Annotated in this window: 91 protein-coding genes and 2 tRNA genes (2 of these 93 only partly in view); 42 read left to right on the forward strand and 51 right to left on the reverse strand. The window is 33.5% G+C overall.

The annotated features are described in order from the left end of the window. Positions 1 to 102: the start of a 1-acyl-sn-glycerol-3-phosphate acyltransferase gene (locus tag JM658_RS00970; RefSeq protein ID WP_236957358.1), read on the reverse strand. Its footprint begins 1038 nt before the window's first position; the window shows 102 of its 1140 coding nt (coding positions 1-102); the start codon lies at positions 100 to 102; its stop codon lies beyond the left edge, outside the window. Positions 103 to 162: 60 nt separating this feature from the next. Continuing rightward, positions 163 to 930, reverse strand: a complete 768-nt coding sequence (locus tag JM658_RS00975; protein WP_236957359.1) for a TatD family hydrolase — start codon at positions 928 to 930, stop codon at positions 163 to 165. 52 nt (positions 931 to 982) lie between these two features. On the opposite strand from JM658_RS00975, the gene JM658_RS00980 reads away from it, so the two are divergent. Continuing rightward, entirely contained in the window at positions 983 to 1423 is a 441-nt protein-coding gene (locus JM658_RS00980; RefSeq protein ID WP_236957360.1) for a retropepsin-like aspartic protease family protein, read from the forward strand. A gap of 335 nt (positions 1424 to 1758) precedes the next feature. Here JM658_RS00980 and odhB read toward each other — a convergent pair whose 3' ends face one another. Then, positions 1759 to 2982 (reverse strand): 2-oxoglutarate dehydrogenase complex dihydrolipoyllysine-residue succinyltransferase, encoded by a 1224-nt coding sequence (odhB, locus tag JM658_RS00985; RefSeq protein ID WP_236957361.1) that lies wholly within the window; start codon positions 2980 to 2982, stop codon positions 1759 to 1761. Between the two features lie 52 nt (positions 2983 to 3034). Further along, on the reverse strand, positions 3035 to 5848 hold the full coding sequence (locus tag JM658_RS00990) for a 2-oxoglutarate dehydrogenase E1 component (protein ID WP_236957362.1): 2814 nt from the start codon (positions 5846 to 5848) through the stop codon (positions 3035 to 3037). Positions 5849 to 5953: 105 nt separating this feature from the next. Here JM658_RS00990 and JM658_RS00995 point away from each other — a divergent pair, with 105 nt between their 5' ends. Continuing rightward, complete coding sequence (locus JM658_RS00995) at positions 5954 to 6499, forward strand: alpha-ketoglutarate decarboxylase (protein ID WP_236957363.1); 546 nt, start codon at positions 5954 to 5956, stop codon at positions 6497 to 6499. An 86-nt stretch (positions 6500 to 6585) separates the two neighbouring features. On the opposite strand, the gene JM658_RS01000 is transcribed toward JM658_RS00995, so the two are convergent. Both JM658_RS01000 and JM658_RS01005 read right to left on the reverse strand, forming a co-directional pair. After that, positions 6586 to 7233, reverse strand: coding sequence for a gluconate 2-dehydrogenase subunit 3 family protein (locus tag JM658_RS01000; RefSeq protein WP_236957364.1), 648 nt, complete (start codon positions 7231 to 7233; stop codon positions 6586 to 6588). A gap of 10 nt (positions 7234 to 7243) precedes the next feature. Then, a complete protein-coding gene (locus tag JM658_RS01005; protein WP_236957365.1) occupies positions 7244 to 8959 on the reverse strand; it encodes a GMC oxidoreductase in 1716 nt (571 codons plus the stop codon). A 142-nt stretch (positions 8960 to 9101) separates the two neighbouring features. Here JM658_RS01005 and JM658_RS01010 point away from each other — a divergent pair, with 142 nt between their 5' ends. The 7 genes from JM658_RS01010 to JM658_RS01040 all read left to right on the forward strand — a co-directional run bounded on the left by JM658_RS01010 (position 9102) and on the right by JM658_RS01040 (position 16688). Further along, on the forward strand, positions 9102 to 10127 hold the full coding sequence (locus JM658_RS01010) for a sugar phosphate isomerase/epimerase family protein (RefSeq protein ID WP_236957366.1): 1026 nt from the start codon (positions 9102 to 9104) through the stop codon (positions 10125 to 10127). An 87-nt stretch (positions 10128 to 10214) separates the two neighbouring features. Continuing rightward, the gene (locus JM658_RS01015) at positions 10215 to 11444 is read left to right on the forward strand and encodes a nucleoside permease (protein WP_236957367.1); all 1230 of its coding nucleotides are present in this window, start codon (positions 10215 to 10217) and stop codon (positions 11442 to 11444) included. Positions 11445 to 11519: 75 nt separating this feature from the next. Further along, positions 11520 to 12653 (forward strand): Gfo/Idh/MocA family protein, encoded by a 1134-nt coding sequence (locus JM658_RS01020; RefSeq protein ID WP_236957368.1) that lies wholly within the window; start codon positions 11520 to 11522, stop codon positions 12651 to 12653. A 107-nt stretch (positions 12654 to 12760) separates the two neighbouring features. Further along, positions 12761 to 13906: a Gfo/Idh/MocA family protein gene (locus tag JM658_RS01025; RefSeq protein WP_236957369.1), complete on the forward strand. Its 1146-nt coding sequence runs from the start codon at positions 12761 to 12763 to the stop codon at positions 13904 to 13906. 121 nt (positions 13907 to 14027) lie between these two features. Further along, positions 14028 to 15080 (forward strand): sugar phosphate isomerase/epimerase family protein, encoded by a 1053-nt coding sequence (locus JM658_RS01030; protein ID WP_236957370.1) that lies wholly within the window; start codon positions 14028 to 14030, stop codon positions 15078 to 15080. 25 nt (positions 15081 to 15105) lie between these two features. Further along, a complete protein-coding gene (locus JM658_RS01035; protein ID WP_236957371.1) occupies positions 15106 to 15858 on the forward strand; it encodes a 3-keto-disaccharide hydrolase in 753 nt (250 codons plus the stop codon). Between the two features lie 2 nt (positions 15859 to 15860). Further along, positions 15861 to 16688: a 3-keto-disaccharide hydrolase gene (locus JM658_RS01040; protein ID WP_236958049.1), complete on the forward strand. Its 828-nt coding sequence runs from the start codon at positions 15861 to 15863 to the stop codon at positions 16686 to 16688. Positions 16689 to 16800: 112 nt separating this feature from the next. On the opposite strand, the gene JM658_RS01045 is transcribed toward JM658_RS01040, so the two are convergent. The 9 genes from JM658_RS01045 to JM658_RS01085 all read right to left on the reverse strand — a co-directional run bounded on the left by JM658_RS01045 (position 16801) and on the right by JM658_RS01085 (position 29098). Beyond that, positions 16801 to 17958, reverse strand: a complete 1158-nt coding sequence (locus tag JM658_RS01045; RefSeq protein WP_236957372.1) for an alpha-hydroxy acid oxidase — start codon at positions 17956 to 17958, stop codon at positions 16801 to 16803. A gap of 95 nt (positions 17959 to 18053) precedes the next feature. Then, the gene (locus tag JM658_RS01050) at positions 18054 to 18290 is read right to left on the reverse strand and encodes an L-rhamnose mutarotase (RefSeq protein ID WP_317207846.1); all 237 of its coding nucleotides are present in this window, start codon (positions 18288 to 18290) and stop codon (positions 18054 to 18056) included. 6 nt (positions 18291 to 18296) lie between these two features. Then, complete coding sequence (gene fucP, locus JM658_RS01055) at positions 18297 to 19604, reverse strand: L-fucose:H+ symporter permease (protein ID WP_236957373.1); 1308 nt, start codon at positions 19602 to 19604, stop codon at positions 18297 to 18299. A gap of 9 nt (positions 19605 to 19613) precedes the next feature. Beyond that, positions 19614 to 20396 (reverse strand): SDR family oxidoreductase, encoded by a 783-nt coding sequence (locus JM658_RS01060; RefSeq protein ID WP_236957374.1) that lies wholly within the window; start codon positions 20394 to 20396, stop codon positions 19614 to 19616. Positions 20397 to 20411: 15 nt separating this feature from the next. Further along, positions 20412 to 21713, reverse strand: a complete 1302-nt coding sequence (locus JM658_RS01065) for an L-fuconate dehydratase (protein WP_236957375.1) — start codon at positions 21711 to 21713, stop codon at positions 20412 to 20414. A gap of 100 nt (positions 21714 to 21813) precedes the next feature. Then, a complete protein-coding gene (locus JM658_RS01070; RefSeq protein WP_236957376.1) occupies positions 21814 to 22683 on the reverse strand; it encodes an AraC family transcriptional regulator in 870 nt (289 codons plus the stop codon). A 180-nt stretch (positions 22684 to 22863) separates the two neighbouring features. After that, positions 22864 to 24378, reverse strand: coding sequence for a RagB/SusD family nutrient uptake outer membrane protein (locus tag JM658_RS01075; protein ID WP_236957377.1), 1515 nt, complete (start codon positions 24376 to 24378; stop codon positions 22864 to 22866). Between the two features lie 24 nt (positions 24379 to 24402). Then, positions 24403 to 27789 carry a TonB-dependent receptor gene (locus JM658_RS01080; protein WP_236957378.1) on the reverse strand — a complete coding sequence of 1129 codons (3387 nt, stop codon included), beginning with the start codon at positions 27787 to 27789 and terminating at the stop codon, positions 24403 to 24405. A 145-nt stretch (positions 27790 to 27934) separates the two neighbouring features. Continuing rightward, entirely contained in the window at positions 27935 to 29098 is a 1164-nt protein-coding gene (locus tag JM658_RS01085; RefSeq protein WP_236957379.1) for a FecR family protein, read from the reverse strand. Between the two features lie 124 nt (positions 29099 to 29222). Here JM658_RS01085 and JM658_RS01090 point away from each other — a divergent pair, with 124 nt between their 5' ends. Next, on the forward strand, positions 29223 to 29798 hold the full coding sequence (locus JM658_RS01090) for an RNA polymerase sigma factor (RefSeq protein ID WP_236957380.1): 576 nt from the start codon (positions 29223 to 29225) through the stop codon (positions 29796 to 29798). Between the two features lie 53 nt (positions 29799 to 29851). Here the strand turns inward: JM658_RS01090 and pyk are convergent, their stop codons facing one another. The 5 genes from pyk to JM658_RS01115 all read right to left on the reverse strand — a co-directional run bounded on the left by pyk (position 29852) and on the right by JM658_RS01115 (position 34207). Then, positions 29852 to 31279 (reverse strand): pyruvate kinase, encoded by a 1428-nt coding sequence (gene pyk, locus JM658_RS01095; RefSeq protein ID WP_236957381.1) that lies wholly within the window; start codon positions 31277 to 31279, stop codon positions 29852 to 29854. Further along, positions 31272 to 31748, reverse strand: coding sequence for an IPExxxVDY family protein (locus JM658_RS01100; RefSeq protein ID WP_236957382.1), 477 nt, complete (start codon positions 31746 to 31748; stop codon positions 31272 to 31274). Before JM658_RS01100 ends, pyk begins: the two co-directional genes overlap by 8 nt. A 104-nt stretch (positions 31749 to 31852) precedes the next feature. Continuing rightward, positions 31853 to 32593 (reverse strand): ribonuclease III, encoded by a 741-nt coding sequence (gene rnc, locus JM658_RS01105; protein ID WP_236957383.1) that lies wholly within the window; start codon positions 32591 to 32593, stop codon positions 31853 to 31855. 16 nt (positions 32594 to 32609) lie between these two features. Further along, on the reverse strand, positions 32610 to 33860 hold the full coding sequence (gene fabF / locus JM658_RS01110; protein WP_236957384.1) for a beta-ketoacyl-ACP synthase II: 1251 nt from the start codon (positions 33858 to 33860) through the stop codon (positions 32610 to 32612). Between the two features lie 113 nt (positions 33861 to 33973). Continuing rightward, complete coding sequence (locus JM658_RS01115) at positions 33974 to 34207, reverse strand: acyl carrier protein (RefSeq protein ID WP_236957385.1); 234 nt, start codon at positions 34205 to 34207, stop codon at positions 33974 to 33976. Between the two features lie 179 nt (positions 34208 to 34386). On the opposite strand from JM658_RS01115, the gene purN reads away from it, so the two are divergent. The 5 genes from purN to JM658_RS01140 are packed head-to-tail and all read left to right on the forward strand — an operon-like array spanning position 34387 to position 38951. Then, positions 34387 to 34950 (forward strand): phosphoribosylglycinamide formyltransferase, encoded by a 564-nt coding sequence (gene purN / locus JM658_RS01120; protein ID WP_236957386.1) that lies wholly within the window; start codon positions 34387 to 34389, stop codon positions 34948 to 34950. Continuing rightward, positions 34943 to 35416 carry a ribonuclease HI gene (gene rnhA / locus JM658_RS01125; RefSeq protein ID WP_236957387.1) on the forward strand — a complete coding sequence of 158 codons (474 nt, stop codon included), beginning with the start codon at positions 34943 to 34945 and terminating at the stop codon, positions 35414 to 35416. Before purN ends, rnhA begins: the two co-directional genes overlap by 8 nt. Positions 35417 to 35440: 24 nt before the next feature. Continuing rightward, positions 35441 to 36043, forward strand: coding sequence for an START domain-containing protein (locus JM658_RS01130; RefSeq protein ID WP_236957388.1), 603 nt, complete (start codon positions 35441 to 35443; stop codon positions 36041 to 36043). Positions 36044 to 36069: 26 nt separating this feature from the next. Continuing rightward, entirely contained in the window at positions 36070 to 36996 is a 927-nt protein-coding gene (locus tag JM658_RS01135) for a PfkB family carbohydrate kinase (protein ID WP_236957389.1), read from the forward strand. 56 nt (positions 36997 to 37052) lie between these two features. Further along, a complete protein-coding gene (locus JM658_RS01140) occupies positions 37053 to 38951 on the forward strand; it encodes an amidophosphoribosyltransferase (RefSeq protein ID WP_236957390.1) in 1899 nt (632 codons plus the stop codon). 476 nt (positions 38952 to 39427) lie between these two features. Here the strand turns inward: JM658_RS01140 and JM658_RS01145 are convergent, their stop codons facing one another. After that, positions 39428 to 40852 (reverse strand): Gfo/Idh/MocA family protein, encoded by a 1425-nt coding sequence (locus tag JM658_RS01145; RefSeq protein WP_236957391.1) that lies wholly within the window; start codon positions 40850 to 40852, stop codon positions 39428 to 39430. Between the two features lie 112 nt (positions 40853 to 40964). Between JM658_RS01145 and JM658_RS01150 the strand changes: the two genes are divergently transcribed. After that, positions 40965 to 42059 carry a PA0069 family radical SAM protein gene (locus tag JM658_RS01150; RefSeq protein ID WP_236957392.1) on the forward strand — a complete coding sequence of 365 codons (1095 nt, stop codon included), beginning with the start codon at positions 40965 to 40967 and terminating at the stop codon, positions 42057 to 42059. 109 nt (positions 42060 to 42168) lie between these two features. On the opposite strand, the gene JM658_RS01155 is transcribed toward JM658_RS01150, so the two are convergent. From JM658_RS01155 to JM658_RS01170, 4 genes are read right to left on the reverse strand one after another with little or no spacing between them, the layout of a single operon-like run. After that, complete coding sequence (locus JM658_RS01155; protein ID WP_236957393.1) at positions 42169 to 45669, reverse strand: efflux RND transporter permease subunit; 3501 nt, start codon at positions 45667 to 45669, stop codon at positions 42169 to 42171. A 3-nt stretch (positions 45670 to 45672) separates the two neighbouring features. Continuing rightward, positions 45673 to 46836 carry an efflux RND transporter periplasmic adaptor subunit gene (locus JM658_RS01160; protein WP_236957394.1) on the reverse strand — a complete coding sequence of 388 codons (1164 nt, stop codon included), beginning with the start codon at positions 46834 to 46836 and terminating at the stop codon, positions 45673 to 45675. Positions 46837 to 46847: 11 nt separating this feature from the next. Beyond that, the gene (locus JM658_RS01165) at positions 46848 to 48218 is read right to left on the reverse strand and encodes a TolC family protein (protein WP_236957395.1); all 1371 of its coding nucleotides are present in this window, start codon (positions 48216 to 48218) and stop codon (positions 46848 to 46850) included. Between the two features lie 3 nt (positions 48219 to 48221). Next, entirely contained in the window at positions 48222 to 48827 is a 606-nt protein-coding gene (locus JM658_RS01170) for a TetR/AcrR family transcriptional regulator (protein WP_236957396.1), read from the reverse strand. Positions 48828 to 48955: 128 nt separating this feature from the next. On the opposite strand from JM658_RS01170, the gene JM658_RS01175 reads away from it, so the two are divergent. Then, positions 48956 to 49930, forward strand: coding sequence for a polyprenyl synthetase family protein (locus JM658_RS01175; RefSeq protein WP_236957397.1), 975 nt, complete (start codon positions 48956 to 48958; stop codon positions 49928 to 49930). A 3-nt stretch (positions 49931 to 49933) separates the two neighbouring features. On the opposite strand, the gene JM658_RS01180 is transcribed toward JM658_RS01175, so the two are convergent. Both JM658_RS01180 and JM658_RS01185 read right to left on the reverse strand, forming a co-directional pair. Then, a complete protein-coding gene (locus tag JM658_RS01180) occupies positions 49934 to 50926 on the reverse strand; it encodes a hypothetical protein (protein WP_236957398.1) in 993 nt (330 codons plus the stop codon). A 63-nt stretch (positions 50927 to 50989) separates the two neighbouring features. Next, positions 50990 to 53257: a TonB-dependent receptor gene (locus JM658_RS01185; RefSeq protein ID WP_236957399.1), complete on the reverse strand. Its 2268-nt coding sequence runs from the start codon at positions 53255 to 53257 to the stop codon at positions 50990 to 50992. A gap of 78 nt (positions 53258 to 53335) precedes the next feature. Here JM658_RS01185 and JM658_RS01190 point away from each other — a divergent pair, with 78 nt between their 5' ends. From JM658_RS01190 to JM658_RS01205, 4 genes are all read left to right on the forward strand, one after another. After that, positions 53336 to 53989 (forward strand): metal-dependent transcriptional regulator, encoded by a 654-nt coding sequence (locus tag JM658_RS01190; protein WP_236957400.1) that lies wholly within the window; start codon positions 53336 to 53338, stop codon positions 53987 to 53989. Positions 53990 to 53995: 6 nt separating this feature from the next. Continuing rightward, a complete protein-coding gene (locus JM658_RS01195) occupies positions 53996 to 54820 on the forward strand; it encodes a ZIP family metal transporter (RefSeq protein WP_236957401.1) in 825 nt (274 codons plus the stop codon). A 98-nt stretch (positions 54821 to 54918) separates the two neighbouring features. After that, complete coding sequence (locus tag JM658_RS01200) at positions 54919 to 56364, forward strand: hypothetical protein (RefSeq protein WP_236957402.1); 1446 nt, start codon at positions 54919 to 54921, stop codon at positions 56362 to 56364. Then, positions 56321 to 56791, forward strand: a complete 471-nt coding sequence (locus tag JM658_RS01205) for a hypothetical protein (RefSeq protein ID WP_236957403.1) — start codon at positions 56321 to 56323, stop codon at positions 56789 to 56791. The genes JM658_RS01200 and JM658_RS01205 overlap by 44 nt, the downstream gene beginning before the upstream one ends. Positions 56792 to 56826: 35 nt before the next feature. Here JM658_RS01205 and JM658_RS01210 read toward each other — a convergent pair whose 3' ends face one another. The 5 genes from JM658_RS01210 to JM658_RS01230 form a co-directional block, all read right to left on the reverse strand. After that, positions 56827 to 57273: a YybH family protein gene (locus JM658_RS01210; protein WP_236957404.1), complete on the reverse strand. Its 447-nt coding sequence runs from the start codon at positions 57271 to 57273 to the stop codon at positions 56827 to 56829. Positions 57274 to 57338: 65 nt separating this feature from the next. After that, on the reverse strand, positions 57339 to 57851 hold the full coding sequence (locus JM658_RS01215; RefSeq protein WP_236957405.1) for a DUF6155 family protein: 513 nt from the start codon (positions 57849 to 57851) through the stop codon (positions 57339 to 57341). Between the two features lie 99 nt (positions 57852 to 57950). Continuing rightward, complete coding sequence (locus JM658_RS01220) at positions 57951 to 58100, reverse strand: FeoB-associated Cys-rich membrane protein (RefSeq protein ID WP_236957406.1); 150 nt, start codon at positions 58098 to 58100, stop codon at positions 57951 to 57953. Between the two features lie 7 nt (positions 58101 to 58107). Beyond that, positions 58108 to 60207: a ferrous iron transport protein B gene (gene feoB / locus JM658_RS01225; RefSeq protein ID WP_236957407.1), complete on the reverse strand. Its 2100-nt coding sequence runs from the start codon at positions 60205 to 60207 to the stop codon at positions 58108 to 58110. Next, entirely contained in the window at positions 60204 to 60446 is a 243-nt protein-coding gene (locus JM658_RS01230; protein WP_236957408.1) for a FeoA family protein, read from the reverse strand. Before JM658_RS01230 ends, feoB begins: the two co-directional genes overlap by 4 nt. A gap of 279 nt (positions 60447 to 60725) precedes the next feature. Here JM658_RS01230 and JM658_RS01235 point away from each other — a divergent pair, with 279 nt between their 5' ends. Next, entirely contained in the window at positions 60726 to 61250 is a 525-nt protein-coding gene (locus tag JM658_RS01235) for a lipocalin family protein (RefSeq protein ID WP_236957409.1), read from the forward strand. Between the two features lie 38 nt (positions 61251 to 61288). Here JM658_RS01235 and JM658_RS01240 read toward each other — a convergent pair whose 3' ends face one another. After that, positions 61289 to 61972 carry an SCO family protein gene (locus JM658_RS01240; RefSeq protein ID WP_236957410.1) on the reverse strand — a complete coding sequence of 228 codons (684 nt, stop codon included), beginning with the start codon at positions 61970 to 61972 and terminating at the stop codon, positions 61289 to 61291. Positions 61973 to 62131: 159 nt separating this feature from the next. Here JM658_RS01240 and rseP point away from each other — a divergent pair, with 159 nt between their 5' ends. The 3 genes from rseP (at position 62132) to JM658_RS01255 (ending at position 64744) form a co-directional block, all read left to right on the forward strand. Then, complete coding sequence (gene rseP / locus JM658_RS01245; protein WP_236957411.1) at positions 62132 to 63457, forward strand: RIP metalloprotease RseP; 1326 nt, start codon at positions 62132 to 62134, stop codon at positions 63455 to 63457. A 123-nt stretch (positions 63458 to 63580) separates the two neighbouring features. Then, positions 63581 to 63654, forward strand: a tRNA-Asn gene (locus JM658_RS01250). A 157-nt stretch (positions 63655 to 63811) separates the two neighbouring features. Then, positions 63812 to 64744, forward strand: coding sequence for a Na/Pi cotransporter family protein (locus tag JM658_RS01255; protein ID WP_236957412.1), 933 nt, complete (start codon positions 63812 to 63814; stop codon positions 64742 to 64744). Between the two features lie 107 nt (positions 64745 to 64851). Here the strand turns inward: JM658_RS01255 and JM658_RS01260 are convergent, their stop codons facing one another. Beyond that, entirely contained in the window at positions 64852 to 66534 is a 1683-nt protein-coding gene (locus JM658_RS01260) for an LVIVD repeat-containing protein (protein ID WP_236957413.1), read from the reverse strand. A 121-nt stretch (positions 66535 to 66655) separates the two neighbouring features. Here JM658_RS01260 and JM658_RS01265 point away from each other — a divergent pair, with 121 nt between their 5' ends. The 6 genes from JM658_RS01265 to JM658_RS01290 all read left to right on the forward strand — a co-directional run bounded on the left by JM658_RS01265 (position 66656) and on the right by JM658_RS01290 (position 75543). Continuing rightward, entirely contained in the window at positions 66656 to 70633 is a 3978-nt protein-coding gene (locus tag JM658_RS01265; RefSeq protein WP_236957414.1) for a PAS domain-containing hybrid sensor histidine kinase/response regulator, read from the forward strand. A gap of 77 nt (positions 70634 to 70710) precedes the next feature. Further along, positions 70711 to 71430 carry an Hpt domain-containing protein gene (locus tag JM658_RS01270; RefSeq protein ID WP_236957415.1) on the forward strand — a complete coding sequence of 240 codons (720 nt, stop codon included), beginning with the start codon at positions 70711 to 70713 and terminating at the stop codon, positions 71428 to 71430. Then, positions 71427 to 71792, forward strand: coding sequence for a response regulator transcription factor (locus JM658_RS01275; RefSeq protein ID WP_236957416.1), 366 nt, complete (start codon positions 71427 to 71429; stop codon positions 71790 to 71792). Before JM658_RS01270 ends, JM658_RS01275 begins: the two co-directional genes overlap by 4 nt. A gap of 5 nt (positions 71793 to 71797) precedes the next feature. Further along, positions 71798 to 72799, forward strand: coding sequence for a HEAT repeat domain-containing protein (locus tag JM658_RS01280; protein WP_236957417.1), 1002 nt, complete (start codon positions 71798 to 71800; stop codon positions 72797 to 72799). A 102-nt stretch (positions 72800 to 72901) separates the two neighbouring features. Next, positions 72902 to 74233, forward strand: a complete 1332-nt coding sequence (locus tag JM658_RS01285) for a glycosyltransferase family 2 protein (protein WP_236957418.1) — start codon at positions 72902 to 72904, stop codon at positions 74231 to 74233. A gap of 29 nt (positions 74234 to 74262) precedes the next feature. Continuing rightward, positions 74263 to 75543, forward strand: a complete 1281-nt coding sequence (locus JM658_RS01290) for a YaiO family outer membrane beta-barrel protein (protein WP_236957419.1) — start codon at positions 74263 to 74265, stop codon at positions 75541 to 75543. Between the two features lie 129 nt (positions 75544 to 75672). Here the strand turns inward: JM658_RS01290 and JM658_RS01295 are convergent, their stop codons facing one another. From JM658_RS01295 to JM658_RS01315, 5 genes are all read right to left on the reverse strand, one after another. Next, a complete protein-coding gene (locus JM658_RS01295; RefSeq protein WP_236957420.1) occupies positions 75673 to 76854 on the reverse strand; it encodes an alginate lyase family protein in 1182 nt (393 codons plus the stop codon). 35 nt (positions 76855 to 76889) lie between these two features. After that, positions 76890 to 78107 carry a glycoside hydrolase family 88 protein gene (locus JM658_RS01300; RefSeq protein WP_236957421.1) on the reverse strand — a complete coding sequence of 406 codons (1218 nt, stop codon included), beginning with the start codon at positions 78105 to 78107 and terminating at the stop codon, positions 76890 to 76892. A gap of 13 nt (positions 78108 to 78120) precedes the next feature. Further along, positions 78121 to 79647: a RagB/SusD family nutrient uptake outer membrane protein gene (locus JM658_RS01305; protein WP_236957422.1), complete on the reverse strand. Its 1527-nt coding sequence runs from the start codon at positions 79645 to 79647 to the stop codon at positions 78121 to 78123. 18 nt (positions 79648 to 79665) lie between these two features. Next, positions 79666 to 82710 carry a SusC/RagA family TonB-linked outer membrane protein gene (locus JM658_RS01310; RefSeq protein WP_236957423.1) on the reverse strand — a complete coding sequence of 1015 codons (3045 nt, stop codon included), beginning with the start codon at positions 82708 to 82710 and terminating at the stop codon, positions 79666 to 79668. Positions 82711 to 82911: 201 nt separating this feature from the next. Beyond that, positions 82912 to 83934, reverse strand: a complete 1023-nt coding sequence (locus tag JM658_RS01315) for a LacI family DNA-binding transcriptional regulator (protein ID WP_236957424.1) — start codon at positions 83932 to 83934, stop codon at positions 82912 to 82914. A gap of 293 nt (positions 83935 to 84227) precedes the next feature. On the opposite strand from JM658_RS01315, the gene kduI reads away from it, so the two are divergent. From kduI to JM658_RS01330, 3 genes are read left to right on the forward strand one after another with little or no spacing between them, the layout of a single operon-like run. Then, positions 84228 to 85061: a 5-dehydro-4-deoxy-D-glucuronate isomerase gene (kduI, locus tag JM658_RS01320; RefSeq protein WP_236957425.1), complete on the forward strand. Its 834-nt coding sequence runs from the start codon at positions 84228 to 84230 to the stop codon at positions 85059 to 85061. After that, positions 85062 to 85856 (forward strand): gluconate 5-dehydrogenase, encoded by a 795-nt coding sequence (locus JM658_RS01325; RefSeq protein ID WP_236957426.1) that lies wholly within the window; start codon positions 85062 to 85064, stop codon positions 85854 to 85856. It abuts the gene before it with no gap. Positions 85857 to 85863: 7 nt separating this feature from the next. Beyond that, complete coding sequence (locus JM658_RS01330; protein WP_236957427.1) at positions 85864 to 87036, forward strand: DUF4861 domain-containing protein; 1173 nt, start codon at positions 85864 to 85866, stop codon at positions 87034 to 87036. Between the two features lie 128 nt (positions 87037 to 87164). Here JM658_RS01330 and JM658_RS01335 read toward each other — a convergent pair whose 3' ends face one another. Both JM658_RS01335 and JM658_RS01340 read right to left on the reverse strand, forming a co-directional pair. Continuing rightward, positions 87165 to 88175: an LLM class flavin-dependent oxidoreductase gene (locus tag JM658_RS01335; protein WP_236957428.1), complete on the reverse strand. Its 1011-nt coding sequence runs from the start codon at positions 88173 to 88175 to the stop codon at positions 87165 to 87167. 82 nt (positions 88176 to 88257) lie between these two features. Beyond that, positions 88258 to 90795, reverse strand: coding sequence for a zinc-dependent metalloprotease (locus tag JM658_RS01340; RefSeq protein ID WP_236957429.1), 2538 nt, complete (start codon positions 90793 to 90795; stop codon positions 88258 to 88260). A 229-nt stretch (positions 90796 to 91024) separates the two neighbouring features. On the opposite strand from JM658_RS01340, the gene JM658_RS01345 reads away from it, so the two are divergent. Continuing rightward, positions 91025 to 92020 carry a DUF4421 family protein gene (locus JM658_RS01345; RefSeq protein WP_236957430.1) on the forward strand — a complete coding sequence of 332 codons (996 nt, stop codon included), beginning with the start codon at positions 91025 to 91027 and terminating at the stop codon, positions 92018 to 92020. 64 nt (positions 92021 to 92084) lie between these two features. On the opposite strand, the gene JM658_RS01350 is transcribed toward JM658_RS01345, so the two are convergent. Further along, entirely contained in the window at positions 92085 to 92693 is a 609-nt protein-coding gene (locus tag JM658_RS01350) for a superoxide dismutase (RefSeq protein WP_236957431.1), read from the reverse strand. A 117-nt stretch (positions 92694 to 92810) separates the two neighbouring features. On the opposite strand from JM658_RS01350, the gene JM658_RS01355 reads away from it, so the two are divergent. The 5 genes from JM658_RS01355 to JM658_RS01375 all read left to right on the forward strand — a co-directional run bounded on the left by JM658_RS01355 (position 92811) and on the right by JM658_RS01375 (position 102341). Further along, positions 92811 to 95939 (forward strand): UvrD-helicase domain-containing protein, encoded by a 3129-nt coding sequence (locus JM658_RS01355; protein ID WP_236957432.1) that lies wholly within the window; start codon positions 92811 to 92813, stop codon positions 95937 to 95939. Between the two features lie 38 nt (positions 95940 to 95977). Continuing rightward, positions 95978 to 97171: a glycine C-acetyltransferase gene (gene kbl / locus JM658_RS01360; RefSeq protein WP_236957433.1), complete on the forward strand. Its 1194-nt coding sequence runs from the start codon at positions 95978 to 95980 to the stop codon at positions 97169 to 97171. Between the two features lie 109 nt (positions 97172 to 97280). Then, positions 97281 to 98630 (forward strand): OmpA family protein, encoded by a 1350-nt coding sequence (locus tag JM658_RS01365; protein WP_236957434.1) that lies wholly within the window; start codon positions 97281 to 97283, stop codon positions 98628 to 98630. 110 nt (positions 98631 to 98740) lie between these two features. Next, complete coding sequence (locus JM658_RS01370; protein ID WP_236957435.1) at positions 98741 to 101506, forward strand: PD-(D/E)XK nuclease family protein; 2766 nt, start codon at positions 98741 to 98743, stop codon at positions 101504 to 101506. Continuing rightward, positions 101496 to 102341, forward strand: coding sequence for an alpha/beta hydrolase family protein (locus JM658_RS01375; protein WP_236957436.1), 846 nt, complete (start codon positions 101496 to 101498; stop codon positions 102339 to 102341). The genes JM658_RS01370 and JM658_RS01375 overlap by 11 nt, the downstream gene beginning before the upstream one ends. 2 nt (positions 102342 to 102343) lie before the next feature. Here JM658_RS01375 and JM658_RS01380 read toward each other — a convergent pair whose 3' ends face one another. From JM658_RS01380 to JM658_RS01390, 3 genes are all read right to left on the reverse strand, one after another. After that, entirely contained in the window at positions 102344 to 103057 is a 714-nt protein-coding gene (locus JM658_RS01380; protein ID WP_236957437.1) for an SDR family oxidoreductase, read from the reverse strand. A 169-nt stretch (positions 103058 to 103226) separates the two neighbouring features. After that, positions 103227 to 103300 (reverse strand) — tRNA-Ala (locus tag JM658_RS01385). Positions 103301 to 103316: 16 nt separating this feature from the next. Next, positions 103317 to 104111 carry a universal stress protein gene (locus JM658_RS01390; protein ID WP_236957438.1) on the reverse strand — a complete coding sequence of 265 codons (795 nt, stop codon included), beginning with the start codon at positions 104109 to 104111 and terminating at the stop codon, positions 103317 to 103319. A gap of 113 nt (positions 104112 to 104224) precedes the next feature. On the opposite strand from JM658_RS01390, the gene JM658_RS01395 reads away from it, so the two are divergent. Together JM658_RS01395 and JM658_RS01400 are read left to right on the forward strand one after the other, a co-directional pair. Continuing rightward, positions 104225 to 105562, forward strand: coding sequence for an MATE family efflux transporter (locus JM658_RS01395; RefSeq protein ID WP_236957439.1), 1338 nt, complete (start codon positions 104225 to 104227; stop codon positions 105560 to 105562). Positions 105563 to 105669: 107 nt separating this feature from the next. After that, positions 105670 to 106437: an enoyl-CoA hydratase/isomerase family protein gene (locus tag JM658_RS01400; protein WP_236957440.1), complete on the forward strand. Its 768-nt coding sequence runs from the start codon at positions 105670 to 105672 to the stop codon at positions 106435 to 106437. On the opposite strand, the gene JM658_RS01405 is transcribed toward JM658_RS01400, so the two are convergent. The 6 genes from JM658_RS01405 to JM658_RS01430 all read right to left on the reverse strand — a co-directional run. Then, a complete protein-coding gene (locus tag JM658_RS01405) occupies positions 106427 to 106774 on the reverse strand; it encodes a hypothetical protein (RefSeq protein WP_236957441.1) in 348 nt (115 codons plus the stop codon). The genes JM658_RS01400 and JM658_RS01405 overlap by 11 nt on opposite strands. 127 nt (positions 106775 to 106901) lie before the next feature. Then, a complete protein-coding gene (locus JM658_RS01410) occupies positions 106902 to 108080 on the reverse strand; it encodes an acyl-CoA dehydrogenase family protein (protein ID WP_236957442.1) in 1179 nt (392 codons plus the stop codon). A gap of 674 nt (positions 108081 to 108754) precedes the next feature. Beyond that, on the reverse strand, positions 108755 to 109471 hold the full coding sequence (locus tag JM658_RS01415) for a gluconate 2-dehydrogenase subunit 3 family protein (protein WP_236957443.1): 717 nt from the start codon (positions 109469 to 109471) through the stop codon (positions 108755 to 108757). 12 nt (positions 109472 to 109483) lie between these two features. Continuing rightward, positions 109484 to 111223 (reverse strand): GMC family oxidoreductase, encoded by a 1740-nt coding sequence (locus tag JM658_RS01420; RefSeq protein WP_236957444.1) that lies wholly within the window; start codon positions 111221 to 111223, stop codon positions 109484 to 109486. Positions 111224 to 111261: 38 nt separating this feature from the next. Beyond that, positions 111262 to 113637 (reverse strand): GH92 family glycosyl hydrolase, encoded by a 2376-nt coding sequence (locus JM658_RS01425; protein ID WP_236957445.1) that lies wholly within the window; start codon positions 113635 to 113637, stop codon positions 111262 to 111264. Between the two features lie 24 nt (positions 113638 to 113661). After that, positions 113662 to 115343, reverse strand: partial view of a GH92 family glycosyl hydrolase gene (locus JM658_RS01430; RefSeq protein ID WP_236957446.1) — the 3' portion only. Its footprint extends 604 nt past the window's final position; the window shows 1682 of its 2286 coding nt (coding positions 605-2286); its start codon lies beyond the right edge, outside the window — the gene reads right to left on this strand; its stop codon occupies positions 113662 to 113664.

Below are 115343 nucleotides of genomic sequence, written 5' to 3' on the forward strand. Positions count from 1 at the left end.
AAATTGAAGCATAGCAAGCACCATGGGATGCTTCATGAATTGCAGTAAAGCATCATTTACTTCGGTATCATAATAAGGTCTTATATCGTCTATCGTTATCACTCGATTCTAAGTTTAATGGCAAAAAAACAAAATTTAGTTTACTTTAACTTTAAAAGCTTGTTAAACTCCAAATACTTCTTTAGAGTTATTAGTCGTAGTTGTTACGATTTCTTCCAAAGAACTACCGTAAACATCTACTAATTTTCCAGCTACTTGTGTTAAATAAGAACTTTCATTTCGTTTCCCTCTATATGGAGTAGGCGCTAAATAAGGCGCATCGGTTTCTAAAACTATTTCTGAAAGAGGAATTTCATTTAAAAAAGTATCTATTTTTCCATTTTTAAATGTTACCACACCGCCAATACCAAGTTTCATATTATAAGAAACTGCCTGTTTTGCCTGCTCTAATGTTCCCGTAAAACAATGAAAAATACCATAAAGATTATCTCCCTTTTCACTTTCCAAAACTTCAAAAACCTCATCAAAAGCATCTCGACAATGAATAACTATAGGAAGTTTATATTTTTTCGCCAACTGAATTTGATGCTTAAAAGCTGCTTGCTGTTCTTTTAAAAAAGTTTTATCCCAATAAAGATCTATTCCTATTTCTCCAATAGCATAAAAACTTCTTTTCGCCAGCAACTCTTCAATATGAGCTAACTCCTCTTTATAGTTGTCTTTTACATGAGTTGGATGCAATCCTGTCATTAAAAAAACATTTTCAGGATAGCTAGCCTCTAACTTTAACATCGCTTCTGTATATGTAGAATCTATTGCAGGCACAAAAAAACGTTCTATTCCTGCATCCATCGCTCTTTTAATCATCTCATCACGATCATCATCAAAAGCCTCACTGTATAAATGTGTATGTGTATCTGTAAAAACCATGCTGCAAAAATAATAGTTTAAACGGCTATATTTGCATAAAACTAAAGAGATAATGCAAAGCCTAAAAAAATTATTATTACTGAAGGGATATATTAAAACCCCGCTAACACTCACTAAAACAAATCATTTTGAAGTTGTAGCTAAAATTAACGGTGTTACTGGAAGGTTTATCCTAGATACAGGAGCGTCAAACACCTGTATTGGCTTTGACTGTATTGAACATTTTAACCTGAAAACAGAGGATTCTGAAGTTAAAGCTGCTGGTGCTGGCGCCACTAATATGCTAACACAAGTTTCTAAAAAGAATGTTTTAGAGATTGAAAGCTGGAAACGGAAAAAGCTTAAAATTGTTCTTTTTGATCTTACCCATGTAAATTCTGCTCTTACAGTTCATAACTCACTTCCTGTGCACGGCATCATTGGAGCTGATGTTCTTAAAAGAGCTAAAGCTGTGATCGACTACAATAAAAAGACGCTTTATTTAAAACCTTAAATATCCTAATCCATTTAACTAATTTTCCTGTAAGTTACCCTCTTTAAAAAGGGGGAATTTCCTGTTGATTTGACACTATATTATATAGACATTTACACAAATCAACAATCGGGGCCATGAAGACAGACATTAACTACCAAATTAGCAAAAACTCAAACGACATTCATTTAGCGGTTATAATTATTGCTCTTGCAATGATTACATTTCTTCTGAATATATTTTTGGTTTTATCTATTTAATAATCCTATACATATATTAGCCAACCAAAACCAAAAAAACGCCCGAACTAAATTTCAGTTCGGGCGTTTCCTATTTTATAAGTTATTTTTAAAATACTATAACTCTAAAGCCTTCTTAACATTTCCATCCATCAATAACTCTTCAGGACTTTCTAATGCTTCTTTTATTGCTACTAAGAATCCAACAGACTCTTTACCATCAATAATACGGTGGTCATAAGACAATGCAACATACATTATTGGCGCAATTGCAATAGCTCCATCTCTAGCGATTGGACGCTCTACAATATTATGCATTCCAAGAATAGCACTTTGTGGCGGATTGATTATTGGTGTTGATAACATAGAACCAAAAACTCCTCCGTTGGTTATTGTAAAAGTTCCACCAGTCATTTCATCTACTGTAATTTCACCTTCACGAGCTCTGATCGCTAATCTTTTCACCTCAGCTTCTACACCTCTAAAACTTAAGTTCTCTGCATTTCTAATTACAGGAACCATTAATCCTTTTGGTCCAGATACTGCGATACTAATATCACAGAAATCGTAGCTTATCATTTCCTTACCGTCAATCATTGAATTAACAGAAGGATACATTTTTAATGCACGTACTACTGCCAATGTAAAGAAACTCATAAACCCAAGTCCTACTCCGTGCTTAGATTTAAATTCTTCTTTATACTGCTTACGCAATTCGAAGATAGGATTCATATCCACCTCGTTGAAAGTAGTTAGCATTGCTGTTTCGTTTTTCACAGAAACTAAACGCTCTGCTACTTTACGTCTCAACATTGATAATTTTTTACGCTCAGTACCACGACTTCCAGTACTTGGAGTTCCCATAGAAGGCGTTGCTTTTACAGCATCGTCTTTAGTTATACGTCCGTCTTTACCTGTACCTTTAACTTCTTTAGGATCTACTCCTTTTTCAGCAAGTACTTTTTTTGCAGCTGGACTTGCAGTACCAGTTGCATATGTTTCTTTTTTCTCCGGTGCTTTTTCAGCTGGAGCTGCTTCTTTTTTAGGTTCTTCTTTAGCTACTTTTTCTTCTTTTGGAGCATCATCTCCTCCAGCAGGTTTTTCAGCAGAAGTATCTATTAAGCATACAATTGCTCCTACAGCTACTGCATCCCCTTCTTCCGCTTTTAGTGTAATAATCCCACTAGCTTCCGCTGGCAATTCTAAGGTAGCCTTGTCAGAATCTACTTCAGCAATTGCTTGATCTTTTTCAACATAATCTCCATCTTCAACCAACCATTCTGCGATCTCTACTTCTGTTATCGATTCCCCAGGAGAGGGAACTTTCATTTCTAAAACCATTATTCTTCTATTTAGTTTTATATTTTATTGTCTTGTTATTATAAATATACTCTTATTTAGCTTTACGTTGCATATTGTCTTTGGATTTATCAAAAACATATTCAATTACTTGCTGATGTCTACGCTTAGAACGTGTTGCACTACCTGCTGCTGGAGCTGCATAGAAACGTCTTGAAGCTACTCTAAAAGTTCTAGCCTCTTCAAAATGTAATAATAAATGACTCCAAGCACCCATGTTTCTTGGCTCTTCTTGTGCCCAAACCACTTCCTCTGCATTACTATATTTATCCATTATCTTACGCATTTCTGTAGATGGCAATGGAAATAATTGCTCTAGCCTTACTAAAGCCACATCATCTCTACTTTCTTTTTCTTTAGCATCTAATAAATCATAATAGAATTTACCTGTACAGAATACTAAAGTTTTCACCTTTTTAACTTCGGCTTCAGCGTCATCAATAACGGTTTGGAAGCTTCCATTTACAAATTCATCTACTGAAGAAACCACTTTAGGATGTCTCAATAAACTTTTAGGAGTAAAGACGATTAAAGGTTTTCTATAATCAGCCTTCATCTGCTTTCTTAATAGGTGAAATAAATTGGCAGGTGTAGTAACATCAACAACAAACATATTGTCTTTTGCACACAACTGTAAGTAACGCTCCATTCTTGCAGAAGAATGCTCCGCTCCCTGACCTTCATAACCATGAGGAAGCAACATTACTAATCCATTTTGGATTTTCCATTTATCTTCAGCAGCAGAAATATATTGGTCGATCATTATCTGAGCACCATTACTAAAATCTCCAAACTGAGCCTCCCATATTGTTAAAGTATTTGGACTCGCCATGGCATAACCATAATCAAATCCAACCACTCCATATTCTGAAAGAAGTGAATTGTAAACATCAAAATGTCCATTTTGATTGTCTTTTAACTCATTTAGTAATACTATTTCCTCTTCAGACTCTTCTACTTTTATTACTGCATGACGGTGAGAAAAAGTACCTCTCTCTACATCTTGCCCAGACATACGCACATTAAAGCCTTCTTCTAAAAGAGTTCCATACGCTAATAACTCTCCCATTGCCCAATCAAGCTTGTCTGTATCAAAGAACATTTTATTACGCTCTTTTATCAGCTTCTCGATTTTACGCATGAATTTTTTATCCTTCGGAAGGTTTGTTATCTTCTCTGCAATCTGAGTCAATTTATCTTTTGGATAACTAGTATCTATAGACTCCATCATTCTATCTTCCAAGCAAGGGTTAAAACCTTTCCACTCATCTTCCATAAATGGAGTAATCACGGTTTTATCTTCCTTACGAGAATCTTCAAGCTCTTCTTCCAAAGAAGCCTTATAATCATCCTCTAATTTCTTAACATAAGAATCGTCTATAACGCCTTCTTTCTTTAATTTATCAGCATAGATATTACGAGGATTATCGTGCTGAGAAATTGCCTTATATAATTTAGGTTGTGTAAACCTAGGCTCATCTCCTTCATTATGACCATACTTTCTATATCCAAGAAGATCTATAAAAACATCTCTTCCGAATTTCATACGGTAATCTAAAGCAAAATTCACTGCATGAACAACAGCCTCTGCATCATCTGCATTTACATGAAGTACTGGCGAAAGAGTTACTTTTCCTACATCAGTACAATAAGTTGACGACCTTCCGTCTAAATAATTTGTAGTAAATCCTATCTGATTATTAACTACAATATGTATTGTTCCTCCAGTTTTATAACCATCTAATAGCGCCATTTGCACCAACTCATAAGCAAGTCCTTGCCCCGCGATTGCTGCATCTCCATGAACTACAATTGGTAAAACCTTAGAGAAATCGTCTTGATAATGTGTATCTTGTTTTGCTCTTGTAATTCCTTCTACAACTGCTCCCACAGTTTCTAAGTGAGAAGGGTTTGGAGCAATATTCATGTTTATTTTCTTACCACTATTTGTTTTTCGATCACTCGTCCAACCTAAGTGGTATTTAACATCTCCATCAAAAATATCTAGCTCATAATCTTTACCATCAAACTCACTAAATATATCTTTTGCTGACTTTCCAAATATATTTGTCAATACATTCAACCTACCACGGTGAGCCATTCCCATCACAAACTGTTGAACGCCCATATCCGCAGCCTTTTCTACTAATGCATCTAAGGCAGGAATTAATGATTCATTTCCCTCTAAAGAGAAACGCTTTTGACCTACATATTTAGTATGTAAAAAATTCTCAAAAGAAATAGCCTCATTTAATTTACGAAGAATATTCTTTTTAGAATCATCATCAAATTTAGGATGGTTGTCATTAACATTCAACCACTCTTGAATCCATTGCTTACGCTCTGGATTACGAATGTACATATATTCAATCCCGATTGCATCACAGTAAATAGACTCTAAATGATCTATGATTTCCTGCAATGTAGATGCTCCAATTCCTAGAATATCTCCAGCATTGAAAACGGTATTTAAATCTGATTTTTCTAATCCAAAATTATCGATTGCTAATGTAGGGGAATACTTTCGGCGTTCTCTTACAGGATTTGTTTTGGTAAACAAATGTCCTCTGCTTCGATAACCATCTATAAGACGTACAACTTGAAATTCTTTATATACATCTTGAGGAATATCAATCTTTTCTCCTGTACTAGGATTTTTGACTGAAACAGTATCATTTTCTGAAATGGCTTCTCCGCCTTCTGAATCTGAACTTTCTATTCCGAAATCAAAACCTTGAAAGAAAGCTCTCCAACTTGGTTCTACACTATCCGGATTAATTAAGTATTGATCGTATAAATCCGCAAAAAAAGCGGTATTTGCCGCATTTAAAAAGGAATATTTATCCATGTTTTCTTTTCAATGTCTCTAATTAGACAAAATTTATACAAAAGTACAATATTTGAGAAAATTGATACAATGTTTTAATATATTTATAAGATAAAAATTACCAATATGCATATTTATAACAATACCCGTTTCAAAAAATACATCTTATTCTTTATAATGTTAGGAATTACTCATTTTGCCTCTGCTCAAATGACTCAAAATTATAGAAGTCCACATTTTTGGGACAATGTTAGCTTTGGAGGTGGAATAGGATTAGGGTTTGGAAGCGACTTTTTTAGCGGTTCCATTACTCCAAGTGCTATTTACAGAGTAAATGATAAGTTTGCAACAGGTGTAGGTTTAAATTTTACATACAGCGATGACCATAATTATACCGCCACCGTATTTGGAGCAAGTGTCTTAGGATATTACAACCCAATCAGAGAGATTCAACTTTCTGCAGAATTCGAAGAACTCCATGTAAATAGAAAATTTGATTACGGCGGTAACATTCCAGATTATAAAGACGAATACTGGTATCCAGCACTCCATCTTGGAGTTGGTTTTAATACCGGACATGTAACCATGGGCGTACGCTATGATGTTTTATATGATGATGACAAAAGTATTTATGGAACACCATTTATGCCATTTATTAGAATTTACTTCTAATAAATAAACTTATACAAATGAAAAAACCTCTTCATATAAAAATAATGAAGAGGTTTTTTATTGCAAAATTTAACTAAATCCTGAGTCTATAAAGACCAGGCTTTACCTTTAGTAGCTTCTTCTACTGTCATACATCCATTATAAACTCCAGGAACAGGATCGTAAGCTAACACTTCTTCACCTATTTTCTGACTGTTTTTGTATGCATTGATAGTAGTCCAACGAAGGTCGTTTATCATTCCGAAAGCAAGCGCTTCATTGTCTTCTACTTTATTTTCTGTAGTTCCGATTTCAACTTCATTACCTTCAATACTGATACGTTTGTTTAAATCTTTCCTTTTATCTTCTGATACTTTAAGATTTTCAGCAACAATCTCCTCATATTGTTCTGGAGTTATATCACTTAAATCTTCATTGTATTTCTCTTTTAGCTGACTCACTAAACCAGCCATTCTCTTACGGTATTTTTTTTGAGTCTCTAATGTCTCCACCTCATTAACATACTTATCTAAAAACTGAGGTACATTAACTTGTGATGCAGATGGAGTATCTGTTTCAGGAATTATAATATCTACAATATTTGTAAGCGCAACTCCTTCTTCAGCAGTAAAAAACTCAGGTACCCAAGTTGCTTTATCTGCAGTACAGCTTTGCAACATACTCAAAAGTGTAGGTGTTGCTACTACAAAACCGGCTGTTAAACCTATATTTCTAAGTGCTTTTCTTCTATCCATGATACGTTTATTACAAATTCATTTTTTTAAGTTCTTCTACTGCATGATTAGCAGCTCTCGCCGTGAATGCCATATATCCTAAAGATGGATTATGACATGCAGAAGAGGTCATAAAAGCTCCATCGGTTACGTATACATTTGGCACCGCGTGTACTTGATTGTATTTATTAAGTACAGAAGTTTTAGGATCTCTACCCATACGAGCAGTTCCCATTTCATGAATTCCTAATCCCATACCTCCAATATCATCGTAAGTAGAAACATCTTTAAACCCAGCAGCTTCTAACATCTCTGCAGCTTGATTTTTCATATCTACACGCATTGCTAGTTCATTTTTACCAAAATCAGCATCAAAAGTTACTGTTGGTAATCCCCATTCATCAAGGATATCGTAATTATGATACATACGGTTACTGTGATCTGGAAGTGTTTCTCCAAAAGCTGTCATTCCCATAGTCCATCCACCTGGTTCTAATAAAGCCTTTTTAAGATCTTTACCATAAGAAAGCTCACGGATAGATTCAGACCAATCTCCTCTACTTGCTCCTCCTTGATACCCGTATCCTCTTATAAAGTCTTTTTGATCGGTAGAACCTCCTAAGTTTCTAAAACGTGGTATGTAAACTCCGTTAGGTCTTCTTCCTTTATAATATTTATCATGGAATCCATCAAACTTACCGCTAGCACCTACTCTAAAGTGGTGATCCATTAAGTTATGTCCTAATTCGCCACTATCATTCCCCATTCCATCAGGGAATCTATCTGATTTAGATTGCATTAAGATTGATGCAGAGGCAACAGCAGAAGCACATAAGAAAATTACTTTTGCTTTAAACTCCATTGTCTCTTTAGTTTCCGCATCTATAACACGTACTCCTGTTGCTTTTCCAGTTTCAGCATCATACATTACTTCATGTACAATAGAATTTGGACGAAGCGTCATATTTCCTGTCGCTTCTGCAGTTGGCAATGTAGATGAGTTACTGCTAAAGTAAGCCCCAAAAGGACATCCTCTAATACATCTATTTCTATATTGACAAGGACCTCTCCCGTCTCCTTCTTTTGTTCCTTTTGTAATATGAGCTACACGACCGATAGTGATTTTACGATCTCCGAACTTCTCTTCAATAGAATCTTTAAAGTGATCTTCCACACAGTTTAAATCCATTGGAGGTAAAAACTTTCCATCAGGAAGGATATCCAATCCTAAATTTGTTCCACTTACCCCAATAAATTCTTCAACTTTATCATACCATGGTTTTATTTCATCGTAACGTATTGGCCAATCTACGGCAATCCCATCTTTAAGGTTTGCTTCAAAATCGATATCTCCCATACGGTAACTCTGTCTACCCCACATAAGAGAACGTCCTCCTACATGATATCCACGCATCCAATCGAAGCGGCGGTCTTCATTATAAGGATGTTTAATGTCATCAACAAAAAAGTGTTCACTAGCTCCACCTACGGTATAACCAGTTCTGTTTTGTTTAAATTTTCTTTCTTTAGTTTCTCTGGAAGCTGCACCTCCATTTGGCAAATCCCACGGATCTAAATTAGCAGTTGGATAATCTTCCACATGTTTTACCATACGGCCTCGTTCCAAAACCAATGTTTTTAATCCATTTTCGCAAAGTTCTTTTGCTGCCCATCCACCAGAAACTCCAGTTCCGACAACAATAGCATCGTACTCTTCTTGTGGGGAATTGTAATAAAATGTACTCATTATTTTAGCTTGTTTACAATAGTAGTTCTTCAAATATAAAAATTAATTTTTTACATTAGACGAATATTTTAATTATCAATAAAGCATTTTAACAACATTAACATTATTGATTTAATAATTATTCACACAAATAAATACGAATATGGAGAGAAGAAAGTTTATAACAAATTCAAGCAAAGCAGGACTAGCCATCTCATTTTTAGGCATGTACGCCTGTAAAGAAACTTCCTCCGAAAAGAAAGAATTGAAACAAAATACTCCAGTTTTCGAACCTTTTTTTAAGCTATCGTTAGCACAGTGGTCTCTTCATAAAATGATTCGAGAAGAAAAGTTAAATCCGATGGATTTTGCAAAAAAAGCTAAAGAATTAGGTTTTGAAGGTTTAGAATATGTGAACCAACTTTATAACAAAGAAATCGAAAAACGTGGAAATAATAACAAAGCCATTATCTCTTTAGCCGAAGACTTAAAAAAAATAAGTGATAAAGAAGGGATGCTAAATCAAATTATGATGGTAGATCTTCAAGGTGAAGAAAACCTTCTTTCTACAGCTGATGAAAACTTAAGAAAACAAGCTGTTGAAAATCACAAAATATGGATTGATGCTACCGCTATTTTAGAATGTCATTCTATACGAATTAATTTATTTGGTTCTAATGATGAAAAAATTTGGAAAGAAAAATCTGTAGCTTCTTTAAATGAGCTTTCTGAATATGCATCAGAAAAAAATGTAAATGTTATTGTTGAAAATCACGGAGCCCTTTCTTCTAACGGTGCTTTAATGGTAGAAGTCATGAAAACCGTAAATAGAGATAACTGCGGTACACTGCCTGATTTCGGAAACTTCTGTGTAAGAAGAGAAGATGATAAATTATGGGACGCTCCATGTATTGATCAATATGACATCTATAAAGGAGTAGAAGAATTAATGCCATTTGCAAAAGGAATTAGTGCAAAAACTTTTAACTTTGATGAAAATGGAGACGAAACAACTATCGATTTCTATCGAATGATGAAAATCATTAAAGATGCAGGATTCAAAGGTTTTGTTGGTGTAGAATATGAAGGCGACACGCTATCCGAAGAGAAGGGAATCATTGCCTCAAAAGCACTTTTACTGAAGGTTGCAAAAAAACTAAGCGACACTTCGGTTTACACAGAAGCATAATTAAATTTAAAATACAATCTCAATATGCAAGCATTGGGATTACTAATAATTACTAACTATAACTATTTAATTTAAACGCAAGCTAACATGAACAAAAAAACTCAATTTCAGCTATCCTTTATGATGTTCTTAGAATTCTTCATATGGGGAGGCTGGTTTGTAACGCTAGGAACTTTTCTTGGTAATAACTTAGAAGCTACAGGGGCACAATCTGCCATGGCTTTTTCTACCCAATCTTGGGGTGCAATCATTGCTCCTTTTATAATCGGACTTATTGCAGACCGCTATTTTAATGCTGAAAAAATACTGGGAATACTACACATTATAGGTGCTGTACTTATGTATTTAATGTATCAAAGTACAGATTTTGGAACATTCTATCCGTTTGTACTAGCATATATGATTGCCTATATGCCAACATTAGCACTTGTAAACTCTATTTCCTTTAACCAAATGACCGACCCAGGAAAACAATTCTCCTTTGTTAGAGTTTTTGGGACTATCGGTTGGATTGTAGCTGGAAGTGTTATTAGTTTCTTAGCTTGGGATTCTACAGAGAATATTGCTCAAGGGATGCTTAAAAATACTTTTTTAATGGTAGCAGGAGCTTCAGCTTTACTAGGAATATTCAGTTTCACACTTCCTAAAACGCCACCAACAGCAGACAGAAGTAAAAAGGCAAATGTTTCTGAAATCTTAGGCTTGGATGCCCTTAAACTTTTAAAAGATAGAAACTTTCTGTTATTCTTTATTTCATCGGTACTTATCTGTATTCCATTAGCATTTTATTACCAAAATGCTAGTCCATTTTTAACAGAAATTGGAGTAGAAAATTCTACTTTCAAAATGTCTTTCGGACAAATGTCAGAAGTATTATTTATGTTGCTACTCCCATTTTTCTTTAAAAAATTCGGATTCAAAAAAACAATCTTAGCAGGTATGCTTGCATGGACTATCCGTTATTTATTATTTGCATATGGAGACTCTGGAGAATTAGTATTTATGTTAATCCTCGGAATTGCTTTACACGGATTGTGTTATGACTTCTTCTTTGTATCTGGACAAATATATACTGACTCTAAGGCTGGTGCGAAAAACAAAAGTGCTGCTCAAGGCCTTATTACTTTAGCTACATATGGTATCGGAATGTTAATCGGTTTTGAAATTGCAGGTATGATTTCAGATAAATTCTTAATTGCTGAAGGAACTCACGACTGGTATAGCATCTGGATTTTCCCAGCTGGTTTTGCATTTGCAGTAGCCATTTTATTTGCTATTTTCTTTAAAGACGAAAAAATAGAATATAAAGAACAGTAAAAAGATTTATAACATTTTTTTATATGTTCTTTTCTGAATAGAAAACTATATTACAACCTATTGAAAAAATTAAAAATGAGTAAAAAAATAAGATTAGGAATTTTAGGAGGTGGAGGCGATTCACTTATCGGTGTGCTTCACCGTATCGCTTCTTCAATGTACGATAGCTATCAATTAGTTGGTGGTGTTTTTAATCCGAATTACGATGAAAATATAGGATTTGCAGAACAAATTGGAATTCCAACAAATAGAATTTATAAAGATTTTGATGCCTTAATTGAAGGAGAATTGAAACTTCCAGAAGAAGAGCGCATCCAAGTAGTTTCTATTCTTACACCAAACTTTTTACATTTTCCGATGGCAAAAAAGCTATTAGAATCCGGATTTAATGTTATTTGTGAGAAACCAATGACTACCACTTTTGAAGAGGCTAAAATTCTTCAAGAAACATTAGAAAAAGCGAACACTATTTTTGCTGTAACTTATACATATACTGGTTACCCGATGGTGCGTCAAATGAAAGAAATGATCGCTTCTGGTATTATTGGTAAAGTTCAAAAAGTAGACGTTCAATATTATCAAGGATGGATTAATTCAATCATTCATGATAAAGAAAAAAGAGCAAATACATGGCGTTTAAATCCTGAGAAATCTGGAATTAGCTGTTGTGTTGGAGATATTGGAACGCATGGTTTCGATATGATTGAATATGTAACAGGAATGGAAGTGAAAACCATTCTGGCAGATCTCAATTATTTATATGCTGATAACAAAATGGATATCGACGGAACCATTTTACTTCGCTTAGCGGAAAACGTAAAAGGAGTTCTTAGAACTAGTCAGATTGCTACTGGTGAAGAAAACAACTTTACTGTAAATATATATGGTGAAAAAGGAGGTTTAAAATGGGAACAAGAAAACCCAAATTACCTTTACCACCTAACTGATGATGAGCCATTAAGAGTTTTAAAACCAGGACACGCTTACAACAGTGAATTCTCTTTAGATGGAACAAAGCTACCTCCAGGTCACCCAGAAGGGATTTTCGATTCTATGGGGAATATCTATAAAGGTGTTGCTAAAGCCATCAGAAAAGAAAAATACCATCCAGGAGAGTTTCCTACTATGAAGGATGGAGTACGAGGAATGAATTTTATTGAGCGTGCAGTAGCTTCTCATCAACAAGGAAATGTTTGGGTAGAAGTATAAAAACTCCTACACATTCTATTGTTATATTAAGGCTGTGCGTATTTTACTCACAGCCTTATTCATTAAAAAAATCATTTAACGAATAATTTATATCTAAAAAAATCAAAATGAGAAAACTTAGAATGGGAATGGTTGGCGGAGGCATCGGCTCTTTTATGGGAGATGTACACCGTAAAGCCTCTGGATTAGATGGAATGATAGAACTTGTTTGTGGTGCTTTTAATAGTACTTTAGAAAAAACTATCGAATCTGGAAAATCACTATACCTACCTAAAGAAAAATGTTACGGAAGCTTCCAAGAAATGATTCTCGAAGAAAAGAAACTTCCAGAAGGAGAACGTATGGATTTTGTTACCATTGTCACTCCAAACCATTTACATTTTGAGCCCGCAAAAATGGCACTAGAAAATGGATTTCATGTGGTTTGCGACAAACCTATGACACTTACTATCCAAGAAGCACAAATACTAGAGAAACTAGCAAAAGAATCTGGTTTACTATTTGCTTTGACTCATAATTATACTGGAAACGCTATGGTAAAACAAGCCAGAGCTATGGTAACAAATGGAGATCTTGGAGAAATTAGAAAAGTGCAGGTACAATACCTACAAGGATGGATGGCTGCAGAAATTAATAAGGAAGCCAAAATTAAACCATGGCGAGCAGACCCTAAAAAATCTGGAATTGGAGGTTCTTTAGCAGACATTGGAACACATGCAGAAAACTTAGTTTCTTATATTACAAATCAAGAAATTGTAGAAATAGCAGCTGATTTAGGGAGAATTGGAAAAGACCGCGTTTTAGATAACGACGGGAATTTATTACTAAGAATGGAAGGCGGAGCAAAAGGAACTATGTCTATTTCTCAAGTTGCAACAGGAGAAGAAAATGCACTTATTGTTAAAGTTTACGGTAGTAAAGGAAGCATTGAATGGAACCAAGAAGAAAGCACCAAACTTATAGCAAAATGGATAGATAAGCCACAACAAGCCTTCACTCCTGATGGAATTGATATTTATGATAGCGTAAGAGCTACTTCTAGAATTCCAAAAGGGCATCCTGAAGGTTATTTAGAAGCTTTTGGGAACATCTATCGCGCCTTTGCGACGCACTTAATGAGTGTATTGGAAAATAAACCTATAGAAAAACCTGATTATCCATCTGTTAGCGATGGTGTAAGAGGAGTACAATTTATTTATGCTGCAGTAAAAAGTGATCAAGAAAATTCAGCATGGACTAAATTAAAACAATAGCTTATATGGTTGATAATTTCTAATTTTAATACATTAAATTTTTTATCAACCTTTTTTCTGGATAAATTGCTTATCCATTAACTAAATCGATTTTATAACATTCAACTAAATACTTCAACAAATGAAAACCATAAAAGGCCCTGCCGTATTCCTAGCGCAGTTTGTAGATAGTAAAGCTCCATTTAATTCATTAGATGGAATTTGTAAATGGGCAGCAGACTTAGGATATAAAGGAATTCAAATTCCTACTACAGAAAAATTCTTAATTGATCTTGATAAAGCCGCGGAAAGCAAAACTTATTGTGATGATTTAAAAGGAAAAATTAATTCTTATGGATTAGAAATCACAGAACTTTCCACGCATTTACAAGGACAATTAGTAGCTGTAAATCCTGCCTACGATATTATGTTTGATAATTTCGCTCCTGATAATGTTAAGAACAATCCTAAGGCGCGTACAGAATGGGCTGTAGACCAAATGAAAAAAGCAGCAAAAGCAAGTAATCATTTAGGGCTAAATGCTCATGCAACATTTTCAGGATCGCTACTTTGGCATACCTTCCATCCATGGCCACAAAGACCACCAGGATTAGTAGAAATGGGCTTTGAAGAGCTTGCTAAACGCTGGCTTCCTATTCTTAATGAATTTGACGAACAAGGAGTAGATGTATGTTACGAAGTACATCCGGGGGAAGATATTCATGATGGCGACACTTTTGAACGTTTCTTAGAAGCAACTGGAAAGCATAAACGTGTAAACATACTATATGACCCATCACACTTTGTTCTTCAGCAGTTAGATTACATAGAATACATAGACCACTACCATGAGTTTATAAAGGCATTCCATGTAAAAGATTCCGAATTTAATCCTACAGGTAAAAAAGGAGCTTTTGGAGGTTATAATAACTGGGGAGATCGTGCTGGAAGATATCGCTCTTTAGGGGACGGACAAATAGATTTTAAAAAGATATTTTCTAAACTTACACAATACGGATGTGACGTTTGGGCAGTAATGGAATGGGAATGCTGTATAAAAAGCCCTGAGCAAGGTGCAAGAGAAGGAGCCCCATTTATTCAAAGTCACATTATAGAAGCTACAGAAAAAGTTTTTGATGATTTTGCTGGTGGTGATGTCGATGAAGCTAAACTAAAAAAAATATTAGGAATATAAACACAACTATTTTAAACAAAACGTAATGAAAACTATTAACTATTTATTTATGGCATCTCTCGCAATGATGTCTTGCAAGCAACAAAATAATGAAAAAGCTACTTCTGATACGGTAGCTACTCAAAAAGAAGAAGTCACTAAAGAATCTGATACTAACAAAGAAGAATGGGTTTCTTTATTCGATGGAAAAAATTACGATTCTTGGCATATGTTCAATGGTGGTGAAGTGAATGATACTTGGTCTATCAAAGATGGTGCAATGGTATTTACACCTGGAGAAAATGCAGGAAATATTGTTACTAATAATGATTACACTAATTTTGAACTTTCTTTGGATTGGAAGATTTCTGAAGGAGGAAACAGTGGTATTTTCTGGGGAGTACAAGAGGGTGACAAATACAAAGAACCATACCAAACGGGGCCTGAAATTCAGGTATTAGACAATGAAAGACATCCAGATGCTAAAGCAGGAGAGACACATCAAGCGGGTGCTTTATATGATATGATTGCACCAAGTGAAAACGTAGTAAAACCAGCTGGAGAGTGGAACAACTGCGTATTAACAATCAACCATAAAACAAATCAAGGTTCTGTAACTTTAAACGGAACTAAAATCGTAGAATTCCCAGTACATGGTGAGAAATGGGAAGAAATGATAGCGAATTCCAAGTTTAAAGGCTGGGATGGCTTTGGAGTTTCCAAAACTGGAAAAATTGGACTTCAAAACCATGGAAACATCGTTTCATACAGAAATATTAAAATAAAAGAATTAAAATAATGATTAGAAAAATAATCTTAAGCGCTTTAGTTCTTACTGCTATAGCTTCTTGTAATACACCTAAAGAAGAGGAACAGAAAGGAGAAATTCTAGTTACAAAGGAAGAGTCTGAAGTAATTACTTATGAAGAATATTCTGGAGAAGAACCAACTACTCCTGAGGAAACAGAATTCTATGAGCCTATTGTTTCTACAGTAGATCCTACTTCTAAAAGTGGTGCTCCAAGCGATGCCATTATTCTTTTTGATGGAGAAAATTTAGACAACTGGATCAGTTCAAAAGATAGTACAGCAGCAGCATGGACTATTAATAGCGATGGTAGTATGACTGTAAAAGATAAGTCTGGAGATATCCAAACAAAACAAAACTTTGGAAGCATTCAATTACATATTGAATGGAAGTCGCCTTCAGACATACAAGGTGAGGGGCAACACAGAGCGAACAGTGGGGTATTCCTTCAAAATCTTTACGAAGTTCAGGTGTTAGACAATAATGATAATGACACCTACACAAACGGTCAAGTAGGTTCTATCTATAAGCAAGGAGTTCCTTTGGCAAAAGCATCTGCCCCTACTGGAGATTGGAATAGTTATGACATTATTTACCATGAGCCAGAATTCAATGAAGAAGGTGGTAAAATAAAATCTGCTACGATTACCGTATTACATAATAATGTGCTAATTCAAGATCATACAGAGATAAAAGGAACAACCCCTTATATTGGATGGCCTAAAAATGAAGCACATGGAAAAGGCCCTATCCGTCTTCAAGATCATGGGGATAATAGCCGTGTGAGCTATAGAAATATCTGGGTAAGAGAGTTAAAGTAAATCCATTAGGTATTTAAGATAAAACATCTTGTATGGATTTAAATGTTATTATTAAAGTAAAGATCCTCGTAGATTTATTTACGAGGATCTTTATTTTTAGATAATTAGTAAATTACTTTTTTAAATGATTTGGTAGATTATTAATTTCGCCGCAACAGACCTGTTCCATCACTTGTCTTAATTCTGTTTTTAAAAGAGATATAGCATGGTCTCCTCCTTCTTCTCCCATTGCTGCTACACTATACATAAAGAGTCTTCCTAAGAAAGTAAAAGACGCACCACTAGCTATTGTTCTAGCTATATCAGGACCTGAACGAATTCCACTATCCATCATAACAGTAATCTGGTCGCCATACTTTTCTGCAATTCTTGTAAGAGGCCTAATTGTAGATTCCCCAGCATCGAGTTGTCTACCGCCATGATTAGAAACAATAATACCATCAAAACCCATTTTAATGGCTAACTCAGCATCAGACTCTGTAGCTACACCCTTTAAAACCAACTTCCCTTTCCACATATCTCGGATTGGTTTAATTTTCTCTTCATTCAATCGCCCTGAAAAGGTTTTATCCATAAACTTCCCAAGTTGTTTCAGATTTAATCCTTCAGGTGTATAAGGCTTTAAAGTCTCAAAAGTTGGCTGTCCATGTTTCAATGTTTCAAATGCCCAACGAGGTTTTTTAAATACTTCAATTATATTTTTAACAGACATTTTTGGTGGCATTGCTAAGCCATTTCTAATATCGCGAGGTCGAAAGCCAAAAGTAGGTACATCACATAAAACAACTAGAACGGGGCATTCTGCATCTGCTGCTCTTTTAATTATATCATCCCTCAAGGCATCTTCAGCAGGATGATAAAGTTGAAACCATGCTTGTCCTTCCGTTAGCTCTGCTATTCTTTCAATACTAGCAGTAGTTACCGTGCTTAAAATAAAAGGTATATTATGTTTGAACGCAGATTTCGCCAAGATTTCAGGAGCATTTGGCCACATAAGTCCTTGCAGGCCTACTGGAGAAATCCCGAAGGGAGCATCATATTCATGCCCAAATAATGTTGTTTTTAATTTTGAATCTGTATAATTATCAAGATAATAGGGTTGCAATTCAATATCTCTAATTTGAGAAGTGTTTTTATGCAGGTTTACATCTTCATTACATCCGCCATCTAAGTATTCAAAAGCAAATTTTGGCATTCGCTTTTTTGCTCTATTTCTAAGATCATCTGCAGAAGGGTATCTACTATCTACTTTAATTTCTACTTTTTTCATTTCTACTATAATTTAAAAATGTGATCCATTAGTCTCCATTTCTCATTCGGTTTAGAATTAGGTAGAGCTTTTTGGTATTTCCACATCAAATCTTCTCACTTCTTTACAATCGCTTTTGGTTCTCCCAGTTTAGATTCTTCATAAGCAACCTCATCGACCACTTCCATAATCATAAAAAGTCTGTTTTCTACTGAATAGATATCCATAGTAGAAATTCCAGATTCTTTAATATCATCTAGTATTTCTGGCCATACTTCCTTATGATAAGCCTTATATTCTTCTATTAAATTAGGATCTTCATTTAAGTCTAAAGCAAAACAATATCTTTTCATAACTCATTAATTATTACTGATGAATCTTTTTCCGTAGAAACAAATTACTAAAAAGCATATTAAAGGGAGTATAAAAGAGAAGTTTACCTCAGAAACACCCATTATTGATGTGTCATTAACCCCATTTCCAGCGATATCAATTATCATCCCTTGAAATTTAGGCATCAACGCACCTCCTACAATAGCCATTACTAATCCTGCCGCGCCAATTTTGGAGCTTTCTTCATCCAATCCATCTAATGCAATTCCATAAATTGTAGGGAACATAACAGACATAAAAAATGAAAGCGACACTAAGCAATATAATCCAACAATTCCTTCAATATAGATGGTTCCTAAAGAAGCTATTATTGCAAACAAAGCAAATAACATTAATAATTTTCCGGCTGAGATATATTTAAGCATATATGTCCCTACTGCTCTACCCACCAAGAAAAGTATGAATGCAATAAACTGATAATTTGCTGCATCACTAGAGCTTATACCAATTGCTTCTGCATATTGATATATATAAGTCCAACACATTATTTGTGCTCCCACATAAAATACTTGTGCTATAACCCCAAATACATATTTTTTATTCTTAGAAAGCGATATAAATGTTTTTCTAAGACTTAATTTACCTTCTTCATTATTTACTTGCGGCATTTTAACTGCCAACAATAAAATAAAAAGGAATAAAACAACAAGTCCTAAAATTACATATGGATTTCTTATTACAATCAGATCGGCTGTTCTAATTTGAGTTTTCTCTAGCACATCTAAAGCTGAGAAATTATCGATATCATCTGATTTCAACTTTTTAAGTACAAAATGTTGAGCTACCAAGAGTCCTCCAATTAAACCAACAGGATTAAATGCCTGCGCCAAGTTTAACCGCTGGGTTGCCGTTCTTGGATCTCCCATTGATAAAATATAAGGATTGGCAGTAGTCTCTAAGAATGCTAATCCGAAAGTAAGCACATATAGTCCTAAACAAAAAAACCAAAATTGCTCCGTAATTGCAGCTGGATAAAATAGAAGTGCTCCAACTCCATAAAGAAAAAGGCCTAATAAAACTCCCGATTTATAAGAATACTTCCTAACAAAAATAGCCGCAGGCAATGCCATACAAAAGTAACCTCCGTAAAAAGCCATTTGTACCCAAGCTGCTTCAGAATTAGTTAATTCTAAAACTTTTTTGAACGCCTGAACCATTGGATCTGTAACCGCATTCGCAAAACCCCATAAGGCAAATAAAGAAGTAATTAGTATAAATGGAACTAACACTTCTTTGGAAACAACCTTAGGTTTGTTATTATCTTTATTGCTCATATATTTTATTTAATGTAATGCTCTATCTAAATGTGTATAACCTCCATCAACATGGAAAATCTGACCTGTAGTATGACTAGATCTTGATGAAATTAAAAATACAACTGCATTTGCAATCTCTTCAGTTGTTGTCATTCTATTTTCCAACGGTATTTTTCGTGTAATAGATTCTATTTTCTCCTTCGGTTTATCAAAAGTATTAATCCACTTTTCATACAAAGGTGTATAGCATTCTGCCACTACAACAGCATTTACCCTTATTTTATATGGAAGTAGTTCTACTGCCCATTCTCTTGTTAAAGCATTTCTCCCTCCATTTGCCGCAGCATACCCCGAAGTTCCTCCTTGGCCTGTCTCAGCAGTTTTTGAACCTATATTTACAATAGCTCCAAAAGATTCTTTTAAATAAGGTAATGCATGTTGAGCCATTAAATAATAATGAACAACATTGCGCTTTAAAGATGTTATAAACTCCTCATGAGACCCATTCTCCAAACCTATACTATCATTCACTCCAGCATTGTTGACCAAGCCATCAATTCTACCGAACTTTTCTACAGTTCTCTCTACAGCAAGTTTACACTGTTCAGGATCCGTCAATTCAGCAAATGCATAATAGGCTTTCCCCCCAGCTTTTTCTATTCGTTCTACTGCAGATAAAACATTCTCTTTATTTCTACCTACAATAACTGGAATTGCTCCCTCTTCTGCTAACACATTACAGATACCGTTACCGATACCTTTTGAGCCTCCAGTAACAATTATTACTTTATTTTCAAGATTCAAATCCATAATAAACTTTTATTATTATTCTTTCCACATTGCTCCATCTGGAAAAGTATAAGCTTCCAAAGAATCTTCTTTCATTGTAATACTATACCCTGGCATTTTTGGCGGCATATAAGCTCCATCCTTAATAACTACAGGTTCTAAAAAATGCTCATGTAAATGATCTACAAACTCTATAATTCTATCTTCTAAAGAACCACTAATCGAAATAAAATCTAACATTGACAAATGCTGCACATACTCACACAAACCTACTCCTCCAGCATGTGGACATACAGGAATCTTAAATTTAGCCGCCATTAACATAATGGCAAGGTTCTCATTTACTCCTCCAACTCTGCAACTATCAATTTGGCAAATTCCAATTGCCGATGCCTGCATAAGCTGCTTAAATATAACTCTATTTTGACAATGCTCACCTGTTGCCACTTTTATTGGACTGACCGCTTTTGCTATTTTTGCATGACCTAAAATATCATCTGGACTAGTTGGTTCTTCAATCCACCAAGGGTTAAATACCTTTAAAGATTCCATATTAGTAATAGCTTCATCTACATCCCATTTTTGGTTTGCATCCATCATCAGCTTTAAATCGTCTCCAATTTCTTCTCGAATAATTTTAGCTCTACGCATATCATCTTGAAGATTAGATCCTACTTTTATTTTCATATGCTTAAAGCCTTCTTCTTTAGCTTCTTTACATAATTTTCGCATCTTTTCATCAGAATATCCCAACCATCCTGCAGATGTAGTATAAGCAGGATAACCCTTCTTTAATAAGTAATCTATTCTTTCTTGCTTCGTTGCTTCTTTTTCTTTCAGTAATGCTAATCCTTCTTCTGGAGAGATAGCATCTGAGATATATGTAAAATCAATACATTTTATTAATTCCTCTGGAGACATATCTGCAAGCAATTTCCATAACGGTTTTCCTGCCGCTTTTGCATATAAGTCCCAAACGGCATTTACAATTGCACCAGTAGCTAAATGAATAACTCCTTTTTCTGGCCCTAACCATCTTAACTGACTATCTCCAGTAATCATTCTCCAAAAACCAGCCATATCATCTGTAAACTCTTTTAGTTCTTTACCTTTTACTAAAGGAGCTAAAGAGTTTATTGCAGCAGCACAGAGTTCGTTCCCTCTACCTATGGTAAAAGTTAGTCCATGCCCTTCTATTTCTTTATTGGTTTTTAAGATTACGTAAGCAGCCGAATAATCTGGATCTGGATTCATTGCATCCGATCCATCTAAAGATTTACTTGTTGGAAAACGAACGTCTTTTACTATTACATCTGAAATATAAATGCCTTTATACATAACTCTAAATATTCATTTAAAACAAATGTAGTGTGCTATATAAAGGCTATCAACTTAACAAATCGCAAGTAATGATATTTTTTTTGCCTAAATAAGAAAATTAACGGTGTCTCTTAACAAATTCTGAAGGAGACATTTTTTTAATCTTCTTAAATTGTCGATTAAAATTAGAAATGTTACTAAAACCACTTTCATAGCATACCGATATTACCTTATGCTTTTCTTCGATCAGCAATTTGCATGCATAACCAATACGAATCTCATTTAAATAAGTAGTAAAAGTTTTTCTATGAATCCTTTTAAAATACCTACTAAATGCTGAAGAATTCATATAAGCGACTTCAGCAACATCCTTGGAACTAATCGGTTTATTAAAATTATTAAATATATACTCATATATTTTTTTAAGGTTTTGGTTTTCTCTTTCATTAAAAGAACTTAAAAAACCCCTACTTGATAAGGATTTCGCATCATCCTCATTTGAAAGATTATTTAATATTTCTAATAGTTTTAATAATTTACAAAATAAGGTTAATTCCTTATTTTTATCAAGTTCCTTTATTAATGAAAGTGTCTTTGTATTAACACTAGAAAATACCAATCCAGATTCTGCCCTTTCAATTAGATCATGAATCTGTTTTATCTCTGAAGCCTCTAGGAAAGCATCACCTAAAAAATCTTTTTTAAAGTGTATCGATATCGCATCTGCAGACATTTCTGAATCTTCATTATAATACTCTTCATCATTTAACCACATATGCGGCAAGTTTTTCCCTATTAAAACCACTTCGCCTTCTTGGAATTTATCAATACTATCCCCTATAAAACGAGTACCTGTACTTTTTAAAATTAAAACCAACTCTAGTTCTGGATGGTAATGCCACACTTTTAGGAAATGCTTATGAGTATTTCTCGTTACAGAAAATGATTGATATTGTGTACTCGCCCTGTTTAAAAAATGCAACTTCATAATGATAATATTCTATAAGTAAGCTTTAAATATAGCAAAAAATATACAATATTATTTGTAAGTTACTATGGTGAGCAAAAAAAATACAAACATGACAGATATTAGGGCAAAACATTTTTAAAAATAAAAGCGACTAACACTATAAAATATGTTAGTCGCTTTTTAAAGAAAATAATTATACTACCAATTTGGATTCTGTTCAATCTCCGGATTGGTATTAATTTCTCCCTGTGGAATAGGAAAATACTCATGCTTAGGCAACACTAAAAATTCTTTCCCTACTTTATCGCTATCATCAATTTCTTGTTTTAAAAGTCCCCATCGTTTTAAATCATAAAAACGAAGTCCTTCTCTAAAAAATTCTACCATTCGTTGATGTCTAATTTCTTCCATCATAGTATCCTGCCCTAAAGATGTTAAAGCTGATAAATTTGCTCTCCCACGAATTCTATTAACAAGCGAAACAGCTTCTGTAGAACGCCCTTGCATCGTAAGAGCCTCTGCATACATTAAAATAATATCCGCAAAGCGAAGTGCTTTTTCATTAATTTCAGAAATCCATATACCTTCATTATCATCATACCAGTTTTGGTATTTTTTAATCTTAGCACTGTATCCAAAAGGAGAAGAGAATTCTGAAAAAGGAATATTATAGAAAGTTGCTCCTGGATAATCCCAAACTAAAGAAGCATACATTCTAGGATCAAAATCTCCATCAATAGTTTTTTCAACTTGAAACTCATTAAATATTTTTTCTGTAGCATGAGCTTCAAACCAACCACCTACTTCTGTTGGTGCAAACTCTTGAGCTGTAGTTACCCCTTGTGCTTCGTTTGCATTTTCTCCTGCCCACGGATCTGTACCCCCAACATTCTGATTTTGAATTTCGAATAGCGATTCAATGTTATTATCGCTCCCTGGCATAAAATTATCTTGAAAATTTACTAACAAATCATAATTATATGGGGCTTTTGGCATCCCATCTGGAGTAGTAAGTAATGAGAATTGATCCTCTGCATCCTCCCACTTTTCTTGATATAGATAAGCTTTTCCTAAATATCCTATCGCTGCACCTTTAGTAGCTCTTCCCACCCATTGTGAAGGATAAGTAACTGGAAGTTGTGCTCCAGCATCTTTAAAGTCATTTTCAACTTGTGCCCATACCTCACTTTCTGAAGACTGCTTTACAAAATAATCCTCTCTAGTTTGTGGTACAGAAGTGAAAATTGGAACAGCTCCAAAGTTAATTACCAAATTGAAATAGTTAAGCCCTCGTAAAAATTTAGCTTCCGCAACATATTTTTCTTTTTCCGATTCAGAAAGATCTACAGTACTAATATTATCGATAATCTGATTTGCTCTAAAAATTCCTGTATAACAACCTGTGAAAATTGCACTTGGAGTTCCTGTTGAAGGTGTGTTACTAAAAGTAGAGAGTTCATATAACGCTTTTACATCGTTTCGAATAAAAAAATCATCACCTCTTCCGTTTGTTGTTTCTACACCTCTTACACCCCAATATCCATTATCTACATGTTTTAATACCTTATAGGTTGCTGCAAGTCCAGACAAAACATCTTCTTCAGTTTTCCAAAAATTTTCTTGCGTAACTACATTTGGATTAACTTGCTCTAATTCGTCGTCGCAACCCACCAGTGGCAGCAGAATTAAAAGTATATATATATATTTTTTCATCTTATTTATTTTTATCTATTCGTCTTAAAAAGAAAATTCAACTCCTGTTAGAAAAGTTCTTGAAAGTGGATATGCTACATGTCCATAATCTACACCTCTATCTAAAACAGATCCTGTTCTACCCAAATCTGGATTATACCCTTTATAATCTGTAATGGTGAAAATATTATCAAAACTCACATAGATTCTACATCTACTAACTTTTATCTGATTCATTATTTCCGATGGTAAAGTGTACCCAAATTGTAGTGTTTTAAATCTAAAATAAGAACCATCCTCTAAAAAGCGATCTGAAGTTCTTGAATTAAGATTTGGATCGTTAATTACTGCGCGTGGAATACTAGTATCTTGGTTTGTAGGTGTCCAAGCATTTAATGTCGTTTTTGCATAATTATACTCTAAATTCATACCTTCAAGATCTTGGCGAACTCCGTTGTAAATTTTATTCCCTTGAGTTCCTTGAAAAAACAAATTAAGATCAAAGCCTTTCCATCCAAAATTTGCTCCTAAACCGTATGAAAATTCTGGATTTGGACTCCCCAAATATTGTCTATCATCTTCATCTATCTGTCCGTCATTATTGTAATCAACAAATCTAATATCACCAGGCTGAGCATTTGGCTGAATTAGCTGCCCATCTTGAGTATGTGCATTAACTTCTTCTTCAGAGTTAAATATCCCGTTAGTTTCTATCAAGTAAAAAGCTCCTACAGGAAGTCCTGCTTGTGTAACTGTAGCAGATGCACCGTGGTGTGTTGGTTGACCGCCAAATATTTGCTGAGAACCAGTACCAAGAAAATCTACCTCATTATCAACAGAAGCTAATGTTCCTGTTATTTGATATGAAAATTCTTCTCCTGAGTTTTTATAAGATAAAGACGTTTCAAAACCTTTATTCGTAATTTGCCCTGCATTTATATAAGGACTATCAGCACTTGCTCCTGTTGAAAGTGGAATTGGGACTTGTAATAGTACATCTGAATTCTCTTTTACAAAGTAATCGAAAATAAAGTCTAAATTTCTATCAAAGAAACTTAAATCTGTACCTATATTAAAAGATTTAGAGGTCTCCCATTTTATATCTGGTGTTGCGAAAGCTGTTTGGATTGCTCCTGGCCACAAAGCTTGATCTTGTCCTGCTACATAATTAGTATTAAGATTTATTGCAGGACTAAATCGGTAATCATCAAATTCTTGATTTCCTAAAACTCCATAGCTCATTCTTAGCTTAGCAACATTTACCGTTTCTTGAATATTAGTAAAAAATGGTTCTCTAGAAATATTCCAAGCAAAAGCGATAGAAGGGAAATTACCAAATTTATTGTCTCCACCAAAACGAGAAGATCCATCTCTTCTTATAATCCCTGTTAAAATATAACGATCATCAAAAGAATATGTCAATCTCCCTAAATAAGACACTAAAACATTTTCCCAAGCATTACTTCCTGCAGCTGCATTTACTGTACCTGCATCTAAAACCTTAACTCCAGGAGGCATTCCACTTTTGGAGCCTGTTAACCCTCTATACTTAGTATCTTGATAAGTGTATCCAATTAATGCATCTATTTTATGCTTTCCAAATTCTCTTTTATAATTAAGTGTGTTTTCCGCTAACACATAATCATTTTCATATCTTGTTTCTATTAAGTCAGAATCTAAATTTGTAAATAAAGCTCCAACTTCATATGGATATGTATATTGATAATTATATCCTTCAGTACTCGTATATCCTAAATTCAGTTTATACTTTAAACCTTTAATAATATCAACTTCAGCAAACGTATTTATAATAGCTTTTTTAACTCTATCTTCTGGAACTCTTAAATTTAATTGCGCCACTGGATTTGCTATATCAACAACAGGTCCATATGCCCCTCCATAACCTCCTACAGCATCAGGATTATAAACATCAAAGACAGGTATCATTTTAGGAGCAGAACCTACTGCATTTCCACCTTGTCCACCTAGACCCTCAGCTCTTCTCCAATATTCTTTAGATAAAATAATAGATTCTCCTATTTTAAATCTTCCTTTAGTTAAAGTTGATTTTAAACGGAGGTTATATCTATTATACCCTGTATTCTTCACAATACCATCTTGATCTATATAGCCACCTGAAACACTATAATTATAGTTTTCACCTCCACCACTAGCAGATAAATTATAATTTACAATTGGTGCTGTTCTATAAATTTCATCTTGCCAATCTGTACCTTCACCTAAAGATTCTGGGTTATTGGCTAGATCTAATCTTGCTAGTCCGGCATTATCATGAGCTGCGTTACTAACATTTGCCCACTCGGAAGCATTTAAAACATCCATTTCATTTATTATATTTTGGAACCCATAATAGGTGCTAAAATCAATAACATTCTCTCCACTTCTTCCTGTTTTTGTTGTAATGATAACTACTCCATTTGCTGCTCTTGACCCATATATCGCAGCTGCAGAGGCATCTTTTAATATATCCATTGAAGAAATATCCGTTGGATTTAGGTTATTGATATTATCAACTTGTACTCCATCAACAATATAAAGAGGATTGTTGTTTCCTAAAGACCCTGTTCCTCTTATTAAAATTCTTACTCCAGAACCTGGATTTCCTCCAGAAGACTCTACTTGTACTCCAGGAACTCTACCTTGTAATGCTTTTTCAACTGTACTTGAACCTTGCGTAACAATATCTTCAGATTTCACAGAAGACATTGCTCCTGTTACCTCTTCTCTTGTTTGCGTTCCGTAACCAATTACCACGACTTCATCTAGAGCGGCTGCGCTTTCTTCTATGGTGATTGTTATACTATTTTGCCCATTTAGCGGAACCTCTTTTGTAGTAAATCCAATATATGAAACTTCTAAAATAGCATCTGCGCTAGATGTAGTTAAAGAAAAGTTACCATCAAAATCTGTTTGTGTACCATTTGAAGTTCCTTTTTCTAAAATATTAGCTCCTGGCAAAGGAGTACCATTATTATCGAGTATTTGCCCTGAAACCTCAAACTCTTGTTGAGCTTTAGCCTCAATAGTATTAGATAAACTCTTTTTTGTTGCAGTTTCCTTTAATAGAATTTTTCGATCCAATACTTCAAAATTAATATTCTGACCGATAAAAATTTGCTCTATAGCCTTATCTATAGACACCTTTTTAAGTTTAATAGATACATTCTTATTTAAATCGACAGCATCAGAATTAAAAATAAATTTAAACTCCGTAGTAGATTCTATCTCATTAATAGCTGCTCCTACTGTACTATTCTCTAGATCTAAAGTTATTTTTGTCTTTTGAGAATATGAATTATTGGCTTGCAAAGTGAAAATCATTGCAAAAAGAAACAAAATAGATAGCTTCATTTTTAAATCAAGGTTGTAAGTCCGAGAGTTTAAACCCCTCAGCTTTAATAGTTTTTTCATAATTTTGAATTGTTAGCGTTGATTAATAATTTATTAGTCACGTAATTAAATCGGGGGATGTGGCCGCATTCCCTGATTTTTAATAGTAAAGTGACTAACCTTTAAAAAAAATAGTTTTGATTAGTTTTTCTTCATAAAAGCATCGTTAATTAATTACTATTTTATTTTCAATTACCTTATATTCTATACTATATACTTTACTGAAATAATTAAATACCTGTTCTATAGATTCATACTCAGTCTCAATTGTTGCATTAAAATGTTCTTCATCTAAAACCTTATTATTATTAATAATTACCACATTATAGCTTCGCTCTAAAGCCTTAATTATATTTTTAAAAGGTTCATTCTTGAAAATTAAATTACCTTGTACCCAAGAAGTATATATAGAAGTATCAACTTTATCTTTAACAATTGCTTTATCTGTTCTATCAAAAGATCCTCTTTCTCCAGGCTGCAATTTAAATTCTTCCTTTTTACTTGTACTATTATTTTGAGCAAGACTTACAGATCCACTAACTAATACTACTTCAGTTGTTTTATTCTCAGTATAGTTTTTAACATTAAATTCTGTACCGTATACCTTAATATCAACTCCATTGGCTTGCACATAAAATGGTTTTTGCTGATTATGACTCACTACAAAAAAAGCTTCACCCTCTAAAAAAACACGACGTTCATTAATATTATTAAACTTGGTAGGAAACTTTATTGAGCTCCCTGAATTTAACTTTACACGAGTACCATCTGCTAATATTAAGTCATATTTTTTTCCGTATGGAATAGTTAATTTATTGTAAACTAACGTTTCGTCATCTTCAACCTTATTGCTATACGAAAGTTTATTACCATCACTATTTGCAAGCGTTTCCCCTTTATTACCTTTAATATCTATTTGAGCTCCATTTTTTATGCTTTTCACCTCACCATTTGCTAACTGGAGTGTGATTTCTCCTTCTCTAGGAGATATTGTTTGTTCTAAATCATCTGAATAAAAATTACTTTTAAACATAAGTCCAGCGCCAATTATAAATATTACTACAGCAGCATATTTAAGTAAGGACGTCATGTTCAAAAAGCGCTGCTTTCTTTTCTCCTTTCGTACATCATTTAAAAAATTATTTTTTATTTTCTTTAAATCAGGTTGATTCATTGCTACAGCTATTGCAAAATGTGTTTCCACATATGTTTTAAATACATTAATATTATTACCCTTTTCAATCCATTCATGAAGCATATCCAATTCTATAGAGTTTGCAGAATTGTTAAGGAATTTTGAAATAATATCTTCTATATCTGAAGGAATCATTTTAAGTATTTATTTATTATTACAGCTGAAAAATATAATACCCTTATTTTTTTCATATAAAAATTGTCAAATTCACTTTTATTAACATAAATTTGATTGCCTATAAACCAACCAAATTCCTTTTATGACATTTAAGAATTATATTTTTTTTATTGATAGATTAAAAAAAGGAGATGAAAAGGCTTATGAATTTTTAATTGATAACTATTACCGAAAAATATATGCATATGCTGTAAGCTTAATTAACGATAAAACTATTGCTGAAGATATTGTACAAAATGTATTATTAAAGACCTGGCAATACCGAAAAAAGCTAGATGCCTCTTTGTCTATTCAAAGTTTTTTATACAAATCCGTTTATAATGAATTTGTTAATACATATCAGAAAAGTAAAGCAACTACTTATTTACATTATAAATATTTAGAAAACTTAGAAGAAATTACAACAAGTGTTGACGATAATAAGATTGAATATTTCTTTAAAATAGTAACGAAGGAAATTGAAAAACTACCTCCAAAATGCAAGAATATTTTCATGTTAAGTAAAGTCGATGGTCTTACAAATATCGAAATCGCAGAATATTTAGATATATCTATAAAAACAGTGGAAGCACAAATAACAAAGGCTTATTGTGTGCTTAGAGGAAAGCTAGGAGAACAATATAAGTCTGTTCTGTTTATATATATTCCAAAAAAATAAACCGCTTATAATTAGATATAAGCGGTTTAAAATATTACAATATGTTTTAAGAATTATATCTCTGTAACTCTCAAAGTATTTACCATTCCTTTTTCTTTAATTGGCATTGCTGCAAGGCTAATCATCATATCTCCTTTATCTAGGAATCCTTTTTCGCAAGCTATCTTATTCACATCTTCAATAGTTTGATCTGTACTTACAAACTTATCATAATAGAAAGCTTTAACCCCCCATAGAAGACTAAGTTGAGTTACAATTCTAGTATTCGATGTAAATACTAAAATATGCGCTTTTGGTCTCCAAGCAGAAATTTGAAAAGCTGTATATCCACTATTTGTTAATGTAGAAATAACTTTTGCATTAATTTCATTTGCCATAGTTGCTGCATGGAAACAAACAGATTTTGTAATATATCTTTTTGTTTTGATATGTGGTGGCTCTTGAGGCACCTTAATTAATGGAGAATGCTCTACACTATCAATAATACTAGACATTTTCTCAATTACTTGAACAGGATACGCTCCTACAGAAGTCTCTCCAGAAAGCATTACAGCATCTGCACCATCCATTACTGAATTGGCAACATCATTAACTTCTGCTCTAGTTGGAGTCAAGCTAGAAATCATTGTCTCCATCATTTGGGTAGCAATAATTACTGGAATTCTCGCTTTTTTAGCTCTAAGTACTAATTGTTTCTGCACTAATGGAACTTCTTGAGCAGGAATTTCTACACCAAGGTCACCACGTGCAACCATTAATCCGTCACAATAAGCAACAATCTTATCTATATTTTCTACAGCTTCAGGTTTTTCAATCTTAGCTATAATCGGAATTTTTTGATCTGTATGTTCAGCAATCAACTTCTTAAGATCCATCAAATCTTCGCTATTACGAACAAAAGATAAAGCCAACCAATCTACATCTTGCTTTACTGCAAAAATAGCGTCTTCAATATCCTTTTTTGTAAGTGCTGGTAAAGAGATATCTGTATTAGGAAGGTTAACTCCTTTTTTAGATCTCAATGGCCCTCCTTGAATAACTTTTGCTGTTACCTCTGCTTTTTTATCAGTAGCTATAACTTCAAACATTAATTTCCCGTCATCAAGTAAAATACGTTCTCCTGGTTTTACATCTCTAGGAAATTCTTTATAATTCATATAAACACGCTTCGCATCTCCTTCAAAAGCTTTTCCTGTAACGAAAGTTAATTCGTCTCCAGGAGATACAATTACGTCTTCTTTCATCACCCCAACACGAAGTTTAGGTCCTTGAAGATCGGCAAGAATGGCGGTGTTATAATTAAATTCTTTATTTAAAGAGCGAATCATATCGATACGTTCTTTTACATCGTCATAGTTAGCATGTGAAAAGTTAATTCTGAAAACATTAACCCCTGCTTCAATCATGTCTTTTAAGACCTCCTTGGTACTTGTGGCGGGACCAAGCGTTGCTACAATTTTTGTCTTTTTTCTATTAGGCATTCGTTAGAAAAATTAAGTTATTTTTAGATTTTAGTTGTTGTGCTTCTACTTTATATGCGGTAATAATTCCTGGTATTTTTTTGAGCTTCACCAATACCTTTATTTCATCCCTATAGGGTCCATCTTCATCAATCTTAAGGAAATAATCCGCTTTACTATATTCTGGAATGAAAAAGAAACGTTTCACTGATTTCTTTTCAGCAAAAAGACTTACTTCAGTCCCAATTTGTTCTATATTAATTCTATTTTTTATTAAACTCCAAGACACTTCATTTACATCATCATACGATTTAAATACAGAAGTATTTACTCGTTCTGCTATGTTCACATCAGTTTTAAGTCTGCGTAAATTTATTTTAAATTCTGAATTTAAAAAATAAGCAAGCCTATAATCGTCTAAGGAACCGTGGATAGCGATTAAAGTATATGAGTGTTCATAAAAATCATCTAAAAGTTTATAGATAGCCATAAATGAGTTTACACGGAATTGTAAATATATAATTATAACTCTGACTTAGCAACTTTTAAGTACTTGATTGCATTGATTTTAAAACGAAAACGTTATAGTACTGCTTATGAAGTTTCCTCAATTTTATGCTGCAAAGCATAATAAGCTCTTTTTGATGCACTTTCTTCCGCTTTTTTCTTAGAAGTTGCTCTAGCTTTAGAAATTATTTTTTTGTCGATATAGAGTTTTACAGCAAAATGTTTTAAATCATCGTTTCCATTATCTTCATATGTATCAAAAAGAAATACCTTCTTTTCTTTCTGACACCACTCAATAATTAAACTCTTATAACTTATTATTTTACCCTCTAAATTTTCGATATCAACATAGGGTTTTACAACACATTTTTTTATAAAACGTTCGCAATAATGATACCCTCTATCTAGGAAAATAGCACCTACCAATGCTTCAAAAACATTTCCATGGATATTATCTCCGAAGTGTTCGTTTGGAATCTTACTTTTAACGAATTTAATAAGATTTAAATCCTTTCCTAATTCGTTAAGATGCTCTCTGCTGACAATTTTAGAACGCATTTTAGTAAGATATCCCTCATCTCCTTCTGGAACCTCATTGTATAGATAATGAGATATGATAGAACCGAGCATAGTATCCCCTAGAAACTCTAAACGTTCGTAATTAAGAGGCAATCCCTTATCGTCTTTTAAATTAATAGAACGATGCGTAAAAGCTTTTTTATAAAGCGCTATATTTTTGGGTTTGAAACCTAATATCCGATGAATTTCTAAAAAAAAATCCCCGTCATCTTGTGATCGGGAATTTAATATTTTTCGAATGATTTTCATTCAGTAGGATTGATATCTAATCTAGCTTTTTAAATACTACACAAGCATTGTGTCCACCAAAACCAAAAGTATTACTCATTGCAACCTTAACTTCTCTCTTCTGTGCTTTATTTAAAGTTAAATTAAGCTTAGGATCGATGTTCTCATCTACTGTTGAGTGATTTATTGTAGGAGGAACTACGCTGTTTTCAATTGCTAAGATAGAGGCAATAGCTTCTACAGCTCCAGCAGCACCCAATAAGTGTCCTGTCATAGATTTTGTAGAGTTGATGTTTATATCGTAAGCATATTCTCCAAATACTTTACCAATCGCTTTAAGTTCTGCAACATCGCCTAGCGGCGTTGAAGTACCATGCGTATTAATTGCATCGACATCCTCTGGTTTTAAACCAGCATTCTCCAAGCAATTTTTCATAACAGCTACAACTCCAATACCTTCTGGATGTGGTGCTGTCATGTGGTAAGCATCAGAAGATAAACCTCCACCAACAACTTCTGCATAAATTTTTGCTCCACGAGCAATTGCGTGTTCATATTCTTCAAGTACTAACGCTCCAGATCCTTCTCCTAGCACAAAACCATCTCGATTTGCATCGAAAGGTCTAGATGCCGCCTGAGGGTCATCGTTTCTAGTACTCATTGCATGCATCGCATTAAATCCTCCCATTCCGGCTGCTGTAACAGCTGCCTCAGAACCTCCAGTTATAACAACATCGGTTGTTCCTAAACGAATAGAATTAAGCGCATCGATAATAGCATTTGCCGACGACGCACATGCAGATACAGTAGTATAATTAGGCCCCATGAAACCATGTTTTATGGAAATTAATCCGGGCGCAATGTCTGCAATCATTTTTGGGATAAAGAAAGGATTAAACCTTGGAGTTCCATCTCCATTAGCATAATTAGTTACCTCTTCTTGAAAAGTTTCTAATCCGCCAATTCCTGCTCCCCAAATAACACCTACTCTATACTTATTCACCTTATCGATGTCAAGTCCAGAATCTTTTAAGGCCTCATCTGCCGTAACCATGGCATACTGAGCAAAACGGTCCATACGACGCGCTTCCTTTCTGTCTATATAGTTTGTAGGGTCAAAATTCTTTAACTCACAGGCGAATTGTGTTTTGAATTTGGACGCATCGAAATGGGTTACTGGAGCAGCTCCACTAACGCCGTTCAAAAGACTGTTCCAATATTCATCTACAGTATTCCCTATGGGTGTTAATGCTCCTAGTCCTGTTACTACAACTCGCTTTAATTTCATCTGAATATTTTTTATTCTGATAAATAATAAATAAAAATAAAGATTTACCAAAAAAATTTATTCACGCAATATAGCATGAATAAATTTTTTGGTCTATCTTTTTATAAAAACGTTTACTTTGCTTCGTCGATATACTTTACTGCTTGACCAACAGTAGCAATGTTTTCAGCTTGATCGTCTGGAATTTGGATATCAAATTCTTTTTCGAATTCCATGATTAATTCCACAGTGTCTAATGAGTCCGCGCCTAAATCGTTAGTGAAGCTTGCTTCTGGCACAACCTCATTCTCATCTACACCTAATTTGTCTACGATAATCGCTTTTACTCTTGATGCAATGTCTGACATAATTTTTTTGTTTTAAAATTTAATTGTTCGCAAAAATAAAAAACTTTACTTTAAAAAAACGTTTTGAAGCTAAAATGTGCTTTTAAAGTTCATATTTTTTAATTCAAGTATTCTATTTTTACCTTCATATTGTTAATATTTATCCTTTTTTTTGCCTATAATTAAAATAATTACATCCTATGAAAAGCATCGTTATATTAGCCTCTGGCTCCGGAACCAATGCCGAAAATATCATTAAATACTTTGAGGATTCTAAGACTGCTTCCGTCACTATGATTTTATCAAATAAAAAAGAGGCAAAAGTTCTAGATCGAGCAACAATATACGGAAAAAGTGCCATTTCTTTCAATAAAACTGCTTTTACAAATGGTCATATCGTCAACTTCTTGTCGATTTTGAAACCAGATTTAATAGTTTTAGCTGGATTTTTATGGAAAGTACCTTCAGACATAATAAAAGCTTTCCCAAACAAGATTATAAATATCCACCCTGCATTATTACCAAAATATGGAGGTAAAGGAATGTATGGAATGCACGTTCATGAAGCTGTTGTGACAAATAAAGAGACAACATCTGGAATTACTATACATTATGTAAATGAAAATTATGATGAAGGAAATATTATCTTTCAAGAAAGTGTAGCGATTACCCCAAATGATAATGCGGAAGATGTAGCGCATAAAATTCATCAATTAGAATACATGCATTTTCCAAAAATTATTGAAAAAGTACTAAATGACTAAACAAGACGTTTATATATATACTGATGGTTCCTCTAGAGGAAATCCTGGTCCTGGTGGCTACGGAATTGTTATGGAATGGGTAGGAAAACCCTATAAAAAGGAATTTTCTCAAGGTTTTAGAAAAACAACTAACAACCGTATGGAACTAATGGCTGTTATAGAAGCTTTGAAAAAACTTAAAAAGAATAACATTGCCATAAAAGTGTTCTCCGATTCTAAATATGTTGTTGATGCCGTAGAAAAAGGATGGGTTTTTGGATGGGAGAAGAAAAAATTTAAAGACAAAAAGAATCCTGACTTATGGAAAGAATTTTTAATTGAATACCGAAAGCAGAAAGTTAGCTTTCAATGGATAAAAGGTCATAATAACCATCCCCAAAATGAACGTTGTGACTTTCTTGCCGTAGAGGCTTCAAAAAAACCAAACCTACCAGCAGATTTGGCCTATGAAAGCACTACCTCATAAAACAATATAACCTACACTCCCTCTATGAAACCTCTATTTGTTATTTGCTTTCTACTAATCGTTTTTTCCTCCTATTGCCAAGAGCAAGAATGGGAATTAAAAAGAAATACAAATAATATCCAAGTATATACCCGTGAACTCGATTCAACAAAAATCAACGAATACAAAGCAATTCTAAAAGTAAATACTTCCTTAGAAAAAGTTCTGGAAGTTCTTACCGACGGCAATGGTCTAAAAAATTGGAATTATAAAACCCCAGAAAGTGAATTGATTGCTAAAATATCGGAGACAGAATTTATAGTATGGATGCAGAACGATCTTCCTTGGCCTATTAGCGATCGTGACAATATCTCTAGAGTTACCATTAATCAAATTAGTGAAGAAGTATATAAAATAGATATTTCTCCTGCGGACAGCACCTACATAAAGGCTAATAAAAATGTAATCCGAATGGATAATTTTAAAGGGAATTGGCTTATAAGAAATGTAGATAAAAACACCGTCGAAATCACACAGCAAATGTATGGCGACCCTAATGGGAATCTTCCAGCATGGCTAATTAACAGTATTCTTACTACATTTCCATATCATTCTTTTGAAAAACTAAAAGGGATACTCGAAAACTAAGCTTATATTTGCAAAAAAATTATTGCATGGGCAAACTACTAATAGTTGGAAGTGTAGCTTTTGACGCTATTGAAACTCCTTTTGGTAAAACAGATAAAATTCTTGGTGGAGCAGCTCCGTTTATTGGTTTAGCGGCTTCACAATTCAATGTAGAAAGCGCTATTGTTTCTGTTGTTGGGAATGACTTCCCACAGGAATATCTAGATCTTTTTTCTGATAAAAAAATAGACATCAGCGGGATTGAAGTTGTTAAAGACGGAAAAACTTTCTTTTGGAAGGGGAAATACCACAACGATCTAAATTCTCGTGATACACTTGAAACACAACTTAATGTGTTAGCTGATTTCAATCCTATAGTTCCAGAAAATTTTAAAGATGCTGAAGTTTTGATGTTAGGAAATCTAAATCCTTCCGTCCAATTAAGTGTTATAGAACAAATGGAAGTAAAACCGAAGCTTATCGTTTTAGACACTATGAACTTCTGGATGGATATTGCATTAGAAGAGTTAAAAGAGGTGATTACGAAAGTGGATGTTATTACTATTAATGACGAAGAAGCAAGACAGTTATCTGGTGAATACTCATTAGTAAAAGCTGCTGAAAAAATCCATAGTATGGGTCCAAAATATGTAGTAATTAAAAAAGGAGAACACGGAGCTTTACTTTTCCATAACGGAAAAATATTCTTTGCTCCTGCTTTACCTTTAGAAGAAGTATTTGATCCAACCGGTGCTGGAGATACTTTTGCAGGTGGTTTTTCTGGATATATTGCAAAAACGGATGATTATTCTTTTGAAAATATGAAAACCGCAATTATTCACGGTTCTAATCTAGCTTCTTTTAACGTAGAGAAATTTGGAACTGAAAGACTACAAAGCGTAACAAGTAAAGAAATATATAACAGGCTCCAACAATTTAAGAGTCTTACACAATTTGATATTAAACTTACATAAAGAAACCACTGCCCTGAAATAATTTCGGGGTTTTTTATTAGATAAGATAGATTATAATGAGTGACGCTATTAAACACGAATGTGGAATTGCCTTAGTAAGGCTATTGAAACCATTAGAATACTACAAAGAAAAATATGGTACTGCATTTTATGGTATAAATAAAATGTACCTAATGATGGAAAAGCAACATAACAGAGGTCAAGATGGCGCTGGTTTTGCAAGCATCAAATTAAATATGCAGCCTGGGGAAAGATATATGAGTAGAGTGCGCTCTAATCAATCGCAGCCTATTCAAGATATTTTCAAGCAGATAAACACACGTATAAACGACGAGTTAAAAGACAATCCAGAATACAGCGAAAGTATCGATTTACAAAAACGTAATATCCCATACATCGGAGAAGTTATGTTAGGGCACGTTCGCTACGGTACTTTTGGAAAAAATAGTATTGAAAGTGTACACCCATTTATCAGACAGAACAATTGGATGCATAGAAATCTAATTGTGGCTGGTAACTTCAATATGACTAATGTTAATGAGTTGTTTTCTAACCTTATTCGTATCGGTCAGCATCCTAAAGAAAAAGCAGATACGGTTACTGTAATGGAAAAAATAGGTCATTTTTTAGATGATGCTGTTTCGAAATTATATAAGGATATTAAAAAAGAAGGTTTCAATAAAATGGAAGCTTCACCACTTATTGCAGAACGTTTAAATGTTGCTAAAATATTAAAAAAAGCAGCTAAAAATTTTGATGGAGGGTATGCAATGGCTGGACTTATTGGTCATGGTGACGCATTTGTACTTAGAGACCCTGCTGGAATCCGTCCTGCATATTATTACCAAGATGATGAAGTTGTAGTTGTGGCTTCAGAAAGACCTGTAATCCAAACAGTATTTAATGTTAATTTCGATTCCATTAAAGAACTTGGACCTGGAAGAGCAATCATTATCAAAAAAGACGGTTCTACAAACACTAAGAAGATTTTAGAGCCCTTGGAAAGAAAAGCATGTTCTTTTGAGCGCATCTATTTTTCTAGAGGAAGTGATGCTGAAATATATCAAGAGCGTAAAAATTTAGGTCGTTTTCTACTTCCAAAGATTTTAAAATCTATTGATGAAGATATTGAAAATACTGTATTTTCATACATTCCTAATACTGCAGAAACATCGTTTTACGGAATGGTAAAAGCTGCTCAAGATTTCTTAAATGATAAAAAAGAACAAGAAATCTTAAAAGAAGGAGCGAACCTTACAAGTGAGCGCTTACATGAAATTCTTTCTAAAAGACCTCGAATTGAAAAAGTAGCTATAAAAGACGCGAAGCTTCGGACTTTTATAACGGAAGACAGTAGTCGAGATGATTTAGTGACTCACGTTTATGATGTTACTTATGGCTCTGTAAAACCTACCGATAATTTAGTTATTATCGATGATAGTATTGTAAGAGGAACTACTTTAAAAAAGAGTATTCTTAGAATTCTTGATAGGTTAAATCCTAAAAAAATAATTGTAGTTTCATCTGCTCCACAAATTCGTTACCCAGATTGCTATGGTATTGACATGGCAAGAATGGAAGGGCTTATTGCCTTTAAAGCAGCATTAGCGCTTCATGAAGATCGAGGAACTATTGGAATCGTAGAGGAAATCTATAAAAACTGTATCGATCAGGTGAATTTACCAGATACAGAGGTTAAAAATGCTGTTCAAGCTTTTTATGATCCTTTTACAGATGAAGAGATTTCAAATAAGATTTCTGAACTTCTTTCTCCTGAAGGAATTAAAGCAGAAGTACAAATAATATATCAAACTGTTGAAAACCTACATAAAGCCTGTCCTAAAAATTTAGGAGACTGGTACTTCACTGGAGATTACCCTACTCCAGGAGGAAATAGAGTTGTTAATAGAGCTTTTATCAATTTTTACGAGGGAGTTCAAGGACGAGCATATTAACAATAAAAGTGCATTTAAACGTTAAAAACAGTAATTTAACTGATTATTAACTTATAAATACGTAATAAAACCTATATTTGTTAATACCATAGCATAAGTAGGTTAAGTTCATGGTAAGATTTGGGGCAAAAAGGGCGGATTAATTTCCGCCCTTTTTATTTTTACACAAATTCTATTCTTATAATAATATTATTGTATCCCATATTTAAGTATTAAACTCTTCACTTCATCTAATAAAAAGACATTACAACCGATTGTTAATTACATAAACAATTACAAGATATATATTTGGAATACCATAGCATAAGTAGGTTAAGTTCATGGTAAGATTTGGGGCAAAAAGGGCGGATTAATTTCCGCCCTTTTTATTTTCAATTACTTCCAAATTAAAACTTCAGAAAGAACAATAAAAAAACGCCTGCTTCCGCAGACGTTTTTTCAATAAGTATCTTAATCTTATTTAGGGTCACTTAGAATTATAATAATTCCCATCCCTTACGGTATGTACCAGTAACCCATTTATTAGCATCTTCATAATTTGTTACGCGCATATTCTCGCCGTCCCACATTATTTTCTTTCTACCTGGGTAATCATAAGGCGCCCAATCTCCAACCTTCTTACCTGGTTGTAAAACCTTATACTGGAAAGCTTTTATAGCGAGATTCCCCATCAGAACAGCCTCCGTTAAAGGCCCTGCATAAGAAAAAGGTGAAGACGTCTCCACTCCTTTTAAACATCCATCTACAAAATTATTATAATGACCGCCAATAGCACCATCCACTCTTTTAAGACTAGGTTTTGGGAAAGCACCAACTTTATCTTTATAATGATTTAAGATTCTAGGGTTTTCTGAATATGCATCTGTTACTAAGATTCCCTTTTCTCCATAAAAAATAGAACCTCCACCAGCATCACCAATAGTTTCCCCTTCTTGCAATTCTTCAGGAATTTTTGGCATTATTCCACCATCATACCAATTAACATCTATTTGACCATGAGCTTCTGTATCAAACTTTAACCTTACAATAGAAGAAGGAGGACATGCCTCATCATAATTTGCTTCTATAAAATCTCCAGACCAAACCGTTGTACAACTAGCTTCAGCTTCTGTTGGATATCCAAGTTTTAGCGTTCTAAAAGGTGTTTCTAGAATATGGCAACCCATATCGCCTAAAGCTCCAGTTCCAAAGTCCCACCAACCTCGCCATTTAAATGGCAAATAAGCAGAATTATATGGTCTGAATTCCGCAGGCCCTAGCCATTGATTCCAATCTAAAGTATCTGGAACAGGCTCCCCTTCTGGACTATTTTTTAATCCTTGTGGCCATACAGGTCTATTTGTCCAACAATCAACTTTTATAATCTTACCTATAACGCCGGCCTCTATCCATTCTTGCGTTGTTCTAGCGCCATCCGAAGAACTTCCTTGATTCCCCATTTGGGTTACAATACCTTGCTCTTTCGTGATTTTCGACATTAATCGAGCTTCAGCAATGGTATGCGTTAAAGGTTTCTCTACATATGCATGTTTCTTAGCTTGCATAAAAGGAACTGCAACTGTAGCATGATTATGATCTGGCGTAGCAACCATAATCCCATCAATATCCTTTAAATGATTATCGTAGACCTTTCTAAAATCACGATAAGTCTTAGCCTTAGGATGCTCTGAAAAAGTTTTCTTAGCCCTTACATCATCAACATCACAAAGGGATACAAATTTTACTTTTCCTGTTTTATGAAGATTTCTAACGACCGCTTCACCACGGCCTCCAACACCAATTCCTGCTAAATAGAGCGTATCACTTGGTGCGGTATGAACCCCTCCCATTACATGAGATGGAATGATATAAAGTGCACTTCCGGCGGCTGCAGTGTTCTTAATAAAGTTTCTTCGTTTCATTTCTAAATAGTTAGTATTTTATTGGTTAATGAAAAATAAAGGCAAAAAGTTACGTAAAAAATTTTGAAGTAAAACCAATGGAGTGAATGGATTTTTTCCATAATTTTGGAATATGTCCAATAAAAATTTTATTAAAGGTAGAGGCGCTCAACTGAACGTACACAATAAGTTTCAGAAATTATCTTACGAAACTAGAGATGATTTCTTAGAGTATTGCCGCTTAGAGGGTGAAGTAGCAGATAAAAACAAAACAAGCTACTTAGAAGTATTCCCGAAAACAATAGTAAATAAAGTAACGAGTCCAGACGTTGGAATGAGTTACTCTATGAATGCATATCAAGGATGCGAACATGGTTGCATCTACTGTTATGCTAGAAATTCTCATGAATATTGGGGCTATAGTGCTGGATTAGATTTTGAACGTAAAATATTAGTAAAAAAGAATGCACCACAACTTTTAGAAGAGAAACTACTTAGTAGGAACTGGAAGGCAAAAACTATTGTTATGTCTGGAAATACAGACTGTTATCAGCCAGCAGAACAAAGCTATCAAATAACTCGAAAATGCTTAGAAGTGTTTTTAAAATATAAACACCCAGTAGCTATTATAACTAAGAATGCTTTTATAAAAAGAGATTTAGATCTTTTAAAAGAGCTTACTTCTGAAGGGCTTATTGCTGTTAATATTTCAATCACTTCTTTGAGTGAAGAGACCAGAAGAATTTTAGAGCCACGAACCACAAGCATTAAAAAAAGGTTGGAAACTGTAAAACTATTAAGTGACCACAACATCCCTGTTAATGTAATGATAGCTCCAATAATCCCAGCTATAAACAGTCATGAAATTTTACCGTTAGCTAAGGCTGTTAGCGAAAACGGAGCAAAATCTATTGCTTTTACAATGGTGCGTCTTAATGGAGCTATTGGGGAACTTTTTACCGACTGGATTAAAAAGACGCTCCCAGATAGTGCTGATAAAGTTTTAAATCAAATTGCGGAATGTCACGGCGGAAGCTTGAACGACAGCAGATATGGCGTAAGGAAAACAGGAGAAGGGAAGATTGCTGAACAAATACACAACCTTATTAGAATAGCACGGCATACCTACTTTAAAGATAAAGAATTACCTAAATTAAACCATAGTTTGTTCGAAATGCAACGTCATAAAATTAAATATAGTGGCAATGGGCAAACAAGTTTATTCTAAATAATTATTTATTACCGTTAGGAAAATTAAAATTCTTTCAGAAATAAAAAAATCGGCTTTATGAATATTTCACAAAGCCGATTTTCTCAAAAACGAACTTAAATATTATTTAAACTGGTGACACATCATCTAGTTTTTCAATAACTTCTTCCTTTTTACTTCTGAATTTAAACTTTATTAAATATACGATGTAAAATAAAAGTGGAACAATAATTAGCGTTAAGAAAGTAGCTATAAATAGTCCGAAAATTACTGTCCAAGCTAGAGGACCCCAGAAAATTACGTTATCTCCTCCCATATAAATATCAGGGTTAAAATTGGTAAACAAGGAGAAGAAATCAATATTCAACCCAATTGCCAAAGGAATTAATCCTAAAATGGTAGTAATTGCCGTAAGTAAAACTGGACGTAATCTTGCTCTTCCAGACATTACTAATACTTCTTTCATGTCTTCTTTAGGAAGAATATCATCATTTTCAGTTAATCCTAATCTTATTTTTCTTCTATCGATAAGAATCTGAGCATAATCGAGTAATACAACTCCATTATTAACCACAATTCCGGCCAGCGAGATAATTCCCATCATTGTCATCATAATAACAAACGACCAACCTGTAACCATTAATCCTCCAAAAACTCCTATAAAACTCAAGAAGATAGCTAACATAATAATAGTTGGCTTAGAAATAGAGCTAAACTGAAAAATTAAAATTAGCATAATAAGTCCCAATCCTGAAAAGAAAGCACCCATTAAGAAATTCATTTGCTTTTGTTGCTCTTCTAACTGACCAGTATAATCAATATGAATCTCATTTGGAGCATCAAAATTATTCATCTCCTTTTGGATCTTCCCTACAACAGCACCAGCATCAGTATAACCTGGAGCTAATCCAGAATACACGGTAACCACACGCTTTAAATCTCTATGCTTAATAGCACTAAAAGAAGAGGTGTTTTTATGCTTTGAAACAGCAGAAACAGGAATCTCCTTTATTTGTCCAGACGCCTGATCACGAAATATTATATTCTGATCGAAAAGCGCACTCTGATTGTATCTTAAATCTTCATTGAAACGAACATAAATATCGTAATCATCTCCATCTTCTTTATAGATCCCAGCTTTTTCACCAAAAATAGAACGACGCAATTGATTCCCTACTTGCCCAACAGCAACTCCAAGTTCTCCCGCTTTTTGTCTGTCAACTTCAACAACCATTGCAGGTTTGTCTTTATTTACATCGATCTTAAGCTCTTCAACTCCAGCTACATTTCTAGTGTTGATATAATCACGCATTTTTTCAGCAGTAACAATTAACTCATCATAATCTTCACCACTTAATTCTATATTAATTGGATATCCTGTAGGAGGTCCATTAGCATCTTTTTCAACAGAAATAGCAATTCCTGGGAAAACACCGTTTAGTGCTTCTTGAACCTTCTTACGAAGCACTTCACTATCTTTTCCACGACGATATTTATACTCGCGCATGGTCGCGGTAATCTTCCCTTTATGAGGCATTTCTGCACTAGAACCACCATCTGTTTGTGGGTTTCCAGCTCCTTCTCCTACTTGAGAAACAGCAGATTCTACCATATAATTATAATCACCATCCATGTATTCATCAGCATTTAAAACTGCATAAACACGCTTCTCAATTTCTTTTGTAATGGCATTTGTTTTGTCGATATCTGTTCCCTGCGGATATTCGATATAAACTATAATCTGATTTGGCTTATTATCTGGGAAAAACTCAACCTTCGTTCTCCCACTTCCTAAAGAAGCACCAAACAGCATAAATACAACTATTAACAAAGCAAAAGTAGCCGTCACATAAATTCCAGGTCTCCATCCTTGAAGAGACTTTTTTAAGAAATTCTGATACTTATTCTCTAACCAAGTCAATGTGTGTCTTTGGAAGTAATCTGCAGATCCTTTTAGCCAATATCTATAAATCCAGAACATTATAGCAGTAAAGATCATTAATGTACCAATACCACGAATAGTTCCTCCAAATATTAGTATCAGTATTCCTGGAATTCCTAAAATTATGCTCAACCTAATTAGTTGCTTTCTTGTAAGCCTTTTCTCTGCAGTATCCATAAACTGAGATACCAACATCGAGTTCATAAAAATAGCAACTACAAGAGATGAACCAAGTACAACAGAAAGTGTAATCGGGAAATATTTCATAAACTCTCCCATTACTCCAGGCCACATTCCTAATGGAATAAAAGCGGCAACAGTTGTTGCTGTAGAAATAATAATAGGGAAAGCAATCTCTCCTATTCCTTTTTTAGCAGCTTCTATTCGAGACATTTTCTCTTCATCCATCAATCGGTAAACGTTCTCTACAACAACGATTCCGTTATCCACTAACATCCCCAGACCCATAATAAGTCCGAAAAGAATCATGGTGTTTAAAGTGTACCCTAATGCTTGCAAAATCATAAACGACATAAACATCGACATCGGGATTGCAAACCCTACAAAGAGTGCGTTTCGGAATCCTAAGAAGAACATTAACACTCCTACAACTAATATAATCCCGAAGATGATATTGTTTACAAGGTCATTTACCTGATTTAATGTTTGTGACGATTGATCGTTTGCTACTGTAATCGATAAATCTGGTGGATAATAACTTTTCTTAGCAGTTTTTATAATTTCTTGAATCTGCTCAGAAGCTTCAATCATGTTTTTTCCAGCTCGTTTTTTAACATCGAGCATTACTACACTTTGACCAAATTCTCGAGCAAACGTAGTTTTATCTTCTTCTTTAAAAGTTACTTCAGCAATATCTCTTAAATAAACAACTCCATCTTGAGATTTTACTACAAAATTATCAAGCTCCTTCGGGTTTTCAACTTCCCCTAAAATTCGAATTGTTCTACGTTGCCCACTAGTAATCATATTCCCTGCAGACATCGTAACGTTTCCATTACGAATCGTATTCAACACATCGTCAAAGCTAATTTTAGCAGCCATCATTTTATAAACATCAACAGCTACCTCAACTTCTTTCTCTTGAGCTCCACGAATATCTACTTGCTTAATCTCTGGAAGTTCTTCAATTTTATCTTCAAGGTATTCACCAAATTCTTTTAATTTATCAACAGGATAATCTCCCTGAATATTGATATTTAAAATTGGCATCTCTTCAGACAAGTTAAGATCAAATACATTTGGCTCTACCTTTGCATCATTAAATACTGGCCAATCTTCGCCAGCTTTTTCAGCATCTACCTCATCTTTAACTTTTTGCTTTGCAGCTTCTACGGCAATGTCTTCATCAAATTCAACAGTAATAATAGAATAATCCTCTTGAGAAGTAGACAGAATCTCAACGACATTACTTACGTTTTTCAACTCATCTTCTAACGGGTCTGTAATTAAACGTTCTATATCTTCGGCAGTATTCCCTGGATATGGAGTACTGATGTAAATCTTAGTTTCTTTTACTTCGGGAAACGACTCACGAGGCATTCCGAAATATGCGGAAACCCCCAAGGCAAGAACAATCGCTATCATTACATAGATAGTGGTTTTGTTCTCGATAGCCCAGGACGAAAGCCCAAATTCTTTATCGGCGTTTTTATTAATTTTACTCATGGACTATTGCTTTAATATTTGAACGTTTTGTCCTTCTTGAACACTACGTGCACCTTCTTTTATAATATGATCTCCGGCTTTTATTCCTTCTAGAATCTCTACTAAATCTCCTTGTGTTTTTCCTGTTTGAATAATCGACTGATGCACTTCAGCTTCATTACTCCCATTGATATTTGTAGCGATATACACATATTGATTTCCTTCTGAATTTTCTGAAATAACACTTTGAGGAATTAAGAAAGCATTTTCACTAGTATAATCGTTAATAACAACCTTAGCCGTTAAGTTTGGCTTTATCAACCCATCTTTATTAGGAACTCCAACTTCAATTTTAAAAGAGCGGTTATTTGGATTGATGTAATTACTTACTTGTCTAATTTCTGTATCTATCTTTTTGTTGATTACTGGAAAATCAGCAATTACTTTAGTCCCTTTTTCGATACTAGCTAAATATTTTTCTGGAACCTCAGATTCGATATACATATTGCTTAAACTTACAATACGCATTAAAGGTGTTCCCATAGAAACATTACTCCCTTGATCTGACATTATTTCTTCAATTGTTCCTGAAAATGGAGCTACAACAGTTGCTTTAGCTAACTGACTCTCCAATTGAGAAACAGCACTTTTATTAGACTCATATTGTGTTTCAGCCTGTAAATACTGAATCTCTGAACCAATATTCTGCTCCCATAATCTTTTCTGACGCTCATAAGTTGTTTGCGATAAGCTCTCTTGTGCTTTTAATTGTGCTAATTGAGCTCCAAGACCACCTTCGTCAATTCTAGCTAAAACTTGCCCTTTCCTTACTTCTTGTCCTTCTTTTACTAAAACTTGTTGAAGTGCACCAGAATATTCAGCATTTATAATAATATTCTCTTTAGTACTTACACTTCCTTGTAATTCTATATAATGATTAAAAAGAGAATCCTTTGCTACAAAAGTAGTCACCAAAGCATAGTTTTTTGTTGTATCTAGCTTTTTCACTGCTTGATTAAGTGCTTTTAAATCTGCACTTAAAGCATCGTGTTCTGCATTTACCTGTTCACGCTTTGCCTTTATCTGCTCTAAATTTCCGCTTTCTATAACGTCTTCTACAGATTTATTATCGCCTCCACAAGAAGCCAAAATCAAGGCTGTTAATATGATTAAATATGTTTGTTTCATCTTTTTTTGATTTATTTTTTTGCTGATTCGTTTCTTGTTGATAATTGAGGTGTGTTTAAAACAGTTTCTAATGTTGCCTTCGTTTCGATCACGTCCAACATAGAATTTATATATTCTTGTTGCGCGGTATACAACTGAGTTTGCGCTTGTCTTAAATCGAAACTTGTGGTAATACCCTCTCTATATTTTATTAAGTTCTTTTTTTCAATACGCTCTGCAAGTCCTAAATTACTTTCTGCTGTATGGTAATTTTCAATAGCAAACTTATAATTACTCTTCGCTCTATCAAGATCTAAATTAATCTGTTGCTTGGCTTGAATAAAATCTGTTTTAGATTGATCTAATGCTATTTTTGCTTGCTGCGTTCTTGCACTTCTTTGTAGGGAGCTAAAAATAGGAATATTCATACTCAACCCTAATATCGAAGACTGGAACCATGAAGTTTCATTTTCAAAGAATATAAAGTCATTATCATAAGCGGCAGTACCGTAATTTATAAATCCGTTTATAGTTGGCAATGCTTTACTTTTTTCAAGCTTTACTTCCAATTCTCTTTGCTCCGTTAGATTTTTTGCGATTCTATAATCTACATTATCTTCAAAATCAAATGAAGTTTCCGTTAATGCTAAGCTTACACTTTCTATTGTCAAAGTCTCTAAGCTATCCTCTAGATTTACCTCTGCATCTACAGGAATTCCAAGTGCTAAATTTAGCATCTGCTTCGCTATAGATTCCATTCTCTTGGAATTACTTAACTGGTTTTGAATTTGTGCTGTTGTAATCTGTAGCTGCTCTACATCTTCCTCTTCAGCAAAACCATTATCATACATAGCTTGTGCCTCATTAAGATTATCTTTTAAGGTAACAAGGTTTTTCTCAAAAATTGCAACACTCTCTTCGGTTAACAAAACACCACCGTAAGCATTAATTACTCCTTTTCTAACCTCTAAAAGAGTTTTCTCATTAGCATTTTCATTATAATCAACAAAAACTTTAGCTGCTTGAAGCCCTACCAAGTAAGAACCGTCAAAAATAAGCTGTGTTAATGTCCCTGTAAGCGACATGTTCTGTTTTGTTCCAAAAGTTACTGGCACAAAAGTTCCAGGCTCAGCACCAGCAATCTCACCAGGAATAAGAGTTACAGGCTGCTTTATTTGATTCTGATAATCTACAGCTCCATTTATTTGAGGAAGACCAGCTGCTGTAGTTTCCCATTTTTTCTTTAAAGATATTGCAATGTCACGCCTAGAGTTTATTGCTGTATAACTACTGTCTAAAGCAAAATTTATAGCCTCTTCCATAGAAAAGCTATATTTTTTTTCTTGAGAGAATCCCAACGTAGTAATTAGTAGCAATATGGCGATGATATAATATTTTCTCATCGTTTAATTTTTGTTTTCGTTAATAAATTCATTTAAAATAGTTAGTCCTTTATCCGTGGCAATGCCTCGAATATGGTATTCTAGAAATTTGGTCCCTAGCTCATCAGTCTTGTATATATCAACGGGGAAAATTTCTGTATCTTTTATTCCCACCATTCCGCTAAAATAAATTCGAGAAATAAAGTCTACATCTAATTCTTTACGGTACATTCCAAGATCCACCCCCTTTTTGATGTTACCTGACACGCTTTCTTTCATTACCTCAAACTGCTTAAGAATAAGTCTATCATATATTCTCGGGTAATATTTTTTTAATTGAAATTGTGCGGACGACTTCTTATCCCTTAAATAATCACTTGTGAATTTTTTTATATGAAATAGCTCCTCGATAGGATTAGGAGCTGCTTCACAGATAAATTCAATACCACTACAAATCGATTCAAAAATATAAAAAGCGGTAGCCTCTACTAATGCTGTTTTTGTTTTGAAATGTTGATATATTGTCTTTTTAGACATCCCCAATTCATCAGCAATATCATCCATCGTAACGCTTTTAAAGCCTAGGCTTAAAAACATTTCTGTTGCTTTATCAAGTATTTTCTCTTTCATAATTGGGTGCAAATATAATACAGGAAACTTTAAAAACAATAAAAGTTTCCAAAGTATTACAATTATTTAACTTCGAAATTAAATTGGCATTTTTTTTAATTATGGTATTTTAGCCGAAAATTGATTCTATGTTATCTATCGAAGCCTATAGAGACACTTTTATTAGTCATCTTGAGGAAGCATTTGTTACGAAAGAGCCCGTAAATTTATACGAGCCTATCAATTACATTTTAAATATAGGAGGGAAACGTTTACGTCCAATCCTAACTTTAATGACCGCAGATATATTTGGAAAAAACTATAAGGATGCGATTCATGCTGCAATGGCGATAGAGATGTTTCATAATTTCTCTTTAGTTCATGATGATATTATGGACGATGCTCCACTGCGAAGAGGAAAAGAAACTGTACATGAAAAATGGGATCTAAACACAGGAATTCTTTCTGGAGATGCCATGCTTATTGTTGCGTATCAATTTTTTGAAAATTATAAACCTGAAACTTTTCAGAAGCTAGCTAAACTATTCAGTAAAACTGCTATTGAAGTTTGCGAAGGTCAGCAGTACGATGTTGATTTTGAAACTCGAGACGATGTTACCATCGAAGAATATATAAAAATGATCACCTATAAAACGGCAGTACTTGTTGGTGCAGCGATGAAAATGGGTGCAATAATAGCAGATTCTAACGAAGAAGAAGCGCAGGCTATTTATGATTTTGGTCTTAATTTAGGAATTGCTTTTCAGCTAAAAGATGATTATTTAGATGCCTTTGGAGATCCAAAAACATTTGGAAAACAAGTTGGTGGCGATATTATAGAAAATAAGAAAACTTATTTATACTTAAAAACACTCGAGCATTTAACAGCAGAAGAGGCGCAGCAATTGCACCACCTGTATTCTATTAGTCCAAACGAAGCTTCTAATAAAATCCAAACGGTAAAAGAGCTTATGGTTTCAAGCAAAGCTGCAGAAGCTACATTAGAAGCCATCGAAGATTACACCGATAAAGCGTTAGAGATACTCAATAAACTATCTATTGATGACACTAAAAAAGATGCACTAAGAGATTTTGCAAACATGCTTATGGGAAGAGTAGTGTAACAGCTATTCTACATAAGGCACTTTTTGAGTATGAATTTCTGGAGTTTTTATAAGAACAGGAATAGTTTTTGTTGTTTCAACAATAGCTACAACTTCGATCCCAATATGAATTCCATATAAATTATCTGGATTTTTGATTCCTATAAAATACTTTTCTTTTGGCACTTCTTTAACCTGAATTATCCCTGACTTATAATTTTCACGAGTTCCATCCAAAGAAAAAGTAAAGTCTTCATTATTTCTGAATAGCATTGCCTGCTCTTTATTTAACAAGTACACATCACAAATATGAGCTCCAGGAGGCGCTTGTAAATTTGTTACTGCTGATGAAATAGAACTTACTTCTGTATCTAAATATTTTGAAAGTTCTGAAGCCAAACTAAAAGTACCTGCCGTTTTATTAATCGCTTCTTTATCACGATCTGCGGTAAGCACATAAAACCATTCTCTAGTATTTTCTGGTAGATAGACTGGAAAAACAACTCTATCTTTTCCGCCTTTAACAAGCTTATTTGACTTACTATTGAGATAAAACTGCTCTTTTTGGATAGTTTCTGTTGTAAGCTTACTCACCTCTTTTAATTCCGTTTTTTCAGGACCGTAAGTTGTATCGTAAACTGTTCTATAAGCAATTGTAGCAGGTTTTCTACCTTGAGAATCTATGTTTACTTGTACAGAAAACGTCAACTCTTTATTAGAATCATTATCAAAACTCAATTTATAAATACTTTTTTCAGAAATAGCCATTGACCTTTTTAATGACTTAAAATTATCTTCAGAAAAGACTGTATTACCATCATTTAATGAACTAAAAGTGAAATCTGCTATTTTCTTTCCTTTAATTTTCTTGATATTAAAGCTTACCAGATCTCCTTCTTGAGCAGCTATCAAAAAGCTTTTTTCTGAATCACTTTCTAAAACTACAACTTCATTGATATTAGTCTGACTGTAAATCACATTCAGAAATAAAAACAAAAAATAAGGCAACAATTTCATTCTTTAGATTTTAGCTAAAAGTAAATATTTTACACTAATTCAATAACATAGAAAATAAAAAACTTAATCTAATAAATATCTTACCCCTAGAAACCCTCGAATTCCTTGATTTGGTCCGTACACATAAGATGGATCGAAAGTAAGTGCATACGGATTATCTGGTGTAGGCTGTACATTTCCTTGTGCATCAAAAACTACATTTTTATCGAAAGGATCTTCAGCACGAGCTATTATAAAAGGATTCCCTTTGTTTGGTGTCCAATTCAATATATTTTTTATACCTCCGTAAATTTCAAAATTTTTAAATCCATCATAAGTAAATTGTATATTCTGAATACTCCAAACAGGAGAATACTCCTTTCGGGGATCTAAATCTCCCAATAACGGCAATCGCATTGGGCCATAAACATTGCCCGTATAATCGATGTTTAAATTCCATGGCATTATTTTATAGGAAACTCCCCAAGTTCCAGAAAATTGTTCCGTTAGAATCTGCCGAGTAGTAATGCCATTTTCAGTTTGTGATACATTCATAAAAGTAGCTCCTAAGTTTACTTTTATTCCATTATAAAAAACCACATCTGCATTAGCACTTACTCCAGCACTTACAGCATACCCATCTAAATTATCATAAATAATTTCATTAGGATTTGTATCGTAATCAGGTAAAATCATATTTGTAAAATAGGTGTACCAAGCTGACAGATCTAAGCCTATAAAACTATTATTATCGGTATAAATCTTCTTCAAATAATTAATATTAATGTTATACGATTGTTCTGGCTTAAGTTCTTCTTCAACAATCACATCTCTAGCCCCTGTTAGTGCAGCATGCTCTTCAGTAAAAAGATTAACGACTCTAAAACCAGTTCCTGCATTCAATCTTAAGATATCATTTTCAGAAAGGCTCCATTTATAGGCCATCCGAGGTGTAAATATATTTCCGTGACGAGAATCATAATCGTATCGCATCCCTAAAAGGAGTGTATGCTTGGCAGATAATTCTATTTCATCCTGAATAAAAACCCCTGGAATCGTAACTTCATTAGGATTGTTTTTGTCCACTTCTGCTGTTGCAGACGTATTATCATCATAAAAATTATATCGTAAAGCAGCTCCAAAGAGTAAATCATGATTTTTTATTTTTTTATCCCAAGTAAGTTGACCAAATGCTATGCGCTGCTGCGCTAAATAAGGAGTGTCTCCATAAACGGAATTCTGATCATGATCTGCATAAGAAAAGGTGAACAGCATTTTTTCTGAAAAAGGGAGCTGGTATTTTCCTAAAAACTCCCATCGAGAAGTGTAAATACTTTCCCCATAAATTTCATCACCACCTCTGTACGCTGGTGTCCATTGCAATTCCCCTCCCCATCTGTCTTCGTAAAAATAGCGTGCCGCTAGTGAAAAAAGTCGGTTGTCTTTTCTTTTAAAATCCCATTTTTGAAATAAAGAGATTCGGTCTTGTAAAGTGAGGTCAGTAAAATTATCGTTGTTATTATCTATAGTCTGATTGAAGTTAAAATAATTAGCACCTAGCAAAAAAGATGTTTTTTCTCCCAACAGCGCTTTATATCCAATATCTAAATTAAATTCCCCCCACGAAGTACCAAAAGTATCTACCGTAAGTTTGGGGGCATATTGTGGTGTTTTGGTTATTATATTTATGAGTCCGCCAACCGCTTGACTCCCGTATAAAGAAGAAGCTGGCCCTTTTACAATCTCCATTCTTTCTATTAAAGAATTCGGTATTCCAGAGAGTCCATATACAGAAGACAATCCACTTACAATTGGCATCCCATCAATTAAGATCATTGTATATGGCCCTTCGAGTCCATTAATATGAATATCACCTGTATTACAAATATTGCAATTGAGTTGCGGCCTAACTCCATTTACATTCTGTAGCGCTTCAAAAACATTTGCGGTAGGATTCTTTTTAAAAAAAGCAGGTTTATAAACCTCTACAGGAACTGGAGTTTCCATTCTACTTACAGGTTTTAGAGTTCCTGTGATAACAACCTCATCTAAACTAGAATCCGCCTTCAAATTAAAATTAATAGTTATAGTATTTCCATTAATTTTAATTTCCCTCCTTTCAGTAGAAAAACCAGTATAAGAAGCAATAACTGTATATGTTCCATTTTTTAATTCTGAAATTTCAAAAAAACCATTTTCATCTGTAATGGTTCCTTTCTCACTCCCTTTAAGATACACATTAGCAAACGCCAAGACCTCTTCATTAGACATTACGCGACCTTTAATCTGTTGAGCAGAACCAGAAGTAGTTAAAAATAAAACACTCACGAAAGTAAAAACTACATTTTTCATATAAACATAATTAATTTTTAGACAAACCTAAAAATTTGTTTTTAATTAAAAAAATGTATTTTTGTATAAACTAAAAAAATGACACTTTCAGAAGAGGATTATATAAAAGCTATTTATCATTTATCAAAAGATGACCAGAAAGGCGTATCCACCAATGCTATTGCTGCACAAATGGAAACGAAGGCATCTTCTGTGACAGATATGATAAAGCGACTTGCGGAGAAAAAAGTTGTTCATTATAAAAAATACCAAGGAGCTCGTTTAACCGAAGAAGGAAAAACATATGCTGCAAAAATTATACGTAAACACCGATTGTGGGAGTTTTTTTTAGTTGAAAAGCTTAATTTTTCTTGGGATGAAGTTCATGATATTGCTGAAGAATTAGAGCACATTAAAAGTGATAAACTTATTGAAAAGCTAGACATATTCTTAGATTTCCCTCGGATTGATCCTCACGGAGATCCAATTCCTGATAAGGATGGGAATATTAAAAAAGTAGAAAAAGTATTATTATCATCAGCACAAAATGGTGATAAGGGGATTGTTGTTGGAGTAAAAGATTCATCCTCAGATTTCTTAAGATACTTGGACAAATTACACATCTCTTTAGGAGAAGAAATCTCTATTATCAACAAAGAACCATTTGATAATTCAGTACAAATAAAATTAAATTCCACGGAGATTAATATCTCTGCATTGACCGCCAATAACATATACCTAAAAATTAAATAATAAGCCATGTTTAACGATATCGTTGCCTTTTTTAAAGAAATAGACCCTGTATTAGCTGCATTTTATGCCACTTTATTTACTTGGGGATTAACTGCTTTAGGAGCTTCACTTGTGTTTTTCTTCAAAAAAATGAACAGACGCCTCTTTGATGGAATGTTAGGATTTACTGGTGGTGTAATGGTTGCAGCAAGTTTTTGGAGTTTATTGGCTCCAGGAATTGAAATGAGTCCAGGAGAAGGATTTGTTAAAACCATTCCTGCAGTTGTTGGTTTTGGACTAGGAGCTTTATTCATTTTTGCTTTGGATAAAATATTACCTCATTTACATGTGAATTTTAAAATGAGCGAGAAGGAAGGTATTAAAACTCCTTGGCATAAATCGGTGTTATTAACGCTGGCAATTACGATGCATAACATCCCAGAAGGATTAGCAATTGGAGTTTTATTTGGCGGTGTTGCTGCCGGAATTCCAGAAGCTTCTATTGAAGGCGCAGTAATTTTAGCACTTGGTATTGGAATTCAGAATTTCCCTGAAGGATTTGCTGTTGCGATGCCTTTACGAGGTTTAGGACTTAGCAGATGGAAAAGTTTTAATTTCGGACAATTATCTGCTATTGTAGAACCGATTGCAGCTGTACTTGGTGCTTGGGCTGTACTCACATTTGAGCCGATTTTACCATATGCACTTTGCTTTGCAGCTGGTGCAATGATTTTTGTTGTAGTCGAAGAAGTGGTTCCTGAATCTCAACAAGCAAACCATACCGATATTTCTACCTTAGGTTTTATAGGTGGCTTTATTATAATGATGACATTAGATGTGGCGTTGGGGTAATGTTTTAATAAAGAAATTAATCTAAATATTGGTAATATATCCTACGTATTACTTTTTTTCATATATTTAACATTCTCACAAACCAAATCATAATTCATATGAAGACTATTTATCTCAAAACAAGACGCTTCTCTTTCGTTTTTTTTATATTTTCTTTAACTATTTCTCAACTCAGTTGTGAAAAAGAAATTATTGAGGATAATGGCATTATTAATAGTTCAAACTTAAATAACAAAATACAATTTAAAGATTTACCAGACGATATCAAGCAAGTTGCTATTTACTATGGGGAGCAATTTTCAAAAAAAAATAACTATAACAGTAAAAATGATGAGGTTATTTACAATACTGAGGTGAATATTTTAAAAAAAGCTACGCAAACCTCCTATACTATAGCAATTCCAAAAGATAAAAAAGGGTTTTATTATGACAATATCGTTGTCGAAAAAAGCAATGATGGTGAATTAAAGACAACAATAATCAGATATACACCTGAAAAAAAATGGTTCTTTGCTAATATGATAAATAATTTTTTTGATTATTCCACATATACTGGGGAAATCACATTATATGATAGTCAAGGAAGTATTATTTTATCAAAAACATTTCAAAATGGTAAACCTCTAATTAAAGATAAAAAATTTCAAAATCGATGGGATTGCATTCAAATTGGAGTTCAATATGCGTATTTAGAACAGAATGGGGTACTATATCTAAATGATGTTTTAATTGAATATGAATGTACATATGATAATGAAAACAATCCTACGGGAGGTAATGAAGGCGGAGGTGGAGGAAATAATCAATCTTCAGGCTCTATTAACACCTCCCCAACTGGAGAAGAAAACTCTGAAGATTATGAAATTTTATTAGAAACTCTTAGTGCTGCGGATAGTTTTGAAGAAAAAATTGATGATTCCTTACTAAAAGGATGCTTAAAGTCAATTTTGAGAGATTTAAAAAACATAAAAAATGGAGTAGGGAATACTATTATTAAATTTTCTGGAAATGAACCAGGATTTAATTGGAAAGTTATAGATGGTTCATTGGCTGGAGGAACTGGACAAACTAGCTCAGTTTATGATGACACAAAAGAAGAGATTTCTTCTACTTTTGATACTCAAGCATTTCCTTTAGCTACAGATTTATCATGGGCTAGGACAATATTACATGAATCAATACACGCCTTCTTAATTACAGAATTTGAAATTAACAGACCAAACTGGATAGCAACTTACCCACAAATGGTTGATGAATGGGGAAAACTTCAAAACTGGAACTCAGTTCACCACGAAGAAATAGCTAGAAGTATTGTTAAAGATATAGCTACTTCATTAAAAGAATATGGAGCAGCAAAAGGGTATAATCTTCCAGATCAATTTTATGAAGATATGTCGTGGGCTGGTTTACAGAACACCACAACTTTTAATAACTTACCTTTATCTGATCAAAAAAGAATATTAAATGTAATTTCAATTGAATTAACCAAAAAAGACACAAATGGAAATACAAGAACACAAAAAGGGAAGAATGCAGGCTGTTAAGATTTTTATAAATAAACATTTATATTACATCTTTTTGATGTTATTTGTTATGTCGTGTAAAACATCGCAAAATCATCTTCAACATAGTTATAACAAAAGTAGATATACTATAAAATTTACAAATAACACCACCAATTCCTTCGTTAAAATTGATAGTATTGATGTTATTGTTAATATTCATAATAAGGAACAAAGAACTCTACCTTCAATTGTTACATATGGATGTTTAAGCATACCTATACAAAATAATAAATCCAGTTTTAAAGTAAAAAAAGTTTCTGTCCCTGAACAAATAAAAGTCACATCCATAGGTTATTTTTCAATTGAGACAGAACCATTTATAAATTTAAAATATGATAAAATCATACTAGATTTATATTTAGCTGAAGATGACAGGCCATTAACTCATTGTGATGGCATAAATTAAAACTGCATCTATTAAGCAATAATAATAGTTATATTTTATTTTGCCGACGAAGTATGGTCGCTAATAATAAGCCATTGATTATCAAACTTACGCCAAACCAAGGTAAAATAACCACTAAGATCTCCGATAGTTCTTTTTAAATGAAAAGAACCTATAACTTGAGCAACTCCTTCTTTTACTTGCTGAATTTTAATCACTTTAAAAGTAAGTTTCCCCATTGCAGTTGTATCAGGATAACTTCTAAGATAGCGGTCTTTAGTAGCTTCCCATCCAAAAAGAGGACCAGAAGAACCAGAAAAAGCTAAGTCTTCAGATTTCCAATACCCTTCCATAAAAGCAGGGATATCTCCACGATTCCAAGCTTCTTCTTGCTTATTAAAAACTTCAAGAATTTGGGTTTTATTAATTTCTGAAAGCTTTTCTTGGGCAGAAGACAAGAAAAACGAACAACAAACGAGAAGTAGTAAAAGGGAATTTTTCATCTGAATAATAATTTTAAGAGTACAAAATAATACTTTTCTAAGTAATAGAAATCGTTTATTATTAATTAATCTAATAAATCTAAGGTACTTTCCATTGTATATAAAGTAGGCCATTCTTGAACTTGTGCTTCTTCATAAACAGCTAACAAACGAACTTTAAATTCATCCAAAAGTCCATGTACTAATATATACTTAACAGCTTCATCAAAAGACTTCGCCATACTCTTATAAAAAGCATCTTGTTTTAACTGCTTTTCTCTATTATATGTCTGAGCAATTTCCAAATTAAACCACATTACATCGGCCACCATAATAGGGTTTACTCCTAAATCTATAAAATGCTTTATATGTTTTTGAGCTACAGATCTCCTTGCTCTTGGTTTTCGTCTAGAAACTGGGAAATATTCATTTGCAATTTTAGCTTTGCATTGATCAATAAGCTTATCTTCCTTCGGGTTAAAAACAAAATCATAATAAACCTTCACCTCCTTAAAGCGTGTATATAACTCTAAAACCTGCGTTTCTAGATCTTCCTTTTTTAAGGTGCTTAAGTATTTTTTTAAATCACGTTTAGACATAACTTACTGAGAAAAATGAGATTTAAAATTAATGTAATTATCCTTCAGAAGAATAATTACTTCAATATTTTAATATGCTTACCAAAAAAACAAATAATCTTAATGGCAACCACAATCGCCATCTCCGCAACCTCCACTTGATTTTTTCCCTAGCAAAGAATTGAGTTTTTTAGGGAATACAAACTTCAACACTAGATAAGCAACAGCTAGTAATAATACAATATAAACGATAAGACTTTGAAGATCCATTTCTATACTATTTAAGCAATTGATATGCAATTAAAGCTACAACATAAGCAAATCCTGTCATAAATACTAATTGTGCAACTGGCCACTTCCATGTGTTTGTTTCTCGTTTTACAATGGCTAATGTACTCATACATTGCATTGCAAAAGCATAGAACAATAATAATGAAACTCCGGAAGCTAAATTAAATAAAGGCTCTCCAGTTACAGGATTTGTTTCTGCAGCCATTCTATTTTTAATAGTTTCTTCTTCATCGCTACCAACGCTATAAATGGTAGCCAGTGTTCCAACAAAAACCTCTCTTGCAGCAAACGAGCTGATCAATGCAATTCCTATTTTCCAATCGTATCCCAAAGGTAAAATTACAGGCTCGATAGCTTTTCCTGCAATTCCGATATAAGAATGACGGAGTTTGTAAGATGCTATTTTTGTTGAAAGCTCTTCTGGTGATATTTCTTGTGAAGATGTTTCTGAAGTGATAATTTCTGCTGCATTATCAAACTCTTCAGAAGGACCATTAGACGCTAAAAACCATAAAACAATAGAAATCGCTAATATGATTTTACCTGCTCCAAAAATAAAACTCTTTGTTTTTTCAATAACCGTAATCGCAACATTCTTAAATAATGGCAATTTATAACTAGGCATTTCAACAACAAAAAATGTCTTATTTCTAATCTTCAATATTTTATTAAGCAACAAAGCTGAAAAAACAGCCGTTCCGAAGCCTATTAAATATAACAACATCAATGTAACTCCTTGCAAATTCATCCCTAAAAAGCGATCATTTGGAATTACTAAAGAGATAATTATAAGATAAACTGGTAATCTAGCGGAACACGTTGTAAAGGGAGTCACCAAAATGGTAATCAACCTTTCCTTCCAATTCTCTATATTTCGAGTTGCCATTACAGCAGGAATTGCACACGCAGTACCAGATATTAAAGGAACTACACTTTTCCCACTCAAACCAAACTTACGCATTATCTTATCCATTAAGAATACAACCCTACTCATATAACCAGATTCTTCTAAAATGGATATGAAAAGGAATAAAAATGCAATCTGCGGAATGAAAATAACGATACCTCCCAACCCAGGAATAATCCCTTCAGCTAATAAATTTGTAAGTGATCCCGGCGGAAGTGTTTCTTTTGCCCATTCACTAAAAGATGCAAATGTGGCATCTATAAAATCCATTGGATAGCTACTCCAATCGTAAATAGCTTGAAAAATTGTAAGTAAGATTAGGAAGAAAATTACATATCCCCACACTTTGTGAGTAAGAATCCGATCTAAAGAAGCTCGGAAACCTTTTGCTGCATTTTCATCTTTTTTATACCCTTCTTTTAAAACTCCATTTATAAATTGGTAACGCAGCACCGTTTCTTTATGCTGCATTCTTTTTAGATCTGAAGTAGATTTAGTTGAAAAATTAGAAGCATCTTGAACCAATTTCCTGTCTAAGCTTACAAAATTAACATCTTGCGTAATTACCAACCATAATTTATAAATATCTTGTTTTGGAAAAGCGGCTTTTAATCCTCCAAAATATTCAACATCAATAACAGTTGTATCTACACAAGGCTCAATAGAAATTGACTTATAATTTGTTATAAGTTCTTTAATCTTATCGATTCCAATTTTCTTACGGGTACTTACAACCGCAATTTTTGTGTTAAGACGCTCCTCTAATATTTTGGTATCTAAAGTAATTCCACGGCGCTCCATTCTGTCGGCCATATTAATCACCAAAATAGTGGGAATCTTTAAATCTTTAATCTGAGTAAAAAGAAGCAAATTTCGCTTCAAATTCTCCACATCTGTTATAACAACAGCAACATCAGGAAAATCTTTATCATTCTTATTTAAAAGTAGCTCTATTACTACATTCTCATCCAGAGAATTTGCATTTAAGCTATACGTCCCTGGCAAGTCAATAATATGAGCTTTAACTCCTCTTGGAAGCTTACAAACTCCCTCTTTTTTTTCTACAGTAATTCCAGGATAGTTACCTACTTTTTGATTCAATCCTGTTAACTGATTAAATACTGAAGTCTTACCTGTGTTTGGATTCCCTATGAGGGCAACATTAATCTGCTTACTCATAAAGCTTTATTTTCTATAATATCTACTTCGATTTGCAGTGCAGTTTCACGACGAATTGCTAAGAAGGAACCATTAATATTTAAATACAATGGGTCTCTAAAAGGCGCAATCTGCAGTAACTCTACTTCGTTACCTGGCAAACAGCCCATTTCTAGTAATTTAATAGGAATAATATCCGTAGAAAACTCTTTAATTATGGCGCGTTCGCCTCTTTTTAAATGTGCAATCGTCAATTTCAAATCTTATTTAGATTCATTTTAAGTAAGCAAAAGTAACATAAAAATTGAGTTTGAGGAAATAATTTAATAGATGTTTAAGAACAAGGAAGTTAAATTTTAGCAATTAAAATTAAAAAAGTCAGTGACGAATAATTCAGAGGAGAATTTTACGACATAAAATTAGCGATGCTTTTAGAAGACTTTAAATCTATTTTATGAAAAATACATAAGAATTTAGCTACTTTAGATAAAAGTATTGTCGCTAAAAGACAGTCTTTAAACAAACCAAAAAACAACAACATGAAAAACATATTAATATTGTGCGTATTGTCACTAGGCATTTTTAGTTGCAATACCATTCCAAAAGGAGCAGAAGCTGTTAAACCCTTTGATAAGGCAAAATATTTAGGTAAATGGTATGAAATTGCTCGTTTGGATTTTAAATTCGAAGAAGGCCTAAATAACACTACCGCTAATTATTCTTTAAATGACAATGGAACTATAAAAGTTGTAAATCGAGGTTATGATTACGAAGAAGAGGAATGGACAGAGTCCACAGGGAAAGCCAAATTTGTAGGCGACGATAATGTGGCAAAATTAAAAGTATCTTTTTTTGGACCTTTCTACGCTGGATACAATGTTATTGCCATTGACGATAATTACAAATACGCTTTGGTTGCTGGAAAAAATTTAGATTACCTATGGATTCTATCTAGAGAAACTACAATTCCAGAAAATGTTAAAAACGAGTATTTAAAAAAAGCTCAGGAAATTGGATATAACACCTCCGATTTAATTTGGGTAGAACATAATAAAGCAGAATAGAATTACAGCTCTTTATAAGGAGTATAAAACCAAAATATTTATGGTTTCTGCTCCTTATATTCTTCTTTTAAAACAGCTATATCATGAAGTAACTTTTGGATATCTTCTTGTTTGGTACCATCATAATAACCTCTAATTTTTTTCTCCTTATCAACCAAAACAAAGTTCTCGGTATGAATCATATCAAAAGGACCACCGTCTCCAATTGTTTTCACCGCTAGGTAACTTTTTCTGGCGAGCTCATATATTTGTTTTTTATCGCCAGTAACCATATTCCATTTACTATCTACAACCCCTTTTTCTAGAGCATACTCTTTTAGTCGAGGTACAGAGTCAATTTCTGGAGTTACTGAATGAGACAAAAGCATAACATCAGGATCATCTAAAATCTCCTTTTGTATGATGGTCATATTATCTGTCATTTTCGGACAAATAGTAAGACAGGTAGTAAAAAAGAAATCTGCTACATATATTTTATCTTTATAAGTAGCTTCAGTAATAGTATCTCCATTCTGATTGATTAATTTGAATGGAGCTATTGTATGATATTTTCTTATATATTGAATTGAAGAATCAACAAGCTCTGCATTTACCATTGAAGGCTCATAAACAGGAAGCCTCTCTTTTGGCTTTAAGGCCTGATATATTAAGCTCACAATAATTACCGAAAGGATAAATAGCGTAATAAAAAAATATTTGAATTTGCTAAAAAACTGTAGCATACAATGGCTTATTTTATGGCTGCAAAAATACAACATAAGCTAGGAAAAGCTATGTTTTTATCATAAAACAGTCATAAAAACTTCGCCTTACTACATTTTGATTGTGGTAAGTAGATGGAAAACATTACTTTTGTGCGATTTGAAAATGAAACCTAATTTATGAGTCCAATTTTAGTTAAGGCTATTCAACTTTTATTAAGTTTATCTATACTTATTGTTTTACACGAGCTCGGTCACTTTATACCAGCCAAAATATTTAAAACTCGTGTTGAGAAATTTTATCTATTTTTTGATGTAAAGTTTTCCCTATTAAAAAAGAAAATAGGAGAAACAGAATACGGTATCGGATGGCTTCCATTAGGAGGTTATGTAAAGATATCTGGTATGATAGACGAGAGCATGGACAAAGAACAGATGGCACAACCGCCTCAACCGTGGGAATTCCGTTCTAAACCAGCTTGGCAACGTCTTATTATCATGCTAGGAGGAGTTACCGTAAACCTAATTCTAGGTTTCTTTATCTATGCCATGGTATTATATGTTTGGGGAAGTAATGAAGTTTCCCAAGATTCTTATCCTAATGGTTTTGCTGTAGCTGAACAATTAGAGCCTTATGGCTTTAAAAATGGTGATAAAATATTAAATATTGATGGTAAAAAACCTGAAAATATTTTAGATGTGAGTCGTTTACTGCTAGTAAGAGGAGTTGAAGAAATAGAAGTAAAACACGTAGACGGTAAAAAAGAAGTGCTTAGTCTTCCAGATACTTTAGGAACTTACCTATATACAGAAGGAGCAGTTCGACCACTTACACCAAGAATAAACCCTGTAATAGATAGTGTTATTCCAGATAGCCCAGCAGATTTAAGTGGATTGAAGTCGAATGACAGAATTGTTTCTGTAAACGGAAATGCTGTTACTTTTTGGGATGAGTTTACTACCAAAGTGAAAAATGCAGACAACAACGCGATAAGTTTAGTTATAGAAAGAAACAAAGTAACAGATACGATCTCTGTAACTCCATCTGAAACTAATACAATAGGAGTTTATCCTAAATCTCACCTTACAGAAAAGGATATTATTAAGAAAGAATACACTTTTGCAGAAGCAATTCCTGCAGGAATTAACTACGGATATTGGACACTTAGGGATTATATCAGCTCAATGAAGTTTCTTTTCACAAAAAAAGGAGCTACAGAAGTGGGTGGTTTTGGAACCATTGCAAAGCTATTTCCTGACACTTGGGATTGGCAAGGATTTTGGATGTCGACGGCCTTTATATCTATTATTCTGGCATTTATGAATATTCTTCCTATCCCTGCTTTGGATGGAGGACATGTAATGTTCCTCTTATATGAGATGATTACTGGAAGGAAGCCGAGTGAAAAGTTTTTGGAATATGCACAAATGATTGGTTTTTTTATATTAATTGCCTTACTTTTGTACGCGAACGGAAACGATGTATATAAAGCGATTTTCGAATAAAATAAAAAAGTTTATTTTTTATTTGGTGTAAAGAAAAAAACATATATATTTGCATCCGCAAAAAGGAACAAAAAGCTTCTCAAGCAAGTACTAACAAAGGCTTAGAAGCATATAAAAATAAATTCCTCCTTAGCTCAGTTGGTTAGAGCATCTGACTGTTAATCAGAGGGTCCTTGGTTCGAGCCCAAGAGGGGGAGCAAATTCAAATCCAGTCTATTCAAAATAGGCTGGATTTTTTGCTTTATAGCGTTTCCTGATCTTAAAAAACATTTATCAACCTTTCATAAGAACAAAATTGTATATATAATTGATTGCACTTATCTTAGTTTAATTTTTTCTTAGAAACAATAAATCATGGATTGGATAGAATTGACTATATCAATAATTGCAGCTATCGGGTTATTCACTCATAGTCTGGAAAGCTTTTCTAAAAATTTGCAATCGCAGACTGGAGACAAGCTTAAATCTTTCTTATTGAAAGCTTCCAACTCTAAAGCTCGCTCTTTTTTATTAGGATTTGCTGCTACAGCTGTCGTTCAATCTAGCAGCGCCGTTATTTCTATTGTAGTTTCTTTTGTAGACGCAGGGGTTATTTTATTTGAAAGCTCCTTACCAATTCTATTAGGGAGTAATTTAGGAACTACTGTAACAGCATGGCTCGTTTCTTTTAAATTAGAAATGCTAGGAACAATATTAATTGCTCTAGGCTTTATAATGGGATATTTCCCTAATAAAATAAGATTGATTTCTAAGCCAATCTTTTACCTAGGACTCATTCTTTTTAGCTTAGAACTTATTAGCGCAAACTTAGCTCCTATAAAAGACAGTCCTAGATTAATAGAATTTCTAAGCTACGCATCTAATCCATTTATAGGAATCTTATTTGGAATTATAATTACAGCTGCGTGTCAATCTAGCTCCGTTACCGTTGGCTTAGTAATTATATTAAGTTCGCAAGGTGTAATCGAATTAGATAGCGCTATAGGTATTATTGTAGGTTCTAACGTTGGAACTACTACAACTGCCTTTTTGGCCTCTCTAAAGCTTGGAAAAATGGCCAAACAAACCGCCCTAGCCAATCTTTGCTTTAATTCTATCGGTGTTTTAATTTATTTACCCTTCCATAAGGTGTTCGAGAATCTTATTTTGAGTATAACACCAAACATTACTTTTCAAGTTGCTTACGCTCATTTGATATTTAACCTTGGCATAGGCCTCATCTTACTACCTTTTACTGGTTATTTTGCTAAATTATTTAAACCTAAAACAGAAGATCTTGCCACTTAGAAGATTAATGATTTTTAATAAAAGCCTCATAAACAAAAAAGAGCAACTTAAAAGTTGCTCTTTTTTTATCCTGTAATAACAATTCAGGAAATTAATTTTTATATAATTTATTTTAGACTATTAAAAGTATCTGTATAATCTCCTTTAATTGTTACAGTTCCGTTTTTAGTTACTTTTCCGTAAACCGTAATCGAAGATCCACTTCCTAAAAACTCTAATGTAGCGCCGTTATTTAAAATCATATTTCCGTACACAACTAAGCTTCCTTCTATCTGTAAAACACCGTTATTATTAACAATTAATGCATTGTATGGAGCTTCTGTTGTTCCTTGAGCTAAAGTCCCTTTAACTAAGAATGTACCATCACTATTTACATTAACTCCTTTGTTTACCGCAAGAGCCCCACAAAAAATAAGACTTGCTTTAGAGTTTACATTAACCCCCATTAAACTAGCCGATCCATTATAAGCTTCGTCTTTATTAGAATTAACATTTAACCAGTAGCCTCCTTGATACGCTGGATAATCAGAACATACTATATTACTTCCTGAATCTGACTTAGTAACTGCTTTGAGAATTTTCAATCCTCCTTTACCATCAGCAACAAAAATAAAATCATCATCGCTCTTTACATAATTTGCAGATCCTTCTAGATTTAATGTTCCAATAGTTGTTAGATCGCTTACGCTATTATTTATAGTATAAACTGAAACTCCTCCTGCTCCATTTGCTGTAAAGATGTGTTTATCATCTACTGAAACAGCATTTGTAACAACATCATTTGGATCTATATTTTCCTCAGAATCAACTTCAGGAATTTCGATGGTTGTTACCTTAGACCCGTTGCTTAATTTATAGATTCCTAAACCATTAAAACCTTCAGAAACTAGAACATTGTTATCATAAAAATCAATAGTACGTTTTGCTTCAGCTACATCTTGACTTGTTGAAAAACTTTTTGTCTCATTTAAGTTACTAGTGTTGTAAACATGAATTCCCTCTGTTCCACTCAACACAACAATTTTACTATCATAACTTTCAACAGCTCTCAAGTCATCTAAAGGAGCATCTTCATCTAGTTGTTGTGTGTTAATATTATACTTTCCTAAAATTCCATTATCACCAGAAACTCCGAAAATACCATCTGCATTAGCAACTACACCAGTAGCAACATACCCAGGCATATCCATTAAAGTTAAATTATCAGTAGGAATTCCATCTTGAAGTTGCATTTTAATTAAAAATGCAGGGTTTGAATCATCGCTACTCATAGATGGATTTGCTCCAGCAATATATAGTGCGTTTTGATAATAATCTATCGAACTAATGTCTGTCTCTGGAAATATAGCCTGTAATACTACTGTAGGTGTTAATGGGTTAGAGATATCGATCACATCTATGGCTCCCATATATGCATCTCCTTCTACATTATAAGATACATAAGCGTAATTTCCGTTAATTTCAACGTGCGTAGCTCTTAATACAGTTCCATTATATACTGGAGCTGAAACTTCTGCTACCTCAACAAGAGGAAGATCATTAGCTTCCATATCTTTTGCAGCTAAAATATTTGATCTCTTCCCAGCAGTTTCTTCTGGATTTTCTAAAGGAGCTCCTTTTACTCTTACAACTCCTGCATGTTCAAAATTAACGCGATTTGTAAGATTATCGCTATTTAAAATGACATTTGTTTGTTCCGGTTCTTGTATATTTGAACTGTCATCATCAGACTGACAACCTATAAACGAAACAGTGAATATTAGTACGATTATGCGTGCAATTTTCTTCATTTGATTCTTATATTTTACATACATATTTTGGGGTGCAAATTTAATCATAAAAAATTGAATTTTAGTACTTTAATTTTGACAAATTAGTACCTTGTATTGAAAATTGCAAATTTAAAACCTAATGGTTCAAACCAACATCTATAAAAAAACCATTTTATCAATAGTAATAGTCATTTTTCTGGTATCTATTTCTGCAATTGTAGGATGGGTTTTCAATATTGAATCGTTGACAGAAGTTATCTCTGGACTTCCATCAATGAAATTTAATACTGCTATATCTTTCTTACTGCTATCTTTAATTATCTATTGTATTCAGCAAAAAAAAAGTACAACTTTAGTTTATGTGCTAAATACACTCCTTTTTTTAATATGTAGCCTTACATTATTCCAAGATATTAGCGGTGTTGATTTAAAAATAGATCAATTATTTATAGCCGACAATAAAGGAGAAATGCTTGGAAAGCCAACTCCTGGTAGAATGTCTATGGCTACCTCGCTGTCTTTTATACTCCTTAGTTTGTCTTTATTTTCTATTGTTGGAAAAAATCAGACGTTTAAAAAAATAGCGGCTTATTTACCTCATGTAGTTACTTTTTTTGCCTTTTTAGCTATAATAGGATATTTCTTTGAAATTTCTACTATTGATAAAATCACCTTTATTTCTTCTATGGCAATTCATACTGCAATTGGATTTCTAATTGCCAGTATAGCCATTTCTCTGATATTCCCATATTATGGAATTACAGAACTTTTTACAGGAAGAAAAATTGGAAATATGGTTATGCGAAAACTATTTTTCAAGCTAACATTTATAACACTTGCCATTTCTTACCTCATACTTTTATGCTTTAGAAAAGGATATTTTGCACCTGACTTCTCAATCACCATTCTGGGTGTTTCTTTTATTGCAATAGCGCTATTAATACTTATTTTAGTTGTTCATTCTATGAATGAGCTCGAAGAAGATAGAACTAAGATCGAAGAAGAGCTACATATAACATCAACTTATTTAAACGCTACTCCAGACCCCATAATTATAGTAGACAGAAATTTAAAAATACATCTTTCTAACTCGTTAATGGAGAAGGTGTTTGGATATAGCGAATCAGACTTAGCTGGAGAAAATATAAGTGTATTAATTCATGAAGACGACCATGAAAAACACAGCCTTCATATAGAAAATTACATCAAACAACAGAAAAATAAAAACCATAATATTTCAGAAACTGGCAAACCCAATCACACCTCAATGATTGAGCTAAAGGCTTTACGAAAAAATGGAAATGAAGCTCCTGTAGAGATGACTCTCAATACTATTTGGACTAAAAACGGAGTCATAACTTTAGTTGCTTTTAGAGATATTTCTCGTAGAATTTTAGCAGAAGAACAGTTTAAAGCTGCGAAAGAAAAAGTACTTACTGCACTAGATGCTTCAATTATTGGAATATGGGATTTAGATGTGGTAAATTCCAAGATAGAATGGGATGAAACCATGTACAAACTTTATGGTGTACACTCAGAAGACACAGAAATCTCTTTAGATCTTTGGAAGGAAACTTTACACCCAGATGATGTTGATCGCGTATTAAACCTATTTAATGACGCCTTAGCCAACAAAGCTACCTACGACACTTTTTTTAGAATTATTTGGCCAGACAAATCAATCCACTACATTCGAGCTAAGGGGTCGCTTCATAGAAACTCTAAAAATGAACCTATCAGAATGTCTGGTACAAATTGGGATATTACAGCTCAAAAAGAATCCCAATTAGCACTTGAAAACAGTATAAAGCAAAACAAACTGTTTATTGAAGAGGCTCCTTCTGCAATCGCCATGTTTGATAATAATATGATTTATCAAGCTGCATCAAAAAAATGGCTAGAAGATTATGGAATCACTGAAAATATTATAGGGAAATCTCATTATGAAATATTTCCTGATATAGAAAAGAAATGGAAAAAAATACATCAAAAATGCTTACAAGGAGCTATTGATACTTGTGACGAAGCTTTATATGAAAAGGCAGATGGCACAAAACAATGGATTACTTGGAAAATAAAACCATGGTATAAAAAAGAAGATGAGATTGGTGGATTATTAATGTATACCGCAAATATTACTCAATTTAAGGTAAACATTTTAGAGCGACTTAGATTGCAAGATATGTTGAATCAATCTAATGAAGTAGCAAAAATAGGGAGTTGGGAATACGATAGGGAAAAAGATGACATGACGTGGAGTGATATTACTAAAAAAATACATGAAGTGCCAGAAAATTATGTTCCAACAAGAAATAATTCGTTTAAATTTTACCAAAAAGAAGATACTGAAAAGCTTCGTATAGCTACCGATAATACTTTAGAAAAAGGGATCCCTTTTGATTTAGAGCTTCGCTTTGTAACGGCTAAGTCCAATAAAAAATGGGTTCGCATTGTTGGTCGTACCAAAAGTTTTGATAAAAACACTAGAGTTTATGGGATTGTTCAAGATATAAGTACTATCAAAGCTTATGAGGCGTCGTTAATTGTTGCAAAACAAAAAGCCGAAAAAGCAAATAGATCGAAGTCAGAGTTCTTAGCAAATATGAGTCATGAAATTCGTACACCTTTAAATGGAATTATAGGTTTTACTGATTTATTGATGAAAACCAATTTATCTGACAGTCAAGAAAAGTATATGCACACTGTTTATAACTCTGCAAATCATTTGCTGGATATTATAAATGATATTCTAGACTTCTCTAAAATCGAAGCTGGTAAATTGGAGTTAAACATAGAAAAAGTAGATCTTTTAGAACTATGTAGCCAGACGATAGATATTATTAAACATCAAGCACACGAGAAAAAGTTAGAGGTTTTATTAGACATCTCAACAACTATCGATCGATTTATATACACAGATCCAGTTCGCCTTCGCCAAATTTTAACTAATCTCTTAGGAAATGCTGTAAAGTTTACGCATCAAGGGGAAGTAGAATTAGAGGTTCGTTGTGTCCCTGACCCATTGGATAGCGAAAAAAAGAAATATCTGTTTTCAATTAGAGATACTGGCGTTGGAATCGCCGCTAGCAATCTTGCAAAAGTTTTTAAAGCTTTTGACCAAGAAGATGCCTCTACAACTCGAAAATATGGAGGTACAGGACTTGGATTAACAATAAGCAACCGCTTGTTAGAATTTATGGATAGCAAGCTAGAGGTTAAAAGTAAATTAGGACAAGGAAGTACTTTCTCTTTTGCTATTGATTTTAAAACTGAAAAAGGTGAATATGAAAATATTTTAACTGAATATGAAACAGTACACAAAGTATTAATTGTTGATGATAATGACAACAATCGAACAATTCTTAAAGAAATGCTTCGAGTAAACAACATAACCTATGCAGCTGCCTCTAATGGGGTTGAAGCACTAGAAATATTAGAAGATAAAAATGATTTCAACCTATTAATTATCGACTTTAATATGCCTTATTTAAACGGGATTGAAGTTATAGACCATATTAGAAATAGTTTCAAAATAGATAGTGACCAACTCCCTATAATGTTACTTCATAGCTCAGTTGACGACGAGTTCCTGAATAAGGCATGTAAAGAGCTCAAAGTACAGTTTAATATTACAAAACCAATTCTATTTCATCAATTATATAATGTCATTAATCGGATTGAAAAACCTAACAAAGCAGAAGAGGTTGCTGTTACTAGCAATGAAATGTTATTAGAAGATATAGCCCCATCAATTCTAATTGCTGAAGATAATCCAGTTAATAAATTATTAGCCCGAACATTAATGCAGCGAATTTTACCTAAATCTACCGTTATTGAAGCTGATAATGGTAAAGAGGCTGTAGCGCTATTCACGGAAAATAAAGTTGATTTAATATTTATGGATATCCAAATGCCTATTATGAGTGGTTTCGAGGCTACTAAAGAAATCCGAGCTATAGAAAAAGGGAAGTCTCGTGTACCTATAATCGCTTTAACGGCACGATCAATGAAAGGAGAGAAAGACCGATGTATAAAACATGGAATGGATGAGTATGTGTTAAAACCTGTTGTTTTTAACACAATAAAAAGAGTATTAATTGATTATTTGAAAAAATAAAGAAACATTATAATATTTTTTTTGCTCAATTCTTATTTATAACCTAACTTTTAATTAAGCATCAATCGCAATACGAAATGTCAAAACATTTAAACATCCTTTTTATAACTAATGATCCATCTGAGTTGGATCAATTTTTATTAATATCAGAGAATTTTGATTGGAACATAGTGTCTGCTTTTGATAGCTTTAAAGCAATTCAAAAAATAAAAGAGAATCACGATTACGATGCTCTTATAATAAATCATGCTATAGCCCCGCTAGATCCAATTCAGCTTACAGATTATTTATCTATTGAGTTAAATCTAGATATCCCAGCAATACTTATTACAGAAAATAACACTCCGAAAAGTCTAAATAATGAAGCGCATTTTTACATATTAAAAAAGCCATTAACAAAAAAAGACATCGACCTTATGTTTTTCTTTATTAGCGAGTCCCTAGGAACTTCAAATAAAGACATAAAACCATATTCTCTTAATTATTTAAAACAATTATCAGATAACGATCCAGTATTCATCTTAGAATCACTACAAATTTTTAAAGATTCTGTAAATGAAAAAATCAACGAATTAAAACAAGTCTTAAAAGACGCTGAATTTAAAGAAGCGCGAGAAATTGCTCATAATATTAAACCTTCATTTGAAATACTAGAAAATGATTACTGTAGAGTGATTTGTGATAAGATATGTTATGAAACCGAAGATCAAGAAATCTCTTTTTTAGCTGAAAAACTAAATCAAGAATACACAAAAATTGTAAAAGAATTAAAAAAGGAATTCCCCGAGATTAAATGAAAAAGAAAATATTAATTATTGAAGACAATCCAATGATTGTAAAATCACTGGAATTTAAATTAACAAAAGACGGTTACCAAGTAGTTATTGCAAGCGACGGAAGAAAAGCGCTAGATATATTAAAAAAAGATTCTTTTCAACTTGTAATAACAGACCTTATGCTGCCCTTTATTAAAGGAACAGAACTCATTGAACACATAAAAGAAAACATCCCAGATTTACCTATTATTGTACTATCCACCTCAAACCAAGAAGAAATAATTATGGATGCCTTTAAAATGGGAGTTAATGATTTTATAACAAAACCTTTCAGTCCAAATGAATTATCATTAAGGGTGAAAAGAACGATAGAAAAAAATTAATTTTTTTGAATCAACTAGAAAACATAATAAATGATTGGCCATGGATATTAAAAGTAAATGTATTTTTTATATCCGTGTTTTTAGTATTAATAATTACTGGTATAGTTTTTCTCACTTATTTAAGAGTTTATAAAAATCGCCGTGAAAAATTCAAGCTCCTATACCAAGAAGAAGCAGATCATTTTTTAAATAATTATATGTTTAATGATGATTTTGATATTAAAAATGAAGTTGAAAATTTTAAAACCAAACATTTAAACACCTCCTTAAAAAAGAAAATAACGATTCGACAAATTTTAATCTACAATGAGAATTTTACTGGAGAATCTTCTGTTCTTATAAAAAGAATTTTCAAAGAATTAGAATTAGATGTATTTGTTTTCAACATCTTAAAAAAAGGCGCTTGGTATAATAAAGCACGCGCAATATATATCCTATCAGAGTTATTTGTTGTTAAACCAAAACTTATATCTCCCTTTCTAAACGCTAAACAAGAGGAAGTTAGAGAGCAAGCAATCTATTATTTCTTAAAAACTGCTACAGACAATCCATTAGCGTTTTTTAAAAATTTAAAAGCCGAATTAACCCTTTGGGAACTTATTTATATTGAAGACAGCATAAAACATGTATATGAAGGTAAAACTCCCGATTTTGCTGAATGGCTTAACCATGATTTAATAACTGTTATAATTTTCTCTATCCGAATGATTAAACATTTTAATCAATTTGAGAATATCCCAAAAATAACTCCTTTTCTTGATCATGAGAATGCTCTTATACGAAAGGAAACCATTAAAACGCTCTATAAGCTAAATTGTGATTCTTTATTGGAGAAGGTTATCCCTACGTTTAAGTCAGAAAAAGAAATCGTAAAGAAAGAAATTATAAAAGCAATTCAAGCATTAGGAGATATGGAGCAGTTAAAAAGTATTGAACCATATATCTATAGTAACGAAAAAGTAGAACTTACTTACTTGCAGATAGAAAAGAATTTTTTAATTAATTAAAAAGCAAAAGATATCGTTAATATAAACCAGATAATAGAATTTGTTAGTTGGTCATTCCTAATTTACGGAATAATAGTTTGTTCTGGCTATATCTTTTCGGCTATGTTTTCCTTTTTTGAAATTAGAGATTATAAAAGAAAGTACAATCTAAAAGATGAAGTTGCTTTATTACAATCAACAAACCTTCCGTCAATTTCGATACTCGCACCCGCTTTTAATGAAGAAAAAAATATTGTAGAAAATATAAGGTCGCTTCTCACCATCAATTATCCTTCCTATGAAATAGTAATTATTAATGACGGAAGTAAAGACAAAACATTAGAACAACTCATAAAAAGTTTCCATTTAGTTGAAGACGATTCTCTATACTTTAATTTCATTCCAACTAAAGAAATAAAGAAAGTATATAAATCTAAAAGTAAGTCTTTTAAAAACCTCAAAGTAATTGATAAGGAAAATGGTGGTAAATCTGATGCATTAAATTCAGGTATTAATATCTGCAAACATGATATTATAACGAGTATTGATGTTGATTGTATCTTGGAGAGTAATGCTTTATTAAAATTAATAAAACCCTTTTTAAACGACAAAAATAAGGTAATAGCTTCTGGAGGAATTATACGTATAGCAAACTCTTGCATTATTGAAGATGGTAAAATTATAGAGGTAAAATTGCCTAATAAATTTATAGCAAGAGCACAAGTTATTGAATATTTCAGAGCGTTTCTTATGGGGAGAATGGCATGGTCTCGAATGGATGGACTACTTCTTATTTCTGGAGCTTTTGGAATGTTTGATAAAAATACCGTTATGGAAGCTGGCGGATATAATACAAATACCGTCGGGGAAGATATGGAGCTCTTGGTTCGTATGCGAAGAATGATGCTAAAAAGGAAGGAAAAATATACCGTTGGATTTATACCAGACCCTTTATGTTGGACAGAAGTTCCCCAAGATTGGAGAGTACTTCATAGGCAACGTAATAGATGGACTCGAGGTACCGCAGAAACATTATGGCTCCACAGAGCTATGATTTTTAATCCAAAATATAAGGTTTTAGGAATGTTAAGCACCCCTTATTGGCTGTTTTTTGAATGGCTCGCCCCATTAATAGAATTCATAGGGGTTTTATTTTTTATTGCCTTACTATGCTTCGGTCATATCGAATGGAAGTTTGCATTAAGCTTTTTCTTGGTTTCTTATTGCTTTGGCATTCTATACTCAATTACAGCATTACTATTTGAAGAATATTCTTTTCAACAATATAAAAGAACAGATTATTTATATAAATTAATTATCACAGCATGTTTGGAACCAATTTTTTACCATCCATTCATACTTTGGGCATCTTTAAAAGGTAATATTGATTTAATAAGAGGACGAAAATCATGGGGAGCCATGAACAGATCTGGATTAAGAAATTCAACAAAATAAAAACAATATAAATTAAGATATTATTCAAAATGAATCATCCTATAATTACAAATAATTTTGGAGGCCTCTATTTATATAAAAAAGCGCTATGCCTTTTTATCTGTCTCTCTACGGTTTTTATTTCGCTTGCTCAAGAAGATAAAACTAGTGACGAACTTTTTGTTATGGCTAGAAAAGAAGCTTTTGATAATGAAAATTATGACGAAGCTATCCGCTTAATGAAAATTGCTACTGAAAAAACACCAGATTATGCTGATTTAAATATCTTTTTAGGAAGACTTTACACTTGGACAGATCAAACAGAAAAAGCAAGGCCTATTCTAAAAGAAGCGTATTTAAACAATAAAAATTATGAGGATGCAGCAATTGCTTATGCAAGTTTAGAATACTGGAATGGCAACCCATCTGAAGCGTTAGCTATTGTTAATGCATCTTTAGAGCACAATCAAGATTCTGAAGATTTATTATTACTGAAGTCTAAAATTTTAATGGATTTAAAAGAGTACCAACAAGCTAATAACACGCTAAATACAGTAATAGAAAACAATCCTAAATCTACTGAAGCTCGATCTTTAATGCAAAATGTAAGAAAAGAATCTGCTAAAAATGAAATCGGTGTTTCTTACGATTTTGTCTATTTTGACGAACGTTTTGATAAACCATGGCATCTGGCAAGTGTAGATTATTCAAGACAAACAAAATATGGTTCGATAATAAGTCGTTTTAATTATGCCAATCGCTTTGGAACAGGGAGTACACAATTCGAATTAGATTTATACCCGAGAATATCAAATACCTTTTACGCCTATGTAAATGGAGGAATTTCTAGTGATAAAGGCGTTTTCCCAGAATACAAAGCTGGATTTTCATTGTATGCAAACCTTCCTGCTGCCTTTGAAATAGATGCAGGTTTTAGAGTTTTATTTTTTTCTGATGAAACATGGATTTATACGGGATCTATTGGAAAATATTATAAAAATTATTGGTTTAATTTCAGGACATACCTCACACCATCAGATAGTGGTGTTTCCAATTCATATGCCTTAACAGCAAGGTATTATACAGGAGGCGCAGATGATTTTTTCAGTGTAAAAGTTGGAACTGGCTTTTCTCCTGATGATGCCACAAACAATATCTTATTGAACAGCAATACACAACTTAATTCTACAAACGTCTCGCTAGAATACAGGAAACTCATTAAGAAAACTCATGTTATTTTTGCTCGTGGAACTTATGAGAACATAGAGTATGCAACAGATTCTAGAGGAAATCAATACACAATAGGAATAGGATATATAAAGAGGTTTTAAGAAGATAAAGTCTTCCTTTTTAATTATAAACAGAGATTCATTATATAAAAAAAGCTACACCTTAAAAAAAGTGTAGCTTTTTAATTACTAACTAATCAATAAAAACAAATAAAACTATCTTCAAAAATTCTACAACCAAAGTAATGGGTGTCGAATCGGCATATTTCTAATTATCTCTTGCTTCTTGTAATCAGCTTTTAGCGATTTCCATAACAAGAGGTATTCTTGATTCTTAAAAGCTAAGCCTCCAAATAAAAATGACGAATGTTGAACAGGCCAATCCTCCCAATACATAACGTCTTTTTGATAAGGCCAGATGGATTTATCATTTACAAAAGGGAACATAAATTCTAATCCTAATTGAATGTTTTTACCATCATTGGTCGTATACTCAAAAAGGTTATTATCAGAACCTGAAAGTACTTGGCAAATAGCCGTCATCGCATCTAAAGTAAATAAAGAATACCCATAAGGCTTGGTTCTTTCCAACTCCTGAGGAAAGCCTCCATTTTTATCCATTTGCTGTGGGAGCAAGGTGTTTTTATACATTTCTGAACAATAATCCAGTACCTTTTTATTACTTGTTAATTCAGCAAAAACAGCAGCTTGCATTGCCCAACAAACACTATGATTATTCCCATGATCTCTTTCTGCAATTCCATATGGGTGTGTTGTAATCCAATTTAAATAACTAGAAAACCAATCCTTAATCTTATAAAGCGTTTTTGAATCAATTAAATCGTTAGCTTCTAACACCAAGACTGCTTTTGCTACCTCCATTAAATGAATGGTATCTATAATTCCAATCCCCCTTCCTGTTACTTTACCTGAAATGGCTTGGGCATATAATAAACTAGGATTCATAAAAGTATCTTCATCTATAAACCAAGCTTTTAAATGCGGAATTAATTTCTTTATATACTTAGGGTTTTTAGTAATAATATATGCAGAAGCCAAAGTTCCAGAAATATCATTAAAACGGATCATCACCTCTCTATGGGCTGTGAAATTATCTGGATTTGTCAATCCATCCTTTCTAATGTAGGGCCCTTTAGGGTTATTAGGATCTGGCCACCAGTAATCTCCTTCAGAATAAAAATCGTGAACTCCACCTGCACTTCGATCAGAAACAAAAGAAGTAACCGTAATCGGTTTCGCTTCCAAATACTTTTCAGCTTTGGTTAGAATCCGTTCTTTTTCGATGGAAACAACATCAAAATATGATGTTTGCTGCGCCTCTGCTCCAAAAAAAAGCAACAGCAGCATCGCAAAACATACACTTCTTATTTTGTAATTAATATTTGTAACCATCGTTTAATTTTATTCTCTACCGAGCCTATTCACCTTCAAAATAATACGGAGACTCCTACTAAAGTCCCATTTTTTTGCATTCTTAATAATGCCTCAAGGAAATAATAATCTCCGTAATTAATCGGTCCATCGATTTCATCTTTTTTAGGCCAATTTCCCGTGCTGTGCTTTAAAATAAAAGGAGCATCTACAGTAGCTTCTAAAAGATATTCTGGAGTTTCTAATACATCTAATACTTTAACGGCATAATTTTTATACTTCTCATCTTTTGTATAACCATACAATTCTAAGAATGCAGAAGCAATAATAGTTCCTGCAGAAACATCTCTAGGTGCATTTGGAATAGCTGGATCATTAAAATCCCAATATGGAATTCCATCTTCAGGAAGGTTTTTATTCTCTAGATAAAACTTTGAAATTGCTTCAGCTTGCGCCAAGTATTTAGGGTTTTTAGTATATCTGTATGTCATTGTATACCCATAAATACCCCATGCTTGACCACGAGCCCAAGCAGATTCATCTGCATAACCTTGGTGGGTTACTTTTTCTTTCACCTGACCATTAATTGTATCATAATCCACTACGTGGTACGAGCTATTATCTTCTCTGAAATGATTTTTAAGCGTTGTATTTGCATGATTATCTGCAATTCTATAGTATGTACTATCTCCAGAGAATTTTGTGGCTTCAAACAGAAGTTCTAAATTCATCATATTATCTATAATCACTGGATATTCCCAATTTGGGCTCCAATCCCAAGACCGAATGGCTCCTACATTTTCATTATACCTGCTTGAAAGTGTTTTTGCTGTTTGCACAACCACATCTTTATACTCCTGATTGTCTTCGACTTGCAGAGCACTTCCATAACTACAGAATATTTTAAATCCAGTATCATGTGTTCCATCATCAAACTTCTCCTTTTCGATGAACTTTGTCCAAACAAGTGCTTGATCTTTATACTTAGAATTATCTGTTAACTGATAAATTTTCCAAAGACTTCCTGGGAAAAAGCCAGAAGTCCAATCTTTTGATGGAACTCCGCGAACACCCTCTTCTTTAGAGTAACTTCTTGGAATAGCTAACGAATCTGGTTTGTACTCCAATAACTTCTGATATCTTATCCTCAATAGAGAATCGTTATCAATAGAGGCAACTTCCGTAGAAGTTACCTCTTTATTTTTACCATCTTTACAGCTTATCACTGTAAGAGCTAATAAGCTAAAGGCTATAATGCTCGTTTTTTTAATCATGAATTCTATTTTTTTAATATCCTGTATTATTAGGTTGTAAATTAGGATTTCTTTCTAATTCATCAGCTGGAAGCGGGAATAAATAATCACGAGAAGCATCAAAATTTGGCTGTGGATCTAAGCTTCCTGTACTAAATACTTCGTTTCCTAGCTTTCTTCTTTTGATATCATACCATCTTTTAAATTCAAATGCTAACTCCCATTTTCTTTCTTCTAAAACCATATCTCTAAATGCATCTTTAGACAATCCAGACATTGCATCCTCTGGGAAACCAGTAGCATTTGGATTTCCATTTCTCGCTCTTGTACGCACTCTGTTTACATAAGAAGTTGCTTCAGCAGAACCAGGACTTGTTTCATTTAAAGCTTCAGCAGCAATAAGTAAAACTTCAGCATAACGCATTAATGGATAATTAAAGCTTGTTGTACGCCCATTACTATCTCCGGTAGCTCCAATAAACCTAGTGTACTTAGCTATATAAGCACTTGCAACATTTCTAGAATCAAAATCAGGGAACTTAGTAAAAGGTTCTACAACCCCATTAAATATTCCTGTAGTATCTAAACTTACTGCCTTTCTATAATCTCTACCATCCCAAGTATTATAAACACCTATTTTCGGAACTGTAACAGACCAACCACCGCCAATATCTCCACGTTCGTTAGCTCTTATCCCTGTAAGTGCTCCTGTATAATCTCGTCCAGTGTCTCCATCACTTTGACCATTGTAAGCTAATTGAAGTAACACTTCACTTTGACCTCCTTGTTTATCTGCATTAAATAAATCTTGGAAATCATTTTCTAAACCTAAACCAAACTTTCCTTCATTATCAATTACATACTTAGCTTCTTTGTAAGCCATTTCATAATTTTCCATCGTTAAATAAACTGATGCTAAATATGCCGCAGCTGTTGCTTTAGATGGTAATGATTTATTAGATTGTTGCTCTGGCAAATATGTTTTAGCCTCTTGAAGGTCTGCTATAATTTTGGTATAAACTTCTGCAGCAGTAGACTTTTCGATATTCTTAAAATCATCAAAGGTTTCTACTGTAACCGTATTTTCTAAGTAAGGAATATCTCCAAAAAGACGTACTAAATGGAAATAAGCATAAGCTCTAAAAAAATTAGCTTGTGCTCTTATTGGATCTATTTGAGCTGGCGAATCACTTAGATTAGATGATGCTGAAATTGCTTCATTACAACCTGCAATAATTTGGTATGATTTAGGCCAAAATTCTGAAACCATTCCATTATCTGCATTCATTGTAAAATTATCTACTTCTTTTCTTCTTGCGGAAGTACCTTGATCTCCAATAGAAACCATATCTCCTCTAACCATAATAGAAAGTGAGAGCTTTCTTCCCCAGTATGCCTCGGTTGCCATATTTCCTATGGCTCCATTTACTAAAGACTGAATATCATCTGGTGACTGTACGAATCCATCTGGAGAAAGTGTGCCTAGTGGCTCTTCCTCAAGATCTGAACAGCTAGCTAATACTAATGTCATTAGTAAAACTAAATATTTGAAATTTTTCATTTTATAAAGTTTTTAATATTAGAATTTTAGATTTAAAGAAAGTGTCAGAGATCGTATATTAGGATAACTACCATAGTCAAACCCTTTATTTACGTTACCATTCTGACTCCCTTGGCTTCGGTAACTTGCCTCAGGATCTGTTCCAGGAAAATCGGTAAACGTTAGTAAATTCTGTCCGCTTATTCCGAATCTAATCCCTTGCATTCCTAATTTCTCTACCGCTCTAGCAGGTAAATTATACCCCAACGATAAGTTTTTAAGGCGTACATAACCACCATCATAAACAAACCTAGAAGTAACACGCTTTTCACGAACTGCCGCAGAAGGCACGTCTGTATCTGTGTTTGTAGGAGTCCAAGCATTTAGAACTTCCGTAGTGGCATTAGACTCCCCAGAAGCCAATTCTAATAAAGTATAACTAAATATATCTCCTCCAACTGCTGCTTGAAAAAAGATATTTAAATCGAAGTCTTTATAGGTGAAGTTATTATTAAAACCTGCAGTCCAATCTTGATTTGGATCTCCTATAATTTTTCTATCATCTGTGTTAATAACACCATCTCCATTAAGATCTGTAAAAAGTTCATCTCCAGCTCCACTTCCTTCATAACCTGCAATACCCGCTGGAAGCGTACCTCCCTGATTTACTCCTTGATATTCATATCCATAAAAAACACCAACAGGCTCTCCTTCTCTTAACACATGAGTTTGGTTTTGTAAGAAAGATCCTGGAGAAGAATCTAAAAATATATCAGCTCCATCTATTAATTTTGAAACTTCATTTTTATTCTTTGCCCAGTTAAATTCTGATGTCCATGTAAAATTATCCTTAATTATGTTCTTAGTAACTAAGCTAATTTCAATCCCTTTATTGTTGATCTCCCCAACATTTTTTAAGGCTGCTAATGTTAACAGTCCAAAATATTCTGGTGCTGAAGTATCCCCTAGAATAACATCTTTGGTATCTATATTATAAAGGTCAATAGAACCACTTACTCTATTGTTTGCAAATCCAAAGTCTAATCCTAAATTAGTTTGATAAGAAGATTCCCATTTTAAATCTGGATTAGCTAACTGATCTGGAACTACAGCACTTGTAATTTCATCTCCTGGTGCCGAATAAATGGACTCATAAAATGCTAAAGATTGATATGGCTGAATAGATGGATTCCCTGTAACACCATAACTAGCTCTAAGTTTTAAATTAGATAAAACCTCGCTGTCTTTAAGAAAACCTTCATTAGAAATTGTCCATCCAATTGCTCCGGATGGAAATATTGCATATTTATTATTCTTAGCGAAATTTGACGAACCATCTCGTCTCACCGTAAAGGTTAATAAATATTTATCATCATGAGTAAAATTTAACCTCCCATATTGAGAAACTATCTCGCTTTGAATATTTGCTGAAGTTGGTTTTTGAGCATTCGCTCCAGCTTCCAAATTATAATAAGAAATACTATTACTAATAAGATCACGAGTTTCAGCTCCAAAAGATAGAGATTTCTCCTTCTGATAAGAATAACCAACTAATGCTGTGAAATTATTCTTTCCGAACTCTTTATTATATGTTAAGTAATTTTCGGAAAGTATGTTTGTTGATTTTGTTGTATTAAGACTTGCAATTCCTCCTGCTCCTCCTGCTGTAGAAAGTAAAGTAGAAGGTTTAAACACACCTCTCATACTATTTGTAGTACTATAACCAAAGGTCGTTTTAAATGACAATCCATTAATTATTTCATATTCAGCAAAGAAATTCGCTCGATAATCATCTACAGTAGAATCATCTTGCGTTTCTCTGGCAATAGCAACAGGATTATCAAAAGCATCACCAACAGGATTCGTAGTATTATTTCCATTTTCATCTTGGATAGGGGTATCTGGTGCAAAACGATATGCTAAAGAAATAACATCTCCTTCTTGCGCTCCTCCAGATCCAGCTTGACTTGACACACCATCTTTATTTCCACGATTTCCAAATCCACTAAAACCAAGTTTTAATTTATCTGTCATCTGAACGTCTATATTACTCAAGAAAGAAAAACGCTCATATCCAGAATTGATAACAACACCTTCTTGATTAAAATAATTTCCTGATACATAATAATTAATTTTATCTGATCCTCCAGAAAATGACAATTGATTATTAGACACCCCTCCAGATCTAAATATCTGATCTTGGTAATCTATATCTGCTGGTCCTTGAACATAACTAGGACTAATTGCTTGCCTAAACGCTCCGAATTGATCTGCATTTAATAAATCCAATTGATTGGAAACATTCTGTACTGAATAGGAGGTATTTAATTCGATTTGCATCTTTCCGCTTCTACCTTTTTTGGTAGTTACCAAAATAACCCCTCCAGAACCTCTGGAACCATAAATAGCAGTTGCAGAGGCATCTTTTAACACCTCAATCGATTTAATATCTGCTTGTTGCGGCATTTGTACTCCTACAAACCCATCTACTACAATTAAAGCTGCACTACTTGCTCCAATAGATGTATTACCTCTAACACGCACAGAAATTGGCGCTCCAGGTTCACCTCCATTGTTAGATTGAACAACAACCCCCGCAGCACGACCTTGTAAAGCTTGCTCTGCATTTAAAACAGGGAATGCGTCCAATTCTTCAGCTTTTACTGAAGAAACAGATCCTGTTATGTCACTCTTCTTTTGTGTTCCATAACCTACCACCACAACTTCATCGAGCTGCGATACGTCTTCTTTTAAAATTACTTTTACTGTTGATTGATTACCAACCGTTACCTTTTCTGTAGTAAAACCAATATAGCTAAATACTAATACAGCACTATTAGATGCTACATTGATTTCAAAATTACCATCGAAATCGGTTACTACTCCGGCATTTACACCTTCAATAGTTACCGAAACCCCTGGCAACGGTTCTCCGCTCTCTGTTTGAACAATACCAGATACCACTTTCTGAAGTATCGGATTTTCAAAATCTGAGCCTTTTACGAATAATGATAAGCAACAAAAAAGCCCTAATAAGAGCATTTTTTTACCTACCAAAACTTTAAATAAGCTTTGTTTTTTCATGTCTGAGTTATGTATAATTGTTAGTTTATGTCCTACAATAATACAAAATGAAAATTATCATACAATCGATTGTATGATTTTTTCGATAAAAAACATTCAAAAAAATACGCATATACCAAAAAACAACTGTTATTATTGACAACCTCATAATTCAAAAGTTAATTCAACTTTTAAATCTTCAGAAACATACTGTATTTTCAACTAAACTCTTTTAGTAGAATCTCTTTTAATAAGAGTTGGGTTTAGTGTAATTGTCTTAGCTAAAACATCATCTCCTTCATCCTTTATACTGTCAATTAAAAGATTACAGGCTATTTTACCGATATCGTAGCCAGACTGGTCTACCGTTGTTAAAGAAGGCTCAATGGCTTCAGATATTGGCTCATTACTGAAACCAACTACTGCTATATCATTTGGAATAGATTTTCCTACTGACTTTAAATATTTCATCGCACCGATGGCTGCCACATCATTAGCAGAAAAAATACCATCTAAATTTTTATTTTCACTCAAAAGCTTCTCTGCAGCTTCGTATCCATCCTTTTCATTTAAAGCGGAAGTATGCACTAGTTTAGAATTAAAAGGAATGTCATTCGCTTTTAAAGCTTCTTTATACCCTTTTAATCTTCCCTTATATATATTTAAAGATTTAGGACCAGCAATATGACCAATGTTTTTACAACCAACTTCAATTAAATGTGAAGTAGCCTCAAAAGAGGCTTTATAATCATCAATTAATACCTTACTGTTTTTCCCGCCAGGAATACATCTATCAAAAAAAACTAAAGGAATATTTCCTAATGAAAACCTATCTAGATGGTTGCTTTCTGAAGTTTCCATAGACACAGAAATTAACACTCCATCCACACGATTAGAAATTAGATTCCCAACAATTCTTTTTTCTCTTTCCAACTGCTCCATAGATTGTGCAATAACAACATTATAACCGTGTGTATATGCAGCTTCCTCAATACCAGCAATTGTAGATGAGAAAAAATGACGGGAAATTCTAGGTACAATTACTCCAATAGTATTAGACCTACTTTTTCTTAAGTTTGATGCTAAAAGATTTCTTTGATACCCAATTTCTTTTGCCTTTTTTAGAACCTTTTCCTTAGTAGCTTTTGTAACTAAATTACTATTATTTAAAGCTCTTGAAACAGTGGAACTATCTATATTTAATAGCCTTGCTATTTCGTGTATCGTAGGCTTATTTTTCTTCATCTATTTAAAAATTTATAAACTCATAAGTCAACAATAATAACAAGAGCTCGACAGATCTTGAAAGTACAGTCACCTTTTTTTATGATTCAAAAGCAAAATATGTTTAACAACACAAATTAAAGCGAATTTCATATAAATCAGAGAATTTAATTGACAAAAATGAAAAAAACATCGGTTTTAGGATAAAATTAAGAATTCAGTATCACAAACTTATGTCATTTAATTGCAATCGATTGTATATTTTTTTATATTTGTTTTTATACGTTAAGAAATAAATTATAAAAAATTGAATAATGATTTATAGCAAAAGATATGCTTCTAGTCCTAATGAAGTTAAGCAGATGGACACCACGCAATTAAGAGATACTTTCTTAATTAACGATCTAATGAAGGAGAATGAGATTAGTTTAACATATTCTCACTATGACAGATATATAGCAGGATCAGCAGTTCCTAAAAAAGAATTGAAATTAGAAACTGTAGATTTATTAAAGTCTGAATATTTTCTTGAAAGAAGAGAATTAGGAATTATAAATGTTGGAGAAAAGGGAGAGGTTTCTGTAGATGGTGAAGTATACACGCTAGAACATAAAGAAGCTTTATATGTAGGTAGAGGAAAGAAAGATGTTGTGTTTAAAAGTAGCGATGCTAACAATCCCGCTAAATTCTATTTCAATTCTGCACCTGCACATAAAGAGCTACCAACTAAAAAGGTTGGAATGCAAGAAGCTAATAAATTAGAATTAGGTTCTTTAGAAACTGCAAATCACCGTACTGTTAACCAATTGATAATTGGAGGTATTGTAGAAACTTGCCAGTTACAAATGGGGCTTACAGAACTTAAACCTGGAAGCGTTTGGAACACTATGCCAGCACACGTTCACGATAGAAGAATGGAGGTTTACTTTTATTTAGATATTCCTGAAGAACAAGCTGTTTGTCATTTCATGGGTGAGCCACAAGAAACTAGACACGTATGGATGCACAACCATCAAGCAATAATTTCACCGCCTTGGTCTATCCACTCTGGTTCTGGAACTTCAAATTACAGCTTTATTTGGGGTATGGCCGGAGAAAATTTAGATTATGCTGATATGGATGTTGCAAAAATTAAAGAATTAAGATAGATGAGCTTATCGTTATTTAACTTAGAAGGAAAAGTTGCATTAATAACTGGTGCTACCCACGGATTGGGTATGGCAATGGCAATGCAGCTTGGAAAAGCAGGAGCTACTATTGTTATAAATGGTAACTCTTCACAGCAAAAAATAGATGATGCTATTAAAGAGTATCAAAACGAGAAAATAAAAGTTTTTGGTTATAAATTTGACGTTACAAATGAAGCCGATGTAACTAAAGCAATCTCTTCCATTGAAAAAGAAGTGGGCGCTATTGATATCCTTGTGAACAATGCGGGTATTATTAAGAGAATCCCATTAGAAACAATGGAAGTAGAGGATTTTAGAGAGGTTATCGATGTAGATCTTGTTGCCCCTTTTATTGTATCGAAACATGTTGTAAAAGGAATGATAGAGAGAAAAAGCGGTAAAATTATCAATATCTGCTCTATGATGACAGAGCTTGGTAGAAACACTGTTGGTGCCTATGCAGCTGCCAAAGGAGGTTTAAAAATGCTGACTAAAAACATGGCTACAGAATGGGCTAAACATAACATCCAAGTTAATGGGATTGGACCTGGTTATTTTGCAACTTCGCAAACGGCTCCGATTCGTGTTGATGGACATCCGTTTAATGATTTTATAATCAATAGAACTCCTGCTGCAAAATGGGGAGCTCCAGAAGATCTTGGTGGAGCAGCTATATTTTTAGCGTCTCAGGCTAGTAATTTTGTAAACGGACACATTTTATATGTTGATGGTGGAATTTTAGCTACAATAGGAAAACCTGCTAACGAAAACTAAACCAACCATGAAAACTTTAATATATTCCCTTACTATATTAGCAGTCATTCTTTCTTCATGCAGTGAAGAGCAAAACATAATTACTGTAGAAAATAAGCTTGCTATCAACAGAACGAACGAAACTGTCGAGGTAAGACTTAGCGATTTGAAGCAAAATGCTACCAACGGAGTTAATAACTGGAGAATTCGTGATATTGAAGAAGGTAAAGAAGTTACTTCTCAATTAATAGACGAAGATAATGATGGTAAATGGGATCTAATTATATTCCAGCCTTCAATAGAAGCTTCTTCAAAAAAGGAGTTTCAGATTTACCCAGTAACAGAAGAAGTAAGTAAAGATACTACCTCGTTTTGCTATTCTCGTTTTGTGCCAGAACGTACAGATGATTATGCATGGGAAAATAATAAAGTTGCATTTAGAACTTACGGTCCTGTTGCTCAAAAAATGGTAGAAGATAGCGTTCCTGGAGGTACACTTTCTAGCGGAATGGACGCTTGGCTTAAGCGTGTTGACTACCCTATCATTAACAAATGGTATAAAAAGACCGTTACTGGCAAAGGGTCTTACCATAAAGACACTGGTGAAGGTTTAGATAATTTCCATGTTGGAAAAAGTCGTGGGATTGGTGGAATAGCTAAAAAAGTAGATACCACTTACTACCTTTCTAAAAATTTCTCTTCTTGGAAAACGATTACCAATGGCCCAATTAGAACAAGTTTTGTTTTAACTTATATAGATTGGGACGCAGACGGAAATGTTATTTCAGAAGAAAAGCATATTTCTCTAGATTATGGTCAAAATCTATCAAGATTTGAACTCCACATTGATGGTGTAAACTCTATTTCAACAGGAATTACACTTCATCAACAGAAGGGAGTTACGAATACCAATAAAGAAGAGGGATGGATGAGCTATTGGGAACCACATGAAGATTCAGAATTGGGTCTTGGTGTTGTTACTGATAGAGATAATATTATCGAGTTTGAAAAATATATCACCCCTAAAAAAGACGAAAGCAATCTTTATGCTGAGTTAAATCTTAAGCAAGGAAAAGTTGTTTATTATGCTGGCTTTGGATGGAAAAAGAGCAAACAATTTGAAAATCAAAAAGAATGGGAAGCCTATCTTTCTGACTTTTCTAAAAAACTTCAGAGTCCATTATTAGTTTCTTTGAATTAAGAAAAGCTAGTTAAATATATAAATTGAACAAAAAACTTGGGCAGTGCCCAAGTTTTTTGTGTTATAAAACCCACAGCTAAAGAAAAGTGGATCAGCAATAATACTTCCTGAAGGATAAAGGAATAACATTAGTTACCTTTAAAAACTTCGCTTAATATCTCATATGATTTCAAACGCGCCTGATGGTCATAAATATGAGAAACAGCTATAATTTCTTTCACTCCTGTACTCTCTACAAACTTAGAAAGCTCCGTATTGATTGTATCTTTAGAGCCAATAAATGTAAAATACATCATATTTTTTATGATCGCTTCTTGCTCCATTGTCCAAACACCTTCCATAGAATCAATAGGCGCTGGTAATGGTCTACGCGTATTGGTAATTATTCCCATTGCAAATTGATACAAACTTGTAGCCAAACGCTCTGCTTCTTCATCTGTTTCTGCAGCAATAACATTTACACAAGCCATAGGATATGGTGTTTTATTTTCTTCAGAAGCCTTAAAACCTTCTGCATATAAATCGAGTGCATTAAATAGTTGTGCAGGTGCAAAGTGACTCGCAAACGCATAAGGAAGTCCTTTTTCAGCAGCTAATTGCGCACTAAAAGTACTCGACCCTAATAAATAAATAGGAATATCTAACCCTTCTCCAGGAATGGCACGCACTTTAGAATGCTGATTTTCTGAAGAGAAAAACTGTTGCAATTCTTCAATATCCTTAGGGAAATCTTGAACACTCTCTTGCTTTCCTCGTCTTAGCGCTTGGGCAGTAAGCTGATCTGTTCCTGGCGCTCTTCCTAAGCCCAAATCTATTCTATTAGGATATAAAGTTGCCAATGTTCCAAACTGCTCAGCAACAATAAGCGGCGCATGATTTGGTAACATTACCCCACCAGAACCAATCCGTATCGAAGAAGTTCCTTGAGCCAAATATCCTAATAAAACCACCGTAGCTGAACTTACAAGGCTTTCCATATTATGATGCTCGGAAACCCAAAATCTATGATAGCCATATTTTTCGGTATGCTGTGCTAAATCTAAACTATTTTCCATTGCTTGAATAGGAGTATTCCCTTGAGCAACGGGAACTAAATCGAGTACAGAAAATTTTGTGTCTTGTAATATATTTTTAGTCATTTAATAATCAATTTTTTATTTCAAAGCGTATTATAAATGGTCGATAAATCTATTATTACTTACAAATAACACCTTACATTCCTTAATTTGTAATCGGTCGAAAGGTACGCTCCATAGATTTTGTATCCCCTACAACGTCTTCTATCTGTTTTAATAAATACTGAAGATGTGCTCTAGAAACTTTATCAGACACACTTGGCAAAAGGTTATTAATCCTTCTTTCAAGATTTATCAAATTGTTTAAAGCTAGCGACCGAATATCTGTATTCGATGTCTTTTCTTCTGAAAGTTTTGCCATTAACCCCGCCAACGGTCCTTGCGCCTCTTCAGGCTTATACAAGGCAATCATATCCGACACATAGGTTTTCTGAAGTTTACGCTCATAATCATTAGGATTATAAAACATATCCAAATCGCTCCAAATATAACTACTAACATCATTTAGATATTCTTCTGGTGTATATGGATCATTAAAATTATACCTATCAGCAATAAAAGAAATTCTACTCATTCTACTACCTCCCAAAAGTGTCATCATAAGACTTTCCATCATTTCGGTTGTAGGACTTTTAGCATTCGGCTCTTCTATTTTATTTAAAATTTCATCATTTAACAGCCATGTAGGTTCATTAAAAACATACTTATTGATAAATAACAGTGCCTCCTTTTGCTTCGCTTTAGAAACAGGCCTGTACACATCCCCATCTTCAATATTAGATTTTGGAGTAACATAAATTCCTCCTATGTTTTTTACTACATGGAATAAATAATTACTGTATTGTTTTACCACATCGTTATATATTTCATCCAAATCGTTATAATTCCCTCCAGACTCCCCTTTTGTCCATTGAATTAAATCTGGAACTACCCGCTTTAAGTTTTCAATTCCGTAGAAAGAAGCTACCATTGCATTATCACCTAAATCTTCAGTTTGAGAACGAGGATCAAAATCGCGTCCTTCGCCACCAAACCAAAGTCTAGAATTCTTAGAAATACTATCGATCACCATTGCGTTCAATTTCTCATTTTCCTCTTCTGAAGAAAGGCTGTCTTTAAACTGGGAATATCCCCATTGAATTGCCCATTTATCGTAATCTCCAATTCTTGGCATTAAATTTTCAACGGAAATACTATCCTCTGGCTGTGCTACATAATTAAAACGAGCATAATCCATAATAGAACTTGTGTGTCCGTTTTTAGTTAGCCAATCGTTGTCTCTTAATCGCTCAACGGGAGTTGCATAACTAGCACCCATATTATGACGAAGCCCAAGCGTATGCCCAACTTCGTGTGAAGACACAAAACGGATAAGCTCTCCCATCAACTCATCATCGAAAGTCATTTTTCTAGCTCTTTCATCGACAGCTCCTGCCTGAATTAAGTACCAATTATGAAGTAAACTCATTAGATTATGATACCAACCCATATGACTTTCTAATATTTCTCCACTTCGAGGGTCTATAATATTGGGTCCGTATGCATTTTTTGAAGGAGAAGCAAAATATCGCAAAACTGAAAACCGAGCATCTTCCAAACTCATGGAGTCATTTCCCACAGGCCACTCTTTCCCTACAATGGCATTTTTAAAACCAGCCTGTTCAAATGCTTCTTGCCAATCGTTAATTCCCTGAATAAGATAAGGACGCCATTTTTTAGGGGTTGCAGGGTCTATATAATAAACTATTTTCTTTTTAGGTTCTACTAATTCGCCACGATTCCATTTTTCAAAATCTTCGGGTTTTGGTTCTAAGCGCCAACGATGTATGTATACATTTTTATCAACCTTCTGTTGATCATCACCGTATAAAAGATACGAGCTAGCAAAATATCCAACCCGAGGATCGTAAAATCGCTTCTTCATAGGCTCTTTCGGTAATAAAATAAATGAATTATTCAACTCTAAAGTAACAACTCCAGATAATGCCGCTGCGGGCAAACTTTTTTTATCATTGTGTGAAACACTAGCATTGTAGGTCTTAACCGTTTTTACCTCAGTATTTATAGGGTAGCTATTTATTGCAGAGATATAAGACCTGTCTTTTTCTAATGAAGTAAGATTGTAGATTTCCTTCTGACCAGAACTCAATGCCAAAAGATTATTTTCACTATTTATAAAATCTGTAACGTTAATAACAGACGTAGAATTATCCTTATTTCGTGCTTTTACATCAAAAGCTTCCAAAATTGGAGTGACATTAGAGTTATTTACAGCCTTAGCAATAGCATCTTCTTCATTAGCCTGACTGACAAATGTAGAAACTCTAAGAAATATTTTATTTGCAGGGCCTTTTTCAAAGAAAATAGTTTTTTCACCTATTTCTTCACCACCATAATTCCCAGCGCCTCCAGGAGTTTTTATAAATCGAGTTACTACCAATATCTCACGATTTAGCAAACTATCTGGAATCTCGAAATAATAATCTTCGTTTACTTTATGAACTATAAAGAGCCCCTTCTTAGTTTCTGAATCCTCCGGAATCACTTCATCATAAGGAGCAGTTGGCTCGAATGACATTCCTTTTGCATCAGAAGATTGAGATCCTTTTTGAGATCCACAGGAAACAAAAAACATCGTCATAAGAACAAAGTATATACTTTTTTGAAAAATATGCTTTTTCATATATAATGCATTCAAATTAAAAAATAAATATGTAATAAAAATATTACATAACTGCATTACAATATCTTGTAGGTAATTATAGGTATCTTAAAGATATAAAAATTGAAATAAATACTTCTTATTGATTAGGAATGAGTTAACACTTAAAGTACAAGCTTAACAGATTATTAGGAAACTAAGTTATTGTTCGATAACTTTACTATAACCAACTCATCTAATTTTAGTTTTTGTGAAATTAAAATATTCACTTTTATCAATCCTATTTCTTGGTCTTGCTTACGGACTAAAGGCACAAGAAAAAAAACTAGACACTATTTCTACAGAAACTGGAAACATCACTAAGTACCCCGATAAAATAACACTTCGCTTAGGTCTTACGAACGATAGTAATTCATACCAATTAACAGATCCATCTGACGATTTTTCTATTACTATTGGTCCAAATCAACGATTGCGCTCTAATATTTCATTGCTTTTTCGCTTTATAGAGATAAACGTTGGTTACACCCCTGCATTCTTAAAGTTTAATGATGATGACGATGAAAATGGAAAAACAACATATTTTAATTTAGGAACTCGCTTCTATTACAAAAAATGGATGCAAAATCTTGAATACAGCAAGACAAAAGGATTTTATGTAGATGTAAGTGATCTAAATATTGGTGAAGAAAATGTGATTTTCCCTGATTTTAAAGTAACAAGAATTGGCGGAAACACATCTTATATTTTCAATGAAAATTTTTCTTTCAGAACTATTTTCAAACAAAACGAATGGCAAAAAAGTAGCGCTGGTAGCTTCGTGCCTACGCTGAGTTATTATTATTCTGAAATTTCTAACGAGTCATCAAGTAAAGACAAGGTTTTTGATATAACTATTGGACCATCTTACTTTTACAATTGGGTTATAAACAAACGGTTTATTGTTACATCTGGTTTGCTTTTAGGGATTGGCTATAGTCACACTTCATCAAAATCTAATAATGAAAAAACAACGTCTGACGGGTTAAATTATCAAGCAGATTTAACGCTTGGTTTAGGATATAATATAGCAAACTTCTTTACCGGAATAAACATCAATTCTCAATCTTTTAATCACAATACTGATGGTGATTACAAATTATCTGATCAACATGCGTATGCAGAATTTCATATTGGTTATCGTTTTAATGCACCTAAAAAAGTACTCGATAAAATGAATCAGCTTCAGAAAAAAGTAGGGCTATAAAAAAACAGCTACTCCAAAAATGGAATAGCTGTCTTTATTATTTTATAAGAATTATGCTAGCTTATTATTTCTTAGCTGCATATAATTCTGCTACTTTATCCCAATTAATTACATAAAAAAATGCAGAGATATAATCAGGACGTTTGTTTTGGTAGTTTAAGTAATAAGCGTGCTCCCAAACATCCAATCCTAAAATTGGATCTCCACCACAACCAACACCTGGCATAAGTGAGTTGTCTTGGTTTGGAGTAGAACAAACTTCTACTTTTCCTCCTTTATGAACACATAACCATGCCCATCCTGAACCAAATCTTGTTCCTGCAGCAGTTGTAAAAGCTTCTTTAAATTTATCGAAAGAACCAAAAGCTGCATCAATTGCCGCTGCTAATTCTCCTGTTGGTTTTCCTCCTCCGTTTGGAGACATTACTTCCCAAAAAAGACTGTGGTTAAAGAAACCACCTCCGTTATTTCTAACAGCTCCATTGTCCATATCAAGATTTTTAAGGATCTCTTCGATAGATTTTCCTTCTAAATCTGTACCTTCAATAGCAGCATTTAATTTTGATGTATATCCTTGGTGATGCTTCGTATGGTGAATTTCCATAGTTCTTGCATCAATATGTGGTTCTAAAGCGTCGTATGCGTACGGTAATTTTGGTAAATCAAAAGCCATTTTTATCTTTTTTTAGTTAATATTATTCGTTCTCCAAATTTAATAAAAAGCTATCGAAAACATGGTAATTATTTGTTAATAACTCATAGAGTTTCCCTATTTTGCAATAAACTTTTTATGTTGAATTCTGCGCCTTTTCAAATATATAATGCTTCAGCTGGTTCGGGTAAAACCTTTACCCTTGTAAAAAAATACCTAAATATTCTTTTAGGATCTAAAAATCTTCATGCCTTCAAACACGTATTAGCCATTACATTTACCAATAAAGCAGTGAATGAAATGAAAGAACGTGTGCTTACAAGTCTTCATGCTTTTTCAGAAGAAAGTATTTTAAACAACCCAACACCTCTTTTTAATATTATTGCTGAAGAACTCTCTATTTCTCATGAAGAATTACACCTTCGAGCAAAAAGAGTACTTACCAAAATCCTTCATAATTACGCATTTTTTGATATCGTTACAATTGATAAGTTCAACCATCGATTGTTAAGAACCTTTGCTTTTGATCTTAAACTTCCTACAAATTTCGAAGTCTCTTTAGACGAAAAAACGCTAATTAATGAAGCTGTAGACAACTTAATTTATCAGGCAGGAGAAGATAAAATACTTACAGAAATACTTATAGATTTCGCTTTAGAAAAAACTGATAATGATAAAAGTTGGGACGTTGCTAGAGATCTTAAAGAGATTGCAAAACTACTTTCCAAAGAAGAATATATAGAACACATTAAACTTTTGGAAGGTAAGAGTCTTGAAGATTTTAAAAATCTAGGCAAGCAGCTAAAAGAAATGATAAATCAGCAAGAAGAAGATATCACAACTATAGCTACTTCGCTCTTAGAAACTTTTACTGAAAAAGGACTTGAAATAACAGATTTTACTGGAAAATATCTTCCTGGCTTTTTACAAAAAATTGTATCTAAAAGCTACACATCAATAAAATTCAATGCAAAGTGGCAGGAAAAAATAGCAACCGATCCTTTGTACCCAAAAAGAGTGAATTTAGGAACTGCCACTACTATAGATAATTTACAACCGCGCATTGCAGAAGACTTTCAAAATATAAAAACTGGATTTTTCCGATTAGAGTTTCTAAATAATTTTTATAAAAATTTAGTTCCATTATCACTCTTAAGCGCCATTAATGCAGAGCTTATCAAAATTAAAGAAGAACGAAACCTCCTATTGATTTCGGAATTCAATAGGCTTATTTCTTCCGCAATTGCAAATCAGCCTGCACCTTTTATTTATGAGCGAATAGGAGAAAAATACAAGCATTATTTTATAGATGAGTTTCAAGATACATCTACCATGCAGTGGCAAAATATACAACCCCTCGTTTCTAATGCTTTAGAAGCAGAATTGCCAAGTGGTAAAACAGGTAGTTTGATGATTGTGGGAGATGCGAAACAAGCTATTTATCGCTGGCGTGGAGGTAAGGCAGAGCAATTTATAGATCTTTATAACGAAGAGAATCCTTTTCACGCTGATAAAGAGGTTACGTCTTTACCTACAAACTACCGGAGTTATGACGAAATTGTTAAGTTTAACAATCAATTTTTTCAACATATTTCTCAATTTCTAAATAATGACACTTATAAAGATCTTTTCGAAAAGCATAGTTTTCAGAAGCAGAATAATAAGCCTGGAGGTTATGTGAATTTTAATTTTATAGATCCGAAAGAGAATAAAGAAAGTGAAGACAACCTCTATTGTATAGCCACTTTAGATGCTATAAAAGATGCTTTAGATAAAGGTTTTACATATAACGATATAAGTATTTTAACTCGCTCAAAAGCGCAAGGAACAACCATTGCAGATTACCTTTCTGAAAATGATATCCCAATAATCTCTTCGGAATCTTTATTGCTGAAAAACGATAAGAAAATTGCTTTTTTGATTGATTTAATCATCTATTTCAATCAACCCGAAGACAAAGAAATCCATTTGAATATACTGCGATTCTTAGCTGAAAAAAATAAAGTTGAGGAGCTACATAGCTTTTATGAAAAGTACATCTCGAATTTAGAATTAGTTTTTGAAGAACAAGACTTTAAACCAAATTACTTTCTACAATTACCGTTTTACAATGCTGTAGAATATGCTATTAATGCATTTAATCTGGCTGAAGAATCGGAAGCTTATTTACAATTTTTCTTAGATGAAATTTTAGCTTTTTCACAAAACAACAATGACAGTTTGAGTAGCTTTTTAGCCTTTTGGGAACTTAAAAAAGACGCTTTAAGCATCGTTGCACCTCAATCTTCAGACGCGGTACAATTAATGACAATTCACAAGTCTAAAGGCTTAGAGTTTTCTGTGGTTGTCTATCCGTTTGCAAATACTAATATTTATAACGACAGAGATTTTAAGATGTGGTTTCCTGTAGAAAAAGACCTGTTTGGAGTCGACTATGCATTATTCAGCAAAAAAAGTGCAATCGAAAACATTAACGAAACAGGAAAAGCACTGGTAAGCGATTATGATCAAAAACAAGAGCTAGATCAATTAAATATCTTATATGTAGCGCTTACAAGGGCTGTAGAGCAACTTTATATAATTTGTAAAAGAGACATTTCTGCAGGGGGCGTAGAGAATGTGAAGACTTTTGCAGGACTCTTTATAAACTTCCTTAAATCTGAAGATTTATGGAAAGACACCCAAGATAATTACAGCCTTGGAAACCATCAGAGATCGTCTGAAGGTAAAAGTAAGAATACAGAACTATCTCAAACAATTCCTTTCATCAGTAATTCATCTTTTGGAAACTCTTTTGAACTGATTACAAAAAGTGGATCGCTATGGGATACTAAACAAAAAACGGCTATAGACAAAGGGAATATTTACCACTATTTACTTTCAAAAATATTCTACAAAGAAGACATTCAATTTACTGTTGATGAAGCGGTAGCAAATGGCCTGATTGAAAAAGAAGAGAGTGGTACATTTAAGCAATATCTTACAGATTTAACAGAAGAATCTAGCTTAAAAAAGTATTATACTCGAGCCTATAAAATATATAATGAAAGAGAAATTATTACTTCAGAAGGAACTTTTCTAAGACCAGATAGATTTGTAGAAAAGGATAATAAAGTAACAATAATAGACTATAAAACAGGAGGATTTTCAGACAAATATAAAAATCAAATTAACGGCTACGCAAATGCCTTAGCGCAAGTAGGCTATGAAGTAGAAGAAAAATTATTAGTATTTATAAATGATAATATCGAGATAATAAAGGTATAATTAACCTAAACCTTTAACTTTGCAAAAAACAACAGAACATGTACGGGAAAATAAAAGAACATTTAGAAAAAGAATTAGTAGAAATTAAAGAAGCTGGTCTTTATAAAAAGGAGCGAATTATCACTTCACAACAAGGAGCAGAAATCACTATTAACACAGGTGAAACAGTTCTTAATTTTTGCGCCAATAACTATCTTGGTTTATCTTCTCATCCTGAGGTAATACAAGCCGCTAAAGACACTTTAGACTCTCATGGTTTCGGGATGTCATCAGTACGTTTTATTTGTGGAACTCAAGACATACATAAAGAATTAGAAGAGAAAATAGCCGACTTTTACGGAACTGAAGATACTATATTATACGCTGCAGCTTTTGACGCTAATGGAGGTGTATTTGAGCCGTTATTAACTGCGGAAGATGCTATTATTTCTGATTCATTAAACCACGCATCTATTATTGATGGCGTAAGACTTTGTAAATCTAAGCGTTACCGCTATCAGAATAGCGATATGGCAGATTTAGAGAAGCAATTACAGCAAGCAAATGAAGACGGAGCACGTTTTAAAATCATCGTTACAGATGGTGTTTTTTCCATGGATGGGTTGGTAGCTCCTCTTGATAAAATTTGTGATCTAGCTGATAAATATGATGCATTGGTAATGATAGACGAATGCCATGCAACGGGGTTCATTGGAGAAACTGGAAGAGGTACGCTAGAAGAAAAAGGAGTGATGGATAGAATAGACATCATTACAGGAACACTTGGTAAAGCACTTGGTGGAGCTATGGGTGGTTATACTACCGGAAAAAAAGAAATTATAGAAATTTTACGTCAGCGCTCACGTCCGTATTTATTCTCAAATTCTTTAGCTCCAAATATTGTTGGCGCATCGATTAAAGTTTTTGACATGTTAACTAAAAGTACCACCCTTAGAGATCAGTTACAAGAAAACACTGCATATTTCAAAAATGGGATGAAAAAAGCAGGTTTCGACATCATCGATGGAGACTCTGCAATAGTGCCAGTTATGCTCTATGATGCCAAATTATCGCAGAAAATGGCCGAAGAGCTGCTTGAGAAAGGTATCTACGTTATAGGTTTTTTCTTTCCCGTTGTACCTAAAGAAAAAGCAAGAATTAGAGTGCAATTATCGGCTGCGCACACCCGAGAACACTTGGATAAGGCAATAAATGCATTTACCGAAGTTGGTAAGGATCTAGGGGTCATTTAGGGGACCTCTCTTTTTATTTTAACTAAAAAAATATATATTTGTTTTTGTTAATAAATCATAACAACTTACATTTGTCTTTAAATTAACACTTAAAATTAAATAATTGAACATGAAACATCTTAGCAAATTACTAGTTGCTGCTTTCCTTTTTGTAGGGATTAGCAACATGAATGCTCAAGACCAGAACAATCCATGGCAAATCGCTTTTGGGGTAAACGCAGTTGATGCATACCCAACAAATTCTGATAGACCATATGCTTCAGAATCTTGGTTCGACGAGTATTTTAACGCAAGTGATCACTGGAACATTCTACCTTCTATTTCTTACGTATCTGTTTCTAAATACGTAGGTAGTGGAATATCTTTAGGAGTTCGTGGATCATTAAACAAAATTGAAAACCTTGGAGATATGTCAGTTGATGATTTATCTTACTACGGAGTTGACGGTACTATTAAGTACAACTTCATTCAGGGTCACGTAATCGATCCTTTCATCGAGATTGGTGGGGGTTACACTTGGTTAGACGAAATCGGAGCTGGTACTCTTAATGGGGGTGTTGGTATGAACATCTGGTTTACTGAAAACTTAGGTCTTACTTTACAAACAGGTTACAAACATGTTTTCGAAGACTACTCTACTCCTCACTTCCAGCACTTAGCTGGTCTTGCTATCAAATTTGGTGGTACTGACTCTGACGGAGATGGTGTATATGACAAAGATGATGCTTGTCCAGAAGTACCTGGTTTAAAAGCTTTCAACGGTTGTCCTGATTCTGATGGAGATGGTATCGAAGATTCTAAAGATGCTTGTCCAAACGAAGCTGGTACTGCTGCTATGAACGGTTGTCCTGATTCTGATGGAGACGGTGTAGCTGATCCTCAAGATGAGTGTCCAAATACTCCAGGTCTTAAAGAATTAGCTGGTTGTCCAGATTCTGACGGAGATGGTGTAGCTGACAAAGATGACAAATGTCCTGAAGTTGCAGGTCCTGCTGCTACAAACGGTTGTCCAGATAAAGATGGTGACGGTGTACTTGACAAAGATGACAAGTGTCCTGAAACTCCTGGAACTGTAGCTAACGACGGATGTCCTGAGTTATCTGCTGAAGTTCAGAAAGCATTAAATAACTATGCTAAAACTATCTTATTTGATACTGGTAAATCTACTATCAAACCTCAGTCTAAACAAGTATTAGCTGATATCATTGGAATTCTTAATGAGTATCCAAATGCTAAATTTACTGTAGATGGTCACACAGATAGTACTGGTAGTGATTCTCTTAACCAAAGACTTTCTGAGTCTAGAGCACTTTCTGTTAAAGAATACTTAGTATCTAACGGAATTGACGGATTCAGATTATCTTCTGCTGGTTACGGTGAAACTAAGCCAATCGCTTCGAATTCTACTAGAGATGGTAGAGCTCAAAACAGAAGAGTTGAGATTAATTTAGTTAAGTAATTAACTAAATTAGTTCAAAACATATAATGAAAACGCTCCGAATATTCGGAGCGTTTTTTTAATTATAATACTTTATATTTTGGTAATTTAGTGGAAGAAAATTACTTTCCATGAAATCATTCCTAGCTCAAGTAGCTTTAGAGATATATACTAAACATAAGGAACAATTACCATCCCTTACCATTATACTTCCCAGCAAAAGGGCTGTTACATTCTTAAAAAATGAGCTCTTAAATATTGTAGAGAAAACTACCATTGCTCCAAACATTATTAGCATTGAAGAGTTTGTACAGCAGCTAGCAAATCTTAAATTAGCTTCTAATATTCAGCTTTCGTTTGAGTTTTATGAGGTTTATAAAAAAATCACGCCAGAAAATCAACAGGAAGATTTTTATTCATTTACATCTTGGTCTCAAACCATATTACAAGATTTTAATGAAATAGATCGATATTTAATAGATACAGAAACTTTCTTTTCTCACCTTTTCAATATTAAAGAATTAGATCAATTCCATTGGACCAATGCAGAAGAGAAAACAGAACTCCAAAAAAACTATCTTAAGTTTTGGGAGAAATTAGACCTCTATTACAAAACTTTCAACAAGCATTTAGTAGATAAAGGAATTGGATATCAGGGAATGATATACCGCGAAGCAAATGATAATATAGAATCATTCATTGAAAATCACCAAGAGATAGAGCATGTTTTCATCGGTTTTAATGCACTAAATAATGCTGAAAAGAATATTATTCAATCTTTTCTAAAAAAGACGAATGCAGATGTTTTTTGGGATATTGATAAAGTATTCTTAGAAAATACAGAACACGATGCTGGTTTATTCCTCAGGGATTACAAACAGAATTGGCCTCATTTCATCGAAAACGAATTTAAAATAACAAGCAATCACTTTTCAGAAGAAAAAAATATCAAGATAATAGGAGTCCCTAAAAATGTAGGACAAGCTAAATATGTTGGAGCTATTTTAGAGAATCTTAAAGGTGCTATAAAAAATACGGCAATTGTACTAGGAAATGAAAACCTATTAGCTCCAGTTTTAAATAGCATTCCACCAGAAATTCAGAAAGCTAATATTACAAGTGGTTTTCCTTTAAACCTATCTCCATTTGCTTCTTTTTTTGAAACATTACTGGATGTGTGGGACAAAACAAACGATCAATTATGGCATTATCAAGATGTGATAAACATACTCTCAAACCCAATAAGTAATTCACTTCTAGAAAACATTAGCAAGGAAAGCATTGAATTAATTGAGAAGATTAAAAAGGAAAATCTTATATACATCAATCAAAATTCTTTAAATGAATTAAACCAAAAAGAAGCAAATCTATTCCTAGATAAAAAAGGAATTTCTATAAATACAGTAATTGAAAACTGTATTTCTATAATTTTATCCTTGAAGGCAACATATACCAGCGATGAACAAAGAAATCCATTATTTCTTGAATACCTTTATCGCTTTTATGAAGTTTTTAATCAGCTAAAGACTTTCAACAATGAATATAAATCGATTACAGGGATTAAAACCCTAAAAAAAATATATGTAGAACTACTTGCTAGTGAAACAGTAGATTTTAAAGGAGAACCGCTACAAGGATTGCAGATAATGGGAATGCTAGAAAGTAGAAATTTAGATTTCGAAACGGTTATACTAACTTCAGTTAATGAAGGCATTCTTCCCGCAGGAAAAACAAACAGTTCATTTATTCCTTTTGATTTAAAAACTGCATTCGGATTACCTACTTATAAAGAAAAAGATGCCATTTATTCGTACCACTTTTATAGGTTATTACAAAGAGCAAAAAACATATATCTTATTTACAATACAGAGCCTGATGCGTTGGAAGGCGGAGAGAAAAGTAGACTTTTGCAACAACTAACTATGCTTAAAGAGCCTAAGCATACTATTACAGAAACTATTGCTAGTCCAACCATAAAAAATGACAGAACAACATTAGCAACTATCAATAAAAGCGCAGCGGTTATAAATAAATTAAAGGAAGTTGCTGTAAAAGGGTTTTCACCAACTTCATTAAGTAACTATGTTCGAAATCCATTAGATTTTTACACACAGTCTGTTTTAGGAATAAGGCAAGTTGAAGAGGTCGAAGAGACGATAGCAGCAAATACGTTGGGAACCATTGTTCATGATACTTTGGAGTTTTTCTACAAGCCATTAGAAGGTAAAATAGTTACACTAGAAGACACCAAGAAAATGCGTAAAGATCTCGATAAACAAGTTGGGATTCACTTTTCCAAATCATATACAGAAACAAAATCATTAAGAGGTAAAAATTTAATTTCTTATTATGTTGCCAAAAGATATATTGAGAATTTTCTAACTTTTGAAGAGCAAAGAATAAAAAAAGGAGCTATTGTAAAAATAATTAAAATTGAGAGTAATCTTAAAACGGAGCTCCACATAAAAGAATTGAATTTCCCCATTTTTATAAAAGGGAAAGTAGATCGTGTAGAGGAAGTGGATGGAGTTATCAATATTATAGATTACAAAACAGGAAAAGTAGAACAAAAAGATGTTGAAATTATAGATTGGGAATGTTTAACTGAGGATTACAAATACAGCAAAGCATTTCAAATTCTTTGTTATGCATACATGATGCAAAAAAATAGTATTTATAATGAATTTCAAGGCGGTATCATTTCTTTTAAAAACATAAGAGGCGGCATTTTAAAGTTTACTAAAAAAGACGGTCCAGGCAGTAAAGCAACTAAAACACTTAAAATTAATACTGAAATTAAAAATGCTTTTCTAGAGCAATTAAACAACTTAGTGTTAGAAATATTCAATAAAGAAATTCCATTTCAGGAAAAAGAAATCCAAACACATGCATATTAACAGAAACATAGTATTAGAAGGTAAACACAAAAGACCAATTCTAGTAGACACATATTGCAACAAAGAGATTAATGGGCAACCAATTGTAATTTTTTGTCACGGCTATAAAGGATTTAAAGACTGGGGATATTGGGATTTAGTCGCTAAAGAATTTGCAAATAACGGCATATGCTTTGTTAAGTTTAATTTCTCTCACAATGGAGGTACCGTGAAACAGCCAATAGATTTTCCAGATTTGGAAGCATTCGCACTAAATAATTTCACAATAGAATTAGACGACTTAGAAACCGTTATCGATTGGATAATAAGTAGTAATAATGAACTCTCAGAAAAAATAAATACTTCTGATATTACATTAATAGGTCATTCTCGTGGCGGTGGTATTGTAACAATAAAAGCTGCTGAAGATAAGAAAATTACTAAATTAATTACATGGGCCAGTGTTAGCGATTTTAAAGCTCGATTTGCAGATGAAAAAGCACGCGCATATTGGAAGGAACAAGGTGTTATTTACATTGAAAATAGTAGAACTAAACAGCAACTGCCTCATTATTATCAGTTCTATGAAGACTTCATCAAAAATGAAGAACGTTTTACAATAAAAAATTCAGCAGAAAATATTGATATCCCCTTTTTAATTATACACGGCACAAAAGATCCTACTGTAGATTTAAGAGAAGGAGAAGCTTTGCATAATTGGGGCTCAAAAAGCAAATTATTAGTAATTGATGAAGCTGATCATGTTTTTGGAGGAAAACATCCTTGGGAAGAAAAAAAGCTCCCACAACACATGAAACAGATTGTAGAAGCTTCGATAAATTTTATTGTTAAATAAAATTATTTTTTATCTGGACGCGTTGGTCGCACTTCAATTTTACTAGGCAACGTTCTTGGATTCATTTTTAATAAATCTAATACTAATTGTCCGATATCTTCAGGCTGTATTTTCCAAGCGTCATCTTTAGATGGAGTATGGTCGTTAAAGTGAGAAGCAACAGAGCCAGGCATAATAGTTGACACTTTGATATCATACTTTCTAAGGTCTAGCATGGCAGCTTGTGTAAATCCTACAACGCCAAATTTAGTAGCATTATAACCAGCAGCTGTTGGAAAGAAATTTGTACCCGCCAAACTTGCTAATGTTATATAATAACCAGAAGATTTTTTTAAAGCCTCTACAGACGCTTTTAACGTATGAAAAACACCGTTTAAATTTGTATTTATCATTTGATGCCATGCATCGTCTTCTAACTCATCAATTGGAGCAAAATGACCAACACCTGCATTTGCAAGAACTACATCTAACTGCCCCCACTTATCCAAAATACTTTTTACAGCATCTTTTTCGTCTTGAATTTTAGTGACGTCAGAAGATAAACCAAGCACTAAATTACTATCACTACTTAAATTGGAAGCTGCCTTTTCTGCATCTTCTAATTTACGACCGCTAATAGCCACTTTCATACCTGCTTTTACAAGCTCTTCTGCAACTCCGTATCCTATTCCTTTTGTTCCACCTGTTATATAGGCTACTTTTCCTTTTAAATCCATTTGTTTAATTTTTATATAAAGATAAAAGCTAGGAAATAGAGTAAAAAACAAGCTACGTTATTCTTTTCTTAAAAGAACAACTTTGTCTGTAAGCTAAAAGACATTTTATAAAACATAGTTTTAACAAACAAAAAAACGCAATCACTATTAAAAATGATTACGTTTTATGTGGAGCATATCGGAGTCGAACCGACGACCTCTACACTGCCAGTGTAGCGCTCTAGCCAGCTGAGCTAATGCCCCTATAAATAATTAAACACTACTTCTTTACACTTAGAATTAAAAGCGGGATTGTACATCTAAATTCTCGCTTTAAAATTATATTTTTTTCCCAAAGCTTAGCAAAAAATCCTCGTTTCCTTCTAAACACTACTAATATCTCTGGTTTATGTTCTTGGAAATGCTCCAAAACTCCTTCAAACGTAGTCGTATTCTCTGTAACCTTCACATCGTCACTAAGAGATTTAAGTGTACTATCAACTTGTAAATCTTCTTCAACGTAACTAGGTGTTTTAACTAAGAGCAAGTTCAAACTTAACTTAAACTTCTCTTTAAAAGCCACCAATGGATCCAATATCGACGGACGTTTTACGATCCCAGATTTAAATGCAACAAGACCTGTATTATAATCTTTAAAAGTATTTCCCTCAGGAACTATTAGAGTAGGGATATCTGTTTGCTTAACAATTTTTCCGGTAGTCTTTCCTAAGAAAACTTCTTCACGAATATCTGTACTCCTAGGTTCCATAATTAGCAAATCTATTCCATATTGCTTATCCACAGCTTTTATACCATCTAAAACCTCTCCATTATATGCGGTGATCGTAATAGAAACTCCCTTTTTATCAACCTTACTTACAACTTCCTCTAATTGCTCTGTAGTAGTTTTTGCAACTACTTGCTCGACATTTGCAATAGAACCTGCTTTGTTAAAAAATGTGTATGCTTGCATAAGATAAATCTTACTATCAAAAAACTTAGCAAAATCTATAGCATACTGCAAAGTATTTGTAGTATTGGCGGATGTCCCTATTGGAACCAAAATATTTTTCATATGGTATGGTGTTTAAAGAATGATTGATAAAATGCTTTCTTACTTTTGCGCTTAAATTTACATAAAAATATTTTCTCGTCGATTTTTAAGGCTAAAATTGGCATTATTCTATTATGAAAGAAGCTAAAATTAACTTTAAAGAAATTAATCAACTAGCCATTCCAGCAATTATTGCAGGAATTGCTGAGCCTCTAATTTCTCTAACAGACATAGCTATTATCGGTAACGTGGAAAAAAATCCAGTTGAAGCCTTAGCGGCAGCAGGAATAGTAGGCTCATTTCTCTCTGCAATAATCTGGATTGTAGCGCAGACAAAAACAGCTATTTCTGCAATAGTTTCTCAACATTATGGGGCAAATAGACTGCATGCTGTTAAAACATTAGTTCCTCAAGCTTTAGCATTTAATTTTCTTTTCAGTTTAATAATTTACTTTGGAACTGCATGGGTGGCAGAAAGTATCTTCAGTCTATATAATGCTGAAGGACTTATTTTACAATATACAGCCGATTATTACCAAATTAGAGCACTTGGATATCCACTTACACTAGTAACATTCGGGATTTTTGGTGTTTTTAGAGGTATGCAAAATACGCTCTGGGCTATGGCATGTAGCTTAACTGGAGCCGCAGTAAATATTATTTTAGATTATGTTTTGGTGTATGGAATTGATGGAATAATTCCCGCTATGCATCTTAAAGGTGCCGCATACGCCAGTGTTATTGCACAGCTAGTAATGCTTATAATGGCAGTCTTTTTTTACATTTATAACACCCCCTTTAACTTTAAGATAAGCACTAATATAAATCCACAAATGAAAAAGCTCTTATTAATGAGTGCTAATTTATTTGTGAGAACAGCAGCTCTAAATTTCGCCATTTATCTTGCAAACAGTTATGCTACAGACTATGGAAAAAATTATATTGCTGCACAAAGTATCTTAATGAACATATGGCTTTTCTTTTCTTTTTTTATTGATGGGTATGCTAATGCAGGAAATGCCATTTCAGGAAGGTTATTAGGTTCCAAAGATTACAAGCGCTTATGGTATTTAAGTATCGATATTTGTAAATATGCTATTATAATCTCCCTAATTTTGATGGTAATCTGTGGATTATTTTATGACGAAATAGGTCGTCTTTTCAACAAAGAAGAAGCCGTTTTAGGTCTTTTTTCATCGGTATTTTGGATTGTATTAATCATGCAACCTGTTAATGCAGTTGCTTTTATGTTCGACGGGATATTTAAAGGGTTAGGCGAGGCTAGCTACCTTAGAAATGTTCTTTTAGCAGCTACTTTCCTTGGGTTCACTCCAACGCTATTTTTATTAGATTCCTTTGATTATAAATTATACGCTATTTGGATTGCTTTCTTTGTTTGGATGCTTATTCGATCTTCAGCACTAGTAATTAAATTCAGAAGAAAATATGTTAATGAATCTACTCCCAAATGATTTAACTAAAAATAAATAACCATTAAAAACAGATTTAAAATCTACTCAAGAAGCAAAAGAGACTTAGATTTCTTAAATTTGGAAAACACCTTTTATATATTATCAATATGGGCACAGATAGAATTGACGGAAGTTTATACACTAAAATTGAAAATAATATTGCTATCCTAGAATTTGGGCATCCTGCAAGCAATTCTTTCCCTTCAATACTTTTGAAAAGACTTACTGATGAAATAAATTCGTTATCTGAAAATGAAGAAGTTCACCTGATTGTATTAAAGAGTGAAGGTGAAAAAGCATTTTGCGCTGGAGCTTCATTTGATGAACTTATTACTATTGAAAACAATGAACAAGGAAAGGCTTTTTTTAGCGGCTTTGGAAATGTTATCAATGCCATGCGAAAATGTAGTAAACTAATTATTGGTCGCATTCAAGGAAAAACTGTAGGAGGTGGTGTTGGACTTATTGCAGCATGTGATTATGCTATTGCAACAGAAGCAGCAGCTATTAAATTATCCGAATTTACTATTGGTATTGGCCCTTTTGTAATTGCTCCTGCGATAGAGCGTAAAATGGGAATAGCCGCTTTGGCAGAATTAACAATTGCAGCTACCGAATGGAAAAATGCTTATTGGGCTAAAGAAAAAGGGTTGTATGCCAAAGTATATGAAACTCTTACCGAAGTAGATGATGAAATCAATACTCTAACGAACAAATTAGCGGGATACAACCCAGAATCGTTATATGCCATGAAAAAGGCATTATGGGAAAATACCAAAAGCTGGGATTCGCTCTTAGAAGAAAGAGCTAAAACATCAGGAAAATTGGTATTATCTGACTTTACTAAGAAAGCATTAGAGAAATTTAAAAAATAAGCTCTTCGCTATCAATAGCTTTTGTGACATTTGCTTTAATAGTTGGAAAACTAGTAAAAAACTTACGTCCATCTTTTCTTTTTAAAACTGCAAGTTGCTCTCCATCTGCATTTGTATTAATTTCAGTTACTACAACTTCATTGTTATAAACAGATTTGTAGTTTGGTACTCCACCTCTTTTTATAATAATATTCTTTCTAGGTAAATCAATGTGGTTGTAAGTACTTTCAGAAATACTATTAATTGTTAGAACATCTCCAACGTTAACCTCTTTATCTTGTGCTTGGACAGCAAACACAAAAAATGAGAATACTGCAAAAAACAATCTCTTTTTCATATCTATTTTGTTTAATTGTTATTATACTCTAATTATATTAACAAATATACAAAATATTATGATTTTGATAAATAGCGAAATTCATAAAAAAATGCTAAAATCGAGGCTCTTAAAGACAGAGAATCAACTACTTAAAAGCTTGTTCTCCCGTGATATCCGCCCCAGTTATTAGTAGATGAATATCATGGGTTCCTTCATAGGTTATAACGCTCTCTAAATTCATCATATGACGCATGATGCTATACTCACCACTAATCCCCATAGCTCCTAGCACTTGCCGAGCTTCCCTTGCTATATTTAGAGCCATGTTAACATTATTACGTTTTGCCATAGAAATTTGAGCAGAAGTAGCTTTTCCTTCATTTTTAAGTTGGCCTAAACGAAGTGCTAGCAATTGTGCTTTTGTAATTTCTGTAATCATTTCAGCTAACTTTTTTTGCTGAAGTTGTGTAGAAGCGATAGGCTTTCCAAATTGAATTCGTTCTTTAGAATACCTCAACGCAGTATCATAACAATCCATAGCTGCACCAATTGCGCCCCAAGCGATTCCGTATCTAGCAGAATCTAAACAGCCCAGAGAAGCTCCAAGTCCACTTTTACCAGGCAATATATTTTCTTTAGGCACTTTTACATTATCAAAAATCAATTCTCCTGTAGCAGAAGCCCTAAGCGACCATTTATTATGAGTCTCTGGCGTTGAGAATCCATCCATACCTCTTTCTACAATGAGGCCATGGATACGCCCCTCTTCATTTTTTGCCCAAACTACGGCAATGTCTGCAAATGGGGCATTTGAAATCCAAAGTTTTGCTCCGTTTAAAATATAATGATCCCCAGCATCCTTAAATTTAGTCTCCATTCCTCCAGGATTAGAGCCATGATTAGGTTCTGTAAGTCCAAAACATCCCATAAACTCTCCTGACGCTAATTTTGGAAGGTACTTTTTACGCTGTGCTTCCGATCCATACTTCCAAATAGGGTACATAACTAAAGAGGATTGCACAGATGCTGTAGAACGAACACCGCTATCTCCTCTTTCTATTTCTTGCATGATAAGACCATAACTAATCTGATCTAAACCTGCACCTCCATATTCCTCGGGAATATAAGGGCCAAATGCTCCTATCTCTGCGAGTCCCTTTATAATTTGTTTTGGAAATTCTGCTCTTTGAGCATAGTCTTCAATTATTGGAGAAACTTCCTTTTTAACCCAACTACGCGCAGCGTCACGCACTAATTTATGTTCTTCGGAAAGTAAATCATCTATATTATAATAATCAGGTGCTTCGAAAAGGTCTGGTTTCATGGTTAACTTTTATGAATTGTTTTACTCAAATATAACCAAAGAAATATAACATATCAACGATGTATTGTTATATTTTACCCGTTTATTAAGTGAAGTATGAAGTTAATAGTTGTTTTACTGGTAATCGAGATTTAAAACTGCCTTATGATTCTGTAGAGTACATTTAGTATTTAATGTAATTACCTAGAAATTTTGTTGTTAATAGTGGGTTGTTTTCTATTTTCAGAAGGAAAATAAATTAACATTCAACAGAGAAATATAAATTATAAAATGTTTGTCCATTTCAAGAGAAACATGACAAAAAGAGTTGCTGCACTACTGGTTATTATTGAACTTTGCCAGAAATAAAGTCTACCTACCCATGTCTTCCACATATTTTTCCCGCCTATTTTTTTAACATAGTCACTAAGAGCTATATAATGAACAAAATTCATTAATAAAAAAATTAAAACCGCAATAACTACTATCCACATATTCTTTCATTTACTGAATTATAGTTTAATATAAAAACCAACCAATTAAACTCTTGGTATACTAAATATAGTGAAAATTATTTATAGTAAAGGAATGGCTTATTTTTGCTTTTATGCTACTAGCCAGAATCTTATATAAAAAAAGAGCATCTAAAATTAATTAAATGCTCTTTTAATATGATCTAAACTAATAAACGGCTATTACACTTCGTAATTATCCCAATTAGCAATTTCATTTCTTTCTTCAGGTTTAATACAAATATCTAAAGTACGCTGATCGTATTTCATATTATATTGAGCCAAAACATCGTCTGGAACTCCATCCCAAACATTTGGTGTATTCCCAACATAGCCAAGATATTTAATCCCTTCTTCGCTTGTAAAATATCCCGTAGACACTAAATCTCTCAAACGTGTAAAAAAGCGAGCTCCTTGAACAAGATGTGGCTTTACATCATCTGGATAAGCAATATCTTCAACGATTTCTATCTGTTGCTCTTCAGAAATACTTTTAAACACCTTGTTAAAGCGTTTGTTACTTTCATGATCTATCCACATAATCCCACCTCGAAGTGGCAATTGATGATGCGGCATATCTAAAACTATGTATGAGATAAAGTCTATGACTCCTACTTTACTAGCTGCACTATAATCACCTTCAGCAGGAATAATTATATCAGCAAGAACAGTAAGTGTTTCTAATTCATGATCGTTAAAATAAGCCCCTTTAGCACGTAACTCCTCTTCATAGGCTAACTCTTCTTTGGTACGTGTTGTGTCGTAATTATTATCACTATCACTTGGCGCATCTGTGTTTGCAATGGTTGGCTCTTCGGTATCAGTAAGACATCCCGAAAACATAAATCCGGAAGTAACAGTACCTGCCACCATGGCTTTTAAACTTTTTCTTCTATCCATGATTTTTATGTTTTAAATATTCATTTTTTTCATTTCTTCTGTAAGATAATCAGACGCCCTCCAAGCCAATGCTAAAATTGTCCATGTAGGATTTTTATCTGCTTGAGAAACAAAAGCTCCACCATCCATAACAAATAAATTTGGCACATCATGCGTTTGATTATATCTGTTTACCACAGAAGTAGAAGGATCATCACCCATTCTCGTTGTACCTACTTCATGAATAATTCTTCCTGGAGCATCTAATCCATAATCGCTTTCTTTTCCAGGCTTATCTCCCAATGGAATAGCTCCCATGTTATGATAAAGCTCTTCAAAAGTGTCTTGCATGTGCTTTGCTTGCTTAACCTCATCGTCTGTCCAATTATAGTTAAAACGCAACACTGGAATTCCATATTTATCGACTACATTAGGATCTATCTCACAGTAATTATCTTTCTGCGGAATACTTTCACCTCTACCAGCCATACCAACCGTTGCACCATAATATCTACTAACATCTTCTTTTAGTCCAACTCCATAACCCCCAGCCTTTTTATTTTCGCCAGGTTTTTGAAACTTTCCATTAAGATTTTGAATTCCCATTCCAGCTCCATAAGAAGGCATTCCCATACCTCCCCAATATTCAATATGATATCCTCTAGAAAATCCAAGATCCTTTTTATCATTTAACCACCATGGAACATATAAATGCATTCCTCCAACACCATCTTCATTATAACGTTTTCTTTCCATTAATTCAGGAATTATTGCAGATCTAGAGGCTCCTGTAGAATCGTGTAAATACTTTCCTACTACACCACTAGAATTGGCAACTCCATTTGGAAATCTTTCTGACTTAGAATTCAATAAAATTCTAGCAGAACTACAAGCACTAGCAGCTAAGATAACAACTTTTGCTTTTACCGTGTACTCTTGATTATCATATTTATTTACATAAGAAACACCTGTAGCTTTTCCATTTTCGTCCGTTAAAACCTCTCTTACCATTGCATTTACATAGAGATCTACATTATCATACTCCAATGCTGGTTTTACCAAAACAGATGAAGACGAGAAATCTCCGTAAATACTACATGAACGAGAACATTGACTACAATAGAAACAAGCACCACGACGATTGTCTACACGCTTAGTAAGAATAGAAAGTCTTGATGGAATAACAGGAATATTAGATTTTGCTCCTGCTTTTTTAAGATATAATTCGTGTAAACGGGGTTTTGGTGGTGGTAAAAAATACCCATCTGGTTCATTTTTAATATTTTCTTTACTCCCAAAGACTCCAATAAATTTATCAACCTTGTCGTAGTAAGGTTTTACATCGTCATAAGAAATAGGCCAGTTATCTCCTTTTCCATCAAAATCTTTTCTTTTGAAGTCCAAAGGCCCAAAACGTAGCGATATACGTCCCCAGTGATTTGTTCTTCCACCAACCATTCTAGAACGGAACCAATCAAATTTAGATCCATTTTTATGAGTGTACGGTTCGCCATCTAGCTTCCATCCACCATAAGCCATATCGAAATCTCCAAAAGCTCTTGTGCTTCCGGCCCCTCGACGAGGAGATTCATAAGGCCATTTAAATTGCGTTTGTTGATCGGGATTAGCAGGGTCAAAATTAGGTCCAGCTTCTAGCAAGGCTATTTTAAAACCAGCTTCAGAAAGCACCTTTGTCGCCATTCCTCCTCCAGCTCCAGAACCCACGACCAAAATGTCGTAAACCTTAGACGCTTCTTTAATTTGAAAAGACATTTACGTTTGTATTAGTTAATATTAATTTTATATAAATCTTATTTATTGTAAAGGATTTTATTTGGGCGATTACTCATATAAAAGTTTAACTCGCCTCCTTTTATAATATCGTCATGCTTTATAAATGGTTCCTTTAATTCTTTACCATTTAATAAAACTTTATCGACAAATACATTTTCTTCGGATTGATTATTAACAACCACTTTAAATTTATTACCATTTTCAAGATTCACAGTAGCGCTTTTCATCGCAGGGCTTCCTAATGCATATACATCTGAGCCTGGTGCAACTGGATAAAACCCTAAAGTACTAAAAATATACCAAGCACTCATTTGTCCAAAATCATCATTCCCACCTAAACCATCAGCTTTAGGTTGGTACATTGCTTTTAATATCATCCTAATTTTATCTTGAGATTTCCATGGAGTATCTGTCCAATTATACAAGTACACTACATGGTGAGAAGGTTCATTTCCATGAACATAATTACCAATTATTCCTTCACGGGAAATATCTTCCGTATTTTCAAAATATTTATCTGGTAGATCCATAGAAAAAAGCGAATCTAAATGCTGCGAAAAGACTTCCTTTCCTCCCATCATTTCAATCATCTTATTTGGCGCGTGTGGGACATACAAACTATAATTCCACGAGTTACCTTCAATAAAACCTTGCCCATGAGTATTTAATGGATCAAAATCCTTTTTAAAGCTTCCGTCGTCTAATTTAGGACGCATAAACCCGCTTTTCTCATCATATACATTTTTATAATTCTCAGCACGTTCACTAAATTCGTTATAAATATCATCCTTCCCTAGTTTCTTTGCTGCCTGCGCAATTGCCCAATCATCATAAGCATACTCTAGCGTTTTAGAAACAGAAGAACCATTTTTATCTTCTGGAACATATCCTTTTTCCATATAATATTCTAAGCCATCGTAATAAGGAACCTTTGCTGTATGAACACTTGCCATAAGTGCAGCTTCAGCATCAAAACCTGTATTACCTTTTACAATAGCATCAGCAATTACAGAAACACTGTGATATCCAATCATACACCAATTCTCATTGGCATAATGAGACCAAACTGGAAGCATTCCATGTACACTTTGATTATAATGCGAAACCATAGAATTAATCATGTCTGAATTTCTCTTAGGTTGCAATACATTGAATAATGGATGTAATGCTCTGTATGTATCCCATAAAGAAAAACTAGTGTAATTTGTAAAATTCTCAGCTTGATGAATATTCATGTCTAAACCACGATATTTACCATCAACATCCATATAAACTGTTGGACCAAGAAAAGCATGATACATTGCCGTATAGAAATTTACCATTTCATCTTGATTTATAGGATCCAATTGAACCTTATTCAGTTCAGAATTCCATGAATTTTGTGTTTCCTCCTTGACTTTTTCAAAATCCCAATGAGGAATCTCTACATTCATATTATTAATAGCCCCTTTTGTACTCACAGGAGAAATAGCAAACTTAATTTTCACCTTTTCACCTTCAGAAGTATTAAAATCAAAATATGCTTTTAAATTTTCTCCCGCCATTTCTGGAAAGTTAGTGTTTTGGTCAAACTTTCTCCAAAAGCCCTTGTAAACATTATTGTCATAATTTTCTTGACCATATTTAGTGATTGGCTTACTAAAAGCCATCGCAAAATAAACTTTACGTGTTCTTGCCCAACCATTAGTTTGTCTGTAACCAGTAACTAGCGTATCGTTTTCTACACGAACAAAGGTCCATACATTTTTCTCCTTATAATTATAAATTCCCGATGTTAGATCTAAAATAATATGAGATGCTTCCGATTTTGGAAACGTATACTGATGCATCCCTACACGTGTAGTCGCAGTTAATTCAGCTTTAATATTATAATCTTCTAGCTGAACGCTATAATAACCAGCTTCTGCATGCTCATTTTTATGAGAAAATCGTGAACGATACCCAGTGTCTGGATTAGATTCTGTTCCTGGATTCATTTGAAGCTCGCCTACAGTAGGCATGATTAAAAAATCACCTAAATCTGAATGTCCTGTACCGCTAAAATGTGTATGACTAAAACCAACAATAGTTGTATCATCATATTGATATCCTGCGCAATATTTATATACATCTGGATTATAATGCCCATCTAACTCATAAGGAATGGTATCCGTATCTGGACTTAGTTGTACACTCCCAAATGGAGCCGTAGCACCTGGGTATGTATGTCCCATTTTGGCAGTTCCAATCATTGGATCTACATACTGGACTAAATTTTGGAAATCATCAGTATGATTAGAAGCTGACTCATTAGCGACTCCTTTCTTCTGATTACACGTCACAAACATTAATGCTGAGAAAAAAACAGCAAACTTTAACGTACATTCATATATAAATTTAGGAGGTTTTATCATAATCTCTCTTAAACAATTTACATTTTATTCATTTGATAAAGAATATGGAGCATCTGATTTTTCTGTTCCTCTATTCTTATTAGGCGTGCTACTCATTTCAAAATCAATCTTAGCTCCTTCCATTAAAGCTTTATGACTGATAAAGTTTTTGCTATAATTCTGCCCGTTGAAACTCATTTGATCCACATACCTATTCTTGTCACTATTATTAGGGGCATCAATTATAACTTTTTTACCATTTTGTAATTCAACAGTAAGCTTTTTAAATAGTGGGGCACCTAAAACATATTCATCCGTTGCTGGACAAACTGGATAAAATCCCATTGCAGAAAACACGTACCAAGCTGATGTTTGTCCGTTATCTTCATCACCACAATAACCGTCTGGCGTAGGCATATACATTCTATCCATTGTTTCACGAACCCAATACTGAGTTTTCCATGGTTGAGAAGCATAATTATACAAATAAATCATGTGTTGAATAGGTTGATTCCCATGTGCATATTGCCCCATGTTTGCTATTTGCATTTCTCGAATTTCGTGGATAACACCTCCATAATAGCTTTCATCAAAAATTGGTGGTAAAGTAAATACTTCGTCTAGTTTTGCTGTAAAACTATCTTTCCCTCCCATTAAATCCATAAGTCCTTGGATATCATGAAAAACAGACCATGTATAATGCCAACTATTACCCTCAGTAAAAGCATCTCCCCATTTAAATGGATTAAATGGCTCCATGAATTTACCCTCTTTATTTTTACCACGCATTAAATTGGTTTCCTTATCGAATAGATTTTTATAGTTTAAACTTCTTTCTTTATAAAGTTTTATTTCTTTTTTAGGTCTGTCTAAGGCTTTTGCTAGCTGGTAAATTGCAAAATCATCATAAGCATATTCTAATGTACGGGCTGCATTTTCATTAATATCTACATCGTAAGGAACATAACCTAAGTCTTTATAATATTCTGCTCCAGCACGCCCAACAGCAGTAAGCGGCCCTGCATTATTTGCTCCATGAATAACAGCTTCATAAAGTGTCTCTATGTCGTAATTAGCATCTTTATTTTTAAGATAAGCATCTGCAACTACAGAAGCGGAGTTATTTCCAACCATAACACTTCTAAGTCCTGGACTTGCCCATTCTGGCAGCCATCCACTTTCTTTGTAAGCATTTGCCAAACCTTCTTGCATTTGAACATTTAACTCAGGATACATTAAATTTAAGAAAGGAAATAGAGATCGGAAGGTATCCCAAAAACCTGTGTCCGTAAACATGTATCCAGGCAAGACCTTACCATTGTATGGACTATAATGAACTACGTTTCCATCTTTATCGTATTCAAAAAACTTTCTTGGAAAAAGAAGAGAACGGTATAAGCAAGAATAGAAAGTCTCAAACTGATCTATAGTTCCGCCTTCTACTTTAATTCTATTTAATTCTTTATTCCATATATTTCTTCCTGCTTCTTTTAAAGCATCAAAATCATTATTCCCAATTTCTTTTAAATTAATTTCAGCTTGTTCAATACTTATAAAAGAAGACGCTACTTTGGCATTTACCTGTTGTCCTTTTTTGGTTTTAAATCCAACAACGGCACCAACATGATCTGCTTCATTTTCTAAAACATCTTGAAGTTTATTGTTGCTGAAAGTATTTGTACTAACAAAAGGCGTATCAAATTCAATAACAAAATAATTTTTAAAAT

Source organism: Joostella atrarenae, assembly GCF_021764745.1.
GTDB lineage: Bacteria > Bacteroidota > Bacteroidia > Flavobacteriales > Flavobacteriaceae > Galbibacter > Galbibacter atrarenae.

Coding starts and splice junctions, on each gene's coding strand:
- JM658_RS01300 (WP_236957421.1), bottom strand. CDS start 78,107: ATGATTAAAAAAACGAGCATTATAGCCTTTAGCTTATTAGCTCTTACA.
- JM658_RS01100 (WP_236957382.1), bottom strand. CDS start 31,748: ATGGCTATCTATAAACTTTTAGATGATTTTTATGAACACTCATATACT.
- JM658_RS01035 (WP_236957371.1), top strand. CDS start 15,106: ATGAAAACTATTAACTATTTATTTATGGCATCTCTCGCAATGATGTCT.
- JM658_RS00975 (WP_236957359.1), bottom strand. CDS start 930: ATGGTTTTTACAGATACACATACACATTTATACAGTGAGGCTTTTGAT.
- JM658_RS01400 (WP_236957440.1), top strand. CDS start 105,670: ATGGGCACAGATAGAATTGACGGAAGTTTATACACTAAAATTGAAAAT.
- JM658_RS01380 (WP_236957437.1), bottom strand. CDS start 103,057: ATGGATTTAAAAGGAAAAGTAGCCTATATAACAGGTGGAACAAAAGGA.
- JM658_RS01020 (WP_236957368.1), top strand. CDS start 11,520: ATGAGTAAAAAAATAAGATTAGGAATTTTAGGAGGTGGAGGCGATTCA.
- JM658_RS01310 (WP_236957423.1), bottom strand. CDS start 82,710: ATGAAAAAACAAAGCTTATTTAAAGTTTTGGTAGGTAAAAAAATGCTC.
- JM658_RS01025 (WP_236957369.1), top strand. CDS start 12,761: ATGAGAAAACTTAGAATGGGAATGGTTGGCGGAGGCATCGGCTCTTTT.
- JM658_RS01290 (WP_236957419.1), top strand. CDS start 74,263: ATGAATCATCCTATAATTACAAATAATTTTGGAGGCCTCTATTTATAT.
- JM658_RS01140 (WP_236957390.1), top strand. CDS start 37,053: ATGAGTGACGCTATTAAACACGAATGTGGAATTGCCTTAGTAAGGCTA.
- JM658_RS01050 (WP_317207846.1), bottom strand. CDS start 18,290: ATGAAAAGATATTGTTTTGCTTTAGACTTAAATGAAGATCCTAATTTA.
- rnc (WP_236957383.1), bottom strand. CDS start 32,593: ATGAAAATCATTCGAAAAATATTAAATTCCCGATCACAAGATGACGGG.
- JM658_RS01210 (WP_236957404.1), bottom strand. CDS start 57,273: ATGAAAAATTCCCTTTTACTACTTCTCGTTTGTTGTTCGTTTTTCTTG.
- JM658_RS01365 (WP_236957434.1), top strand. CDS start 97,281: ATGAAACATCTTAGCAAATTACTAGTTGCTGCTTTCCTTTTTGTAGGG.
- JM658_RS01375 (WP_236957436.1), top strand. CDS start 101,496: ATGCATATTAACAGAAACATAGTATTAGAAGGTAAACACAAAAGACCA.
- kduI (WP_236957425.1), top strand. CDS start 84,228: ATGATTTATAGCAAAAGATATGCTTCTAGTCCTAATGAAGTTAAGCAG.
- JM658_RS01395 (WP_236957439.1), top strand. CDS start 104,225: ATGAAAGAAGCTAAAATTAACTTTAAAGAAATTAATCAACTAGCCATT.
- JM658_RS01340 (WP_236957429.1), bottom strand. CDS start 90,795: ATGAAAAAGCATATTTTTCAAAAAAGTATATACTTTGTTCTTATGACG.
- JM658_RS01270 (WP_236957415.1), top strand. CDS start 70,711: ATGTCAAAACATTTAAACATCCTTTTTATAACTAATGATCCATCTGAG.
- purN (WP_236957386.1), top strand. CDS start 34,387: ATGAAAAGCATCGTTATATTAGCCTCTGGCTCCGGAACCAATGCCGAA.
- rseP (WP_236957411.1), top strand. CDS start 62,132: ATGAGTCCAATTTTAGTTAAGGCTATTCAACTTTTATTAAGTTTATCT.
- fucP (WP_236957373.1), bottom strand. CDS start 19,604: ATGAGCAATAAAGATAATAACAAACCTAAGGTTGTTTCCAAAGAAGTG.
- JM658_RS01215 (WP_236957405.1), bottom strand. CDS start 57,851: ATGTCTAAACGTGATTTAAAAAAATACTTAAGCACCTTAAAAAAGGAA.
- JM658_RS01130 (WP_236957388.1), top strand. CDS start 35,441: ATGAAACCTCTATTTGTTATTTGCTTTCTACTAATCGTTTTTTCCTCC.
- JM658_RS01145 (WP_236957391.1), bottom strand. CDS start 40,852: ATGAAACGAAGAAACTTTATTAAGAACACTGCAGCCGCCGGAAGTGCA.
- JM658_RS01330 (WP_236957427.1), top strand. CDS start 85,864: ATGAAAACTTTAATATATTCCCTTACTATATTAGCAGTCATTCTTTCT.
- JM658_RS01285 (WP_236957418.1), top strand. CDS start 72,902: ATGTTTTCCTTTTTTGAAATTAGAGATTATAAAAGAAAGTACAATCTA.
- JM658_RS01160 (WP_236957394.1), bottom strand. CDS start 46,836: ATGAAACAAACATATTTAATCATATTAACAGCCTTGATTTTGGCTTCT.
- JM658_RS01335 (WP_236957428.1), bottom strand. CDS start 88,175: ATGACTAAAAATATATTACAAGACACAAAATTTTCTGTACTCGATTTA.
- JM658_RS01425 (WP_236957445.1), bottom strand. CDS start 113,637: ATGATAAAACCTCCTAAATTTATATATGAATGTACGTTAAAGTTTGCT.
- JM658_RS01260 (WP_236957413.1), bottom strand. CDS start 66,534: ATGAAGAAAATTGCACGCATAATCGTACTAATATTCACTGTTTCGTTT.
- fabF (WP_236957384.1), bottom strand. CDS start 33,860: ATGAAATTAAAGCGAGTTGTAGTAACAGGACTAGGAGCATTAACACCC.
- JM658_RS01005 (WP_236957365.1), bottom strand. CDS start 8,959: ATGAGTACATTTTATTACAATTCCCCACAAGAAGAGTACGATGCTATT.
- JM658_RS00990 (WP_236957362.1), bottom strand. CDS start 5,848: ATGGATAAATATTCCTTTTTAAATGCGGCAAATACCGCTTTTTTTGCG.
- JM658_RS01295 (WP_236957420.1), bottom strand. CDS start 76,854: ATGGTTACAAATATTAATTACAAAATAAGAAGTGTATGTTTTGCGATG.
- JM658_RS00980 (WP_236957360.1), top strand. CDS start 983: ATGCAAAGCCTAAAAAAATTATTATTACTGAAGGGATATATTAAAACC.
- JM658_RS01155 (WP_236957393.1), bottom strand. CDS start 45,669: ATGAGTAAAATTAATAAAAACGCCGATAAAGAATTTGGGCTTTCGTCC.
- JM658_RS01060 (WP_236957374.1), bottom strand. CDS start 20,396: ATGGATTTGAATCTTGAAAATAAAGTAATAATTGTTACTGGAGGCTCA.
- JM658_RS01325 (WP_236957426.1), top strand. CDS start 85,062: ATGAGCTTATCGTTATTTAACTTAGAAGGAAAAGTTGCATTAATAACT.
- JM658_RS01255 (WP_236957412.1), top strand. CDS start 63,812: ATGGATTGGATAGAATTGACTATATCAATAATTGCAGCTATCGGGTTA.
- JM658_RS01235 (WP_236957409.1), top strand. CDS start 60,726: ATGAAAAACATATTAATATTGTGCGTATTGTCACTAGGCATTTTTAGT.
- JM658_RS01240 (WP_236957410.1), bottom strand. CDS start 61,972: ATGCTACAGTTTTTTAGCAAATTCAAATATTTTTTTATTACGCTATTT.
- JM658_RS01135 (WP_236957389.1), top strand. CDS start 36,070: ATGGGCAAACTACTAATAGTTGGAAGTGTAGCTTTTGACGCTATTGAA.
- JM658_RS01080 (WP_236957378.1), bottom strand. CDS start 27,789: ATGAAAAAACTATTAAAGCTGAGGGGTTTAAACTCTCGGACTTACAAC.
- JM658_RS01065 (WP_236957375.1), bottom strand. CDS start 21,713: ATGTATAAAGGCATTTATATTTCAGATGTAATAGTAAAAGACGTTCGT.
- JM658_RS01305 (WP_236957422.1), bottom strand. CDS start 79,647: ATGAAAAATTTCAAATATTTAGTTTTACTAATGACATTAGTATTAGCT.
- odhB (WP_236957361.1), bottom strand. CDS start 2,982: ATGGTTTTAGAAATGAAAGTTCCCTCTCCTGGGGAATCGATAACAGAA.
- JM658_RS01275 (WP_236957416.1), top strand. CDS start 71,427: ATGAAAAAGAAAATATTAATTATTGAAGACAATCCAATGATTGTAAAA.
- JM658_RS01315 (WP_236957424.1), bottom strand. CDS start 83,934: ATGAAGAAAAATAAGCCTACGATACACGAAATAGCAAGGCTATTAAAT.
- rnhA (WP_236957387.1), top strand. CDS start 34,943: ATGACTAAACAAGACGTTTATATATATACTGATGGTTCCTCTAGAGGA.
- JM658_RS01190 (WP_236957400.1), top strand. CDS start 53,336: ATGACACTTTCAGAAGAGGATTATATAAAAGCTATTTATCATTTATCA.
- JM658_RS01415 (WP_236957443.1), bottom strand. CDS start 109,471: ATGGATAGAAGAAAAAGTTTAAAAGCCATGGTGGCAGGTACTGTTACT.
- JM658_RS01405 (WP_236957441.1), bottom strand. CDS start 106,774: ATGAAAAAGAGATTGTTTTTTGCAGTATTCTCATTTTTTGTGTTTGCT.
- JM658_RS01115 (WP_236957385.1), bottom strand. CDS start 34,207: ATGTCAGACATTGCATCAAGAGTAAAAGCGATTATCGTAGACAAATTA.
- JM658_RS01070 (WP_236957376.1), bottom strand. CDS start 22,683: ATGAAGTTGCATTTTTTAAACAGGGCGAGTACACAATATCAATCATTT.
- JM658_RS01350 (WP_236957431.1), bottom strand. CDS start 92,693: ATGGCTTTTGATTTACCAAAATTACCGTACGCATACGACGCTTTAGAA.
- kbl (WP_236957433.1), top strand. CDS start 95,978: ATGTACGGGAAAATAAAAGAACATTTAGAAAAAGAATTAGTAGAAATT.
- JM658_RS01175 (WP_236957397.1), top strand. CDS start 48,956: ATGTTATCTATCGAAGCCTATAGAGACACTTTTATTAGTCATCTTGAG.
- JM658_RS01170 (WP_236957396.1), bottom strand. CDS start 48,827: ATGAAAGAGAAAATACTTGATAAAGCAACAGAAATGTTTTTAAGCCTA.
- JM658_RS01205 (WP_236957403.1), top strand. CDS start 56,321: ATGGAAATACAAGAACACAAAAAGGGAAGAATGCAGGCTGTTAAGATT.
- JM658_RS01090 (WP_236957380.1), top strand. CDS start 29,223: ATGACATTTAAGAATTATATTTTTTTTATTGATAGATTAAAAAAAGGA.
- JM658_RS00995 (WP_236957363.1), top strand. CDS start 5,954: ATGCATATTTATAACAATACCCGTTTCAAAAAATACATCTTATTCTTT.
- JM658_RS01000 (WP_236957364.1), bottom strand. CDS start 7,233: ATGGATAGAAGAAAAGCACTTAGAAATATAGGTTTAACAGCCGGTTTT.
- JM658_RS01180 (WP_236957398.1), bottom strand. CDS start 50,926: ATGAAATTGTTGCCTTATTTTTTGTTTTTATTTCTGAATGTGATTTAC.
- pyk (WP_236957381.1), bottom strand. CDS start 31,279: ATGCCTAATAGAAAAAAGACAAAAATTGTAGCAACGCTTGGTCCCGCC.
- JM658_RS01390 (WP_236957438.1), bottom strand. CDS start 104,111: ATGAAAAATATTTTGGTTCCAATAGGGACATCCGCCAATACTACAAAT.
- JM658_RS01030 (WP_236957370.1), top strand. CDS start 14,028: ATGAAAACCATAAAAGGCCCTGCCGTATTCCTAGCGCAGTTTGTAGAT.
- JM658_RS01200 (WP_236957402.1), top strand. CDS start 54,919: ATGAAGACTATTTATCTCAAAACAAGACGCTTCTCTTTCGTTTTTTTT.
- JM658_RS01195 (WP_236957401.1), top strand. CDS start 53,996: ATGTTTAACGATATCGTTGCCTTTTTTAAAGAAATAGACCCTGTATTA.
- JM658_RS01150 (WP_236957392.1), top strand. CDS start 40,965: ATGTCCAATAAAAATTTTATTAAAGGTAGAGGCGCTCAACTGAACGTA.
- feoB (WP_236957407.1), bottom strand. CDS start 60,207: ATGAGTAAGCAGATTAATGTTGCCCTCATAGGGAATCCAAACACAGGT.
- JM658_RS01185 (WP_236957399.1), bottom strand. CDS start 53,257: ATGAAAAATGTAGTTTTTACTTTCGTGAGTGTTTTATTTTTAACTACT.
- JM658_RS01410 (WP_236957442.1), bottom strand. CDS start 108,080: ATGAAACCAGACCTTTTCGAAGCACCTGATTATTATAATATAGATGAT.
- JM658_RS01355 (WP_236957432.1), top strand. CDS start 92,811: ATGTTGAATTCTGCGCCTTTTCAAATATATAATGCTTCAGCTGGTTCG.
- JM658_RS01075 (WP_236957377.1), bottom strand. CDS start 24,378: ATGAAAAAATATATATATATACTTTTAATTCTGCTGCCACTGGTGGGT.
- JM658_RS01045 (WP_236957372.1), bottom strand. CDS start 17,958: ATGAAAAAAGTAGAAATTAAAGTAGATAGTAGATACCCTTCTGCAGAT.
- JM658_RS01010 (WP_236957366.1), top strand. CDS start 9,102: ATGGAGAGAAGAAAGTTTATAACAAATTCAAGCAAAGCAGGACTAGCC.
- JM658_RS01265 (WP_236957414.1), top strand. CDS start 66,656: ATGGTTCAAACCAACATCTATAAAAAAACCATTTTATCAATAGTAATA.
- JM658_RS01220 (WP_236957406.1), bottom strand. CDS start 58,100: ATGGATCTTCAAAGTCTTATCGTTTATATTGTATTATTACTAGCTGTT.
- JM658_RS01085 (WP_236957379.1), bottom strand. CDS start 29,098: ATGATTCCTTCAGATATAGAAGATATTATTTCAAAATTCCTTAACAAT.
- JM658_RS01015 (WP_236957367.1), top strand. CDS start 10,215: ATGAACAAAAAAACTCAATTTCAGCTATCCTTTATGATGTTCTTAGAA.
- JM658_RS01370 (WP_236957435.1), top strand. CDS start 98,741: ATGAAATCATTCCTAGCTCAAGTAGCTTTAGAGATATATACTAAACAT.
- JM658_RS01165 (WP_236957395.1), bottom strand. CDS start 48,218: ATGAGAAAATATTATATCATCGCCATATTGCTACTAATTACTACGTTG.
- JM658_RS01420 (WP_236957444.1), bottom strand. CDS start 111,223: ATGTCTTTTCAAATTAAAGAAGCGTCTAAGGTTTACGACATTTTGGTC.